We start from the raw sequence: 108674 nt of genomic DNA on the forward strand, positions 1-108674 counted from the left end.
CATCCAGTACTACAACCAGGAGCGCATCAAACTGAAACTGAAAGGTCTGAGCCCGGTAGAGTACCGGGAGCGGGCCCAATCGGCCGCCTGACCCCGTCCAAGTCTCGGGGGTCACTTCAGGGACGGGTTCACGGCGTCCCCCGCGAACCCCCCCCGCCCTGCCAAGCGCGGCTTTTGCTTTACGCGGCCAAGCAGCCAGCCACGAGGGGCTGCGCCGTTGGCTGAAAACTCAGTACCGCTTGATCCCCGGCACCGTGCAGCCTTCAATCTGCGCATGCGCCGACACCGCATTTTGCTTCTCGCCCCGCGCCAGGCGCGACTGCTCGATCGTCGCCCAATGCCGGCGGCACAGCGGCCCTGTCTTCGAGCCCAGGTCGACCGCCTTGCGCGCAAACGCCTCCGCCTGCGCCCACTGACCCTGCAGCAGCGCCAGCTCGGCGCGCTCCTGCAGCACCGCCGGGTCACCAGCGACGATCTCCAGCGCATGGTCCAGGCTGCTGGCGGCACCGGCCAGATCGTTGGCCTGGCGTTGTGCCTGCGCGGTCACCCGCAGATCTTCCACCTGCGAGTCACGCAACGGCTGCACCGACAACTCCTTGTCATCGGGGCCAGCGGCTGCGTCAACTGCGGCCAGGCGCTGCGCCGGCGTGGTGGTATCGACCGGTTTGACCACCGGCGGCGCACTGCTCACGCAGGCGGCCAGGGCCAGGCTGAGGCCGGTCAGGGCCAGGGGCTGCAGCAGGGATCGCATGTTCATCGGCATCATCGGCTCGGGGGAGGAGTGGCGGCGGCGGGCGTCGCGGCAGGTTCGGCAGGCGCTTCCGGCTTGCGGTCCAAGCCGAACCAGCTGCGCCAGCCACCACCCTCGCCTTCGGTCTCGCCCTGCCCGTCCGGCGACACCGCCGGTGCACAGGGCGCATAGGCCGGTGCATAGCCGACCACGAACGGGAAGCGGCGCGCTCCCGGGCAGCCCTCGTCGGTCGTGTTGAGGCCGCTGGCGGCCACCGACTGCCAGTCCAGGCCCTTGTTGCTGACCCGCAGCGGCGCACTGGGAAGACGCTGGAAGATGCCCGACCAGACCCGCATCGCGCCGGTGGCACCGTACAGGCCGGCCTGCTCGTTCTGGTCGTTGCCGATCCAGATCACCGCCAGGTGATCCCCGGTGTAACCGGCATACCAGCTGTCACGACCATCGTTGGTGGTACCGGTCTTGCCGGCCGGCTGCAGGCGGCTGAGGCCATCGGCGTTGAGCCGCTGCGCGGTGCCGCTGGCAACCACCTGCTGCAGGCCGACACTGATCAGGTTGGCGGCAATCGAATCGCCTTCCTGGGCCGGTGCCGGGGTCTTGTCGTAACGCTTGAGCAGCTTGCCCTGCGGATCGAGCACGCCACGCACCGCATGCAATGGCTGGATTTCGCCACCGGACGCGAGGAACTGGTACAGCTGTGCCATCGCGTAAGGGCTCTGGTCGGTCGAACCGAGGATCACCGCCGGATTCGCTTCGGCCTTGATGCCGGCCAGCACGTGGATCAGCTGGGTCACACGCTCGGGGCCGACCTGCATGCCCACGCGCACCGTGGCCTGGTTGTAGGAATGCGCCAGCGCGTCGATCAGGCGCACAGTGCCGTGGCTGCGGTTGTCCGCGTTGCCCGGGCTCCAGTTGCGGCCACGGCCGAGCTGCACCGTCACCGGCGAATCGTCGACCCAGCTGGCCAGCGAGTAGCGGTCCGGCTGCGCCAGCGCCAGCAGGTACACGAACGGCTTCAACAGCGAGCCGACCGGGCGCTGTGCTTCGATCGCTCGATTGAACCCCACCTCGGACACTTCACGGCTGCCGATCACCGCCAGCACGTCACCGTTGTGCACGTCGGTCAGCACCATGCCGGCCTGCAGTTCGGGACGGCGCTTGCTTTCCAGCGACTTGATGGTGCGGGTCACCGCGCCTTCGGCATAGGCCTGCGCAGACGGCGACATGCCGGTCATCACGCTCAGGCCGGCGCCCTGCAGCGCCGATTCCGGATAGTCATGGCCGAGCTGGCGGCGAACCAGGTCCACATAGGCCGGGAAGCGGTTGGCCGCCACCAGGCCCGGCGTCTTGGGCACGCCCAGCGGCGCCTTCAGTGCACGCTGGTACTCGGCATCGTCGATCAGCGTCGCCTCATGCAGCTTGCCCAGCACGAAATTACGGCGATCCAGTGCGCGTTCCGGGTTGCGCCGCGGATCGTAGTAGGACGGGCCCTTGACCAGGCCGATCAGCAGCGCGATCTGCTCGGTTTCCAGCGATTGCAGGTCACGGCCGAACCAGAACTCGGCGCCGGAAGACATGCCGTGGATGGCCTGGCTGCCGCGCTGGCCCAGGTACACCTGGTTGAGATAGGCCTCGAAGATGGTGCGCTTGTCGTAGCGCGCCTCCATGATCAGCGCGTACAGCACTTCGTTGAATTTGCGGGTGACCGTCTGCTCCTTGCCGATCCCGAGCAGGCCGCTGCGGGCCAGCTGCTGGGTCAGCGTGGACGCCCCCTGGCGACTCTGGCCACCGGAACGGACCGTCACCCACACCGCGCGCGCGATGCCGGACAGATCGATGCCGTGGTGACGGTTGAAGTCCTTGTCCTCCACCGCCTGCAAGCCGGTCACCAGCAGGTCCGGCGCCTCGTCCATGCGGATCAGGCGGCGTTCTTCCTGCTTCTGCCCGTACAGGGTGGCAATACGCGCCGGGTCCAGGCGCGCAGCCTTCAGCGCCTTGCGGTTGTCGGCATCACGCAGCGACGCGACCGCACCGTCTGCCAGCGACAGTTCCAGCCGACGCGGTGCGACGCGGCCATCCACATCGTTGTAGCCACGGCTGGAAATGACAAAGCGCCCGCCGTTCACCGCATAGGTCGCCGGCTCCTTGCCCTGCCCGTCATCGCGGTAGGCGGATGCGGCGAGTTCGGTCTTCAGGGTCGCCGCGTCCATCGCCTTGCCGGGTGTGAGCACCAGCGGCCGCGCATATACCCGGGTCGGGATCTGCCAGCGCAGTTCACCGAAGCGCTGGGTCACCTGTTGGTTCAGGTACAGCGTATAAGGGATCAGGAAGCCCAATCCCAACGCGACCGCAGCCATGCTCCAGGTGATCAGGCGACGCCGCCACAGCGGGCTGTCGTCCTGCTGGTCGTCGTCGAAATCGTCGATGTCGTCGGAATCGTAGCGTCGGGGCACGGGCATGCAGGCGGGTAGGGTCTGGCGAGTCTAACGCAGGCGCCGCGGTGGCTGGCAGGCGATGGCCCGCGGTTTCACTGCAGTTCAAGCAGCGCGCGGCGCCCGCCACCCGGCCCACGCGCCCGCAAGCGCTGCCCAGCCCCCTTTCCAGCCGCCCCCCGCCAGGCAGACGTTGGCCAGGCGTGCGATCAACCGCGGCGCATCATGGGCGATCCAGCCTGCCGGCACATCCACGCGGCGATACAGCTGCAGTCGCGACCAGGCCATGCGCCAGGCGAGCGCGTGAAGTCCCTGGAATCGCTCCGGCGCCACCACCACGCCGCGCTGCCCCAGCAGATCGGCCAGGGCCAGCAGGCGCCCGGCCGTGCGCTGGCGCGCCTGTGAATCGAACAGATCGAGATGGCGCAGGCGTTGCAGGAAACCGCGGCGACTGGCACCGATCTGGTTGTTGCCATGCTGCCGGTAGTCGATGGTCGGTTCGGCCAGCATGTCCAGCCCTCCTCGCAGTGATGCGTTGACCGCGAGCCATTCGTCGTGACTCCAGCCCGGCGGGACCGGCAGCGATCCGGCCAGCAGCCCGCGGCGCAGCGCGCAGGTGGCACCGGTGATGAAGTTGCGCAGCAGGATCGCGTCGATCGCAAGGCCCGAGCGTTCCAGCTCGACCTCGGCCGGATGGACCACCAGTACATCCAGCAGCCGCTGGCCAAGCGGCGCGCCCTGCGCGTCCACCAGCCATGCATCGCTGTGCAGCAGCAACAGGGCCGGGTCTGCCTGGAAGCGTTGAACATAGCGGCGGACACGCCCCGGATGCCAGACATCATCCTGGTCGCACAGGAACAGGATGTCGGCCTGGCAACGCATCAGTGCATCGGCGAAATTGCGCACATAGCCGAGATTGCGCGCGTGCTGGACGATCTCGACACGGATGCCCAGCGCCTGTGCACGCGGCACGAAGGCCTGCAGCAGCTGCAGCGTCTGGTCGCTGGAACCGTCATCGCCGATCATGACTTCGTTCACCGGAAGATCCTCGTCGAGGATGCTGTCCAGCTGCGCCTGCAGGTAGCGCGCACCGTTGTAGGTGCACAGCGCGACGCCAATGCGCTCGGCAGGGGCCGATCGGGATGGCGCGTCAGGCATCGAACGTACTCGCGGAAACAAGGGCCGGGGGATGGTAGCAAAGCCCCCCTAAGAGGATGGATACCGTGGCTGGCTAGCCGTTGCCGGGATACGCAGCGATCCGCTGCACGGCCTGGGCCGCGCTCATCGGTCGCCACGTGTCCGCGTCGGGCTGGAACGGCCGCGGATGTACGTCCAGCAGCGCCTGCAGCGGGCCATTGTCCGCAATCAGATCCTGCTGCAGGCGTGACACCGGACCACGCGCCCGCGGCAGCACCGCGGCCAGGCCCCGCAGTGCCGCGCCTGGCAACGGCAGCGCCAATGTCGGCTGTGCCAGGCTGGCGTGCACGCGGCGGAACATCGCGTGATAGGGCAGGCGCTCGCCACCGCCGATTTCCAGCACCCGTGCCGACGCTGCACCGGTGGCGATGCAGGCCACCACGGCGCGGGCGATATCGTCGGCATGCACCGGTTGGCGCAGGCCTCCCACCAGCGGAATCGGAAACAGGCGCAGACGCAGCGCACGCTGCACGATCGGGGTGATGCTGCGGTCGATGCCGGCCCCATAGATCAGGGTCGGCCGCAGGATCGTCCAGCCCATGCCAAGACGCTCGGCCTGCGCGATCAGGCCCGCCTCGCCCCGCTGCAGCATCGCCACGACGTCCTGCTCGTCGGCCTGCTCGGAATTCTGCTTGCTCAGCACGCTCATCGAACTGGTGGCGATGACCTGCCGCGCGGGGGCCGCCGTCTGCCGCGACAACCACTGCGCCAATGCTTCAAGGGGGCCGAAGCTGGCAATCGCCTGCCAGTCCGGAGACGGCACGCTGTCCAGCGCAGCCGCCAGGTCCCCGCACAGCCACTGCACGCCGTCCTGTGCCGGTTGCGGTTGCCGGCTCACCGCCTGTACCCGCCCATGCGCCTGCACCAGGCGCGGCAGCAGGAACCGGCCGATCTGGCTGGTGGCTCCGGAAACAAGGACGGTCATCGGCACTCCGTGGGGATGTTGCGAGGGGTGGCTACTATAGCGGTCCCTCCGGCAGCGGCGGGCTCAGGGCGACGACACCCCGATGTCGCGCAGGCGCTGCCGCAACTGCTGGTACTCGCTGCTGGCAGGGCCGATGCCAAGCTCGCCCGCCTGCTGGAGCGCACGTTCGGCAAAGGCGACATCTCCGTTGCCCAATCGTTCGCTGCCAATCGCAAGCCAACGCTGCGCGAGGCGCTGGCGGGCCGCAGGCAGGCCGCCGGCGGTGGGAGACAACGTCTGCCAGGCCTGCAGGCAGGCACCTGCAGCCTGCACCCGGTTCTGCCGGAGGTTGTCGTCGAAACAACGGCGACTGGCAGGCAGCAGGCGCGCGGCCGCGGCCTTCACACGTGAATCGCGCGGTACCAGCGCCTGTGCTTCGCGAAGGGCATCGAATGCGCTGTGCCCCGGCGGGCTGATCCATTGGCCTGCACGCTCGGCGCGTTCGATCCGGCGCAGGTGATCGCGCAGCTCGCGTTCACGCTGCGCGTTGCTCACTGCGGGCTGCTGCAGTGCCTCCCGGGCCTGCCGTGCACGCTGCAGGCGCTGCACCAGTTGCTGTCGTGCCGCCTGCGAAGCGCCCAGTGCTTCGGCCAGCACGGCATCACGCTGCGCCGCCTCGAACTGGAAATCGTCGGCCTGGATCTGGCTTCGCGCCAGCACCGCCTGCAGCACCTGCTCGCGGCCCCGCTGGGCAGTGGGATCGTCCGGCGCCACCGCCAGCACGGACAGGAACCCCTTTGCGGCACGTTCCAGCTGCTGTCGCTGAAGTGCGCGCTGTGCCTGCCGCAAGCGCTCGTCGACCGCCCGTGCCAGGGCCTCCTGGCTGGCGGGAAGATCGGCGTGGCCTGCATCGAACAGGCGCGCGCGCTGCAACGTCGCAGCGGCTTCAGCCAGTTCCCCGCGTCCGGCCAGCGCGCGCGCATGCTGCAGCAGATCGCTCAGTGCATCCTCGCGCCCCTCCAGAGCGGGCAGGTTGTCCGGCTGCAGTGCCAGGATGCGCTGGAACAGCGGCAACGCACTGCTGTCGCCATCGTCCAGCCGGCCGGCCGCGAACGCATTGCGGGCCTGGGCCAGCAACGCGCCGATACCGGCGCCGGCGCTACGCCGCGCCTGCAGTTGGCGGGCCACGGCGTCGGCGTCGCCCTGCGGCACCTGCAGCTCGCGGGCCAGCGCCAGTGACTGCGCGCTGCCCTCCAGATCGTCGCCCTGCAGCTTGTCGCGGGCCTGCTGCAGTGCTGCCGTGGCGGTTCGTGCAAGGCCCTGGCGCGCCTGCGGCCGATCGCCATCCAGTGCCAGCACCGCCTGGTAGCGCTCCCGCGCACCACTGCCGTCGGCCGCACTCAGCCGGCCGGCGGCGAGCGCGCGATCGCCTTCGACCAGCAGCTGTTCGATCTGCGGCTCGTCCCAGAACCAGTCGGCCAGCGGCTTGCGCAGCAGCACCAGCAGCACGAACACCGCCAGCGCCGCGACCAGCGCCCATCGCCAGACCCGCCGCGCATGACGTGCCTGCAGCCACCACCAGCGGCCTTCGCGGCGGACGCGATCCAGCGCAGGGTGTTCAGCGCCATGCGGGCGATGCGGGGGCTCGCGTTCCATGCGTGCAGGGTAGCCGGGGCGGCGTGAAGCTCAGCCGAGGCGACGCGCCTCGCTCACGCCCGGCAGCGCGTCCAGCTTGCCCAGCAGGTTCGACAACTGGTCGTAGTCGCTGACCTTCAGCCTCAGGCGCAGATGGGCACGGCCACTGTTGCGCACGTTGTCACTGTGGATGTCGAGCACGTAGGCGTCTTCCTGGGCGATCAGGTTGGTGATGTCCTTCAGCAGCCAGCGGCGGTCGACCGCATCGACCACCACGTCCACCTCGTAGCCGCCCCCGGCCTGGCCCCATTCCACCGGCAGGATGCGCTGCGGGCTGGTGGCCGCCAGCCGGGCCAGCGCGGCACAGTCTGCCCGGTGCACGGTGACACCACGGCTACGGGTGAGGTAGCCGACGATCGGTTCGCCAGCCACCGGCTGGCAGCAGCGCGCCAGCTGCACCAGCAGATTGCCCACGCCCTGCACCGTGAACTTGGACTTGCCCAGGTTCTCGCGGCGGGCGGTCGGGCGCGGAAGCGCCGGCGCAGGGGCCGGCTGGCTGGCCGCGCGCTCTGCTTCCAGCAGCGTACGGCTGACCTGGTTCGGGCCGGTGTCGCCCAGCGCCACCTGGATGTAGAGGTCGTCAACGCTGTCGGCATGGAACTTCTTCGCCGCCACCGCCAGATCCGAATGCTGCAGCCCCAGGCGCTTCAGCTCGCGCTCGAGCAGTTCGCGCCCGGCCTGCACGTTGCGCGCGCGGTCCAGCTTGTGGAACCAGCTGCGTACCTTTTCGCGCGAGCGGTTGCTGGCCAGGAAGCCCAGCGCGGGCATCAGCCAGTCGCGGCGGGGGTCGGCCTCCTTGCCGGTGAGGATCTCGACACGGTCGCCGCTGCGCAGGCGATAGGTCAGCGGCACGATGCGGCCATTGACCTTGGCGCCACGGCAGCGGTGGCCCACCATCGTATGTACCTGGTAGGCGAAATCGAGCGGCGTGGCCCCCTGGGGCAGGTCCAGCACCTCGTCCTTCGGGCTGAGCGCATAGACCCGGTCCTCGGTCAGCTCGGCGTCGAGTGCCCCGGCCAGTTCATTGCCCTGCCCGTCCTGCGCCTGCTCCAGCAGCTGGCGCATCCAGGTGATCTTGCGATCGAACGACTTTTCCGCGCCCTTGCCGCCTTCCTTGTACTTCCAGTGCGCGGCGACGCCCAGCTCGGCCTGGGAATGCATCTCGTGGGTGCGGATCTGCACTTCGATCGTGCGCCCTTCCGGGCCGACCACGGCGGTGTGCAGCGAACGGTAGTCGTTGGCCTTCGGGCGTGCGATGTAATCGTCGAACTCGCTCGGCACCGGGGCCCACAGCGCATGCACCACACCCAGCGCGGCGTAGCAGGCGGCGACGTCGTCGACCATCACCCGCACCGCGCGGATGTCGTACAGCTGGTCGAACGCCAGCCGCTTCTTCTGCATCTTCCGCCAGATGCTGTAGATGTGCTTGGGGCGGCCACTCACTTCGGCATGGATGCCCTGTGCGGCCAGCTCGCGCGACAGCTGCTTCTTCACGTTCTGCACGTAGCGCTCGCGCGCCACGCGGGTTTCGTCCACTTCGCGCGCGATGCGGCGGTAGGTTTCCGGCTCCAGGTGGCGGAACGCCAGGTCTTCCAGCTCCCACTTCAGCTGCCAGATGCCCAACCGGTTGGCCAGCGGCGCGTGGATGTCGCGGGTCAGCTGCGCCAGCGCCCGGCGCTGCTCGTCGTCCAGCTTGTCGGCAGCGCGCATTCTCGCCAGCTGCCGGGCCAGCAGGATCGGCACCACGCGCAGGTCGCGGATGATCGCCAGCAGCAGGCGGCGCAGGCCCTCGCTGTTGCGCCCGGCCTCGCGGCCAGCATGCAGCGCCCAGACCGGATCGGCGGCGTCCTGGCCGTCGAGCAGGCCGATCACCGCCGCCTTGTGGTTGCCCAGCGGCAGCTGGTCCAGGCTGGCGCGCAGGCCGGGCAGGTCGAACAACAGCGCGGCAACCACCGCGCCTTCGTCGGCGGAGAGCATCGACAGTGCATCGAGGGTATCGCCCAGCACCGACCAGCTGGCGCGCATCTGGTGGTCGCACTCCGGTGCTTCCCAGTGTTCGCGCAGGGCCTGGCGCAGCGGAGCGGGCAGCACCGCGGCGGAGGGACGGTTCAACAAGGCATCCAGGCCGGGGACAGAAGCGCGGTTCACAGCATCGAGCAGGCAAGACAGAGGTTCCTACACTAGCGCCGGCGCCGTTCAGGGACAATCACCGCAGCCACCATCACCCGGCATGAAGACATGCCGCTACACTCGCCGGCAAACCCAGGAGAGTTCCGCCATGCCCTCGATCGCCCCACGTTTCCGTCCACGGCTGCTGGCCTGCGCCGCACTGCTGCTGTCCCTGTCGGCGCCTGCGCTGGCCCAGCGCGTGGTGGACGGTGACCTGCAGCAGCAGATGTCGCCGACTGAATTCAAGGCGGCCGGCCTGGACAAGCTGAGCGCGCAGGAACTGGCCACGCTCAACCGCTGGCTGCAGGGCAAGGTTGAAGCGGCGACGACCCAGGCTGTGGCAGCGGTACGCGAAGAAGCCCGCGAACAGGGCCGCCAGGAAGTGATCGTGAAGAACCGCGGGTTCTTCGATTTCGGCAGCAGCGAGCCGATCACCGGCGTGCTGCAGGGCGAGTTCCGTGGCTTCGGCAAGGGCCGCGTCTACGTGCTGGACAACGGCCAGGAATGGGAGCAGACCGACAGCACCAGCGTGGTCGGCGTGCGCAAGCAATCGCCCAAGGTCAGCATCAAGCCCGGCGTGATGGGCGTGTGGTACATGAAGGTGGAAGGCGTGAACAGCCAGCCCAAGGTGCGCCGCTCCAAGTAGTGGATCCACGCCACGCGTGGATGACATTCCACCGTACCCCGCCGGTCATCATCCGGCGGGGTCGGGTCGGGGGTTACGAGGCCTGGCGCAGTGCCGTCACCCGCTGCGCCAGCTTCTTCGCCGAAATGCCGGTACGTGCCCCCAGCTCCTGCGCGAACAGCGACACCCGCAGCTCTTCCAGGTCCCAGCGCAGCGCCTGCCATTGCGGGCGATCGCGCAGGCCCTGCTGCTCTGCCGTTTCCAGCGCTTCCAGGAACGGATGCAGTTCCAGCATGCGTGCCTGGTCACGTGGCGGATCACGCTTGGCGCGTTCGGTGCGCAGGATCATCGCCTTCAGGTAGCGCGGATACTGCGCCAGCGCGTCGGCCGGCGTATCGCGCAGGAAACCGGGGTGGATCAGCCCGGACAGCTGCGCTTCCATGTCGTCCAGGTTGCCGCGCGCCCAACCCATCAACGGTGCTTCCAGCATCGGCTTCAGTTCCGCCACCAGCGCCAGGATGGTTTCGGCCAGTTTCAGCCGCGACATGGCCTCGCCGAACAGGGCCTTGGCCGCATGCTCACGGCGCTGTTCGAAGGCCGCCGCATCGCGGATGTCTTCCAGGCCCTCCGCCAACACCGCGTTCATCGCCGCATCCACCAGGTCTCCGCGCAGACGCTCCTGCGACTCGATCGCCGCATACAACAGGCCGGTCTTGGCGCCCACCGGCAGCTGCTTGCGCGCCTGCTTGACCTTCTCGGCCAGGGCGATCTCCAGCAGCCGGCGCACGCCCAGCGGGTGAGCCTCCTGTGCCTGCTGCCGATCGGCGAAGATGCGCAGCGCCACGCTGTCACCCTCGTCCAGCAATGCCGGATAGGCCGGAACGCCGGCTTCACCGGGCACCTGCAACGGTATCGGCGTGGCCGGGAACGTGCGCAGGCCATCGGCCGCCATCTCGCGGCCAGCGCGTGCAGCGAAGGCATCGCCGGCACGACCGCCGAATTTCGCGCGCAGTGCGTCCAGATCACGCGAAGTGGCCAGCACCTTGCCCTGCTCGTCGCGCAGCCGCAGGTTCATGTGCAGGTGCGGCTCGATCGAACCGGGCTCGAAATCGAGCGCGGTCACGGTGGCACCGGTTGCACGTGACAGGAAACGCGCCAGTTCGCCGGTGATGGCATCGGCGCTGGGCTGCGGAAACGCCTCATAGAACGCGCGGCCGAAGTCCGGCGCCGGCACGTAGTTGCGACGCATTGCCTTGGGCAGGCTGCGGATCAGTGCCGAGGCCTTGTCGGCGACGAAGCCCGGCGCCAGCCAGCCCAGCTGCACCGGGTCCAATGCATTGAGCAGGTGCAGCGGCACGTCCAGGGTCACGCCGTCATCGTCGGCACCCGGCTCGAAGCGGTAGTGCAGCGGCAACCGCGCCTGGCCCAGCGCCAGGTATTTCGGGTAGCGCTCCTGCTCACTGCCCTCTCCGGGCAGCAGGTCTGCGAGCGACCAGTGCAGGGTCTTGCGCTGTTCCGGCGCCAGCCCCTTCCACCAGGCATCCAGGCCCGCAGCCGAATGGATCTGCGGCGGCACCCGGTCCAGGTACCAGCGCGCCTGCCAGTCCTCGTCGGCGACGATGCCGGCGCGACGCAGCTTGGCTTCCTCCTCGCGGGCGACCTCCAGCACTTTCTGGTTGTCGGCCACGAAACTGGCGCGGGTGTTGATCTCGCCGGTCACCAATGCCTGGCGCACGAAGATGTCATGTGCCTCGCCCGGCTCGATGCGGCCGTAATGCACCGGCTTCTTCGGCGCCAGCACCAGGCCGAACAGGCTGATCTGCTCGGAGGCCAGCACCTGTCCCTGCGCGCGCGACCAGTGCGGATCGAAGTGCTTGCGCAGCAGCAGGTGCGGCAGCTCGGCAATCACCCAGTCCGGTTCGATCGCGGCCAGGGTCATGCCCCACACCTTCTGCGTATCCAGCAGGTTGGCCACCAGCAGCCACGGCGGCGGCCGCTTGGACAGCGCCGAACCCGGGAACGGCAGGAAGCGGCGCTGGCGTGGCGCCTGGAAATCGCCCTTCTCGGTGCGGTGGCCGATCTGCGTCGGCAGGCCCGCCACCAGCGCCCGGTGCAGGGTCTGGTAGGCAGCGGCGCGCACGCGTTCGCTGAAGCCGCCGCCGGCGGGCGCCTGTTCCTTCTGCGCACGCACGGCCACCGGGGCCGGTGCGGCCTCGGCCTTGCCTTCGCGGGCCAGGCGCCCGGCGCGGTGCAGCTGGCCCCGGGTGGCTTTCACCGCCGCCGCGTCGTCACGCGCCGGTGCCGGCGCACTGCTGCCGGCCAGCAACGGCGCCATCGACGCCTCGCTGGCCTCTTCCTTCCAGCCCAGTTCCTCGCACAGCAGCCGCAGCTGGCGATGCAGCTCGCGCCACTCGCGCATGCGCAGGAAGCCGAGGAAATGACGTCCGCACCAGTCGCGCAGCTTGGACTGGGTCAGGTCTTCATGGGCCTGCCGGTAGGCATCCCACAGGCGCAGCACGCCAACGAACTCGGAGCGGCCATCGGCGAACTGCGCGTGCGCGCTGTCGGCCGCACCACGCGCTTCGGGTGGGCGTTCGCGCGGGTCCTGGATGCCCAGGAACGAGGCGATCACCAGCATCGGCCGCAGGCAGCCTGCGGCCTGCGCGGCCACCAGCATGCGCGCAAGCTTCACGTCCACCGGCAGGCGTGCCATCTGCTTGCCGATGGTGGTCATGCGCCGCTCGGCGTCGATCGCGCCCAGTTCGGTCAGCTGCTGCCAGCCATCGGCTACCGCGCGCTCGTCCGGCGCTTCCAGGAACGGGAAGTCCTCGATGCGGCCCAGGCCCAGCTGCAGCATGCGCAGGATCACCCCGGCCAGGCTGGAGCGGCGGATTTCCGGATCGGTGAATTCGGGCCGCGCCTGGAAATCGGATTCGGCGTACAGGCGGTAGCAGATACCTTCGGCGATACGGCCGCAGCGGCCCTTGCGCTGGTTGGCGCTGGCCTGCGAGATCGGCTCGATGTGCAAGCGGTCCAGCTTGTTGCGCGGACTGTAGCGCTTGACGCGGGCGAAGCCCGGATCGACCACGTAACGGATGCGCGGCACCGTCAGCGAGGTTTCCGCCACGTTGGTGGCCAGCACGATGCGCCGGTTCGGCCCGGGGTTGAACACCCGGTCCTGGTCCTGGTTGGACAGGCGCGCGTACAGCGGCAGCACCTCGGTATTACGGTACTTGCGCCGTTCCAGCGACTGGTGCGCATCGCGGATCTCGCGCTCGCCCGGCAGGAAGATCAGTACGTCGCCGCGCGCATCCAGGCGGGTGATCTCGTCAATGGCCGACACGATGGCGTCGTTGACGGTGCGTTCGCCCTGGTCTTCGCCCTCGCCTTCCAGCGCGCGGTAGCGCACTTCCACCGGATAGGTACGGCCTTCGACGCTGATCACCGGCGCATTGTCGAAATGCTGGGCGAAGCGTTCGGTGTCGATGGTGGCCGAGGTGACGATCAGCTTCAGGTCCGGCCGCTTGCGCAGCAGCTGCTTCAGGTAGCCCAGCAGGAAATCGATGTTGAGGCTGCGTTCGTGCGCCTCGTCGACGATGATCGTGTCGTAGTTCGACAGCCAGCGGTCACTGGCGATCTCCGCCAGCAGGATGCCGTCGGTCATGAACTTGATGCGGCTGTCTTCGCTGACCTTGTCATTGAAGCGCACCTGGTAGCCGACCAGCTGGCCCAGTTCACTCTGCAGTTCCTGTGCCACGCGGCTGGCCACCGCACGTGCGGCAATCCGTCGCGGCTGGGTGCAGCCGATCATGCCGGCCTGGCCACGGCCGGCGGCCAGGCACAGCTTCGGCAGCTGGGTGGTCTTGCCCGAGCCGGTTTCACCGGCGATCACCACCACCTGATGTTCGCGGATCAGCGCGATGATGGCGTCGGCTTCACGCGCAATCGGCAGCTGCGGGTCCAGAGTAATGGACGGCTGCTGTTGCGCCCGCACCTGCCGGCGCTGCACCGACGCCTGCAAGGCCTGCTCGAAGGTGGCGGCCAGCGCCGCATCCTGGGGCTTGGCCTGGCAACGCGAGAGCATTCCCAGCAAACGGCCCCGGTCGCGGCTCATGGCGCCGTCGATGGCGGCACGCTGTTGGCGCAGGCGGGGCGATGGATTTTTATCGATAGAGTTCATCAATCGGTTCGTTCAAAACTTTGAAAGCGACCAGTCATCACGACCGGTTTATTGTGAAGGCCAACGATTCCACAAGGAGGAACCCCATGGCGAAGACCAAGAGCACGACCAAGGCCAAGACCGGCAAGCAGAAGCTTGCTGCGGCGGCACCGTCGGCACCGAACATCGATATCGGGATCACCCAGGGCGACCGCAAGAAGATCGCCGACGGTCTGTCGCGCTTCCAGGCCGATGCGTTCACGCTCTACCTGAAGACGCACAACTTCCACTGGAACGTGACCGGGTCGATGTTCAACTCGCTGCACACCATGTTCGAGACGCAGTACACCGAGCAGTGGGCGGCACTGGACGACGTGGCCGAGCGCATCCGCGCGCTGGGCTTCAATGCCCCGGGCTCCTACCGGGAATTCGCTGCGCTGACCTCGATCGCCGAGGAACCGGGCCTGACCGACAGTGCGGACTGGCGTGAAATGGTACGCCAGTTGGTGGTCGCCAACGAAGCGGTCTGCCGTACGGCACGTGAAGTGCTGGAGGTGGCGGCCAAGGGGGATGACGCCCCGACCGAGGATCTGATGACCCAGCGGCTGCAGACCCACGAGAAGTACGCCTGGATGCTGCGTTCGCTCCTCCAGTAAGAGTTGGGGGGGATTCGGCAGGGCTGCGCCCTGCACCCGCAGAGGCAACGGCAACGTCAAAAGCTGGCTATCTGTGGGCTGGCGGGGTGGGTCCGGTGGCAGGGGACGCCGTAAACCCGTCCTTGGGGGCTTGGCCGCGGCATCCATGCCGCGGACACCCCTGCCACCGGACCCACCCCGCCTTCGACAGTTTTCCGCGATCTGCTGGAACAGCGTCCGCTCTGGTAGGTGTCGACCTTGGTCGACACGGATGAATTCATTCGATATCTGACAGAGGTGCCGACCAAGGTCGACACCCACCAACGGCCGCGGGAAACTGTCGAAGGTGGGGCGGTATCGGATTGCGGGGTGTCAGCCGCATGGATGCGGCTGCCAAGCCTACACGGACGTACTTGCGGCGTCCCCGCACTCCGACACCGCCCCACCAAACCACGAATCACCCCCAGAGCCGGCTGTTGCCTTTGACGTTGCTCTGGCTTGTAGCAGGTGCAGGGCGCAGCCCTGCCGAGACACCCCCGCCGGGGTAAACTAGCCGGATGGCTTCCCGTCCCGCGCACGACCTGCTCCAACGCGTCTTTGGTTATGACGATTTCCGTGGTCCGCAGCAGGACATCGTGGAGCATGTGGCTGCCGGTCATGATGCCCTGGTACTGATGCCCACCGGCGGTGGCAAGTCGCTGTGCTACCAGGTCCCGGCCCTGCTGCGTGACGGATGTGGCATCGTCATCTCGCCGCTTATCGCGCTGATGCAGGACCAGGTCGAAGCCCTGCGCCAGCTCGGCGTGCGTGCCGAGTACCTGAATTCAACCCTGGATGCCGAGACCGCCGGCCGCGTCGAGCGCGAACTGCTCGCGGGTGAGCTGGACATGCTCTATGTCGCTCCCGAGCGGCTGCTGACCGGCCGCTTCCTGTCGCTGCTGTCGCGCAGCCAGATCGCCCTGTTCGCCATCGACGAAGCCCACTGCGTGTCGCAGTGGGGCCACGACTTCCGCCCGGAATACCGCCAGCTGACCGTACTGCACGAGCGCTGGCCGCAGATTCCGCGGATCGCGCTCACCGCCACCGCCGACCCGCCGACCCAGCGCGAGATCGCCGAGCGCCTGGATCTGCAGGAAGCACGCCACTTCGTCAGCTCCTTCGACCGCCCCAACATCCGCTACACCGTGGTGCAGAAGGACAACGCGCGCAAGCAGCTGACCGATTTCCTGCGCGGCCACCGTGGCGAGGCCGGCATCGTCTACTGCATGTCGCGGCGCAAGGTCGAGGAGACCGCTGAATTCCTCTGCGGCCAGGGCTTCAACGCCCTGCCCTACCACGCCGGCCTGCCGCCGGAAGTGCGCGCGAACAACCAGCGCCGCTTCCTGCGCGAGGACGGCATCGTCATGTGCGCCACCATCGCCTTCGGCATGGGCATCGACAAGCCGGACGTGCGCTTTGTCGCGCATACCGACCTGCCCAAGTCGATGGAAGGCTACTACCAGGAAACCGGCCGCGCTGGTCGTGATGGCGAAGCTGCCGAGGCCTGGCTGTGCTACGGCCTGGGCGACGTGGTACTGCTCAAGCAGATGATCGAACAATCCGAGGCCGGCGAAGAACGCAAGCAGCTGGAGCGGGGCAAGCTCGATCACCTGCTGGGCTACTGCGAATCCATGCAGTGCCGCCGCCAAGTGCTGCTGGCCGGTTTCGGCGAGACCTATCCCCAGCCGTGCGGCAACTGCGACAACTGCCTGACGCCGCCGGCCTCGTGGGACGCGACCATTCCGGCGCAGAAGGCGCTGAGCTGTGTCTACCGCACTGGCCAGCGCTTCGGCGTCGGCCACCTGATCGACGTCCTGCGTGGCAGCGAGAACGAGAAGGTGAAGCAGCAGGGCCACGACAAGCTCAGCACCTACGCCATCGGCCGCGATCTGGATGCGCGCACCTGGCGCAGCGTGTTCCGCCAGCTGGTCGCCGCCAGCCTGCTGGAAGTGGACAGCGAGGGCCACGGTGGCCTGCGCTTGACCGATGCCAGCCGTGACGTGTTGACCGGCCGCCGCCAGATCAGCATGCGCCGCGATCCAGCCAGCAGCACCAGCGGACGCGAGCGCAGTGCGCAGCGCACCGGCTTGTCGGTACTGCCGCAGGACCTGGCCCTGTTCAACGCCCTGCGCGGCCTGCGTGCCGAACTGGCGCGCGAACAGAACGTGCCGGCCTTCGTGATCTTCCACGACAGCACCCTGCGCAACATCGCCGAGCAGCGCCCGACCAGCCTGGATGAACTGGCCCGGGTCGGCGGCATCGGCGGCACCAAGCTGAGCCGCTACGGCCCGCGCCTGGTCGAGATCGTGCGCGAAGAAGGCTGACGCCGGGCTCCCTGTAGCACCGAGCCCACGCTCGGCTGCCGTGGCCGCAGAAGCAGCAGAGCGCGGGTTCGGCTCTACATTGGTGCAGGTCCAACCTTGAACCGACCATTCAGCCGGAAGTGCATCCACGGCCGCTTGCGGCTAGATTAGCGCCATGTCCCTCGCCTCGACCCTGCTCCGTGTCGTGCTCATGCTCAGCCTGCTGCTCAACGGGCTGAACGCGGCCATGGCCAGCGGTCACGAGGAAATGGGCCGGATGGCCCACGCGGCAGCCGCCCTTGAAGGCGGCAATGCCGACTGCCACCACCACGCCGCCATGCACGCCGATCAGGCCCCGCAGGCCAAGGCCCCCGCCCACGACACCCACTGCCAGATCAAGGACTGCGTGCGCAGCTGCGCCCAGCACCCGCTGCTGGTGGTGCAGGCGTTGCCGTTCATGGCCGGCCCGGCGTTGTCGCTGGCACCACAGCCGATGCCGGCCACCGGCCGCCCGTCGCCGCCGCTGCCGCCGATCTCACGCCCTCCCATCGGCTGATTCCCCACGCACTGTGCGCCCTGCGCACCGGAGCCGGCGGCCTGCCGGCGTCTTTCCGTGTCTGGAGTCTCCACCATGAATACCCGCAATCCCCCCGGTCCGGGTGCTGTGCCCATGCCGTCGCGCCGCCTGTTCGTGCAGGGCCTGGCCGCCGGTGGCGTGGTCGCCGGCATCGCCGCTGTCGGCGTGCCGCAACGCGCGCTCGCCGCCGCCACTGCCACCCCACGGCTGGCCGGTGCCCCCGCCGTGCTCAGCGATACCCGCATCGAACTGGCCATCGGCGAATCGCTGGCCAATTTCACCGGCCGCACCCGCCCGGCGATCACCGTCAACGGCTCGTTGCCGGCCCCGATCCTGCGCTGGCGCGAAGGCCAGACCGTGGACCTGTTCGTGCGCAACACGCTGGAACGCCACCCGACCTCCATCCACTGGCACGGCATCCTGCTGCCGGCCAACATGGACGGCGTGCCGGGCCTGAGCTTCAACGGCATCGGCCCCGGCGAGACCTACCACTACCACTTCCAGCTGAAGCAGTCGGGCACCTACTGGTACCACAGCCACTCGATGTTCCAGGAACAGGCCGGCCTGTACGGCGCGCTGATCATCGACCCGGCCGAACCGGCGCCGTACCACCACGACCGCGAGCACGTGATCATGCTGTCCGACTGGACCGACATGGACCCGGGCGCGCTGTTCCGGCGCATGAAGAAGCTGGCCGAGCACGACAACTACTACAAGCGCACCCTGCCCGACTTCCTGCGCGACGCGAAACGCGACGGTTGGTCCGCGGCGCTGTCCGACCGTGGCATGTGGGGCCGGATGCGGATGACGCCCACCGATATCTCCGATATCAACGCGCATACCTACACCTACCTGATGAACGGCACCGCCCCGGCCGGCAACTGGACCGGCCTGTTCCGCAGTGGCGAAAAGGTGCTGCTGCGCTTCATCAACGGCGGGTCGATGACCTACTTCGACGTGCGCATCCCCGGTTTGAAGATGACCGTGGTGGCCGCTGACGGCCAGTACATCCACCCGGTCAGCATCGACGAATTCCGCATCGCTCCCGCCGAAACCTACGACGTGCTGGTCGAACCCACCGGCCAGGATGCGTTCACCATTTTCTGCCAGGACATGGGTCGCACCGGCTACGCCGCCGGCACGCTGGCGGTACGCCACGGGCTGCAGGCACCGATTCCCGCGCGCGACCCACTCCCGTTGCTGACGATGAGCGACATGGGGCACGACATGGGCAGTGGTGGCCATGGTGGCCACGACATGGCCGCGATGAAGGGCACGGAAGGTAGCTGCGGCGCCAGCATGGGCCACGGTGCGCACGGCGGCGGTGCCGCCAGCAAGGTACCGAAGCATCCGGCCAGCGAGCGCAACAACCCGCTGGTGGACATGCAGAGCTCGGCTACCGAACCGAAGCTGGACGACCCCGGCATCGGCCTGCGCGACAACGGCCGCCAGGTGCTGACCTACGGCGCGATGCGCAGCCTGTTCGAAGACCCGGATGGCCGCGAGCCGAGCCGCGAGATCGAGCTGCACCTGACCGGCCACATGGAGAAGTTCTCCTGGTCGTTCGATGGCGTCCCGTTCGCCAGCGCCGAGCCGCTGCGGCTGAACTACGGCGAGCGCATGCGCATCGTGCTGGTCAACGACACCATGATGCAGCACCCGATCCACCTGCACGGCGTGTGGAGCGATCTGGAAGACGCGCAAGGTGAGTTCCAGGTCCGCAAGCACACCATCGACATGCCGCCGGGCACCCGCCGCAGCTATCGCGTGCGCGCCGATGCACTCGGCCGCTGGGCCTACCACTGCCATCTGCTGTACCACATGGAAGCAGGCATGATGCGCGAAGTGAGGATCGAAGAATGAGCCGCTCACTGCTTTCCCCCAGCCTGCTGGCCCTGGGCCTGGCCGCCGCGTTGCCGGTGTCCGCGCAGTCGCACGCCGGCCATGACATGGGCGCGATGAACGTGCCTGCGAAGAGCGCGAAGACCCCGGCCGAACCGGTCGATCATTCAAAGATGGATCATTCGGAGATGGACATGGGTGCGGCGGATCTGGCCGGCATGGACCACTCCACGATGGACCACTCGAAGATGGACCATGGCGCGATGCAGCCAGCGGCGATGGACCATTCGCAGATGGACCACGGGGCGATGGGCCACGGCACGCCTGCACCCAGCGAACCGCGCGAACCGATCCCGGTCCCGACCGATGCCGACCGCGCCGCCGCCTTCCCGCCGATCGCGCATGGCGCGATGGAACACGCGCCGGAGATCAACAGCCTGCTGCTGATCGACCGGCTTGAGCATTGGGATGGCAAGAGCAGCAACGGCCAGGCATGGGAAGCCACCGGCTGGGTCGGCGGCAACATCAACCGCCTGTGGCTGCGCACCGATGGCGAACGCAGCCGCGGCCGCACCGAATCGTCGTCACTGGAAGCACTGTATGGCCGCAGCGTGTCGCCGTGGTGGGACGTGCTGGTCGGCGTGCGCCAGGACTTCCGCCCGTCCGACTCGCGCACATGGGCGGCCATCGGCATCCAGGGTCTGGCGCCGTACAAGTTCGAAAGCTCGGCCACGCTGTACATGGGCTCCGGCGGCCAGGTGCTGGCCAAGGCCGAGGTCGAGTACGACGTGCTGTTGACCAACCGATTGATCCTGCAGCCGCTGCTGGAAGCTACCGTTGCGGCCAAGGACGAGCAGGAGTACGGCATCGGCCGTGGCCTGAACAAGGTAGAGGCCGGCCTGCGCCTGCGCTACGAGTTCAGCCGTCGCTTCGCGCCCTACATCGGCATCAGTCACGAACGCAGTTTTGGCGACACCGCCGACTATGCCGGTGACCACGCGCGCGACACGCGCTGGGTGGCCGGCGTGCGCATGTGGTTCTGAGCAGCGGATCGTGAGCAATGGCCAGCCCCGGCAGCCGCCGGGGCCGGCTACACTGCGCCACGTTCCAATGCAGGCACCGCCATGTCGTTGCAGATCCGCCGCGCCACCCTTGCCGATGTCGACGCGCTGTCGGCGATCGCCATCGCCACGTACAACGAAACCTGGGGCGATTCCTATCCGCCGCAGGAGCTGCACGATTTCCTGCAGGCGCACTACAGCAGCGAACCGCAGCGCATCGAACTGTCCGACCCACGCAGTGCCATCTGGCTGTTGCTGGACGGTGACGCCGTGGTCGGCTACCTGGCCGCCGGTGCCAACACCTTGCCGCACACGGATGCATGCGAGGGTGACATCGAACTGAAGCGGTTCTACATCCTGGCCGGACACCAGAACGGCGGACATGGTGCACGCATGATGGACGCGTTCATGGCGTGGCTGGACCAGCCGCAGCGCCGCACCCTGTGGGTGGGCGTGTGGGAAGAGAATTTCGGCGCACAGCGCTTCTACGCGCGCTATGGCTGCAGCAAGGTTGGCGAGTACGACTTCATCGTCGGTGACACGCGCGACCGCGAGTTCATCCTGCGGCGGCCGTGATCACGCGCCCCATGTAGAGTGAAGCTTGCTCGACTGTTAGCGCCAAACGTCGAGCATGGCTCGACGCTACAAACTAGAAATCGAACAACTCCGACAGGAAGCTGTCCTTCTTCTTTTTCTTGTAGCCGTGTCCCCGGTTGTCCTCGTAGCGCTGGCCGAGGTGGCGGGTATCACGGTGCATCACCGGTGGCGGCGCGGACGCCGGCTGAGCCTGCACGGGCGCTGGCGGAGGTACTGCAGCACCGGCGCCCGCACGTTCGATGATCTTGTCCAGCTCGCCACGATCCAGCCACACACCGCGGCAACTCGGGCAATAATCAATCTCGATGCCATGGCGTTCGGCCATCTGCAGCGTCTGGGTCTTGCACACGGGGCACAGCATCGGCATTGCTCCTGTCGGTCTGGTTTCGACTGTACCTGCACCGCGATGACTGTGCGGCAACGCATGACCGATGGCACAGGGACTTCCGGCGCGTGTCCACATGCATACCGCGTGGCACGCTGCGTCCTTGTTCCGCAGGGAATGCGTACATGACCGTGTTGTCCCGCCTGCCCACCACCGCACGCCTGTTGCTGGTGCTGCTGGGTGTCGGCGTTGGCCTGAATCTGCGCGATATCGCGGCCGCCGCAGGCACGCCGATTCCCGCCTTGCCCATTGCCTACGGCGGCAGCCTGCTCGACAACGCACTGGCCGTGCTGCTGGCCCTGCTGCTGGCCGCGCTGCTGCGCCCGCGTGGGGTAGGCCTGATGGCGAGCCTGGGGCTGCGCGGCAACGGCTGGAGCGGCCCGATGTGGGTGCTGCTGGCCAGCCTGCCGTGCTCGCTGGGCCTGGCGCTGCTGGGCACGCCCAACACCGCACTGACCGCCCTGGATGCGACGATGCTCGCTGCGCTGTTCCCACTGGCCGAAGAAGTGCTGTTCCGCGGCCTCGGCTTCGTGCTGCTGGTCAAGATCATGCGCGGGCCATGGCCCCTGCTCGCGCTGCCGCAGGCGCTGCTGTTCGGCTGGGTGCACTGGCTGGGTTTCGGCGGCTTCGACGGCGGCGGCACCGCCCTGTTCGTCGGCGCGGTGATCGCCCTGGGCGGCTTCATCTTCGCCTGGCTGGATCATCTGGACGGCGACACCCTGTGGTGTGGCCTGGTGCTGCACGTATCGATGAACCTGGCCTGGAATGTGTTCAGCCTGGATGACGCCGTCGCGCTCGGCTGGCAGGCCACCAGCCTGCGCATCGGCACCGCGCTTCTGGCAGTGGCGGTGCTGGCCTGGCAGGTACGCCGGCGACGCTCGCGCCCGCTGTAACGCCCACTTAGCCTGGCGTGCACGCCGGGATCACCCCCGACTTGCGCATACTTGCGCGCCTTTTCATTGCTGCTTTCCGGAGCTGTAGCGTCATGTTGCTGTCCAAGCGCCACGTTGAACCCCGCGTCCTGCTCATCGAGGACGCCGAGGAAACCCGCGAACTGAGCCGGCTGGCGCTGGAAAGCCAGGCCTGCCACGTGGTGGGCGTGAGCTCTGCCGAAGCGGCGCTGGGCCTGCTGGCCGCCGGTGAGCGTTTCGACCTGCTGTTCACCGACGTGAATCTGGGAGCGATCAGTGGCATTGAAGCCGCCAACCGGGTCCGCGGCCTCTATCCCCAGCTACCGATCCTGGTGACGTCGGGCATGGACCAGCACCAGGTGCTGCCGCAGCTGCGCGACGGCATCCATTTCCTGCCCAAGCCGTACAACATGAGCGAGCTGCTCGACGCCATCCGGCTGTGCTTCCGGCACGCCGATGTGGGCGTGTTGACCGGGCCGGATGCACAGGCGGCCTGAGGCATTCATCAACCGCTGCTGTACGGTCCGGTACCCGGGAACACCTTCAGCAGTGCGCGGGTGATCATGTCCGGGTAGACGGTGAAGTGATCCTCGTCATCGATCACCATGTTCTCCACCTTCAACGATCGCCCGCTGCTGCGCAGCTGCTCGGCGAATTCGGCGTTGTGGCGCAGCATGTCGTTGCGGGTGAAGTAACGCGGTTCGGGCTTGACCGTTTCAAAGCTGCCCACCGACAGCACCACCGTGGTCGACTGCGCCGGCGCCTTGGCTTCGGCCTGCATGCGCGGCACCCGATGGTCGTCGAACCACAGCGATGGGCTGGACAGGATGTAGGTGCGGAACATGTCCGGGCGCGTGGTCAGCACATAGGCGCCGAACAGGCCACCATAGGAATGACCCGCATAGGCACGCCGCGCCGGATCGGTGCGGTAGCGCGCATCGATCATCGGCAGTACCTGCCCAGCGAGGAAATCGCGGTAGTGCGCCGCGCCGCCGTAGCTGACGTCATCGCTGTAATCACGTGGATCGGTACGCGCCGGGTCGCTGGGCGTGTAATCGCGCGAGCGGCTCTGCTTGGAGGTCAGGCCTTCCTGCGGCGGCAGCCCGACCAGGATGAAATCCTCGATGTTGACGCCCTTCTGCCCGACCATGTTGCGCACGCTGCGCACCAGCGGGAAGCTGTACAGCGCATCGGTCACGTACAGCACCGGGTAGTGCTTTTCCGGATGCGCCGCATAGTCGGCCGGCAGCGCCACCCAGACCGGATAGTCGCGGCCGACCGGGTCGTGCACGCGCAGCGCTTCCGTGTCCGGCAGCACCACACCCGGCGTGGCAGTCGGCGCACTGTCCTTCGCTTCACTCTGCATTGCGGGCGGCGCCACCGACATCGCACAGCCACTCATGGCCAGGCAGGCCGCCACACTCCATCCACGCACACGCTGCATCCACACGCTCCCGTTGCGGGCGGCGCACCCGATGGCGCCGCTGCCGCATCGTTGCATGGTGTACAGGCGGGTACCAGTGCGGTCAGGGCGAGGCCGGCGGCGGCGCCGGGAACAGCGTGCGCAGCGCCTGCAACGCGGCCGGATGATAGATGGTGGCGTGGGTTTCCTCCGGCAGCGGCAGGTACTTCACCAGCGGCGACGGCGACGCCTGCTGCAGCAGCGTGGCCAACTGTGCGGCAGAGGCCGACAGCTCCGGCTGACCACTGCTGGCCAGGAACACGCGCGGCTGCGCACGCGTCACCGCCGGCAGCTGTCTGGCCGCCCCGGCCAGCATTGCACCACGGTTCCACCACAGGCTGGGGTCCAACGCGATATAGCTGTTGAACAGCGTAGGCTCCTGCAGCAGCGTCTCGACCACGAACAGGCCGGCCAGCGACTCGCCGATCAGCGCGCGCTCGTCGGTGGTCGGGTAACGTTGGCGCACCTGCGGCATCAGTTCATCGCGCAGGAAGGTACGGTAGGCCGCCGAGCCGCCGATGCGCGGCGCGATCTTCTGGTCCTGAGGGTCCTTGCTGGGGCCGGTCATGTCGCGGCGGCGCTCGGTGTTCTCGATGCCAACCAGCAGGAACGGACGCATACTGCCGTTGCCGCTGAGCACCTGCACCAGCCCGGCCACATGCAGGAAGTCCTCGCCGATGCCGCCGTCGGGCATGTAGAGCACCGGTAGCGGTGCCTTCGGGTCCAGCCCCCACGGCTGCGGGCGATAGACGTTGATACGACGGGTCTCGCCCAGCGCCTTCGACTCGATGGTGAAGGTCTCGCCGATGACCAGCGGCGTGGCGGCGGCGGGCGACGCGGATTCGGCGGCCATCAGCGGCGCGGCGGAGACGACGGACAACAACAGCGACAGCACGATCAGACGCATGGGACGGCCCATCCTGGGAAAGATGCCGAGCATAGACCGCCGGAGGCACTGTCGTTCGCGGCACTTTGCCGATCTGCCGGAACTGGAGCACCATGGAGCCGGTGATGGTCATGCAACGGGCACTTTGGCTCAAGGACTGGTCGCCGCCACGCTCATATCCACAAGGAGGTTCCCATGTTGAGTGTATTGATCGCCACCACCCTTGCCGCCGCCTCACCGCAGTCCAGTAGCACTCCGCCAGCATCCGCAGCGTATGCGGACTGCCTGCTCGCCCACCTCCAACCGGGATTGTCTGACCACGCGATCCCGCTGCTGCAGCAGGCCTGCGTCGCGAAGTATCCGGAGAGCTACGTCGCATATTCAGAACTGGAACGCCGGATCAGCGCGCAGCGCCGGGCTGACTTTGACGCGGCTCAAGCGGAAGCCGTGCGTTCCGCGAATGCTGCAGCGACGGCCGCACAGCAAGCTGCCGACGCGGCGGCCGCAAAAGCCAAGGGAGTGCGCGAGAAGTAGAGGCCACGGACCAAGGCAACAAAAAAGGCACCGCATTACGGTGCCTTTCTGAATGACCTGGGTCATTGGATGCAATGGTGGGCCGTGAAGGATTCGAACCTTCGACCAAAAGATTAAAAGTCTTCTGCTCTACCGACTGAGCTAACGGCCCATTGCACTGCCCCAGCCTTTCGGCGGGGTGGGCATTCTACCCTACTTTGCCGGGCCGGGTGAAACCCTGGCGCGTCGAGGTTGCCGGCCAGCGACCGGCACTACCCGATCTGGTGAGCCCGCTTAAACCTTCTGGGCCTCACGCGCATCCCAGCTGTGATTCCTGCCCGGAGCCACGGATGCGCCTGCCCTTCTGCCTCATTGCCGCCCTGTTGCTGCCCTGTACGGCACTGGCCGCCCCATCCCAGGTCGTCACCGACGACATCGGCCGCTTCTGGGCCACTTATGACGCTGTGCGCGCCGAGCCCGACGTTGAACGCCAGGTCGCACTGGTGCAGGAGCGCTACATCGATCCAGGCAGCCCCGGCCTGCATGCGCTGATGCAGGTCCGCAACTACACCGCCCGCGAATACGCCGAGGCCATGCGTGCGTGGCCGGGCTTCTGGACGTCGGTACGCCCATTGACCGCCAACGCGCAGCAGGCCAGCGCCACACTGGAACGGGACCTGGCCGCCTTCCGCACGCTCTACCCCGCCCTGCGCCCGGCCACCATCACCTATGCCGTGGGCGTGCTGCGTACTGGCGGGACCACGCTGGGTGACAAGGTACTGATCGGTGCGGAGATGGCGCTGGGCGATGAACGCGTGGACGTGAGCGAGCTGCCGGAGCCGATGCGCAGCCGCCTGCGGATCTTCTACGACAGCCGTCCGGGGGCGAACAACGCGCAGAACAACCTGCACGAGTACGTGCATACCCAGCAGCGCGAAACTACCGGCAGCCTGGCGCAGTACGCGGTGCGCGAAGGCGTGGCGGAGTATGTGGCCGAACGGCTGAGCGGGCGTCGGCCAGCGTTGCCGCTGTACAGCTACGGGCCCGCGCACGAAGCGGAAATCCGCGCGCGTTTCGTCACTGAAATGGACGGCGGGGATCTGGACAACTGGCTGTACAACAGCGCCGGTAATCCGTTCGGGGTGGGTGATGTGGGGTACTACGCCGGCTACCGCATCGCGCAGGAGTACATGCGCCAGCAAGCCGACGAGAAAGCCGGTGTCGCGCGGATGATCGAGCTGGACTATGCCGATGCGGGGGCGGTGCGGGCGTTTATTGAAGCATCGGGGTGGTTGCGGCAGCGGTAGCGCCGGGCCGTGTCTGGCGGACAGTGCCAACCAAGGTTGGCACCCACCAGAGTCAGACCTGCCCGGCGAGTCAGCCAGTGCGATCCAATGGTTCGCACCCACCGAGGAGCAGTTCGCACCCACCATCTGGGAATTCACACCCATCAGGGAAGCCGGCCAGCGGCCGGCACTATCAGGGGCGGTCAGGCGTACAGCGTCGGGTCGGACACGCCGGCTTCGGCGAAGCCCTGCGCGCGCAGGCGGCAGGCGTCACAGTGGCCGCAGGCGGCGCCGTTGGCGTCGGCGTTGTAACAGGACACGGTCAGGCCGAAGTCCACGCCCAGGCGCACGCCTTCGCTGACGATCTGGCCCTTGCTGAGGAACTGCAGCGGCGCGTGTACCTTGATGCCCGCACCTTCCACGCCCGACTTGGTGGCCAGGTTGGCCAGCGCTTGGAACGCGGCCACGAACTCGGGGCGGCAGTCCGGATAGCCGGAATAATCCACGGCGTTGACGCCGCAGAAGATGTCGTTGGCACCGAGCACTTCGGCCCAGCCGAGGGCCAGCGACAGCATGATGGTGTTGCGCGCCGGTACGTAGGTGACCGGAATGCCGGCACCGCCGGCCTCGGGCACGTCGATGTCATCGGTGAGCGCCGAGCCACCGATGCTGCGCAGGTCCACGTCCACGGTCTTGTGCGCGACCACGCCCTGGGCCTTGGCCACGCGGGCGGCGGCATCCAGTTCGGAGGTATGGCGCTGGCCATAGCGCACGCTCAGGGCATGCACGGCAAAGCCCTGTTCCTGGGCCATGGCGATGACGGCGGCTGAATCCATGCCGCCGGAGAGAAGCACGACTGCCTTCTTCATGGGTAAAACATCCGGTTGGGAGGGGAAAGCCAGCACGCTGTCCCGCGCCGGAGCTACATCAGGGAACGCCGCGCGGGCTCATCGGCCCGGCTCGTCGTTCCACAGGATTTTATGCAACTGCATCTGGAAGCGCACCGGCAGGCGGTCTTCGACGATCCAGTCGGCCAGCTGCCGCGCGGTGATCTCGCCCTTGCTGGGCGAGAAGAACACGGTGCAGCGCTTCACCAGCTCGTGCTCGGCGACCAGGGCCTTGGCCCAGTCGTAGTCCTCGCGGCTGCAGATGACGAACTTGATCTGGTCGCGTGCGGTCAGCAGCGGCAGGTTTTCCCAGCGGTTGCGCGCCACTTCGGCAGACCCCGGGGTCTTGATGTCGACCACGCGCGATACACGCGGGTCCACCGCGCTGACGTCCAGCGCGCCGGAGGTTTCCAGCGAGACGTCCATGCCGGCGTCGCACAGCTTCTGCAGCAGCACCAGGCAGCGCTTCTGCGCCAGCGGCTCGCCGCCGGTCACGCAGACGTGGCGCACGCCCTGGGCCAGCACCTCGGCCACGATGTCGTCGATGTCCCACCAGGTGCCGCCATGGAAGGCATAGGCCGTATCGCAGTACTGGCAGCGCAGCGGGCAGCCGGTCAGGCGCACGAACACGGTCGGCCAGCCGGCGGTATCGGCTTCGCCCTGCAGCGAGGTGAAGATCTCGGTGATCTTCAGGCGCGGCAGCGGCGACTGCACGATGTCGCTGGGGGTAGCGACGGCGTTGGACGGGGTAACGGCGGTCATGGCAAACAATTCTTCATGGGACGGGCGACCGATTTATCGGCGCCGGAAACGAAAGCAGCCGAGCATGGGCTCGGCTCTACAGGAGGCTGCCGGAAATCAGCCCGGCGCCAGGGTACGCATTGTACGCCCGGTCAGCGGATCAACGGATCTGCTTGCCGAGGCGGATGGACTGCAGCCGATCCTGGGCGGTGCGCGCGGCGTCCGAGCCCGGGTACTGCGCCACGACGCTCTCCAGCGTCTGCTGGGCCTGGTCGACCTTGCCCTCGCCATACTGCGAGAGGCCAACCTTGAGCAGGCCGCCAGCGGCCTTGTCGTGGGTCGGATAGCGCGCGAGCAGTTCACGGAACTGGGTCTCGGCCATCGGGAAATTGCGGGTGGCGTAGTAGCTCTCGCCCAGCCAGTACAGCGCGTTCGGCGCGTAGACGCCGTTCGGGTACAGCTGCAGGAAGCTCAGGAACAGCTGCGCCGAATCATCGTACTTGCCGGCCTTCAGCGAATCGAAGGCGACGTTGTAGGAGGTGCGCTCGTCGCCGGTGGCGGCAAGGCTGCCGGCATCACCATGGACGGAAGGCGGCCGCTCGGAAGTGGCCGCCGCTGCGGGTTTTGCCGGGGCCGGTGCGGCCTTCGGCGCGCTCGCCGGAACGGGCGGCAGGGCCGGGGCGGCATTGCCCCCTTCCAACCGGTTCAGGCGGCTGTCCAGATCCAGGTACTGGTCCTGGGCGGACTGCTTGAGCTGGGCGTTGTCGTGCTGCAACTGCTCGATCGAGGCCTGCAGGCTGGTGACCTGCTGCCGCAGCTGGTTGATCTGGTTCAACAGGTCCTGGTTGGCACTGTTGTTGTACATCTGCTGCTCGAGCGCGCCGACACGGTCAGCCAGGCTCTGTCGCTGTGCATGCGCCGGTGCGGCAGCCACGAGGGCTGCCGCAACGACCAGCATCAGTTTGATGCCAATGCGCATGGATTACTGCGCGGTGTAGACGATTTCGACGCGACGGTTCTGCGACCAGCAGGACTCGTTCGACTCGGTGCAGACCGGACGCTCTTCACCGTAGGAAACGACGGTCAGCTGCGAAGCCGAGCCACCGTTGGCCTGCAGGGCCGAGTTGACGCCGTTGCCACGACGCTCACCCAGGGCCTGGTTGTACGCGCGCGAACCGCGCTCGTCGGTGTGGCCCTGCAGGGTGATGCGCGAGGACGGACGGTCACGCAGGTACTTGGCGTGGCACGCCATGATGGCCTGGAATTCCGGCTTCACGTCTTCCTTGTCCAGGTCGAAGTAGACAACGCGCTGGCGCAGGCAAGCGTCGGTATCCAGGTCGCCCGGGCCGTACAGGCCCGAGGTCGACGGACCGGTCGGGGTGGTGGTCGAGGTGCCGGTGTCGACCGGGGCTGCCGGCTCTTCCTTCACCTTCTTCGAGCAACCGGCCAGGACGGCCACAGACAGCAGGGAAACAAGCAGAACGCGGGTGGACTTGTTCATGGCGATACCTTTGTGGCTCCTAGGCCGATGAGGGGTTCAAGACAACGAAAATATTAACACTCTTTTAGCGCTGGGTACGGTATGGGGACCATGCCGGCTCGCGCACATCACCATCGGCCAGGACCAGGCGCTGGCGAACCCGCGCATCGGCCGAGACGGCATACAACACACCACGGCCACCTTCGCGGGCGGCGTACAACACCATGCTCGCGTTGGGCGCAAAGCTCGGCGATTCATCCAGCGAGCCCGGGGACAGCGTGCTCCAGCGCGGCGAACCCAGCGAGCTGTCCATCACCGCAATCTTGTAGCTGTTGCCCGAGCCCTGGGCGACGGCGATCTTCTTGCCGTCGTAGGACACCGAGGGCTTGGCATTGTAGTTGCCCTGGAAGGTCACGCGCTCGGCGCTGCCGCCGCCCGCGCCGACCTTGTAGACCTGCGGACGGCCGCCGCGGTCGGAGGTGAAGTACACCGCGCTGCCGTCCGGCGCCCAGGTCGGCTCGGTATCGATGGCGAAGTGGTTGGTCAGCTGGGTCAGCTGCTTGCTGCCCAGGTCCATCACGTAGATTTCCGGGTTGCCCGAACGCGACAGGGTCAGGGCCAGCTTGCGGCCGTCCGGCGAGAACGCCGGGGCGCTGTTGATGCCGCGGAAGCTGGTGACGAGCTCACGCGCGCCGGTGCCGATGTTCTGGATGTAGATCGCCGAGTTGCCACGCTCGAAGCTGACATAGGCCAGCTTGCTGCCATCCGGGCTCCACGACGGCGACAGCAGCGGCTCGGCCGAGCGCACGATGGTCTGCGGATTGAAGCCATCGGAGTCGGCCACCATCAGCGCGTAGCGCATGGCGTCGCCCTTGCCGCTGGCGGTCACGTAGGCGATGCGGGTCCAGAAGGCGCCGCGCACACCGGTGATCTTTTCGTAGATGGCGTCGGCCATCTGGTGGGCAACGTCGCGCATGGCGTTGCCACGGGCGGTCATCGCCAGGCCCAGCAGGCGTTCGCCCTTGGGTACGTCGAACAGTTCGTACTCGACGCGGTAGGCACCGGCACCGGCGTCGAGCACGCGGCCGACCACGATGTAGTTCTGCTTCAGCGCGCGCCAGGTGGCGAACTGGATGTCGCCGCCGCGCACCGGCTTCTCGACGATCTGCGCTTCGGGCAGCGTACGGAACTGGCCCGAGCGCTCCAGGTCGGCACGGACCACGCCGGCGACGTCGGTCTGCGGTGCAGCCGACGACCCCTGGTAAGGCATCGGCACGATGGTGATCGGCAGCGCGGAAGCATTGCCGCCGATGATGTCGATATCCAGCCCCTTCTGCTGCGCGACGGCAGCAAAGGGCAGCAACAGGGCCGCAAACACGGCAAGCCAGCGAGGCATCTTTTTCATGGAGCGCTCAATAGGGGGAAACCGGAACGAGGGATAACAAAGCGGCAGTGAACCGCTTCGCAATCATGAACCAAGGGTACGTGAATTCCGGGTCAGTTCCAGCCCGTCCTCTCACGCACCGTTAACGTCGTGGCTAACATCGCGCCCGTCTGCCCCGTCACGCCGCCCTGCGGGGCGGTGTCCGACAGCAGCCCACAGCCTGCCCGGTCGAGACCTGGCCTGCCAGAGGCAAGCGCGACATCAGTGGACGCGGGCAGCGGAGAGCCACCCGGCCCTGCCCGCCTCAGCGATCCTGGGCGGTGAAGGTGAAGTTGAGCGTGCGTGCGAACACCGACTCGAAGCCGCGGTAGGGCAGCGGCTGCGCGTTGAGCACGGCGGCCTCGATCGAACGCTTGCCGGCCTCGTCGTACGGGCAGTTCGGGCTGACCTTGGCCTGCATCACCGTGCCACCCGGAATCTGGGTGATGGTGATCTGGCAGCGCTGGCCCAGCGGCACCGTATCCGGGCGCACCCACTGCGACAGCACCTTGGCCTGGATGGCGGCTGCGTACTTGGCCGAAAGGTCGTCGCTGTTGCCACCGCCACCGGCGGCCGGCTGCGAGGCACCACTGGAACCGGCAGCGGCACTGCCGGCGGCATTGCGCGCGGCGGCCACCTGGCGCAGCTTCTGCTCGGCCAGCTTGGCTTCCTTCTCGGCCTGCTCGCGGCGGGCACGGATCTCGGCGATCTTCTTCTGCTTCTCGGCCTCGGCCTTGTCAGCGGCCACGCGCTCCTGCTCGGCCTGCTTCTTCTTCTCGTCCGCTTCCTGCTGCTTGGCCAGGCGCAGCTTCTGCTCGGCTTCTTCCTGGCGCTTGCGTTCGGTCAGGTCGATCTGTTCCTGGCGGCGCTTGGCTTCCTGTTCCTGCTTGGCCTTCTCCTGGGAGATGGCCAGCGCACTCACCGCTTCCTGATCCTTGGTATCCGGCTGCGCGACACGCTCCTGCGCCTGTTGCTGCTGCGGCGTGGGGGCGTCCTGCGGGCGCGGTTCCGGGATCGGCTGCGGCGGCGGAATGGTGTCTTCCGGCACCGGGATGGGCTCGGCCACCGGCGGCGGCAGGTCTTCCAGCTTTTCCGACTGGCGCAGGGCCTGGCGCGCAGCGGAGGCCTCCGACGCGGACAGCGCCAGGCTGGCCTCGACCGACGGATCACCGGCGGCGGCGTCGGTGTTGCGCTCGGGCGACCAGAACCAGGCCACGATGAAGACCAGCGCGACCAGCAGGTGCACCAGCAACGCCAATGCCAGGGGCAGGCCCCAGCCGGGTTCGCGCTGATGCGGGGGTGGCAGGGCGTCAGCGTGCATCGGTGGCCAGGCCTACCTTGTCTACCTTGGCGCGCTTGATCACATCCATCGCGGCGATGACCTTTTCATAGGCCACGGCACGGTCGGCGGCGACGATCACGCGCACGCCCTTGTCCTGGGCGGCGATGCCGGCCAGGCGGCCTTCCAGTTCCTCGGCCGACACGGCGGTCGGTTCCTTGGCATCGGGCAGCTTCAGGCTGAGCTGGCCGTCCTGGCGCACCGAGACGATCACCGGGTCCTGCTTGCTCTCCAGCGCCTTGGCGTTGGACTGCGGCAGGTCGACGTCGAAGCTCAGGGTGAGCAGCGGCGCGGTGACCATGAAGATGATCAGCAGCACCAGCATGACGTCGATGTAGGGAACGACGTTGATTTCCGATTTCAGCTTGCGGCGCTTGCGGCGACCGATGGCAGCGGACATGGCTTGGACTCCCGGGTCAGGCGCTTACTCGTCGCCAGCGCTCTGGCGCTGCAGGATGGAACTGAACTCTTCGGCAAAGGTCTCGAACCGCACCGACATGCGCTCAACGCGCGTGGTGAAGCGGTTGTAGGCCCACACCGCCGGGATCGCCACGAACAGGCCGATGGCGGTAGCGAACAGTGCCTCGGAGATGCCCGGCGCGACGGCGGCGATGCCGGCCTGCGCACCACTGCTGATCATGTCGTGCATGGTCACCATGATGCCGAACACGGTGCCGACCAGGCCCACGTACGGCGCGGTCGAACCGATGTTGGCCAGCAGTTCCAGGTTGCGCTCGAGCTGATCCACTTCGCGGGTGTAGGTGGTGCGCATCGCGCGCTGCGCGCCTTCCAGCTGTGCGCGGCCATCCAGGCGGCGCTTGTCACGCAGGCGGGTGTATTCGCGGAACCCTGCTTCGAAGATGGCTTCCAGGCCGGTCACGCTGCGGCTGCGGTCGGTGGCCGCGCTGTACAGCTTGCCCAGGTCCGCGCCGGACCAGAAGCGGTTCTCGAACTCGTCGGCTTCGCGGGTGGCCTGCTTGAACACGCGGGCCTTGCGGAAAATGATCACCCAGCTGACGAACGAGCCGACCAGCAGCAACAGCACGATGATCTTCACCGGCAGGCTGGCCTTGGCCATCAGTTCGAGGTAGTTGATGCCGCCGCCGGTGGTGGCCTGGGCAAGGGTCTGTGTCGTGGCGTTGCTGACGTCGGCCGGCAGTGCCTCGGTGACCGTGGCCTGCAGGGCCAGGAGCGTTGCGATCATCCGTTGTTCCTCAGTGTTCGGATTCGGGGTGGAGGTGGGGTTGCAGCACGGCAAGGACGGCCTCGTCCATGCCACGCGGGCGGAAACTGGCCGCGTCCAGTGCGGCGATGCGGACCTGGGCCGACAGCAGCAATTCGCCGTCGCGCAGGATCTGCTGGTCGAAGACCATGCTGGCCTTCTTCAGCTGGACCAAACGGGCGCTCACCTGCAGGGTGTCATCCAGCCGTGCCGGCCTGATGAAATCCATCTGCATCGAGCGCACCGCGAAGATCATCCCGTGCTCGGCGCGCATGCGCTCCTGGCCGTAGCCCAGCGCACGCATCCATTCGGTCCGGGCCCGTTCCATGAAGGCCACGTAGCGGGCGTGGTAGACCACGCCGCCAGCGTCGGTATCTTCCCAGTAAATGCGTGTCGGCCAACTGAATAGTGGCTCAACCGACATCGGGAACCTCCGCGAACAGGTCCTGCGGCGGGTTCTTCGGCTTCAGACCCATGTGCCGGTAGGCCTTGTGGGTGGCCATGCGGCCACGCGCGGTACGCACCAGGAAGCCCTGCTGGATCAGGTACGGCTCGACCACGTCTTCCAGCGTGCCACGCTCTTCGGACAGCGCCGCGGCCAGCGATTCGATGCCGACCGGGCCACCATCGAAGTAGTCGACCATGGTCTTGAGCAGGCGCCGGTCAAGCTCGTCGAAGCCTTCCGGGTCGACCTTGAGCATCTTCATCGCGGCCTGGGCCACGGGCTCGTCGATGTGGCCACCGGCCTTGACCTGCGCATAGTCGCGCACGCGTCGCAGCAGGCGGTTGGCGATACGCGGGGTACCACGCGCGCGGCGCGCGATCTCCCCTGCCCCATCGGCGGTGCAGTCGATGCCGAGGATGCTGGCGGAGCGGCGCACGATACGGGTCAGTTCCTCGACGCTGTAGAACTCCAGGCGCTGGACGATGCCGAAGCGGTCGCGCAGCGGCGCGGTCAGCAGGCCGGCGCGGGTGGTGGCGCCGATCAGGGTGAACGGCGGCAGGTCGATCTTGATCGAGCGGGCGGCGGGGCCCTCGCCGATCATGATGTCGATCTGGAAATCTTCCATCGCCGGGTACAGCACTTCCTCGACCACCGGCGACAGGCGATGGATCTCGTCGATGAACAGCACGTCGTGCGGCTGCAGGTTGGTCAGCAGCGCAGCCAGGTCGCCGGCCTTTTCGATCACCGGGCCGGAGGTCACGCGCAGGGCCACGCCCAGTTCGTTGGCAATGACATGGCTGAGGGTGGTCTTGCCCAGGCCCGGCGGCCCGAAGATCAGTACGTGGTCGAGCGCGTCGCCACGCCCCTTGGCCGCCTGGATGTAGATTTCCATCTGCTCGCGCACCGGCACCTGGCCGAGGTAGTCGGCAAGGCGCTTGGGGCGGATGCTGGCGTCGGCGGCGTCATCCTCGCGGGTGGCGCCGGCGCCGATGATGCGGTCGTCGGTCATGTGCTGATTATGCGGCAAAAGTGCGGGTTTCGGCCGGGCTGCGCCCGGCACCCGCAGAGGCCGGAGCAACGTCAAAGGCCGAAGCAGAAGCGGGCATGCCGTGGGATGGCGGGGTGGGTCCGGTTGAGGGGGACGCCGTAAACCCATCCATGGGGGCTTGGTCGCGGCATCCATGCCGCTCACACCCCCGCAACCGGACCCACCCCGCCTTCGACAGATCTGCGCAATCTGCCGGAATGGCATGGCCTGCTCTTGGTGGGTGTCGACCTTGGTCGACACGGTAGATCCACACCGTGCGTGGATGGCGCTGGATGGAACGAACCGAACTCGGGGTCAGAGCCCTTTTCCTGCGGAAAAGGGATCCGACCCCGCGCGGTCAGATCTCCACCTGCGCGCCGAGTTCGACCAGGCGGTTGCCCGGAATCCGGAAGAAGCCGGTCGCGGGCGCGGCATTCCGGTGCATCAGCGCGAACAGCTTGTCGCGCCAGATCGGCATGCCGCGGTTGGCGGTGGCCACAATGGTTTCGCGGCTGGCGAAGAAGGTGGTGTCCATCGGGTCGAAGTAGATGCCACCGTGGTCACACGAGCGCATCAGCGCCAGCGGCACGTCCGGGGTTTCCATGAAACCGAAGCGCACATAGACCCGGTAGAACTCGTCGCCCACCGACTCGATCTTCAGCCGCTGCCCTTCCATCGCATAGGGAATGGGCAGGGTTTCCACGTGCAGGAACACGTTGCGCTCGTGCAGCACCTTGTTGTGCTTGAGGTTGTGCATCAGCGCGTGCGGGGCCACGGTCGGGTCGGCGGTGAGGAACACCGCGGTGCCCGGTACGCGTACCGGCGGTGCCAGCATCAGGCCCGGTAGGAAGGTGTCCAGGCGGATGCCGTCCTTGCGGATCTCATCACGCAGCAGCTCGCGGCCACGCCGCCAGGTGCGCATCATGGTGAACAGGAAGATGCCCAGCACCACCGGGAACCAGGCGCCCTGCAGCAGCTTGGCGCCGTTGGCGATGACGAAGCCGAGGTCGATGATGAAGAACACCACGCACAGCGGCAGCAGCCAGCCACGCGACTTCGGCCACAGCGAACGTGCCACCACGGCCAGCAGCAGGGTGTCGATCAGCATCGTGGCCGACACCGAGATGCCGTAGGCCACGGCCAGGTTGGACGAACTGCGGAACGCCAGCACCAGGCCGAACACCATCACCGCGATGCCCCAGTTGATGCCCGGGATGTAGATCTGGCCGATGGTGTCGTGCGAGGTGTGCTTGATGCGCATGCGCGGGATGTAGCCCAGCTGCATGGCCTGGCGCGAGACCGAGAACGCGCCGGTGATGACCGACTGCGAGGCGATCACCGCCGCCATGGTGGCCAGGATGATCATCGGGTACAGCGCCCACGAGGGCACCGCCTCGAAGAACGGGTTCTTCAGGGCCTCGGGGTGGTTGAGCACCAGTGCGCCCTGCCCTAGGTAGTTCAGCACCAGGCACGGCAGCACGAAGAAGTACCAGGCGTGGCGGATCGGGCGCAGGCCGAAGTGGCCCATGTCCGCATACAGCGCTTCGCCGCCGGTCACCGCCAGCACCACTGCACCGAGAATGAAGATGCCGTGCCAGCCGTGCTCCATGAAGAAGCGGATGCCCCACCACGGGTTGAAGGCCTTCAGCACCTCGGGCGCATCGACAATGTTGTAGATGCCGATCGCCGCCAGCGATACGAACCAGATCGCCATGATCGGGCCGAACGCCTTGCCGATCTTCTCGGTACCGAAGCGTTGCGCGGCGAACACTGCCAGCAGCACCACCAGGGTGACCGGCACGATGAAGACATGCAGTCCGGGCGCGGCCACCTCCAGGCCTTCGACCGCACTGAGCACGGACATGGCCGGGGTGATCACGCCGTCGCCGAAGAACAGCGAGGCGCCGAAGATGCCGAGGATGCCCACCACATAAGCCGAGCGCGAGCCGTTGCGCAGCGTGCGCTGGGTCAACGCCATCAGCGCCATGATGCCGCCCTCGCCATCATTGTCGGCGCGCATGATGATGGTGACGTACTTCAGCGTCACCACCAGGTTCAGCGCCCAGAACGCCAGCGACAGCACGCCCAGCACGGTATCGTGGTCGCTGTTGAGCCCGTAGTGCGGCGAGAACGCCTCCTTCAGGGTGTACAGCGGGCTGGTACCGATATCGCCGAAGACCACGCCGATCGCACCGATGACCAGCGCCAGTCCTCCAGCGGAGGGGGCGTGGCCATGGCCGCCGGGGGCGGCTGCGTGCGGGGTTTGACTGCTGGACATGGGACTCCTGGCGAAGCTCAGGCGGTTTGTTGAAGGAAAGGAAAGCGGATCAACGCAGCGCCGACTGCAGCGCCTTGCGGATCACGGTGGCCACTTCGTCGCCTTCATTGAAGGCGTCCCGGGCCATGCGCGCGGCTTCAGCCGGCTTGTAGCCCAGCTGCTGCAGCGCCACGGTGGCATCGGACAGCGGGTCGGCCGGGGCCGGGCCACTGCCGGTGGGCAGCGCGCCGCCGGCACCGAACTGGGCCGCGCGGTCACGCAGCTCCAGCACCATGCGCTCGGCGGTCTTCTTGCCGATGCCCGGAATGCGGGTCAGCGCGGTGATGTCACCGGCCTGGACCATGCGCGCGAACTCCTCGACGGTGACGCCGGACAGCACGGCCAGCGCGATCTTCGCGCCGATGCCGCTGACCTTCTGCACGTCGCGGAACAGGCGCCGCTCGCCCTCGCGAAGGAAGCCGTACAGCGAGACGCTGTCTTCCTTCTGCGAGTAGTGGGTATACAGGGTGACCTCGCGGCCGAGCTCGGGCAGGTCGTAGAAGGTGCTCATCGGCGCCTCCAGTTCGTAGCCCACTCCGTTCACGTCCACCACCAGCCACGGCGGCGCCTTGTAGGCAACGATGCCGCGCAGTCGACCGATCATTGCGTGCAGCTCCTCATTTGCGGCCCCATGCCTGGCGGGCACTGAGCCCCAGGCGGTTGGCCGTCGCCCTTACGTGGGCATGGGTGATCGCCACCGCCAACGCGTCGGCCGCGTCGGCCTGCAGCTTGATTTTCAGGTTGAGCATGAGCCCGACCATGTGTTGAACCTGTTGCTTTTCGGCGCCACCGCGCCCGACAACCGCCAGCTTGATCTCGCTGGCAGCATATTCGTGCACCGGCAGGTCGCGCAGCACCACCGCCGAGATCGCCGCGCCACGGGCCTGGCCCAGCTTCAATGCCGAATCGGGGTTGCGGGCCATGAACACGCGTTCGATGGCCACTTCCTGCGGCTCATACTCGCGGCACAGGTCGGCCAGGCCCAGCACCAGCAGCTTCATGCGCTGCGGGAAGTCGTCAGCGCCCAGCAGCACCAGCGGCTGGTGGTGCACGTAGCTGACGCGGCCGGTGGCATCGACATCAATGATGCCGACCCCGGTCCGCTGCGAACCGGGGTCGATGCCGAGGATGCGGGTCATGCTGCACTCCTGGCGGGGCGGAACGGAATGCGCTGGCAGGCGTATGGGCTCATGACTGTCCGCGGTGACCGTTCAACGGCCCGCGCCCAGGCCGTCGAAGACGGCTCAGGCGTAGGCGTCGGCGCCGAGTTCGGCGTTGGAATACACGTCCTGCACGTCGTCCAGGTCTTCCAGCATGTCCAGCAGCTTCTTGACCTGCAGGGCGACCTCGCCCTCGACCTTGATGTCGTTGTCGGCGCGGAAGGTGATCTCGGCGTGGTCGGCGACATGGCCAGCGGCAGCCATCGCGTCCTTGACTGCGCTGAACGCGTCAGGGCTGGTGACCACATCGATCGAGCCATCGTCCGGATAGACCACGATGTCATCAGCGCCGGCCTCGATGGCCGCCTCGGTGATGGCTTCCTCGTCGGCACCCGGGGCGAAGCTGAGCACGCCCAGGCGCTTGAACATGAAGGCCACCGAGCCTTCGGTGCCCATGTTGCCGCCGCACTTGCTGAACGCATGGCGGACATCGGCCACGGTGCGCACGCGGTTGTCGGTCAGGCAGTCGACGATCACGGCCACGCCACCCGGGGCGTAGCCTTCGTAGCGGATTTCCTCGTAGTCGACGCCTTCCAGTTCACCGGTGGCCTTCTTGATGGCGCGCTCGATCACGTCCTTGGACATGTTCACGGCCAGGCCCTTGTCCACCGCCACGCGCAGGCGCGGGTTGTTGTTGGGGTCGCCTCCACCGCCGCGCGCGGCAACGCCGATCTCGCGGATGATCTTGGTGAAAATCTTGCCGCGCTTCGCGTCGGACGCGTTCTTGCGGGCTTCGATGGAGGGGCCTCTACCCATGGGTGCTACCGTCTGGCTGCTTCAGGATCAAGGCGCGGATTCTACCTGATCGGGGGCGGCAACCGTGTCTAGGGCGGAGAGATGCCGTCGGGCATGGCCCGGCGAAGCGCGTGCGAACCAACGGTTCGCACCCACCAGGGCAGGACGGTTCGCACCCACCGAGCCAAGGCGGTCGCCCCTACCAGATTACGCGGCGGCGGCGTCGCGGCTGTGGTCAAACTGGCCGTGGCGCAGGAAATGCGCGGTCTGCCGCGCGGCATCCGGCGACACCACGAGGCCGCTGTGGCTGGTGCGCACCACGCAATGATCGGTCAGGCCCGGCAGGCGGGTTTCGGCCAGGGCCACGGTGCCATCGGAGGCGTCGTCCATCGCGCCCAGCAGGCTGCCCAGACCGTGCGGCACCGAACCGGCGATCAGCCCGACCTCGGCCTTGCCCTGCCAGTCCGGCAGTCCGTCCAGCAGCAGCTCGCTGCTGCGCCCCAGCGCCAGGCCCCAGCCATGATCGGACAACGAGCGCGCGGTACCACTGCCGCGCAGCGGTGAACCCAGGCAGACCACGCGCTGCACCGGCAGCTGCGGATTGCACCGCAGCGCTTCCAGCGCCAGCAGCCCGCCCAGGCTGTGGCCGACCAAACTCAGCGGGCCGGCGTCGGCCAGCCGCTCCAGCAGCTGCGGTACGGCCACGTCCGGGCCACCGAACACCGAGGAATAACCAAACGCGTGCACCTGGAAGCCGCGCGCGCGCAGGCGCCAGGCCAGCGGCCCGACCCAGGCGCGGGCATTCCAGATGCCATGCAGCAGCAATACGGGGGGAGTCATGCAAACAGCCTGGCGGTCAGCGGGGCAGGAACGTACGGTGATTGAACACGCGCGCGCAGCAAGCGGCAGTGAACATCAGGCCGCGCGCGGTGCGCGGCGCAGGATGAATTCGAGATCGTTCGTGTCGCCCACCGGGAACAGGTATTCGCCGGCCTTCTCGAAACCGTAGCGGGCGTAGAAGCGCTGTGCGCCGAAGTTCTCCGACCACACGCCCAACCACAGGGTGCGCGGGCCCTCGTGTTCCAGCCAGGCCAGCGCGGTTTCCAGCAGGCGGCTGCCCCAGCCGCAGCTTTGCTGCGTCTTGATCAGGTACAGGCGCTTGAGTTCGCCGTCACCGGGCTTCACGTCCGGGTGCGGCAGGCCACAGGGGCCGGCGGCGGCATGGCCGACCGCCTCCCCGTCCAGCTCCAGCAGCCACACCGCGTAATCCGGGTGGGCCAGGATCACGCGCTGGCGCTCGACCGTGTAGGCCTCCTCAAGGAAGGCCTGCAGGTCCTGCGGCGGATACAGATGGCCGAAGGTTTCGGTGAACGTGCGGGCGGCCAGCGCCGACAGGGTCGGCGCGTCGTCCACGGTGGCGCGGCGGATCGAATACATGCAGGAAGTTGACGTCAGGGCGAAGCGCGGGTCAAGCCTTTTCAGGCGATTCCGCTTCTTCTTCCTCGTCCTCTTCCTCGTATTCCTCTTCGTCCTCGTCCTCTTCTTCCTCGCCGTCCTCGTCCTCGTCGTACTCTTCCTCTTCGTCGTCCTCGTAATCCTCGACGCCGAAGTCTTCTCCATCCCAACGGCCTTCGCCGTCGGCGACGAAGGTCAGGGCCATCGCGGCCGGGTTGGTACCGACGCGGACCAGCCAACCGCCGAACACGCGTGCACGCTCGGTGACCAGGTTGGCCTCGGAGCCTTCATTGCCCAGCTTTTCCCACTCCAGCGAAAACGCAAACTCGGTCATTGCCTGGATCTCCTGATCAGTTGGTCTTGGGGCGAACCTGGATGTGCACTTCGGCCAGCTGCGCGTCGACGATCGGCGACGGCGCGTCGGTCATCAGATCCTGTGCACCAGTGGTCTTCGGGAACGGGATGACGTCGCGGATCGACTCGGTGCCGGCCATCAGCGCGGCGATGCGGTCGATGCCGAAGGCGATGCCACCGTGCGGCGGCGCGCCGTAGTTCAGCGCGTCGAGCAGGAAGCCGAACTTGGCACGGGCTTCTTCGGCACCGATGCCCAGCAGCTCGAACACCGCGCTCTGCATGTCCGGACGGTGGATACGGATCGAACCGCCGCCGATCTCATTGCCGTTGAGCACCATGTCGTAGCCGCGCGAAACGGCGGTACGGGCATTGGCGCGCAGGTCGGCGATGTCGTCCACGGCCGGTGCGGTGAAGGGGTGATGCAGGGCGACGTAGCGCTGTTCTTCCTCGTCCCACTCGAACATCGGGAAGTCGGTGACCCACAGCGGCGCCCAGCCGTCGGCGACCAGGCCGAAGTCCTTGCCGGCCTTCAGCCGCAGCGCGCCCATGAAGTCGGAGACCTTGTTGTAGCCGCCGGCACCGAAGAACACGATGTCGCCGTTGCCGGCGCCGACGTGGGCGACCAGCGCGGCGAACGACGCTTCGCTGAAGAACTTCTGGATCGGCGAGCTGATTTCGCCGTTGTCGGCGATCTTGATGTAGGCCAGGCCCTTGGCGCCGTACTTGGCGGCATGCGCGGCGTATTCGTCGATCTGCTTGCGCGACAGCGACGCACCGCCCGGGATGCGCAGCGCAGCGACGCGGCCCTCGGCATCATTGGCCGGGCCGGTGAACACCGGGAACTCGCTGTCCTTGACCAGTTCGGCCACGTCCACCAGCTCCAGCGCGATGCGCAGGTCCGGCTTGTCCGAGCCGTAGCGGCGCATGGCCTCGGCCCAGGTCATGCGCGGGAAGCTGGCATCCAGCTGCACGTCCACCACTTCCTTGAAGATGGCGCGGATCATGTCCTCGACGAAATCCTGCACGTCGCGCTCGCGGACGAAGGCGAATTCCATGTCCAGCTGGGTGAACTCCAGCTGGCGATCGGCACGCAGGGCCTCGTCGCGGAAGCAGCGCGCGATCTGGTAGTAGCGGTCGAAGCCGGCCACCATCAGGATCTGCTTGAACAGCTGCGGGCTCTGCGGCAGTGCGTAGAACTCGCCCGGGTGCATGCGCGCCGGCACCAGGAAGTCGCGTGCGCCTTCCGGGGTGGCCTTGGTCAGGATCGGGGTTTCGATGTCCTGGAAGCCCTTTTCGTCCAGGTGGCGGCGCAGCGCCTGCACCAGCTTGATGCGGGTGCGCTGCATGCGCTGCATTTCCGGGCGGCGCAGGTCCAGGTAGCGGTACTTCAGGCGGGTTTCCTCGCCCGGGTTCTCGTGGGCGTGGAACGGCAGCGGCGCAGCCTTGTTCAGCACGGTGATGGCGGTGGCGATCACTTCCACTTTGCCGGTGCGCATCTTGTCGTTCACCGCGTGGCGGGCACGCACGACGCCTTCCACCTGCAGCACATCCTCGTAGCCCAGCGACGCGGCCACCGCGAACACTTCGGCATTGTCGACCTCCACCGTCACCTGCACGATGCCTTCATGATCGCGGAGATCGATGAAGCAGACGCCGCCCTGGTTACGGGCCACGTCGGTCCAGCCGGCGAGGGTGACAGTCTGGCCAATCAGGGTCTCGTCGACCAGGCCGCAGAAGTGGGTACGCATGGGGGGAAGCTCCGCTGGAGAACGCCGGCACCGGATGGGGGCCGGAAAGCCTCGTATTCTGCGGCCGAGGCCCCGGCTGGGGCAAATCCGGCCAGTCACACCGGCTTGATCGTCCCCCTCCCTATAGTCGGGCACCTGCCACCGTATGGGATGCCGCCATGAAACCGCTGTCCCTGGCCAGCCTGGCCGTGACCCTCAGCCTGGGTGCGCTGGGCACCCTTGCCCTGCCCGCCCCGTCCGCCTCTGCGCAGAACGGGGTGATCCGCTGCGAAAGCCAGAGCAACCGCGAACGGGTCTGCAACACCGGCTGGCGCGGCGCGCAGCTGGTCCGTCAGTTGTCTGGCAGCCCCTGCGAGGAAGGGCGCTCCTGGGGCAGCCGCAATGGCAGCATCTGGGTCACCAATGGTTGCCGCGCCGAGTTCGTCGAGGCCCGTGGTGGCTGGGGCGGCGGCAATGGCGGTGGCTGGGGAGGCAACAACGGTCGGCCCGGCGAGACCATCCGCTGCGAAAGCCAGAACAACCGCGAGCGCAGCTGCCCGGTCGGCTGGCGCAATGCCCGCCTGGTCCGCCAGTTGTCCGGCAGCCCTTGCGACGAGGGCCGTACCTGGGGTGTGCGCAACGGCGCGGTATGGGTCAGCAATGGCTGCCGCGCCGAATTCGCCGAGGCCCGCGGCTGGGGCGGTGGCGGTGGCGGCTGGGGCGGTGGCAACAGCAACTATTCCGTCACCTGCAGCAGCAACAACAACCGCTCGCAGACCTGCGACTGGGATGAGCGCCAGGGCCGGCCGGTGCTGCAGCAGCAGTTGTCGGGCAGCGTCTGCCAGGAAGGCCGCAGCTGGGGTTACTCGCGTGGCCAGGTGTGGGTGAGCAACGGCTGCCGGGCGCGCTTCGGCACGCGGTGAGTGCAGGGTCGGGGTCAGAGCCCTCCGCAGGAGGGATCCGCCCCCGGGATCACGGCGCGGGTGCTGTGTCGTCGCCCCACGGTGGCGGTGGCAGGTCGACCGGCTTGCTCAGGTCGAACTGCACGCGGAAGCGGCGGCCGTCCGGGCGCGTCAGTTCGTAGACGAACGTCTGGTCCGGATCGATCTCCATCGCCCAGGTGTTGTGCGTGGAAGCCAGCATGTCGGCACGGCGGAACATCGCCACCGAATCGGCATCGGCAGGGAACTGCTGGCGCTCGGCGGTACCAGGCGGCGTGCTGTCGCCACCGTACAGGGTGATCGCGTCGGGGCTGCCGTCTTCGTGGCGATGGTCGTGCTTCAGCCGCAGCCCGTTCGGCGTGCGGGTCAGCACCCAGGTCCGCGAGTGGTCATCACCGACATGGAACGGGATGCGCAGCTCGTGCGCCGGGTCGGCGCAGCCGCGCACATGCATGACCAGGCGCTGCCCGGCGAACGGATCCTTGGCGGCCGGTGCAGGCGTGTCCTCCACCACCTTGCCGACGTAGGCCTGGCCGCAATGTGCGGCGATGGCGGCCATGAACGCATCGGCCGGTGCGGTCGCCAGGTCATGGGCGACCGTATCGGAGCGCTGCGTGCACGCAGCGAGGCTGAGCAGGAGGGCGGCGGTAGTGGCAACGGCAATCGGTCTCATGCCCCAACCCTAACGGCCATGGACGATGGGCGCAAACCGCGCGCCAGTCCCGCTCAGCGCTCGGCAGACGGTGCTGCCGGCAGTGCTTCGGTCGCCGCCACCGGTGCGGCCTCGCCCTCGCCGGCCGGCTCCTGCTCCACCGGATCAACGTCAAACGGTGTACGGAACACCAGCGACGGCAACAGCGTGGTCAGCGCCGCGTACAGCAGCAGCGCACCGAACAGCACCGCCGGAATCTGGAAGCGCTCACGCATGATCGCCGCCAGCACCAGGGTGAAGATCAGCGTCGGTGCCAGCGCCAGCGAGACCCGCAGGCTGCTGCGGAAGCTCTCGCCGAACATCACCCGGCGCTGCAGCCAGACCACGCCGATGCGCAGCGGCAGCACCACCAGGGTGATCACGATGCCCAGCCCCAGCGCCTCGAAGCTCAGCGCTTCGGCGGGCACCTTGGTGCCGGCGTTGAAGAAGTAGAACGGCACGAAGAACGAGGCGAACAGGCGCAGCGCGTGCAGGTTCTCGTGCGAGGCCAGCAGCGGCATGCGCTGGTGCAGCAGGCGCGCGACCAGGCCGGCGATGAACGCGCCAACCAGGTAGTACACGCCCAGCAGGTAGGTGATGTAGGCCGCCACCATGCCGACCATCACCAGCAGCGAGAATTCCGAGCCCGGCGCGTGCGGTGCCACCCAGCGGCCCAGCGCGATGAACAGCAGCGGCAGGCCGATCATCATCGCCAGCAGTGCCAGGCTGGACAGCGCCATGTGGCCTGGGTCACCGGCCTGCAGCACGATGAACAACGCCGCCAGCGCCAGCAGTTCGCCGGCAATGGCCTTGCTGGTCACCCAGAACCGCTCGTCTTCGCTGAGGCCCAGCCGCGACAGCGAGTCCATGATGAAGCCCGTGGACGGCGTCAGCAGCGCCAGCGCCAGCAGCCCGGCGGCCTGCCACGGCAGCCCCGCATAACGCCAGGCCAGCCAGCCCACGCCGAACAGCGTGCCGGTACGGATCACCAGGTGCGCCAGCAGCGGCCACATGCCACGGCGCAGCGCCTGCAGGTCCACTTCCAGGCCGGCGAACAGGAACAGCGAGGAAATGCCCAGCGTGGCCAGCAGGCCGATCACCGCATCGTGGGCCTGGTCGCCCAGCCAGAGCATGCCGATGATGCCGAACAGCAGGCAGGTCAGCGGCGCGGGCAGGCTGAAACGCTGCAGCGCGCGCGGGATCACCAGCAGCGCGAAGATCAGCAGCAGGTAGATCAGTTCATGGCTCATGGGGGACTTCCGTGTGGTTCGAACGCGCGCAGGATGCGCGCGCCGAATCGATCCGGCAAGCCACGTTTGAATGACCCCGGTTACCTCATCCGATCAACCGGTCGGCAATCCGCCCCACCTGTGCCAGCACGCTAGCGCGTTGCTCGTAGCTGATCGCGCCCGCCTGCAGATAAGCCGTCAGCACCCACGGGGCGCCCCCGGCTACGGGCCACAGCACGGCGATGTCGTTGCGCGCGTCTTCACCATTGCTGCCGGTCTTGTCACCCACGCGCCAGCGCTTGCCCAGGCCCGCGCGCAGGCAGGCGTCGCCGGTTTCGTTGTCGATCAGCCAGTCGGCCAGCTGCTGCCGCGAAGCCGGTTGCAGTACCTCGCCCAACACCACGCGCTGCAGGGTCGCGGCCATCGCCGCCGGCGTGGTGGTGTCGCGCGGGTCGCCCTTGGCAAAGCTGTTCAGCTCCGGCTCCAGGCGGTCACTGCGGCTCACTGTGTCGCCGCTGGCGCGCAGGAACGCGGTCACTGCGGGCGGGCCACCGACCACGCCGAACAGCAGGTTGGCGGCGGTGTTGTCGCTGGTGATGATCGTGGCACGGCACAGGTCGCGCACGGTCATGTCCTTGCCGGCGTGGCGGCGGGTGACCGGTGCATGCGAGAGCAGATCGGCCTCGCCCACCGGCACGCGCCTGTCCAGCAATGCCGGCATGCGTTCGGCCTGGCTGAGCACGGTGGCCGCCAGCATGCTCTTGAAGGTGCTGCACATCGGGAAGCGCTCGTCCTGGCGATGACTGATGCGGCGACCGCTGGCAGTGTCCAGCAGGGTCACGCCGAGGCGTCCGGCGCAGGCCTTCTCCAGCGCGGCGAAATCACTGGCGGCGGTGATGGCGGCATCGGTGGGTGCGTTGGCGGTGGCCTTGCCCGCTGCACGTGCCAGCAGCGGCAAGGCAAGCGAGGAAGCCACGGCGGCACCACTGAACTGCAGGAATCGGCGACGGGCGAGCATGCGGGTTCTCCTGGGGGACCGCTCGATTATTGAAGCCTTGATCGGGGGCGACCAGCGCAAAAAATCTGCGAGAGACATTAGTTCAATTAATGTTTTACGCATTCAACCCCTTAATTTTCTGAAATGTTTCGTTGAAGCGTTAGGATCATCCATCACTCCAGCTCACGACTCGACGATGCTGCACCCTACCCTGCCACTGAACGCGCTGCGCGCCTTCGAGGCCGCCGCCCGCCACCAGAACTTCACCCGTGCCGCGCTGGAGCTGTGTGTCAGCCAGGCCGCACTGAGCCACCAGATCCGTGGACTGGAGGACCGGCTCGGCATCCGCCTGTTCCATCGCCTCCCGCGCGGCGTGGCGCTCACCGATGAAGGCGCGGCCCTGTATCCGGTGCTCAACGAATCGTTCGAACGCATCTCCGCCAGCATCGCGCGTTACACCGGCGGACCTGCGCGTGAAGTGCTGACCCTGGGCGTGGTCGGCACCTTCGCCACCGGCTGGCTGCTGCCACGGCTGGCCGCGTTCGAGGCAGCGCACCCGGACATCGAGCTGCGCCTGCAGACCCACAACAACCGCATCGACCTGGCCGGAGAAGGGCTGGACCTGGCGATCCGCTTTGGTGATGGCGACTGGCAGGGCCAGGCGTGCACGGCGATCCTCGACGCGCCGTTTGCACCGCTGTGCGCACCGGCGCTGGCGCGGCGCCTGAAACAGCCACGCGACCTGGGCACGCTGCCGCTGCTTCGTTCCTACCGCAGCGACGAATGGCCGCGCTGGCTGCAGGCGGCCGGGGTCAGCGGCGTGGAAGCGCGCGGGCCGGTATTCGATTCCTCGTTGACGGTCGCGATGGCGGCCGCCGGTGGCGCCGGTGTGGCCTTGCTGCCGCTGCGCATGTTCGAGCAGGAACTGGCCGAGGGCCGCCTGCTGCAGCCGTTCAGCACCACGCTGGAGCTGGGGCGCTACTGGCTGACGCGGTTGCGATCGCGTGCCGAACGTGAGCCGGCCAGGCGCTTCCGCGAATGGCTGCAGGCACAGGGCGGGTAGGCAGTGCCGGCCGCTGGCCGGCAACCCCTTGATCGTTGTAGGCGCATCGCGCTGCCGGCCAGCGGCCGGCACTACCGGTCAGGACTCGAGCAGTTCCATCCAGGCGGCTTCGGCCTTTTCCAGCTGCGCGGCGGCGGTTTCGCGATCGCGGCCAAGCACGGCCATGCGCGTGGCATCGGCGTAGTTGGCCGGGTCGGCCAGCTGGCGGTCCAGCTCGGCCAGGGCACCTTCCAGCTCGGCCACCTTGGCTTCAGCGGCGGCCAGCTTGTGCGGGTTCACCGGCTTCTTCTGCACCACCTGCGCCACCGGGGCGGTCTTGACCACCACCGGCTCTTCCACCTGTTCCATGCGCGCCTTGGTGCCCTGCGCCTGCGGGCGGGTACGCAGCCACGCGGCGTAGGCATCCAGGTCGCCATCGAACGGCTCGACCACGCCATCGGCCACGCGCCAGTAGGTATCGCAGACCAGGCCGATCAGATGGCGGTCGTGCGAGACCATCACGATCGCGCCTTCGAAGGTGGCCAGTGCTTCGGCCAGCGCTTCGCGCATTTCCAGGTCAAGGTGGTTGGTCGGTTCGTCCAGCAGCAGCACGTTCGGCTGCTGCCAGGCGATCAGCGCCAGCGCCAGGCGTGCGCGCTCGCCACCGGAGAAGCCATCGACCGGCTCGAACGCGCGGTCACCCGGGAAGTTCCACTTGCCGAGGAAGTCGCGGAACGACTGGTTCGGTGCGTCCGGGGCGATCTCGCGGAAGTGCTCCATCGGCGACTGGCCTTCGTGCAGCGACTCCACCGTGTGCTGGGCGAAGTAGCCGATCTTCAGGTCCGGGTGCGCCATGCGCTCGCCGACGATCGGCGCCAGCTCGCCCACCAGGGTCTTCACCAGGGTGGTCTTGCCGGCACCGTTCGGGCCGAGCAGGCCAATGCGCTGGCCCGCTTCCAGACCGAAGCCGACGTTGTGCAGGATCACTGCGTCCTTGCCGTAGCCGGCCTCGACATGGTTCAGGCGGATCAGTGAGAACGGCAGCTTGGCCGGCGGCGCGAACTCGATGCGGAACTCGCGCTCGGCGCGCACTGCTTCGGTGCCGGCCAGCTTGGCCAGGCGCTTCATGCGGCTCTGTGCCTGCGCGGCCTTGCTGGCCTGTGCCTTGAAGCGGTCGATGAAGCTCTGCAGGTGGGCGCGCTCGGCCTGTTCCTTCTCGTGCGCGATCTGCTGCTGGCGCAGCTGTTCGGCGCGCTGGCGCTCGAAATCGGTATAACCGCCCGGGTAGAGCTTGGCGCCGCCGCCGTGCAGGTGCAGGGTGTGGGTGGCCACGTTGTCGAGGAACTCGCGGTCATGCGAGATCAACAGCAGGGTGCCGGGGTACTTCAGCAGCCACTGCTCCAGCCAGTACACCGCGTCCAGGTCCAGGTGGTTGGTCGGTTCGTCCAGCAGCAGCAGGTCGCTGGGCATCATCAGCGCGCGGGCCAGGTTCAGGCGTACGCGCCAGCCGCCGGAGAACGAGGACACCGCGCGGTGGTGGGTCTCGGCCGGGAAACCGAGGCCGTGCAGCAGCTTGCCGGCGCGCGCTTCGGCGTCGTAGGCCCCCATCTCGGCCATCTTCGTGTGCGCGTTGGCCACCGCCTCCCAATCTTCGCGCGCGGTTGCTTCAGCCTCTTCAGCCAGCACCGCAGCCACATCGGTATCCCCGCCCAGCACAAAGCTCAGCGCCGGGTCCGGCAGCGACGGGGTTTCCTGGGCCACGCTGGCGATACGGACCTTGCCGGGCAGGTCGACGTCACCCTTGTCGGCCTCCAGCTCGCCCTTCACCGCCGCGAACAGGCTGGACTTGCCAGCACCGTTGCGGCCGACCACGCCCACCCGGTAACCGGCGTGCAGGGTCAGGTCGACATTGGACAACAGCAGCCGCTCGCCGCGGCGCAAGGCGAAATTACGAAGGGAGATCATCGGGGGAGGGGTCCATATAACCGGATGGAATGTGCTGGTGAGCACTGTTCCTGCGACGTAATTCTAGCGTTAACGAATACTTGACGCGCCCCGGGATGCGCGGCGGCAGGCCAACTCTCTCCCTCGTCGGCCCCGCGCAGCCCCCGGGCCCCACCTCCCGCCGCTGCCCTCTGCCGCTAAATGGTTGCTGTTGCAACGTTTTTTCCTGTTGCAACCATTTGACAGGCACTGAATATCCCGTTAATTCCTGCCTTGCGCACCGCAACAACCGCCGTCCGCCTCACCCCCGTGATGTCGATTCCGGTGCCACCCCCGCTAACCGGAGCCCCATCCCGATGACCCGCAAGACCAGCCTGATCGCCGCCGCCGTCGCTGTCGCACTCGGTGGCTCTCCGTTCGTTGCCGCTGCCCAGCAGGCCGGCACCGCCGCCAACACCCTGGACACGGTGATCGTCACCGGCACCCGCGTGGCCGACCGCACCGTCGCCGAATCGCAGTCGCCGATCGACATCATCACCCCTGAAGTGCTGCAGTCCACCGGCACCAGTGAACTGGCCACCGCACTGTCGCGCGCCCTGCCCTCGCTGAACTTCCCGCGCCCGGCCTTGACCGACGGCACCAGTGGCGTGCGCCCGGCGCAGCTGCGCGGCCTGTCGCCGGACCAGGTGCTGGTGCTGGTCAACGGCAAGCGCCGCCACACCTCGGCGATGATCAACGTCAACGGCAGCATCGGCCGTGGTTCGTCGGCGGTGGACATCAATGCAATCCCGATCGCCGCCATCGAGCGTGTGGAAGTGCTGCGCGACGGTGCGTCGGCACAGTACGGCTCGGACGCCATTGCAGGCGTCATCAACATCGTGCTCAAGGGCAGCGGCCGTGGCGGCAGCCTGGCCGTGGACTACGGCCAGTACTCGGCCGGTGACGGCAACAAGTACCAGCTCTCCGGCGATACCGGCGTCGAGTTCGGCAACGGCCGTGGTCGCGTGCACGTGGCTGGCCAAATCAGCCAGCAGGACGAGAGCAACCGCGCCGGCCCGTACCGCGGCGCCACGCCGAACACCGGCAACTTCCCCAGCATCGGCCAGAAGACCTTCATCGTCGGCGACCCGCGCGTGGATGCCACCGCCGCGTCGGCCAACGCCAGCTTCGACTTCAGCGACCACGTGACCGGCTACGCCAGCGCGCTACTCAGCAACCGCGACATCACCTCGTTCGCGTTCTACCGTTCGCGCAACCACAGCGGGCAGAGCGCGCTGCTGGCGCAGACCTACCCCGACGGCTTCGTGCCGGAGATCAACCAGTATTCGAAGGACCGCTCGCTGGTGGCCGGGGTCAAGGGCAACACCGACAACGGCTGGACCTGGGACCTGAGCCTGAACCACGGTGAGAACACCCTCGACTTCCACACCCGCAACAGCATCAACTACAGCCTCGGCGCAACCAGCCCGCGCTCGTTCTACGACGGCACGCTGAAATACCAGCAGGACATCTTCAATGCCGACCTGACCAAGTCGCTGGACTGGGGCCTGGCCTACCCGGTCACGCTGTCCTTCGGTGGTGAGTACCGCAAGGAAAAGTGGGACCAGAACCCGGGCGAACTGAACTCGTACACCGGCAGCGGCGCGCAGGGCTTCGCGGGCTTCACCCCGACCAATGAAGTGCATGCGGACCGCCACAACTACGCGGTCTATGCTGGCCTGGAAGCGGACCTGACCGAGAAGTTCTCGGCCGGCATCACCGGCCGCTACGAGGACTACTCGGACTTCGGCGACCGCTTCTCCGGCAAGCTTTCGGCGCGCTATGCATTCACCGACAAGGTCGCGCTGCGGGCCACCGCCTCCAGTGGCTTCCGTGCACCGTCGCTGGCGCAGCAGGGCTACTAGGCGGTCACCAGCCAGTTCCTCAATGGCGTATTCGTCGAGCGTGGCACCTTCCCGACCACCAGCCCGGCCGCGCAGGCGCTGGGCGCCTCGCCGCTGAAGGCCGAGACCTCCACCTCCTACAGCCTGGGCCTGGTGCTGCAGCCGGTCGACCGCCTGTATATCACCGTCGACGCCTACCAGATCGACATCGATGACCGCATCGCGCTGTCGTCCAGCATCACCACCAACGCCGCCACCAGCGCGCTGCTGGGCACCCTGGGCCTGCCGCAGGTGACCGCGTTCTCGTACTTCACCAACGGCCTGGATACGCGCACCCGTGGCGTCGACTTCGTGTCCAGCTACACGGTGCCGTTCAGCGCCAGCAGCCTGGAGCTGACCGCCGCCTACAGCTACAACGACACCGAAGTGCGCCGCGTCGGCGGCACCCCGGCCGTGTTCGGCACGCTGGGCCTGACCCAGTCGCTGATCGGCCGCGATGAGATCGGCCGCATCGAGGACAGCTACCCGCGCGACAAGGCGATCCTGAGCGGCACCTGGCGCTCGGACCACTGGGAACTGGGCCTGGCCGCCACCCGCTACGGCAAATTCACCGTGCGCAACTCGGCCACCGCGCTGCGTGACCAGACCTACGGCGACGCCTGGGTGGTGGATGCCTCGGCCAGCTACAAGCCGAGCAGCAACTGGACCCTGACCGTGGGCGCCGACAACCTGCTGGACAAGTACCCGGACCGCACCGAAGACCTGCAGAACTCGACCTTCGGCATGCTGCCGTACAGCAACTACTCGCCGTTCGGCTTCAACGGCGCGTATGTGTACGGGCGGATCAAGTACACCTGGTAAGGGGTAGAGCCGGCCGCTGGCCGGCGTACCCCGGGCCGCGTCTGCAGGAGCGCCCCTTCTTGTTGAAGGGGCGCGCCGATGGCGGGGGTAGAGGAGAAATGCGTGGACAAACCCGCCGGCCACGGCACGTGGACGGCGGGTTTGCCGTATCTGGCCGCTTCGGTGAAAATCGGGGTATCCCCCTGCTTTCTGCGAGTGCCGATGCACCATGACACCGACCTGATCAACATCGTTGCCGTTGGCCTGGGGCTCGCCTTCATCTTCGGCGCGCTGGCCAACAAGCTCCGCTTGTCTCCCCTGGTCGGTTACCTGGTTGCTGGCATCTGCGTAGGTCCGTTCACCCCCGGCTTCGTCGCCGACCAGGCGCTGGCCAACCAGCTGGCCGAACTGGGCGTGATGCTGCTGATGTTCGGTGTCGGCCTGCACTTCTCGCTGAAGGACCTGATGGCGGTCAAGGCGATCGCCATTCCCGGTGCCATCGGGCAGATCGCAGTGGCGACCCTGCTCGGCTGGGGCGTGGCCTCGCTGATGGGCTGGCCGGCCATCCATGGCGTCATCTTCGGTTTCTCGCTGGCCACCGCCAGCACCGTGGTGCTGCTGCGGGCGATGGAAGAACGCCGCCTGCTGGAGACGATGCGCGGCAAGATCGCGGTCGGCTGGCTGATCGTCGAAGACCTGGCCTGCGTGCTGGCACTGGTGATGATGCCGGTGATGGCCGGCGTGTTCGGCCCCGACGCGGCCAAGGAATCGCACTCGCTGGGCAGCGTGCTGGCCGACATCGGCTGGACCTTCGTGCAGCTGGGCCTGTTCGTGGCGGTGATGCTGGTGGTCGGGCGCCGGGTCATCCCGTGGATCCTGGAACGCATCGCCGGTACCGGTTCGCGTGAGCTGTTCACCCTGTCCGTGCTGGCGATCGCGCTGGGCGTGGCGTTCGGCTCGGCGATGCTGTTCGGCGTCTCGTTCGCGCTGGGCGCGTTCTTCGCCGGCATGCTGCTCAACGAATCAGAACTGAGCCACAAGGCCGCGCATGATTCGCTGCCGCTGCGCGATGCGTTCGCGGTGTTGTTCTTTGTGTCGGTCGGCATGCTGTTCGACCCCAACATCATCGTGCAGCACCCGTGGCAGGTGCTGGCCACGGTGCTGATCATCATGTTCGGCAAGTCGGCCGCCGCGTTCTTCATCGTGCGTGCGTTCGGCCACCCGACCAGCACCGCGCTGACCATCTCGGCCAGCCTGGCGCAGATCGGCGAGTTCGCCTTCATCATCGCTGGCCTCGGCGTGGCGCTGCAGATCCTGCCGAAGGAAGGCCAGTCGCTGGTGCTGGCCGGGGCACTGGTGTCGATCATGCTCAACCCGCTGGTGTTCGGCCTGCTCGACCGTTGGCAGGCCAAGCAGGAGCAGTCTCCGCAGGTACCCGAACCGCCCGAAGCGATCGGCCCGTCGCGCGACCTGCATGACCACGCCATCGTGATCGGCTATGGCCGGGTCGGCAGCGAACTGGCGCAGGTGCTGCGCGACCGTGGCGTGCCGGTGCTGGTGATCGATGACAACAAGGAACACGTCGAGCAGGCGCACGCCAAGGGCCTGGCGGCGATCCGCGGCAGTGCCGCTGCCGACCGGGTGCTGGCCGAGGCCCATCCGGAACGCGCGAAGATCGCGGTGCTGGCGATTCCGCAGCCGCTGGAAGCCGGTGAGGCACTGGCCAAGCTGCGGGCGATCAACCCGGACCTGACCCTCCTGGCGCGTGCGCACAGCGACGCCGAGGTGAAGCATCTGCTGGAACACGGTGCGGATGGCACAGTGATGGCCGAACGTGAGCTGGCGTATTCGCTGGCGGAGATGGTGATGGCCACGCCGCCGTATCGCGGGTTGGGCCAGCACAGTATTCCGGTGGTGTGAGGGGTGTGCGTGCGGCAGGGCTTGCAGCCCGGCACCTGCTGGAGCAACTTCAACTGCAACGGCAAAAGCAGGCATTCCGTGGGATGGCGGGGTGGGTCCGGTGGCGGGAGACGCCGTAAACCCTTCCATGGGGGCTTGGCCGCGGCATCCATGCCGCGGACACTCCCGCCACCGGACCCACCCCGCCTTCGACAGATTCCTGCGATCTGCCGGAACGGCGTTCTGCTCTGGTAGGTGTCGACCTTGGTCGACACGGCGGCGCATGGGGTCAGATCCGTTTTCCACAGGAAAACGGATCTGACCCCGGAAACAAAAAAATCCCCGGTCGACCCGCATCGACCGGGGATCTGGATCGCCACGTTGCCACGCCTTGGAGAGGCAGTTCCACCGTAACCCATCGCGGCGCCGGTGGTGATCGCCTGTGGCGATGACGACCAAGCGTGTGGCTATCAGGCGCCGGCCAGGGCCTGCTCCAGGTCGGCACGCAGGTCGCCGATATGTTCGATGCCGATCGACAGCCGCACGGTGTCTTCACTGACGCCGGCCTTGGCCAGCTCCGCCGCATCCAACTGGCGGTGGGTGGTCGAGGCGGGATGGGTGGCCAGTGACTTCGCATCGCCCAGGTTGACCAGGCGGGTGAACAATTTCAGCGCGTCAAGGAAACGTGCGCCTGCCTCGCGCCCGCCCGGCAGGCCGAAGGTCAGCACGCCCGAGCCGTGCCCACCCAGATAGCGCTGCGCGGCGGCGTGCTCGGGATCGTCGGCCAGCCCGGCATAGCGCACCCACGCCACCTTAGCGTGCGACTTCAGGAACTGCGCGACGGCCAGTGCGTTGGCGTTGATGCGTTCCATGCGCAGGGCCAGGGTCTCGATGCCCTGCAGGATCAGGAACGCATTGAACGGCGACAGCGCCGCGCCGGTATTGCGCAGCGGCACCACCCGCGCGCGGCCGATGTAGGCCGCTGGCCCCAGGGCTTCGGTATAGACCACGCCGTGGTAGCTGGGGTCGGGCTGGTTGAGCCGCGCGAAGCGTTGGGGCTGTGCGGTCCAGTCGAAGCGGCCGGAATCGATGATCGCGCCGCCGAGGCTGGTGCCGTGGCCGCCCAGATACTTGGTCAGCGAATGCACCACGATGTCGGCGCCGTGCTCGAATGGGCGCAGCAGGAACGGCGTGGCCACAGTGTTGTCGACGATCAGCGGCACGCCAGCGGCATGCGCGACCTCCGCAATCGCAGCGATGTCGGTGACGTTGCCGCGCGGGTTGCCGATCGATTCGACGAACACCGCCTTGGTGCGCTCGTCGATCAGCGCGGCGAACGCAGAAGGATCGGCCGGGTCGGCGAAGCGCGCCTGGATGCCGTATTGCGGCAGGGTGTGCGCCAGCAGGTTGAGGCTGCCGCCGTACAGCGCGCTGGAGGCAACGATGTTGTCGCCGGCCTCTGCAATGGTCTGGATGGCATAGGTGATCGCGGCCTGCCCCGAGGCCAGCGCCAGCGCGCCGATGCCGCCTTCCAGCGCGGTCAGGCGCTGCTCCAGCACGTCGGTGGTGGGGTTCATGATGCGCGTATAGATATTGCCCGGTACCTTCAGGTCGAACAGGTCGGCACCGTGCTGGGTGTCATCGAAGGCATACGCCACCGTCTGGTAGATCGGCACCGCCACCGCGCGGGTAGTCGGGTCGGGACGGTAGCCGCCGTGCACGGCCAGGGTTTCCAGTTGCCACTGCGGGTCGCTCATTGCGCCAGGCTCCATCCGGGGAAACCGCCACCATAGGCCAGCCGTCGCCCGCCGCTGAAAGCTGCTGGCGATGACGTCCATACCGGGGGTTATCAGGTTGGCCGCGATTCAGGCAGCGGTCACGGGGCGTTGATAGGCTTCGCCGCCGGGCGCTCCTGCCCGGGCACGGAGGCCCCACGCGCATGCAGCCATCCCCCTGGACACCCACCGCCAACGGTACCCCGACCCAGGTCTTGTTGGTGGAGGACGACCGTCGCCTGGCCGAACTGGTCAGCGACTATCTCCACGAACATGGTTTCGCCGTGCAGCATGTGGCGCGCGGTGACCTTGCCGGCGCGGCCTGCCGCCAGCATGCGCCCGAGCTGGTGGTACTGGACCTGATGCTGCCCGGCCTCGGCGGCATCGACGTGTGCCGGCAGATCCGCAGCTTCTCCGACGTGCCGATCCTGATGCTGACCGCCTGCGAAGACGACATCGAGCAGGTGCTGGGCCTGGAATCGGGCGCCGATGACTATGTGCACAAACCGATCGAGCCGCGCCTGCTGCTCGCCCGCCTGCGCGCCCTGCTGCGCCGCCGCCATGGCAGCAGCAACACCGGCACACCCAGCCGTCTGATGCATGGCGAACTGCTGATCGACCGCATGCAGCGCGAAGTGCACCTGCACGGTCAGCCGGTCGAGCTGGGCACCACGGAATTCGAGATCCTGTGGCTGCTGGCCAGCCAGCCGGGGCAGATCCTGTCGCGCGACCAGATCCTGCAGGCGGTGCGCGGCATCGGCTTTGACGGCCTGGACCGCAGTGTCGATGTCAGCATCGGCAAGCTGCGCCGCAAGCTCGGCGATGATGCGCGCGAACCGCGGCGGATCAAGACCGTGTGGGGCCGTGGCTACCAGTTCAATCCGTCGGCCTGGACGGCATGAAGCGGCTGTTCCTGTGGTTGTGGTTTATCACGGGTGCCTGCTTCCTGGTGTCGGTGTTCTTCCTCAACCACATCCTGGACGGCATCTACACGCCCGTGCAGGATCGCATCTTCGTCCAGCAGGTGCGTGGTCAGGTGTACGCCCTGCGCAGTGGCCTGGCCGGCCTGGATGCCGACCAGCAGCGTGAGCGCCTGCAGCAGTGGCAACCACACTACGGCATCGCCCTGACCCTGCTCGACAAACCTCCCGCACTCGACGCGCAGGAACAGGTGGCCGTGAAGGCCGATGGTTTCATCGTGCGCGATCAATACCAGCAGGTCCTGCTGCCCATCGAGGGCAGCGATGGCCGCTGGCTGCACCTGCGCCTGCCTGGCGCGGTGCAGATGACGACGTACATGACCATCGCCGCCTACCTCAGCATCCTGCTGCTGGTGGGCGCCAGCCTGTACGCGTGGGTGCGCCTGCTCTGGCGCGACCTGGAAGCGCTGCGCCGGCATGCCGACCGCATCGGTTCGGGCGATCTGCAGGCACGTGCCCAGGTCTCCCCACGCTCGCAGATCCGGGTCATCGTCGACCACTCCAACCGCATGGCGGCACGCGTGGCCGAACTGGTGCAGCGCCAACGCGACCTGACCCATGCGATCTCGCACGAGCTGCGCACGCCGATCGCGCGCGTGGCCTTCGGCCTGGACCTGATGCAGGACAGCGATGACCGCGAACGCCGCGAACGGCTGGCGCGGGGCCTGCACGGCGATCTGGCCGAACTCAACCGGCTGGTCAGCGAACTGCTGGCTTACGAACGGCTGGAGCATCCCAGCGAGGGCGAGCCGATGCAGCGCATCGAAGCCAACGACTGGCTGCAGGCCTGCCTGGCCGATGCGCGCCGCGATGCCGAACGTGCCGGCGTGATACTGCGCGTGCAGCCCAGCGCGTTGCCACGGGTGGATGCCGAGCCGCGCCTGCTGCAGCTGGCACTCAGCAATCTGGTGGGCAATGCGCTGCGCCATGCGCGTTCGCAGGTGGAAGTCTCGCTGGTCGGTGTCAGCGGCCGCGCCTGCCTGCGTGTGGATGACGACGGTCCCGGCATTGCCGAAGCCGATCGCGAGAAGGTGATGCGCCCGTTCACCCGCCTGGATGACAGCCGCAGCCGCGATACGGGGGGCTTCGGCCTGGGCCTGGCCATCGTCAGCCGCATTGCCGTCCGCCACGGCGGCGAGCTTCGCATCAGCCGCGCCACGTTGGGCGGCGCGCGCATGGAAATGCACTGGCCGCTGGCTGCCAGCTGAACGCCCCTGGGCGCGATTACAGTTGATTACAACTCCCGCACAACTGCGGACGGATCGGTCGCCGGCGTATCGCCACGCTAGCGACCCTGCAGCACTCGCCGGATGCGCGTGCTGCCTTCCTCCCATTGTCGAGAGTTTCCATGTCCCAGCTTCGCCGTTCCCCCGCCCTGCTCTGCTTGGCCCTGTTGCCGCTGTTCGCCGCACCGATCGCCCACGCCAAGGATGACCACTGGACCTTCGAGGTCGCTGCCGGCGGTGGCGTGGCGCCGCGCTACAGCGGCAGCGAGGAGTATCGTGCGACGCCGTCGTTGTCCTTTGATGTCACCTCGCCGGGTGGATGGTTTCTGGGCACCAGTGGCATTGGCTGGGGCACCTCCATCGGCGAGCACACCCGCGTGCGCGCGTATGTCGGCGCCAGCGGCATCCGCAAGGAAAAGGACTCGCTGCTCGGCGGTTCCGACTTCCTGCGCGGCATGGGTGATATCGATGCCCGTCCCCTGGTCGGCATCTCGGCTGGTTATACGCTGGGCGAAGCCGTGCTGAGCGGCTCCTGGCAGTTCACCCGCAAGGACGAGGACAAGGCCGAGAACGGCCTGGCCACCCAGCAGATCCATCTGAACCTGAGCATGCCGCTGTTCGACCTGGCCGGCGGCGTGGTCAGCGGCAGCGTGTCCACCGACTACGGCAACCGCGGCTACATGCAGACCTGGTACGGCGTCAGCCCGGAACAGGCGGCGCGCACCGGCTTTGCCGAGCACAAGCCAAAGGCCGGCCTGGTCAGTGCCGGTGTCGGCCTGAAGTGGAGCCACCGCGTGGGCCGCAACGGCAACTGGTACATCTCGGCCGAAGGCACGCGCCTGCTCGGTGATGCCGCCGACAGCCCGATCGTGCAGAAGGCGAACCAGTTCGGCTTGATGAGCGGCTATACGCACCGCTTCTGAGTGAGCGCCGGGCATGGCCCGGCCCACTTCGCAGGAAACGGGGCGCTGCGGCCAGGCAGCGCCCCGTGTGAATCACGCTTTGGCGAATACCAGGCGGCCGCCGTCGTTTCCGACTTCGATGGTATCGCCGTTGACGAAAGCACCCGACAGGATCTGCTGTGCCAGCGGATTCTCCAGCTGCGACTGGATTGCACGCTTCAACGGGCGCGCGCCATAGACCGGATCGAAGCCGACGTTGCCGAGCAGGTCGAACGCCGCATCGGAGACCGCCAGCTTCAACCCGCGCTCGGCCAGCCGCTTCTCAAGCCCACGCATCTGGATGCGCGCGATCTGCTTGATCTGCTGCTTGTCCAGCGGGTGGAACACCACGATGTCGTCCAGGCGGTTGATGAACTCCGGCCGGAAGTGCGCCTGCACCACGCCCATCACCGCCGCCTTCATCTGCGTGTAGGCCTCCGGACTGTCGTCGGTGCTCATGTCCTGGATCTGGTGCGAGCCCAGGTTCGAGGTCATCACGATGACGGTGTTGCGGAAGTCCACGGTACGGCCCTGTCCATCGGTCAGGCGGCCATCGTCCAGCACCTGCAGCAGGATGTTGAACACATCCGGATGCGCCTTCTCCACTTCGTCCAGCAGGATCAGCGAGTACGGACGGCGACGCACGGCCTCGGTCAGGTAGCCACCTTCCTCGTAGCCGACGTAGCCCGGAGGCGCGCCGATCAGGCGGGCCACGCTGTGCTTCTCCATGAATTCGCTCATGTCGATGCGGATCATCGCGTCGGCACTGTCGAACAGGAACTCGGCCAGCGACTTGCACAGCTCGGTCTTGCCGACGCCGGTCGGGCCGAGGAACAGGAACGAGCCGGCCGGGCGATTCGGATCGGACAGGCCCGCACGCGAACGGCGCACGGCATCGGAGACGACCTTGATCGCTTCTTCCTGGCCGACCACGCGGTTGTGCAGTACCTCTTCCATGCGCAACAGCTTGTCGCGCTCGCCTTCGAGCATCTTGTTGACCGGGATGCCGGTCCAGCGCGATACGACCTCGGCGATCTCCTCGTCGGTCACGCGGTCCTGCACCAGCTTGAAGTCCTTGTGCTCGGCCTCCTGGGCCGCGGCCAGCTGCTTTTCCAGCTGCGGCAGCAGCCCGTACTGGATCTCGCTCATCTTGGCGAAATCCTGGCGGCGCTGCGCGGCCTCCAGCTCCAGCTTGGCCTGCTCGACCTGTTCCTTGATCTTGGTCGCGCCCTGCAGCGCGGCCTTCTCCGACTTCCAGATTTCATTGAGGTCGGAGAACTCGCGCTCCAGCCCGTCGATGTCGTTTTCCAGGTCGGCCAGGCGCTGCCGCGAGGCTTCGTCCTTCTCCTTCTTCAGCATCTCGCGCTGGATCTTCAGCTGGATCACCCGGCGCTCAAGGCGGTCCAGCTCTTCCGGCTTGGAGTCGATCTCCATGCGCAGTCGCGAGGCGGCTTCGTCCATCAGGTCGATGGCCTTGTCCGGCAGCTGGCGGTCGGTGATGTAGCGGTTGGACAACGTCGCAGCCGCCACGATGGCCGGATCGGTGATCTCCACGCCGTGGTGCACCGCGTACTTTTCCTTCAGGCCGCGCAGGATCGCGATGGTGTCCTCCACCGACGGCTCGCCCACGAACACCTTCTGGAAACGACGCTCCAGCGCGGCATCCTTCTCGATGTACTTGCGGTATTCGTCCAGCGTGGTGGCGCCGATGCAGTGCAGCTCGCCGCGCGCCAGCGCTGGCTTCAGCATGTTGCCGGCATCCATCGCGCCATCGGCCTTGCCGGCGCCGACCATGGTGTGCAGTTCGTCGATGAACAGGATGATCTGGCCCTCATTCTTGGCCAGGTCGTTGAGCACGCCCTTCAGGCGCTCCTCGAATTCGCCGCGGAACTTGGCCCCGGCAATCAGCGCGCCCATGTCCAGCGACAGCACGCGCTTGCCGCGCAGGCCCTCGGGCACTTCGTCGTTGATGATGCGCTGGGCCAGCCCTTCCACGATCGCGGTCTTGCCCACGCCGGGCTCGCCGATCAGCACCGGATTATTCTTGGTCCGGCGCTGCAGCACCTGGATGGTGCGGCGGATTTCCTCGTCACGGCCGATCACCGGGTCGAGCTTGCCGCTCTCGGCACGCGCGGTCAGGTCGATGGTGTATTTCTCCAGCGCCTGGCGCTGTTCCTCGGCATTCTCCGACTGCACGTTCTCGCCGCCGCGCAGCTTGTCGATGGCCGCCTGCAGGCGGGTCTTGTCGGCACCGGCGGCGCGCAGCGCCATGCCCAGCGTGCCGCCGTCGTCCAGCGCCGCCAGCACGAACCACTCGCTGGCAATGAAGGCATCCCCGTGCTGCTGGGCCAGCTTGTCGGTCTGGTTCAGCAGGCGCCCCAGGTCGTTGCCCATCGAGACGTTGCCAGCCTGGCCGGACACCTTCGGCAGCGCATCCAGCGCCTCGGTCAGGCGCTCGCGCAGCACCGGCACGTTCACCCCGGCCTGGGCCAGCAGCGGACGCGTGCTGCCGCCCTGCTGGTCCAGCAGCGCGCTGAACAGGTGAACCGGTTCGATGATGCTGTTGTCGCGGCCCACGGCCAGCGACTGTGCGTCTGCCAGCGCCTGCTGGAAACGCGAGGTGAGCTTGTCCATCCGCATTGCGAATCCTCATCGGTCATCAGGGCCGGCCCGCGCCGGCGATGCTGGAAAGATGCGGTTGCCCCACCCGGTTTCAAGGGTGGCTGCGACTGCACCCCGAGGCCAGTCAGGCTTCGGCCAGCATGCCGGAACCGGTGTGGTCGGCGCGTTGATCCCGATCAGTTCTACGCGGTGAACGGGCTCAGCGGGTGATCGCGCTGCGGATCGCCCGCAGCTGCTGCTTGACCGCCCGCGCCTGGGCGGCATCCATCCGCAGCAGCGCCTTCTGCCCGATCGAGCGCGACTGCAGGGTGGGATCGACAAAGCGGTAGCGGCCGCGTTCATCGCGCTGCACCGCCGGGGGCTGCGCCAGTTCCGGGGTGTCCAGCAGGTGGTCGATCACCGCGACCAGGCGGTCGTTGAAGTACCCGTCGGGCCGGCCCAGGTCCACATAGGCCTGCTGGATCAGCGGATAGAAGCGCTTGTAGGCGGTAGCCGTTGCCGCCGGGTCCAGCGCGGTGAAGGCCTGCACGTAGGGCGCATAGCGCGCCGCGTTGCTGGCGGCGATGCGTTCGCCACCCTCGCCCGGCTCGACCTGCAGGTTGCCCGGCAGCGGCCGCGCGGCCAGCGCAGTCGGCGGCAGGCTGGGCTTGTCCACGTTGTCGAGCTGGGTAACCAGGCGCTGGATCAGGTGATCACGCAGCAGCAGGGTCAATGGCCCCTCGCCCTGGAACAACTGGCTCAATGCACCCCAGGCGGCCGTATCGCTGTCAGCCAGCTTGGGCAGCGCCGGATCGGCGGCGGCCTCGGTATCCAGCGGATGCTTGATCGCGGGCGGTGCTGGCGCGGGTTCCGCGGCCGCCTGCGGTTGTGGCGGCGCGCTGGTACTGGCGGGGGTTGATTGCACCGGCACCGAAACACCGTCTGCCAGGCGCTTCAGCTGATCGCGGAACAGCCAACCTCCCGCGCCACCGATTACCACCACGCCCAACACCCAGGGCCATACCGCCTTTCCACTCTGCATGATGCAGCACCTCGTTTCACACGCATGGTGAAGGTGTGACCCCACCGATTGCAGCCGGTTCCCCGCCTGTTCCGCTGCCGTTCGGGTTGAGGCCTGCAGCAAGGCCGTGCTCACACTTGCTTTGCATGCAGCGCGCGAGGCTGTGAGCCTTGTTCTGTGGAGGCACTGCCATGCAGTACGCGCTGTATTACTGGACCGGCATCCAGGGCCGTGGCGAGTTCGTGCGGCTGGCGCTGGAGGATGCCGGTGCCGACTACATCGACATGGCGCGGGTGCACGGCGATGCGGTGATGCAGCCGTTTCTCGATGGCAGCAGTGAAGGTGCGCAGCCCTTCGCGCCGCCATTCCTGAAGGCGGGCCGCCAGGTCATTGCACAGGTCGCCGCGATCCTGGATTTCCTCGGCCCGACGCTGGACCTGGTGCCGCATGCGGCCTCGCGGCGGGTGCAGGCGCTGCAGTTGCAGCTGACCATCGCTGATCTGGTAGCCGAGGTGCACGACACCCACCATCCAATTGCTGCATCGAAGTACTACGAGCAGCAGAAGACCGAAGCCAAGGCACGGGCCGCCTCCCTGCGTGGCGAACGGCTGCCGAAGTTCCTCGGCTACTTCGAGCAGGTGCTGGCCGCCAATGGTGGCCGCCACGCACTGCGCGAGCATTCCTATGTGGATCTGTCGCTGTTCCAGCTGCTGAGCGGGCTGGACTACATGTTCCCGCGCCGCATGCAGGCGCTCGGCCCCACACTGCCCCTGCTGCGTGCGCTGCAGGAGCGGGTGGCAAAGCGGCCGAACATCGCCGCCTATCTGGCTTCGGAGCGGCGGTTGCCGTTCAACACCAACGGCATCTTCCGCCACTACCCGGAACTGGATGGAGAGCGGTAGTGCCGGCCGCTGGCCGGCAGCTGCACGATCCGACCGAAGCCCATGAGGATGCCGGCCAGCGGCCGGCACTACCGTTGGGTCAGTTGTTTTCACCCAGCGGCTGCACCGGCTGCTTCTGCAGCGAAAGCAACCCCAGCAGCAACGCCAGTGCCACGTAGGCACCAGCGAACTGCCAGCTGATGATGCGCGCCAGGCCGTCCAGCTCCCACGGCAGGTAGATGCCACCACGCGGATCCACCGAGTGGATCAGGCCGAACAGGGTCAGCACCGCAGCCACCAGCAGGAAGCCGCAGGCACGGCGCAGGCGGCCATCGACCATCGCCGCCACCGCCGAAATCCACAGCATCGAGGTGATGATGAAACCGTTGCCGAGGGTGAAGATCACCGCCAGCTCGGGCAGGCCATGGCCGTCGAGCTTGGTCAGCAGCTGCGGCAGCTGGTCCGGCGCGATCCAGCCGGGTGCCTTGATCGCCAGCAGGTACGCCACCGACGGCAGGAAACCGAACACCATCGCACCGGTGTGGTGACGCGGCGTGGCCTGGAAGGCCTGGGTGGTGATGTCGATGGCCACGTACACGATGATCGGTGCCAGCACCGCCAGCGGCAGCCACTGCACCAGCCCGGAGATGATGCCGAGCATGCCGCCGATGCCGACGAACAGGCCGGTCAGTAGCGTGTAGCCGCTGCGCGCACCCATGTGCTTGTACGCCGGCTGGCCGATGTAGGGCGTGGTCTGCGCCACGCCGCCACAGACGCCGGCCACCAGCGTGGCCACCGCTTCCACCAGCAGGATGTCGCGGGTGCGGTAGTCGTCGCCGGCTGCGCGCGCGCTTTCAGAGACGTTGATGCCACCGACCACCATCAGCAGGCCGAACGGCAGCAGCAGCGGCAGGTAGGTCATCGCGGTGGGCAGGCCGTCGAGGAAGCCCAGTGTCGGCAGCGGCAGCACCACCTGCGGCGGCACCCACTCCGGTACATGGAAGCCGGGTGCGCCCAGCCCGGCCAGGCCGAGGCCGTAGTACAGCACGGTGCCGAACACGAAGGCCAGCAGCACGCCCGGGCCACGCACCGGCAGCTTTCCCTTGGCGATCAGCACGTACAGCAGCAAACCGAGCGTGGTGAAGCCGACCAGCGGCGAGCGCAGCGTTTCCAGCAGCGGCAGCAGACCCATCAGCACCAGCGCGATGCCGGCGATGGAACCCAGCAGCGCGGCACGCGGCAGCGCGCGGGTGACCGCTTCGCCGAAGAACGACAACACGAACTTGAGCACGCCCATGATGACCAGCGCGGCCATGCCCAGCTGCCAGGTGGCGATGCCCGCAGCGTGCGGGTCCATGCCCTGCTGCTTGAACGCGATGAAGGCCGGGCCGAGCACCAGCAGCGCCATGCCGATGCTGGTCGGTGCATCCAGGCCGAGCGGCATGGCGGTGACATCGTCGCGGCCGGTACGCGCGGCCAGCCGGCGCGCCATCAGGGTGTACAGCAGGTTACCGACCAGCACGCCGAAGGCGGTGCCGGGGAACATGCGGCCGAACACCACGTCGGCGGGGAACTGGAAGATCCCGACCAGGGCCATGGCGATGAAGCCGAGGATGGAGAGGTTGTCGACGACCAGGCCGAAGAAGCCGTTGAAGTCACCGGCGACGAACCAGCGACGCGGTGCGGCGGAAGCGGGAGCGGACATGGAAGGGGCGGTGGGGGTGGGGACCGCCGATGGTAGGCCCAGCGGGGCCAGCGCGCCAATTCCGTCGTGGAATGATGGGTTCCAGCCAACGGCGGGGCCCCTCGTGGCTGGGTTGGTCGCGGACAGCGGACCTCAGGGGGTGGGCCGGGCGGGTAGGCTGCGCAGGGGTCGCTGCAAGTACGTCCCTGTAAGCTCGGTCGCCGCATCCATGCGGCTCACGCCCCTGCGCAGCCTACCCGCCCGGCCCCTGACAGTTTCGTGCGCGTGCCAGCCACGGAAGAGAATCAAAAGATCAAAAGCAAAGGCAGGCGCTCGTTGTAGCGCCGAGCCCCTGCTCGGCCGCTGTACGCGAAGCCTCTGAGCCGAGCACGGTTCGGCTCTACAGAAGATCTTTCCGATCATTCTTTCGTTCATCCACGCATGGCGTGGATCTACCGTGTCGACCAAGGTCGACACCCATCAGGCACCGGCCATGCCATTCCGACAGATCGCAGAAATCTGTCGAAGGCGGGGTGGGTCCGGTTGCGGGGGTGTCCGCGGCACGGATGCCGCGGCCAAGCCCCCAGGGACGGGTTTACGGCGTCCCCCGCAACCGGACCCGCCCTGCCATCCCACGGAATGCCCGCTGTTGCTGTTGCTTCGGTTGTTGCTGTTGCTTCGGTTGTTGCTGTTGCTTCGGCTGTTGCATTGGCCTCTGCGGGTGCAGGGCGCAGCCCTGCATCGACCAACTCCCTACTTCTTCAGGAAGTTGTCCACCAGCAGATGCTTCACGTCGTCGAAGCGGCCGTTCAATACCGCCTTGGCTGCATACAGCGCGGTACCGGCCACCTGCTTGGCCTCGATCTGCGGCGGCATCACCAGCTCGGCGCGGCTGGTATGCACGTCCAGCAGCGCCGGGCCACGCTGCGACAGGAAATCCTGCACCGCTTCTTCCAGATCCTCGCTGCGCGTCACCGTGCGGCCGTGGAAGCCGATCACTTCGGCAAGGCGGCCAAAATCCGGGTTCTTCAGGTCGGTGTAGTTGTCCAGCAGGCCTTCCACCTTCTGCTCCAGCTCGACGAAGTTCAGCGAGCCATTGTTGAACACCACCACCTTGATCGGCAGGTTCTCCTGCACGGCCGTCAGCAGGTCGCCCAGCAGCATCGCCAGGCCGCCATCGCCGGACAGCGAAATCACCTGCCGGCCGGGGAACGCCTTCTGCAGGCCCAGTGCCTGCGGCATTGCGTTGGCCATCGTGCCGTGCAGCAGGCTGGTCAGCGTGCGGCGGCGACCGTTGACGCGGATATGCCGCAGCACCCAGACCATCGGCGAGCCGCCGTCAGCGGTGAACAGCGCATCGTCGCTGGCGTACTTCGACAGCAGCGCGGTCAGATGCTGCGGGTGGATCAGCTCGCCCTCGCCCGGCTGTTCTTCCTGCTCGCGCTTCTTCAGCGCCTTGTCGCGACGTTCGATACATTCGTCCAGGAAACTGCTGTCCTCGCGCGGCGGCAACATCGGCAGCAAGGCATCCAGCGTCGGTGCGATGTCACCGACCACGCCCAGGTTCACCGGGTGGCGGCGGCCGAGATGGCTGCCATCGCGGTCGACCTGGATGATCGTGGCCTTGTCCGGGTAGAACTGGCCCCAGGCGAAGTCGGCGCCGAGCAGCAGCAGCGTGTCGCACTCCATCAGCGTGTGGAAGCCGGATTCGATGCCGAAGATGCCGGTCATGCCCATGTTGTACGGGTTGTCCGGCTCGACGAAGTCCTTGGCGCGCGAGGTGTGCGCGATCGGTGCCTGCAGGCGCCGGGCCAGTTCCAGCAGCTGTGCGTGCGCACCCTGGCAACCGGCGCCGGCGTAGATGCCGATGCGCTTGCCCTGCCCCAGCAGCTCGGCGATGCGCTGCAGCTCAGCATCCGACGGGCGCAGTACCGGCTGGGTGTAATGCACCGAGAACGGCACATCGTGCTTCACTTCGGCCTGGCTGATATCGGCGGGCAGGATCACCACCGCCACGCCACGGCGGCTGATCGCGGCCTGGCAGGCCAGGGTGACCACGCGACGCGCCTGCTCGGCGCTGTGCACCTGCTCGCAGAACACCGAACAACTGGCGTACACCGCCTTGAAGTCCACTTCCTGCGGAAATTCCATGCCCAGCTCGCTGGTCACCACCTGGCTGGCGATCAGCACCATCGGCGCGCGGTTGCGGTTGCTCTCGAACACGCCATTGATGAAATGCAGGCTGCCGGGGCCGCAGGAGCCGGCGCAGGCGGTCAGTTCGCCGCTCACCAGCGAATCGGCGCCTGCGGCAAAGGCTGCTACTTCCTCATGCCGCACATGCACCCATGCGATCTCGCTGCCATGCATCGCATCGGTCACGTGGTTGAGCGTATCGCCCACGATGCCGTAGCAACGGCGGACACCGGCCTGCTGCAGGGCGTCCACCACAATTTCGGCCACGCGCTTGCTCATCGGATACATCCTCGAACGGGGGAACGTCCGAGGCTAGACCCGATGAAGTGATGCCTCCGCAAAAAAAGGGGACGGAGGGAATCAAGTCGTATGTGCCACAAACGACTTAATTCCCTCCGTCCCCTTTTTCTTCAATCGTTGACGTTGATCCAGCCTTCCACCGCGCCCTGCTTCGGGTTGCGGTAGCGCAGCTTCACCCAGCCGTCCTGTTCATCCAGCAGTTCCACGCGGTCGCCCTGCACCAGGTAACGCTTGGTGCTGGACGCACCGGGTCGGTCGAACAGGAACAGGCGCGCGGGTACCACGGCGGCCTGCTGACCACGCAACGGCCCGTCCGGCGGTGCGCCCATGCCATTGGCAATCGCGCTCTCCAGCACACGGCCGGCCGGATCATACGTGCGCCAGACCGCCAACGGGCCCTGCTCGTCGGTCTGTTCCCACTGCAGCGCGGCGTTCAAGGTATCGCCCAGCATCAGCACGCTCTCAGAGCGGTACAGATGGAGCTTCGCGCCTGCAAACCGGTACTGGTCGGTGTACCACATCGGGCCACTGCGGCAACTGCTGGTCAAGGTACGAGTGGCAGCATCCACGCTCAACCCCATCAGGTCACCGCAACTGTCCTTGCCGTGGGTGTCGGCCTGCAGCGCGCGGAAACCCACAGTGGCCGGATCGAACCGGTACACCGCCACCGCTTCGTTGACCATGCCTACCGGAGCGCGTGCGACCAGTTCCGGGTAGCCATCGAAATCGACATCTTCGAGCGACCATCGCGAATTGCCGTCGGCATCGGCCGCGCCGGCCAGCGTTTGGCGCTTGCCCGAGGGTGACAGCTGCACCGCGATGCTGCCGTCCTGCTGCGGATCGGCATGCGCCTGCACATGCGCGGCCACCTGGAAGCGCAGCGTTTCGCCGTCGTCCCCACCCGCCTGCGCCGTCGGTGCCAGTACGCCTGCCAATGCCAGGCCCAGCAGGCATTCCCTGTAGTTCATCATTGCTCCCTGCGGCACCGCGGCGGCACCTTCAACTCAGAACGATACCTCGACCGCCTGCCGCGACCACAGCACCGACTGATGCCTGGTCTGCTGCTTCCACGCCAGGCGGATCGCTTCGATGTCGGCGCGGCGCTGCGGGGTGTCCTCGTGCAGCACCACCAGCACCTTGGTGCGCAGGCGGTTGGGCGCGGCATCACCGCGGAACAGCCATTGGCCATAGGCATCGAACACGGTCAGGCCATCCGGGAAGCGCGGAGTGACTTCCTTGTCCAGGAAGGTGCGCCACTGCGCCTCGCTGATGGTATCGGCCTGCGGGCGGTTGCCGGCGCCCTGCTCCTCGCCCACGCCGAAATACAGCTCGCTGCGCACCCAGCCGTGGCCGGCGGACGGGCGTGCAGCATCGCCCTTCAGTTCGGCGGTGGTGGCCGTGGCATAGGCGCTGGGCGCCTGCGAGGACAGGCTGGCGCAGCCACTGGTGGCCAGCAGCACGGCGAAGACGAGGCCAAGGTGTTTCATCGGTACAGCTCCGGGGAAGGGGACAAGGCGAGCCGGCAGCGTACAGCGCCACCGGCCCGGCGTGCTGATGCCAGCAGGGCATCAACTCATGCCGGACCGGCAGGGGCTTGCATCGGCACCGGTCATCACGCGAAGATAATATATCGCTTCATCCGGATGGATGTAAGTGCAACCATCTCCCCCCTTCCCCGTCGTCGTTGTTGCTGGAGCCCCCATGTCCGTCCGCCTGCCCGCGTCGCCGCTCGGCCTCGCCATCGCCCTCGCGCTTTCCTCCGCCGCCGTCCCGGCCCTGGCCCAGGACGCCACCAACCTGGACACCGTTATCGTCACCGGCACCCGTGCCGCCGACCGCACCGTGCTCGAATCCACCTCGCCGGTGGATGTGCTCACCGCCGAGGACATCCGCAAGGCCGGCGTGGTCAACGGCGAACTGGGCAGCGCGCTGCAGGCGCTGCTGCCGTCGTTCAACTTCCCGCGCCAGTCCAACTCCGGCGGCGCCGACCATGTGCGCGCCGCGCAGTTGCGCGGCCTGTCGCCGGACCAGGTGCTGGTGCTGGTCAATGGCAAGCGCCGCCACCACACCGCGCTGGTCAACACCGACAGCAAGATCGGCAAGGGCACCACCCCGGTTGATTTCAATTCGATCCCGGTCAGCGCGATCAAGCGCATCGAAGTACTGCGTGATGGCGCTGGTGCGCTGTATGGCTCGGATGCGGTGGCCGGCGTGATCAACGTGATCCTCGACAACGGCGGCGACGGTGGCGAAATCGAGGCCAGCTACGGTGCCAACCACACCGACCTCAAGCCGATCGGCCGCACCCTCACCGACGGCCAGACCGGCAACGTCAGCGCCAAGGTCGGTACTTCGCTGGGCGAGGACGGCGGCTTCCTGCGCGTCGGCCTGGAATACAAGCACCGCAACGGCACCAACCGCGCCGGCTTCGACCAGATTCCGCCGTGGGACCAGACGCCGGACAACCTGGCGCTGCAGGGCAAGCGCAACTACGTGCTGGGCGATGGCAAGAGCAAGGACATCAACCTGTGGTTGAACACCGAGATCCCGGTGGGACAGACCTCGACGTTCTACGCGTTCGGTACCTTCAACCAGCGTGACACCGAAGGCGCCAACTACTTCCGCTATCCCGATGGCGAGGCCAACTGGAAGCAGGTCTATCCGAACGGTTACCGGCCGATCTCCGAGGGCGAGAACCGCGACGTGCAGGCCGTGGCCGGCGTGCGCGGGCAGTGGGGCGAATGGAGCTACGACGGCAGCCTGGACTACGGCCAGAACGACTTCACCTACCGCCTGCGTGATTCGCTCAACGCCTCGCTGGGCCCGACCAGCCCGACCCGCTTCAAGACCGCCGATTACGAATACGCACAGACCGTGGGCAACTTCGATCTGAGCCGCGTGTTCACCCAGAGCGACAGCATCAGCCACACGCTCGGCCTGGGCGTGGAAGCACGCCACGAGCGCTACCAGACCCGTCCCGGCGACCCGGCCAGCTATGCGGCCGGTCCGTACACCGACCGCCCGACCGGTTCGCAGGCCGGTGGCGGCTTGACCCCGCAGGACGCGGCCACCCTGTCGCGCGATGTCGCCAGCGCCTACGCCAGCCTGTCCAGTCAGTTCGGCGAGAAGTTCTCCACCGATCTGGCCGCGCGCTACGAGCACAACGACGACTTCGGCGGTGAACTGACCGGCAAACTCGGCCTGCGCTATGAATTCACCCCGGCGTTCGCGCTGCGCGGTGCCATCTCCAACAACTTCCGTGCGCCGTCGCTGGCACAGATCGGCTACGAATCCACCTCCACCGGCTACAACGCTGGCGGCCAGCTGGTGCAGGGCCGCCTGTTGTCGGTCAACAACCCGATCGCGCGTGGCCTCGGTGCGCAGAACCTGAGGCCGGAGAAGTCGATCAATACCTCGCTGGGCTTCACCAGCCGAATTGGCGAGCACTTCGACCTGTCACTGGACTTCTTCCAGATCGACATCGACGATCGCATCGCGCTGTCGGAGAGCATCACCGGCGATGCACTGACCGACTACGTGGCCGCCAACTACGGCGTCAGCGGCCTGCAGAGCGCCAGTTTCTTCGTCAACGCCGCCGATACCCGCACCCGCGGCGCCGAGCTGGTGAGCAACTGGCGCCAGTCACTGGGCGACGGCCAGCTGCTGCTGACCGGCACCTACGCCTATACCAAGACCACGCTGAAGAACGTGCTGGCTACGCCGGCGCAGCTGCAGGCGCTCAACCCGAACTATGTGCTGTTCGGCATCGAAGAGACCAATACGCTCACCGATGCCACGCCGCGTACCCGCGGCAGCTTCTCTGCCGCGTGGAGCAACGACCACTGGTCGCTGAGCACCCGTGTGAACCGCTACGGCAGCGCCACCCGCGTGTTCAACTTCGGTGACGGCTACATCCCGCGCCAGACCTACCAGGCCGAGTGGCAGCTGGATGCGGAGGTCGAATACCGCATCACTCCGCGCTGGAGCGTGGCCATCGGCGGCCAGAACCTGACCGACAACTACCCGGATCGATCCAACAGCGATATCCACTACTTCGGCAACCTGCCGTATGACGTGCTGTCGCCGATCGGCAGCAACGGCGCGTACTACTACGGCCGCGTCCGCTATACGTTCTGATCGCATTGGGTAGGTGCGGACCGTTGGTCCGCACGACACGGTAGTGCCGGCCGCTGGCCGGCAACTTCGTGATCCGGGTGCGGATCTGCTTTGGGTGGGTGCGAACCGTTGGCCCGCACGACACGGTAGTGCCGGCCGCTGGCCGGCAACTTCGTGATCCGGGTGCGGATCTGCTTGGGGCGGGTGCGGACCGTTGGCCCGCACTGTTTGAGCTGGATGCAGGCTGACCTGCCGTGCCGACCAACGGTCGGCACCCACCGAAGCAGGGCCGTAGCCTGCCCTCGACCCCGCGTACACGCCCACGCTGGCAAGCTGGGCGTCATGGCTGAACCGCTCCCCCTGCGTCCGCCACCGCCATTGCTGGACGACGCCTGCGCGTTGTTCCTCGATGTCGATGGCACCCTGATCGAATTCGCTGCACGCCCGGATGCCGTGCAGCTGCTGCCGGATGTGCGTGAAGCCATCGGCCGCATCAGCGACCGCCTGGAAGGTGCCGTGGCACTGGTCAGTGGTCGCCCGCTTGAACAGCTGGATCAACTGTTCGCCCCCCTGCAACTACCCGCCGCCGGCCTGCACGGCCATGAGCTGCGTGGCGAAGACGGTCGTGTGCTGCGCAACGAACACGACGACGACACCGCCGAATGGCTGCACGCGCTGCACCAGCAGGCGATGCGCTTCGCCCATGGGCATCCTGGCGTGCTGGTGGAAGACAAGGGCGTCGGCCTGGCCTTGCACTGGCGCGGTGCGCCGCACGCCGCCAGCGATGTCCGCGCGTTCGCTGACCGCCACGTGCGTGGCCGCACCAGCTACCGCCTGCAGCCTGGCGACCATGTGGTCGAGTTCGTGCCTGTCGGCACCGACAAGGGCCGTGCCGTGCGCCGGATGATGCAGTACCTGCCCTTCCGCGGCCGCCTGCCGGTGTTCCTCGGTGATGACCTCACCGACGAATTCGGCTTCGATGCTGCCAACGGCCAGCATGGCTGGAGCGTGCTGGTGGGTGAACGTGAACCCAGTGCGGCCGTGTTCGCGCTGCCCGACATACGCAGCGTGCACGCCTGGCTGCGTGAGAATGCCTATTGACCCGGCCAACCCCCACGGCCGCAACCGAGATGTACCGCGTGATGACCCAACCCGATCTTGATCTGGGCGTGGTCGGCAACGGCAGCTTCGGCGCCCTGGTCGACAAACATGCCCGCGTTGTCTGGAGCTGCCTGCCCACCTTCGACGGCGACCCCGCCTTCTGCGCCCTGCTCGGCCCCAACCAGCAGACCGGCGGCGACTTCGCCATCGAGCTGGAGGACTTCGCGAGCAGCGAGCAGGAATACCTCACCAACACTGCGATCCTGCGCACCGTGCTGCGTGACACGCAGGGCGGCGCATTGGAAATCCTCGATTTCGCCCCGCGCTGGCGCCAGAACGACCGCTTCTACCGGCCGGTCAGCCTGATCCGCCAGGTGCGTCCACTGGCCGGCAGCCCGCGCATCACCGTGCGTGCGCGCCCGCTGGCCGACTGGGGCGCACGCGTGCCAGAGTCGACCTGGGGCAGTAACCATGTGCGCTGGATCCTGCCCGAGCACGTGCTGCGGCTGACCACCGATGTGCCGGTGCGCTTCGTGCGCGACGGCCTGCCGTTCGTGCTCAACCATCCGATCCACCTGATCCTGGGCGTGGATGAATCGCTCAATCGGTCGATCAGCGGCTACGTGCAGGAAGCCTTCCAGCGCACCCGCGACTACTGGCGCGAGTGGGTGCGCTACCTGTCCATTCCACTGGAATGGCAGGACGCGGTCATCCGCAGTGCGATCACGTTGAAGCTGTGCCAGTACGAGGACAGCGGCGCGATCATCGCGGCGATGACCACTTCCATTCCGGAAGCACCCGGCAGCGTGCGCAACTGGGACTACCGCTACTGCTGGCTGCGCGACGCGGCCTTCGTGGTGCGGGCGCTGAACCGTCTCGGCGCCACGCGCACGATGGAACAGTTCCTCGGCTACATCTTCAACCTGGCCACCACCGACGGCACGCTGCAGCCGCTGTATGGCATCGGCTTCGAGGCCAAGCTGGACGAAGATGAAGTGCCCAGCCTGTCCGGTTATCGCGGCATGGGCCCGGTACGGCGCGGCAACCTGGCCTGGGTGCAGCGCCAGCACGATGTCTACGGCAGCGTGGTGCTGGCGTCCACGCAGCTGTTCTTCGACCGGCGCCTGCAGGACCCGGGTGATGCGCACACCTTTGCCCGCCTGGAACCCCTGGGCGAACAGGCCTTCGCCCTGCACGACGTACCCGATGCCGGCCTGTGGGAATTCCGCGGCCGCACCGAAGTGCACACCTACACCAGCGCGATGTGCTGGGCTGCCTGCGACCGCCTGTGCAAGATCGCCGTGCGCCTGAAGCGCGATGACCGCGCGCATTACTGGCGCGAGCGCGCCGACACCATCCACGCGCGCATCATGGCCGAATCCTGGAACGAGGAGCTGGGCCACTTCACCGATACCTTCGGCGGCCATCGGCTGGATGCCTCGCTGCTGCTGCTGGCCGATATCGGTTTCATCGACGCGCTGGACGCCCGCTTCATCGCCACCGTCGATGCCATCGGCCGCGACCTCAAGCATGGCAATTCGCTGTACCGCTATGTCGCGCCGGATGACTTCGGTGAACCGGAAACCAGCTTCACCATCTGCACCTTCTGGTACATCGACGCGCTGGCCGCGATCGGGCGCATGGATGAAGCACGTGAGATGTTCGAGCTGCTGCTGAAGCAGCGCAACCACCTGGGCCTGCTGTCGGAGGATCTGGCCTTCGACAGCGGCGAGGCCTGGGGTAATTTCCCGCAGACCTATTCGCACGTCGGCCTGATCACCGCCGCAATGCGCCTGTCGCGGTCCTGGCAGGAGGCATCGTGAGTCGTCTGGTCGTGGTTTCAAACCGTGTGGCCGTGCCCGGCGAGAACCGCGCCGGCGGCCTGGCTGTCGGCCTGCTGGCTGCCCTGAAGGAACGCGGTGGCCTGTGGTTCGGCTGGAGTGGCAAGACGGTGAAGGAAGGCAGCGGCACGCTGCACCGGCAGAAAGACGGTGACATCGACTACGTCACCATGGACCTGAGCAAGCGTGAGGTCGATGGCTACTACAACGGCTTCGCCAACCGCACCTTGTGGCCGCTGCTGCACTTCCGCCTGGATCTGGTCGACTACGACCGCGGCACCCGCGAGACCTACCACAAGGTCAACGCGCTGTTCGCCGACAAGCTCGCGCCACTGCTGCGCGAGGACGACATCGTCTGGATCCACGACTACCACCTGATTCCCCTCGGTGCGCTGCTGCGCGAGCGCGGCATCGGTTGTCGCATAGGCTTCTTCCTGCATATCCCGATGCCGTCTGCCGACCTGCTGCAGGCGATGCCCGACCACCTGCGGCTGTTCTCCGCGCTGTACGCCTACGACCTGGTCGGCTTCCAGACCCAGCGCGACGCTGATCGCTTCCAGACCTACCTGCGCCTGTTCGGCGGCGGCCGCGTGCTCGACAACGGCGAGCTGGAAGCACCGGGCGGGCGCCGCTTCCGTGCCGCCGCCTTCCCGATCGGCATCGACACCGAGCTGATCGCACGCCAGGCCGGCACAGCGGCCACCAAGGCCGCCGTGAAGAACCTGCGCGCCAGCCTGCGCGATCGCCAGCTGGCGATCGGCGTGGATCGCCTGGACTATTCCAAGGGCCTGCCCGAACGCTTCCTTGGCTTCGAGCGCTATCTTGAGCGCCACCCCGACCAGCGCGGCTCGCTGACCTACCTGCAGATCGCCCCGGTCTCGCGCGGCGATGTCACCGAGTACCGGCAGCTGCGCAGCCAGCTGGAACAGATCGCCGGCCACATCAACGGTGGCCACGCCGAACCTGACTGGACGCCGCTGCGCTACGTCAACCAGAACTTCACCCATGCCACCCTCACCGGCTTCTACCGGGCGGCGGCGGTCGGCCTGGTCACGCCGTTGCGCGATGGCATGAACCTGGTGGCCAAGGAATACGTGGCGTCGCAGGACCCGGAAGATCCCGGCGTGCTGGTGTTGTCGCTGCTGGCCGGCGCTGCCGACGAACTTAAGCAGGCATTGCTGGTGAACCCGCACGATCTGGACGGCGTGGCCGACGCCATCGCCACTGCAGCAACGATGTCACTGAGCAGGCGCAAGGAACGCTGGCACGCGATGATGGATCACCTGCGCACCTACGACATCAATCACTGGCGCCGCAGCTATTTGGACGCGCTGGAAGGTTGAGGAAAAAGGGGACGGAGGGGATCAAGGCAGTTGTGCACAGACGCCTTGATCCCCTCCGTCCCCTTTTTCCTTCAATCCAGGAATCGCGCTGCCTGCTCCGGTGCGGGCAGATGACAGGCGTCGTGCCGTCCGAACCAGCGGTAGCGGTTGCGCGCCAGCACGCGGTACGCGGCATCACGCCAGCCGCGCGGCACTGCCCGTAGTACGCCGGTCAGGCGCCAGGCGCCGCCCAGCCCCGTCAGTACGCGCAGGATCGCATCGGTATCGGTCCAGGCACCCTGTGCGTCCAGCAGCAGGAACGACATCGGGTCCTGCGGGTCCAGCCCGTGCGCGCGCAACATCGCGCTGCCCTGCTGCCCCTGCATCGCCGCAAAGCGGTAGCGCCCCGCGCGGTCGAAACGCAGCAGGAAGCGCACCCAGCGGTTGCACAGCGCGCATACGCCATCGAATACGATCACCGCGCTGCCCGCCTCGGCGGCGGCCTCACTGCGGTTCGAGCCAACCTTCATAGCGGATCAGGGCTCCGGCCCAGGGCAGCGTCACATCGACCAGGAAAGTGTAACGCTCGCCCTGCCAGGCTTCGCGGCAACGTACGCCACCAAACCAGCGCCTCGGCAGCGGCAGCAGCCCGAACGCCCAGACCCGGCGCACCGACCAGTCGATGCCACCCTCGCGGGCCTGCGGATCAAACTCGAAGCGCACCGCGCCCAACTGCTCGCGCAGGCAGCCCTCGTGCGCCCATAGCCGCGACACCATCGGCCAGCGGCCAAAACGCCGCGCCCACTGCTCGCCCTGCCCGTGTGCACTGAACGCCACTTCGGTCGGCAACGCTCCACCGTCCTTCGGCAGCCGCGCCAACACGGCCAGCAGCGGCACCAGCCAGTGCCGCCCCCTCACGATGCGCGCCTGCCCCACGTAGCGGCAGGGCAACGGCGCGGCATGCAGCGCCTGCACCGGCGCGGCCAGGGTGGCGAAGGCCGGCCCCAGCACGCGCGCGAACAGCGGCAAGGTCAGGGCGCGATCCAGGCCAGCGTCGCCATGCGCCCGGTGCGACGGTCGCGCCGGTGCGAATACAGGTCCGGATCGGCCATGGTCGACACCGTGCCGCCATGGACCTGCGCCGGGTCCATGCCCGCCGCCTGCAACCGCTGCCGCGCCAGCGCGAACAGGTCCACCTTCCAGTGGCCCGCGCGGGTGGCAACGAACGCCGCCTCGGCGGCCGGATCATGGCCGACGAAGGCGTGGTAGACCTCCTCGCCGATCTCGTAGTCGGCCGGTCCGGCGGCCGGGCCCAGCCAGGCCCGCAGCTGCGCCGGCGGCGTCTGCATGGCGGCCACGGTGGCCTCCAGCATGCCGTCGGCCAGGCCACGCCAGCCTGCGTGGGCCGCGCCCACCTCACTGCCATCGGCGGCGGCAAACACCACCGGCAGGCAGTCGGCAGTCAGGATCGCCAGCACCACGCCCGGCACCGAAGTCACTGCGGCATCGGCCACCGGCTCGCTTGCGCCGGGCACCGGCGGCGCGGTGAAGCGCAGCACGGTGCTGCTGTGCACCTGGCGCAGCCAGTGCGGTGTCGAGGGCAGCCCCAGCCCCTGCTGCAGCAGCTGGCGGTTGTGCTCTACGTTGGCTGGGGTATCACCGTCGGCCGCGTGCCGGTTGCCCAGGTTGAACTGCGCGAACGGCGCCGGCGAAATGCCCGCACCGTGCCGACGCGTGGTCAGCGCATTGACGCCCGGCGGCGCCGGCCAGTCCGCCTGCAGCACGGGCAGCGCGGCGGCCATCACCAGCGGTCCCGCTCGCGCGCGGCGAAGGCCTCGCTGTCTTCGCGCAGCACCTTCATCAGGTGCAGCATGTCCTCCGGCACCGGCGCGGTGTTGCGCACCAGCTCACCGGTGATCGGATGGGTGAACTCCAGGGTCTCGGCGTGCAGGGCCTGGCGCTTGAAGCCACGCAGCGCGGCCACCAGCTCATCGCTGGCCCCCTTGGGCAGCTTCAGCGCACCGCCGTACAGCGGGTCACCGATGATCGGATGGCGCACATGCGCCATGTGCACGCGGATCTGGTGGGTACGGCCGGTTTCCAGGCGGCACTCCAGCGCGGTGTGCGCACGGAAGCGCTCGCGCAGGCGGTAGTGGGTGATCGCTTCCTTGCCGTCCTCGCGCACCGCCATCTTCAGGCGGTCGCGCGGGTGGCGGTCGATCGGGGCATCGGCGGTACCGCCGGCCACCAGCGCACCCATCACGATGGCCAGGTACTGGCGGTGCACGTCGCGTGCGGCCAGTTGCTCGACCAGCGCGGTCTGCGCTTCCAGGGTCTTGGCCACCACCATCACGCCACTGGTGTCCTTGTCCAGGCGGTGCACGATGCCCGCGCGCGGCAGCACCGCCACCGACGGGTCGCGGAACAGCAGGGCGTTGACCAGGGTGCCGCTGTGGTTGCCCGCGCCCGGGTGCACCACCAGGCCGACCGGCTTGTTGATCACCAGCAGGTGCTCGTCCTCGAACAGCACGTCCAGCGGGATGTCCTCCGGCTGGGCGTCGGTCTGGGTTTCCAGCACCACGTTGAGGGTCACCACCTCGCCACCGCGCAGCGGATCGCGCGGGCGCACCTGGGCGCCGTCCAGCAGGACCTCCCCGGCCTTGATCCACTCGGTCAGGCGCGAACGCGAGTATTCGGGGAACAGTTCGGCCACCACGGCGTCGAAACGGCGGCCGGCAGCGGTGTCGGGGACGATGGCCTGGCGGGCCGATTCAGAGGGTTGTTCAGACATGGCAGGGGGCATTCTTTGAAATTTTGGGGTCCCGGCGGCCGGTTTCAGTCGCTGGACAGGACACTAGGCTATCATCGACCCTTCGTATTCCAGCCGCGTCCCGCCTTGACCTCATGATCCGACGCTCCTCCATGCTCTCCGCGCCCGTCCGCCTCACCGCCCTGCTGCTGGTGCTGGTCATCGCCGCCACCGGCTGCCACCGTGGCGCCAAGAAGGGCGATCGCCCCGATGAAGGGACGCCGGTCGAACAGTTGTACGAGAAGAGCCACAAGCTGATGCAGGGTGGCAACTGGAGCGGGGCTGAAACCAGCTTCCGCCGTCTCGTGGCCCAGTATCCGTACGGCCCGTATACCGAACAGGCGATGATCGAAACCGCCTACGCGCAGTACAAGGCCGGCAAGCACGATGACGCGGTGTCCAGCATCGACCGCTTCATCCGTACCTACCCGACCCATCGCAACATCGCGTACCTGTACTACCTGCGCGGCCTGGCCAACTCCAACCGCAGTACGGTTTTCCTGCGTCGCGTATGGTCGCTGGATGCCAGCCGCCGCGATCTGTCCACGCCGCACCAGGCGTATTCGGACTTCAACATCGTGGTCGACCGTTACCCGAACAGCCGCTACGCCGCCGATGCGCGCCAGCGCATGCTGGAGCTGCGTGACGTGTTCGCCCAGCATGAGCTGGACAACGCCCTGTACTACATGCGCCGCGGCGCCTGGGTCTCGGCCGCCGGCCGCGCCAACTACCTGCTGGAAACCTATCCGCAGAGCGCGTTCCAGTACGATGCCGTCGCCGTCCTGGCCGATTCCTACACCCACCTGGGCAACAAGACCCTGGCCGACGACGCCCGCCGCGTCCTGCAGCTGAACCAGCCGGACCACCCGTGGCTGGAAGGCAAGTGGCCGAAGTACCCGTGGATGATCCGCAAGCTGAACCCGTTCGCTGGCGAAAAGTCCGCCAGCACCGGCCAGCGCAACGCGCGACTGGAAAAGAAGTAAAAGAAGGCCCCAAAAGGGGCCTTTTCTTTGTCGGCAGATCCACGCCATGCGTGGAGGGTTCGTGCGCCCATGGACCACGACACTAGGAATTCTACGAATCCCCGGCGGATGCGACGCCGGTCCCAATCGGCGTAGGCGAGGCCCTCCACACTGCGGCGCAACGGCCATCCCGGCCGTGAAGGAGCGCCCATGACCCCACCACCCCGTCGTTTCCGCCCCCTCGCCTGCCTCCTCGCCACTGCCCTGCTGGCGCTGTCCTCGGGCCCCGTGGCGGCTGCCCCACCCGCACCGGGCGATCTGCTGTCTGCTGCCCCCTATCGCGCGTCGTGGGTGCCGTCCAAGGCCGCGCAGGCCTACAAGCTGCACTACCGCACCCCGGATCATCGCGGCCAGCTGGCCGAAGGCACCGGCCTGCTGTACCTGCCCGCCGGCGCGGCGCCTGCAGGCGGCTGGCCGGTGGTGTCCTGGGCACATGGCACCCAGGGCATCGCGGATCGCTGTGCGCCCTCGGTGTCCGGCCCCACCCATCCCGAACGCGACGGGCGCTTCCTGGACGTGTTCCTGGCCCAGGGCTATGCCGTCGCCGCCGCCGACTACCAGGGGCTGGGCAGCCCGGGGGAGCATGCCTACCTGCACGTGCGCACCGCCGCACGCAATGCCATCGACATGGTCAAGGCCAGCCGCCACTACCTGGGTGCCACGACGCTAGCACCCCGCTGGGTCTCAATCGGCTATTCACAGGGAGGCGCAGCTGCATTGGCCGCAGGCCATCTGGCCGCCTCCCATGGCGGCCCATCCCTGCAGTACCGCGGCAGCTTCACCGCAGGAACGCCCACTGCGGTCGAGCTGACCGCGCTGGTGATGAAGCCCGACAACCGGGCCGCCAACCCTGGCGCGCTCAATGCGTATCACGCGTATCTGCTCGACGGTCTGCTGCAGGTTGCGCCGCAGATCGACCGCGTCCTCAGCGACACCGGCCGCGCTCGCGTGGCAGTGGCACGCGAGCAGTGCCTGGGCGAACTGGCCACCACGCTGGACGGCGCGGATACCGGCAGCATGTTCACCGCACCGCTGACCAGCGTGCCGGGCATCTGGGCCGTGTTGTACGACTATCTCGGCGTGCCGCGCCGCGGCTTCAGCCAACCGCTGATGCTGGGCCACGGCAGCGAGGACCGCGACGTGCCCTATCTGACCACCCTGCTGTATGCCGCAGGCCTGGCGCTGCGCGGCGAGCCGGTAGCGTTCCGGCGCTACCCGGTCGACCATCGCGGCACGCTGGACGCGGCGGCGGCGGATGGCCTGGCATTCGTACGAGCCCGGCTGGGGGACGGCCACTTCAACGACGCTGCGGAAACCGCCGACCTCGAACAGCTGCTCGACGACGCCCGGTAGATCCACGCCATGCGTGGATGCGCGGGATACGGGTTGCCGGCCAGCGGCCGGCACTACCAAAGGCAGTAGATCCGAGCCATGCGTGGATGCGCGGGATACGGGTTGCCGGCCAGCGGCCTGCGCTACCGGACACAGTAGATCCACGCCATGCGTGGATGCGCGGGATACGGGTTGCCGGCCAGCGGCCGGCACTACCGGAGGCAGTAGATCCGCGCCATGCGTGGATGCGCGGGATACGGGTTGCCGGCCAGCGGCCGGCACTACCGGACGCAGTAGATCCACGCCATGCGTGGCGCGCGGGATACGGGTTGCCGGCCAGCGGCCGGCACTACCAAAGGCAGTAGATCCGCGCCATGCGTGGATGCGCGGGATACGGCGTTGCCGGCCAGCGGCCGGCACTACCTGCCAACGGCTACCTCAACCCTTGTAGCCGTTGCTGATCGGGTAGCGACGCTCACGACCGAAAGCGCGGCGCGACACCTTCGGGCCTGGCGCGGCCTGGTGCCGCTTCCACTCGCTGATGCGCACCAGGCGCAGCACGCGGTCGACCACGGCCGCGTCATAACCGGCGGCAACGATCTCCGTGCGCGACTGCTCCTGGTCGATGTAGCGGTACAGGATGCCGTCCAGCACGTCATAGGCCGGCAGCGAGTCCTGGTCCAGCTGGTTCTCGCGCAGTTCGGCCGACGGCGGGCGGCTGATCACCGCCGGCGGGATCACCGGCGCACCGCCCACGGTATTGCGCCACTTGGACAGGCCGAACACCTCGGTCTTGTACAGGTCCTTCAACGGCGCATAGCCACCGCACATGTCGCCATAGATGGTGGCATACCCGACGGCGTACTCGCTCTTGTTGCCGGTGGTCAGCAGCAGGCCACCGAACTTGTTGGCCAGTGCCATCAGGATCACGCCACGGCTGCGCGACTGCAGGTTCTCCTCGGTCACGTCCGGCGCAGTACCTTCGAACATGGGCGCCAGCGATTCCATCAGGCCCTTGAACGCCGGCTCGATCGAGACCGCTTCCAGCTTCGCGCCCAGTGCCTGGCACTGCTCGGCGGCCAGGTCGTTGGACATGCCGGCGGTGTAGCGCGACGGCAAGCGCACAGCGGTGACGTTCTCGGCGCCGAGCGCGTCGACCGCCAGCGCCAGTACCAGCGCCGAATCGATGCCACCGGACAGGCCCAGCCAGACCTTCTTGAAACCGTTCTTGCGGCAGTAGTCCTGGATGCCACGGGTCACCGCGCGCCAGGCCAGCGCGTCCATGCTCTCGTCGCCATCGTCCATCCACACGTGCGGCATGAAGCGGCGCGTTTGGCCGTCGTACTCCACCACCAGCCACTGGTCGACGAAGGCGGCGGCGGCGGGGTGCACCGTGCCGTCACCATCGGCCACCACCGAGGCGCCATCAAACACCAGCGCATCCTGGCCACCGACCACATTGAGATAGGCAATCGCTGCCCCGCTCTCGCGGGTGCGGGCGGCCAGCACCGCATCGCGCTGGGCGTGCTTGCCGCGCTCGTACGGCGAGGCATTGGGTACCACCACCAGCTGCGCGCCGGCGCGCACGGTGTCGGCCAGCGGCTCGGCGAACCACAGGTCCTCGCAGATCAGCAGGCCCACCGGAATGCCGTTGACCTCGAAGACGCAGCTGCCACCGTCCGGATCAACATCGAAGTAGCGGCGTTCGTCGAACACGGCGTAATTGGGCAGCTCACGCTTGCGGTAGGTCTGCTCGACCAGGCCATCGCGCAGCACGCTGGCGGCGTTGTAGACCACCGCGCCAGCCGCCTGCGGCCAGCCGACCACCGCGGTGATGCCGCGGCAGGCACCGGCGATGCGCATCATTGCCTGCTCGCACTCGTACAGGAAGCCCGGGCGCAGCAGCAGGTCTTCCGGCGGATAACCGCTCACCGCCAGCTCGGGGAACATCACCAGCTCGGCGCCGTACTCGTCGCGCGCCTGGCCGATCATCTCGATGATGCGCTCGGTGTTGCCGGCGACGTCGCCGACCGGGAAGTCGAACTGCGCCATCGCGATGCGGATCGAAGCCATGGGAATCCAGCCTGTGGTTGCAATGCCGCCATTGTAGCGCTGCGCCATGCGCGCGCCGGGCGCGCTCGCTGCGTGGACAGCCCCGGCTCAGTAGATCCACGCCATGCGTGGATGAGCTTGCCGGGATGGCCAGGGCGCCAGACGCAGAAAGGCCGCCCGGAGGCGGCCCTTCTGTTTTGCAGCAGCCGGTGGGAAGAGCAGTCGACTAACAGTCGACTCTACAATCCCCCGCCCAGCGGTCTTACTTGACCAGCTTGGCGATGGCAGCGCCCAGGTCGCCCGGCGAGCGGACGGTGACAACACCGGCAGCTTCCATGGCGGCGAACTTGCCTTCGGCAGTGCCCTTGCCGCCCGAGGCGATCGCACCGGCGTGGCCCATGCGCTTGCCGGCCGGAGCCGACGCACCAGCGATGAAACCGACGACCGGCTTCTTCACGTGGTTCTTGATGTACTCGGCGCCGGCTTCCTCGGCGTCGCCGCCGATTTCGCCAACCATGATGATGCCTTCGGTCTGCGGGTCTTCGTTGAACAGCTTCAGGCAGTCGACGAAATTCAGGCCGTTGATCGGGTCACCACCGATGCCGATGCAGGTGGACTGGCCCAGGCCGACTTCGGTGGTCTGCTTGACCGCTTCATAGGTCAGGGTGCCCGAACGCGACACGATGCCGATCTTGCCCGGCTGGTGGATGTGGCCCGGCATGATGCCGATCTTGCACTCACCCGGGGTGATGACGCCCGGGCAGTTCGGCCCGATCAGCACGGTGTCCTGATGCGAACGGGTCAGCACGTTCTTGACGCGCAGCATGTCCAGCACCGGGATGCCTTCGGTGATGCAGACGATGACCTTGATGCCGGCAGCAGCGGCTTCCAGGATCGCGTCAGCCGCGTACGGCGGCGGCACGTAGATGACCGAGGCGTTGGCGCCGGTGCTCTGCACGGCGTCGGCAACGGTGTTGAAGACCGGCAGGTCGATATGGGTGGTGCCACCCTTGCCCGGGGTCACGCCGCCGACAACCTGGGTGCCGTACTCGATCATCTGAGTAGCGTGGAAGGTGCCCTGCTGGCCGGTGAAGCCCTGCACGATCACCTTGGTGTTCTTGTTGATCAAAACAGACATTGGAATTCCTTGGTGTCGGTATCAGGCGGCGTTCTTGACAGCTTCAACGATCTTCTTGGCGCCATCGTTGATGTTGTCAGCCGGGATGATGGCCATGCCGCTGTCACGCAGCAGCTGCTTGCCTTCTTCCACGTTGGTGCCTTCCAGGCGCACCACGACCGGAACCTTGACGCCCACTTCCTTCACGGCGGCGATGATGCCTTCGGCAATCATGTCGCAGCGGACGATGCCGCCGAAGATGTTGACGAAGATGCCTTCGACCTTGTCCGAGGACAGGATCAGCTTGAAGGCTTCGATGACGCGCTGCTTGTTGGCACCGCCGCCCACGTCCAGGAAGTTCGCCGGCTCGCCGCCGTTGAGCTTGATGACGTCCATGGTGGCCATGGCCAGGCCGGCGCCGTTCACCATGCAGCCGATGTTGCCGTCCATGGTGACGTAGTTGATGTCCAGTTCCGAAGCGATCACTTCGGTCGGATCTTCCTGGGTCTTGTCGCGCATGGCGACCAGGGCCTTCTGGCGGAACGCGGCGTTGTCGTCGCTGTCGAACTTGCCGTCCAGCGCGTACAGGTTGCCGTCATCCAGGATGGCCAGCGGGTTGATTTCAACCAGGGCCAGGTCCTTTTCGTTGAACAGGCGGTACAGGTTCACCATGATGCTGGCGAACTGGCCGGCCTGCTTGGCGGTCAGGCCCAGCTTGAAGCCGAAATCGCGGCCGTGGTAACCCTGCACGCCTTCGACGAAGTCGACGTTCAGCGAGTGGATCAGCTCCGGGGTTTCAGCGGCGACCTGCTCGATCTCCACGCCGCCTTCCGAAGAGGCGATGTAGGTGATGGTCTTGGTGCCACGGTCGACCAGCACCGACAGGTACAGTTCCTTGACGATCTCGCCGGCGGTGGTCACCAGCACCAGGTTGACCGGCAGTTCAACGCCAGCGGTCTGGTAGGTGGCCATCTTGGTGCCGAGCATCTTGGCCGCAGCGGCCTTCACGTCGTCGGTGGTCTTGCAGAACTTGACGCCGCCAGCCTTGCCGCGGCCGCCAGCGTGGATCTGCGCCTTGACCATCCAGGGGCCCTGGCCCAGGGAGTTGGCAGCGGCAACCGCTTCGTCCGGGGTCGCAGCGACCTTGCCGGCCGGGACCGGGATGCCGTACTCGGCAAGCAGTTGTTTTGACTGGTATTCGTGGAAATTCATGCGTCACCGTGGGAATAGGAACGACCGCACGCAATTCCTCAGGGCCCCGGCGGGGCGCCGGCATGGACCGCGGCGGGCCCACTATTGTGGCCGAGCCGGCGCCGGGGCGCAAAGAAGTCTGTACAAAACGCCAGACGCGGGCAGATTTCCACGGTCATTCAGGCAGTTGCACCCGGGCCGGGGCTGGCCACCGGTGTCCGCACCGGGCCAAATGCGCGATCCGGGCCGCTTCGGCGGCGCCCGGCCGGGGGCCCTATACTGCCCTTCGCAAACGCGACGTGCCTGCCCGGCTTCAGGGGACGCCGGGCAGGCCCGCCACAGAATCCAGACCCAGGCAGCCAGAAGGGGAGTTCCGGCGTGTCACCCAGTGCTTCATTGATTGACCGCATCGAATCGATTCCGCGGCGTGAACTGTATTTCTTCGCGCTGTACCGGGTGCTGATCGCTACGGTCATTGCCGCCCTGCTCTACAGCCCGTTGTCGGCCATGGTCGGCGAAGCCCACCACCCGCAGCTGGCCGATGTCGTTGCGGTCATCTACCTGGCCCTGTCGCTGCTGGCCCTGGTGGTCGGCCGCAACGAACGCTGGCTGCGCCCGATCGTGGTCAGTGGCGTGCTGGTGGATATCGTGGCCGCCACCCTGCTGTCGCACGCCCTGCCCGGCGCCAGTGCCGGTATCTCGATGTCGCTGCTGTTCAACATCGCCGCCGCCGCCACCCTGCTGCCGCTCAGCCTGGGGCTGGGCCTGGCGCTGGCCGCCAGCCTGGCCACCGGCGTCGAGTACACCTGGAAGCTGCTCGAAGGCGGCGACCCCACCCGCACCCTCGCCGAACTGGCGATGTTCGCCACCAGCTACCTGGCACTGGCCTTCATCAGCTACCAGGTGGGCAACCGCGCCCGCCGCAACCAGCAGCTGGCCAACCAGCGCGGCGATGAAGTCGCCAACCTGTTCCAGATCAACGAACTGATCATCCGCCGCATGCGCACCGGCGTGCTGGTGGTGGACGCCGACAACCGCATCACCCTGGCCAACGAAGCCGCCTCGATGCTGCTGGGCGACAACGACGGCAACGGCGAAAGCGGGCGCCTGGACCTGGCCAGTGCCGCACCGGAACTGGCGCGCCGGCTGCAGCGCTGGCGCAATGGCTGGGCACAGGACGAACTGCCGCTGCAGCTGAACCCCGACCAGCCGGAAGTGCAGCCGCGCTTTGCCCGCCTGCTGGCCGGCAGCGACCTTGCGCTGGTGTTCCTGGACGATTCCAGCGTGGTCTCGCGCCGCGCCGAATCGCTCACTCTGTCGGCCATGGGCCGCTTCTCGGCCAGCCTGGCGCACGAGATCCGCAATCCGCTGGCGGCGATCAACTATGCCGTGCAGCTGCTCGAGGAAGGCACCGGCTTCAACGAGAGCGACCGCCGCCTGCTGCAGATCATCCGCCAGCAGTGCCAGCGCACCAACGGCATCGTCGAGAGCGTGCTGGGGTTGGCTCGGCGCGAACGCGCCACGCCGGAGAACGTGGACCTGGTCGCCTTCGTGCGCCGCTTCGTGCTGGAGTACAAGCAGGGCCAGACCCTGGAGACCGACAGCATCGAACCGATCATCAGCGACACATCGGTGATGGCCCAGGTCGACGCCAAGCATCTCTACCAGGTGCTGACCGTGCTGGTGCACAACGCACTGAAGTACGGCCGCATCGGCCAGCAGCCTGCACGGGTGCGGTTGCGCGTGGCCCAGCACGAACGCAGCGCGGTGATCGACGTGATGGACCGTGGCCCGGGTATCCCGGAGAGCGTGGCCGCGCAGCTGTTCCGGCCCTTCTTCACCACGTCCGAGCATGGCACGGGACTGGGCCTGTACATCGCGCGCGAGCTGTGCAGGGCCAACCAGGCCCGCCTGGACTACATCGCGGTGCCGGCCGGTGGCTCCTGCTTCCGCCTGGTGCTGCCCGGTCCACATACGCTGCTACCGAGCTGATCCCCATTCTGTGCGTCAAACATTTGTCGCTTCCAGCCCCCTCGTTTATCTTTCACGCCCATGAATGAAACCCGCAGCGCCCTCGTCGTCGACGACGAACGCGACATCCGCGAACTGCTGGTGCTGACCCTCGGCCGCATGGGGCTGCGCATCAGTACCGCCGCCAACCTGGCCGAGGCACGTGAGCTGCTGGCCAGCAATCCGTACGACCTGTGCATCACCGACATGCGCCTGCCCGATGGCAACGGCATCGAACTGGTCAGCGAGATCGCCCAGCACTACCCGCGCACGCCGGTGGCGATGATCACCGCATTCGGCAGCATGGATCTCGCTGTGGAGGCACTGAAGGCCGGTGCGTTCGATTTCGTCAGCAAGCCGGTGGACATCTCGGTGCTGCGCGGACTGGTCAAGCACGCGCTGGAACTCAACAACGCCGAGCGCCCCGCACCGGGCCCCAACGCCGAACAGGGCGGGCGCCTGTTGGGCCACTCGCAGGCCATGGATGTGCTGCGCACCACCATCGGCAAGGTCGCGCGCAGCCAGGCGCCGGTCTACATCCTCGGCGAGTCGGGCGTCGGCAAGGAGCTGGTTGCACGCACCATCCATGCCCAGGGCGCGCGCGCGGCCGGCCCGTTCGTGCCGGTCAACTGCGGTGCCATTCCCGGCGAGCTGATGGAGAGCGAATTCTTCGGCCATCGCAAGGGCAGTTTCAGCGGCGCGCACGCCGACAAGCCCGGCCTGTTCCAGGCTGCGCACGGCGGCACCCTGTTCCTGGACGAAGTGGCTGAACTGCCGCTGCAGATGCAGGTGAAGCTGCTGCGCGCGATCCAGGAAAAGTCGGTGCGCGCGGTGGGCGCGGCCAACGAGGAGCCGGTGGATGTCCGCATCCTCTCGGCCACCCACAAGGACCTGGCCGAGCTGGTCGAGGACGGGCGCTTCCGCCACGACCTGTACTACCGCATCAACGTGATCGAACTGAAGGTGCCGCCACTGCGCGAACGCCGCCAGGACCTGCCCGAACTGGCCGCCGCCGTGCTGGCCCGCCTGGCCCGCAGCCACGGCCGCGCCACCCCGCTGCTGGCGCCGTCGGCGCTGGAAGCGCTGGCACAGTACGCGTTCCCGGGCAATGTGCGCGAGCTGGAGAACATCCTGGAACGTGCGCTGGCCCTGGCCGAGGAAGACTGCATCGGCGCCGACGACCTGCGCCTGCCGCAGCACGCGCCGCGTGCACCTGGCAGTGCGGCGCCCGCCGAAGCGGTGGCCGACCTGCAGCCGGGCAGTGCCGCCCTGCCCTCCTACATCGAGCAGCTCGAGCGCAGCGCCATCCAGCGTGCGCTGGAAGAGAACCGCTGGAACAAGACCCGTACCGCCGCGCAGCTGGGCATCACCTTCCGTGCGCTGCGCTACAAGCTGAAGAAGCTGGGGATGGAGTAAATCCGGAGTCGGATCCCTTTCCAAAGGAAAGGGCTCTGACCCGGCGCGTACCACCAACCTGGCAGTGCCGGCCGCTGGCCGGCAACCCCATGCATCGCGTCATCCACGCATGGCGTGGATCTACCTCAATCCTTGGTGACGCGGTTGATCTCGGCCAGGCTGGTGATGCCCGCCGCCGCCTTCTTCAATGCCGACTGGCGCAGGTCATTCACCCCGATCTGCTGCGCCGCCTCGGCAATCTGCAGCGCATTGCCACCGGCCAGCACGATGGTGGCGATCTCATCGGTCATCGGCATGACCTGGTAGACGCCGGTCCGGCCCTTGTAGCCCTCGGTGCATTCATCGCAGCCCACGGCCTCGTACAGCTCGATGCCCGCATCCAGCTGCGCCTGCGTGAAGCCTTCGGCCAGCAGCGCATGATCGGGCAGGCTGGACGGACGCTTGCAGTTGCCGCACAGGCGACGCGCCAGGCGCTGGGCGATCACCAGCGTCACCGAGCTGGTGATGTTGTAGGGCGCGATACCCATGTTCATCAGGCGCGCGATGGTCTGCGGCGCATCGTTGGTATGCAGCGTGGACAGCACCATGTGGCCGGTCTGCGCGGCCTTGATCGCGATCTCCGCCGTTTCCAGGTCGCGGATTTCGCCGACCATGATGATGTCCGGGTCCTGTCGCAGGAACGAGCGCAGCGCCGCGGCGAAGGTCATGCCGCGCTTGTTGTTCTGCTGTACCTGGTTGACGCCGGGCAGGCGGATTTCCACCGGGTCTTCGGCAGTGGAGATGTTGCGCGTCTCGTCGTTGAGGATGCCCAGCGCGGTATACAGCGACACCGTCTTGCCCGAACCGGTCGGGCCGGTCACCAGCACCATGCCGTACGGCTTGTGGATGGCATCCAGGAACAGCTTCTGCTGGTCCGGCTCGTAACCCAGCTTGTCGATGCCCAGCTTGGCCGCGCTGCCATCGAGGATACGCAGCACCACCTTCTCGCCGAACAGGGTCGGCAGCGTGCTGACGCGGAAATCGATCTGCTTGGTCTTGGACAGGTTGAGCTTGATGCGGCCGTCCTGCGGGACGCGCTTCTCGGCGATGTCCAGCTGTGCCATCACCTTCAGGCGCGCGGCGATGCGCTGGTTCAGCTTCACCGGCGCGCGCGCGACCATCTTCAGCAGGCCGTCGATGCGCAGGCGCACGCGGTAATCGTCTTCGTAGGGCTCGAAGTGGATGTCCGAGGCGCCCTTGCGGATCGCATCGACCAGCACCTTGTTGACGAACTTCACCACCGGGGTGTCGTCACCCTTGGCGTCGATGCCGGAATCGCCGCCGGTGGCGCCGAGATCCTCGTCGCCGGCCGCCACGTCCAGGTTGCCCATGCCATCGTCATCGCCACCCAGAGCATCGCCGAGGGTGTCATGGCTGGCGTGCCACTGTTCCAGCGTGCGCCGGATCTGGTCCTCGTCGACCAGGATCGGCTCGACGACCAGGTTGGTGTGGAACTTGATCTCGTCCAGCGAGTGGGTCGGGTTGCTGGTGCCGACGAACAGCTTGCCACCGCGCTTGAACAGCGGCAGCACGTTGTGCTTGCGCAGCAGCTCCTCGCTGACCAGGCTCATCGCGTTCTGGCTGGCGTCGAAGGTGGACACGTCGAACAGCGGCATGCCGAACTCGACCGCGTTGGCGGCGGCCAGCTGCGAGGCATTGACCAGCTTGTTCTGCGCGAACCAGGTCGGCAGTGGCTGGCGCGCGGCGGCGGCCTTGGCCATGGCGTCGCGGGCGGTGGCCTCGTCCAGGGCCCCGTCCTGCACCAGGCGACGGGCCAGGCCGGTGATGCCGACAAGATTGGCGGTGGTGACAGCGTTCATATGAATCCTTGGCTCATGGGGTCATGCCATGCCGTGCGTCTTGCACGGACACCGCACGGGGCAGCAGAACCCGCCGCGACCCAATGGCCACCGGCATCGCCAATCCATGAGCAACACTGCCTTGCCCGGCACTCCCGGCCCGGCAGGCACGATCCTGACTCCCCCGGGGATGATAGCCCCGTCAAGGGGCAGCCAGCATCCCATCGGAGCGCTGAAGTGTGATCAGCAGCCGGTCGGGCGATAGCGCGCTTCGAACGCGCTGCCATCACAGCTCCAGATGCCCTCGGCGGAACGTCGCAGGAGCAGGTCCTTGCCTTCCAGCACGCTGTGACCCTTCAGGGTGCAGCTGATGTGGCCGACACCGGAGTCGCTGAGTTCGGCTTCGACGTTGGAGCAGTGGGCGTTCTGGGCGCCACCGATGAACTCGGGGGTGACCTCACTAGCGGATCGTCCTTGATAGACAACCGTCTCCACCAGTGTTTTTCCGGGACTGATATCCGCCAGCGCGGCTGTCAGCTGGGTGCGGATGATGTACGGCTGGAACACCACCGTCGCGATGGCCGCCAGAACGGCGATGATGGCCACGACGATCATCAGCTCGATGAGCGTGAAGCCCTTCTGCGTGTTCATGACTCCCCCTGTTTGATCCAGCAATCCCCATTGCTGCGTGCTGACCGGGATTCGTACTCCAGTCAGCACAAGGCCCGCCGAAGCGGGCCTTGTGTCTACTCACGAGAGCTTAGGTCAAACCTAAACTACCAAGCCTCGTGGACCTGAAGGATTACTTGCAGCCCTTCGGAATGAACTTGGCGTCGACCTGCTTGGTTTCGCAGACAAAACCACCTGCGACCGCAGTATCACCAGTACCAGAAGCCTGGGTGTAGTTCAGTGCGATGGTGGAACCGGTACCGATACGGCCCGGATCACGGATGGTGCAGGTCATACCGCCCTGAGCTACTGCGATGGTCGAGCAGGAGCCAGTTTCGGCTGCCTGGAAGCCAGCGTTCTGAATGGACGGGGTACCGCCATCGCTGATGACCATCTCGAACTGGGTCTTGTGCGAGGCCAGGTCGGCCAGCGCAGCGGTGACCTTCGACTTCGAGGTGTAGTCCTGGTAGGCCGGCAGCGCGATGGCGGCCAGGATGGCGATGATCGCGACGACGATCATCAGTTCGATAAGGGTGAAGCCCTTCTGGTTCTTCATTGGTACATCCCCAAGATAGTGGTGGTTGAGTTCAGTGCACGGGATCGGACCAGGCTGTGCCGGTTGAGCGGGCCCCGTGCCCTGCGGGTGGATCAACGCAGGTTGCGTGCCAACCCCGGCACGCCTCCCCCTGGATTTCCCCGCGCCCATGATGGCAGCAATTTCGCGGATGGGAACCCCCCGCTTCCGAATCTGCGATGGACGCGGCAATGTGACGCAGTACGTCACCTTTGGTCGGCACCCGGCACGAAATCGCACGCTGGGCCGCCTGCCAACTGCCCATCCGCCCTTGAACCCGCTACCATCGATGGCTAGTTACCCGCCTGGGGATGGCGGGTCTTGGGGAGCCAACATGTCTGTCAGTCGCAGTGCGATCAAGAAAGAGCCGGTGGCGCGCGCCACCATGGAGCTGCAGCCGTTTGTCTGGGAGGGGACCGACAAGCGGGGCGTGAAGATGAAGGGCGAGCAGCTGGCCAAGAACGCCAACCTGCTGCGCGCCGAGCTGCGCCGCCAAGGCATCAACCCGGGCCAGGTCAAGCCCAAGTCGAAGCCTCTGTTCGGCGCCGCCGGCAGCCCGGTCAAGCCGAAGGACATCGCCTTCTTCAGCCGTCAGATGGCCACGATGATGAAATCCGGCGTGCCGATCGTGTCGGCGCTGGACATCATCGCCAGCGGGCACAAGAACCCACGGATGAAGAAACTGGTTGACACCATCCGCACCGACATCGAGGGCGGTTCCTCGATGTACGAAGCGGTCAGCAAGCACCCGGTGCAGTTCGACGAGCTGTACCGCAACCTGGTGCGGGCCGGCGAAGGCGCCGGCGTGCTGGAAACCGTGCTGGACACGGTGGCCACCTACAAGGAGAACATCGAAGCGCTGAAGGGCAAGATCAAGAAAGCGCTGTTCTACCCGATCATGGTGGTCGTGGTGGCCATGCTGGTCAGCGGCATCATGCTGGTGTTCGTGGTCCCGCAGTTCGAGGACGTGTTCAAGAGCTTTGGTGCCGAGCTGCCCGCCTTCACCCAGATGGTGGTGAACCTCTCGCGGTTCATGGTGTCGTGGTGGTGGCTGATATTCCTGATCGTGGTGGGCTCCGCTGTCGGTGCGATCATGGCCTACAAGCGCTCGCCGAAGATGCAGCATGCGATGGACCGGTTCGTGCTGAAGGTGCCGGTGATCGGGCAGATCATGCACAACAGCGCCATCGCCCGCTTCTCGCGCACCACCGCGGTGACCTTCAAGGCCGGCGTGCCGCTGGTGGAGGCGCTGGGCATCGTGGCCGGCGCCACCGGCAATACCGTGTACGAAGAGGCGGTGCTGCGCATGCGCGACGACGTTTCGGTGGGTTACCCGGTGAACATGTCGATGAAGCAGACCAACCTGTTCCCGCACATGGTCATCCAGATGACCGGCATCGGCGAAGAGGCTGGTGCGCTGGACGCCATGCTGTTCAAGGTGGCCGAGTACTATGAGCAGGAGGTCAACAATTCGGTGGATGCCCTGAGCAGCCTGCTGGAACCGATGATCATGGTGTTCATTGGTACCATTGTGGGCGGCATGGTGATTGCCATGTACCTTCCCATCTTCAAACTCGGCGCCGTCGTCGGATAACACATACATGGCTTTTCTCGACCAGCATCCTGGCCTCGGCTACCCCGCCGCGGCCGCCTTCGGACTGCTGCTGGGCAGTTTCCTGAACGTCGTCATCCTGCGCCTGCCCAAGCGGCTGGAGTGGCAGTGGAAGCGCGATGCGCGCGAAGTCCTGGAGGAACCGGACTTTTATGAGCCGCCCCCACCGGGGATCGTGGTCGAGCCGTCGCACTGCCCGCACTGCAAGCACAAGCTGAGCTGGTACGAGAACATCCCGCTGTTCAGCTGGATCATCCAGGGCGGCAAGTGCCGCCACTGCAAGGCGCCGATCTCGCTGCAGTACCCGCTGGTGGAGGCGCTGACCTCGCTGCTGGTGGTGGCCTGCGTCTGGCAGTTCGGCTTCGGCTGGCAGGGTTTCGGCGCCATCGTGCTGACCTGCTTCCTGATCGCGCTGTCCGGCATCGACCTGCGCACCCAGCTGCTGCCGGACCAGCTCACCCTGCCGCTGATGTGGCTGGGGCTGATAGGCAGCATCGACAACCTGTACATGCCGGCCAAGCCCGCCCTGGTGGGCGCGGCGGTGGGTTACCTGTCGCTGTGGACGGTCTGGTGGCTGTTCAAGCAGCTGACCGGCAAGGAGGGCATGGGCCACGGCGACTTCAAACTGCTGGCAGCCCTGGGCGCCTGGTGCGGGCTGAAGGGCATCCTGCCGATCATCCTGCTGTCGTCGGTGCTGGGCGCCATCATCGGCTCGATCTGGCTGTACAGCCGGGGCCGTGACCGCGCCACGCCGATTCCGTTCGGCCCTTACCTGGCCATTGCCGGCTGGTTGTACTTCATGTGGGGTGCGCCGCTGGTGGAGCAGTACATGGTGATGAGCGGGCTGCGCTGAGGGGAGGCCCCATGAGCCGCTATGTGGTTGGCCTGACCGGTGGCATCGCCTCGGGCAAGAGTGAAGTGACCCGGCGCTTCGAAGCGCTGGGCATCGTGGTGGCCGATGCCGACCTGGCCGCCCGGGCCGTGGTGGCTGCCGACAGCCCGGCGCTGGCCCGCATTGCCGAGCGTTTCGGCGCCGACATGCTGCTGGCCGACGGCGGCCTGGACCGGGCCCGCCTGCGCGCCCACGTCTTTGCCGATCCGGCCGAGCGGACGGCGCTGGAAGCCATCACCCACCCGGCCATCCGCCTGCTGATGCAACAGCAGTGCGAGCAGGCTGAGAGCCCCTATGCGATTGCGGCCATTCCGCTGCTGACCGAGGTGGGCGGGCGGAAGGCCTATCCTTGGCTGGACCGGGTATTGCTGGTGGATGCACCGGAAGCCGTGCAGCACGCCCGGCTGATGCAGCGCGATGGCATTGATGCTGCGCTGGCCGACCGGATGATTGCTGCGCAGGCCAGCCGCGCACAACGGTTGGCGCTGGCCGATGACGTGGTGGTCAATGATGGGCAGCCGGAGGACCTGCAGGTGCAGGTGGAACAGCTGCATGCGCGGTATCTGGGCTTGGCCGGGGCTTGAGGCCTGGTTGCCGGCCAGCGGCCGGCACTACCAAAGCGCGTCCATGCGTGACGTGGATCTACTGGCCGATTCGATTGCCGGCCAGCGGCCGGCACTACCAAAGCGCATCCATGCGTGGCGTGGATCTACTGGCCGATTCGATTGCCGGCCAGCGGCCGGCACTACCGAAGCGCGTCCATGCGTGGCGTGGATCTACTGGCCGATTCGATTGCCGGCCAGCGGCCGGCACTACCGAAGCGCATCCATGCGTGGCGTGGATCTACTCCAGCTGCTGGCGGGCGTAGCGGGCCAGTTCGCGGGCGCCCAACAGCAGGCCGTCGACCACATCGGGATTGAGCTGCTGGCGGGCGCCACCCTGCTCCCGCGCGATTTCGGCAGCGTGCAGCAGCTGAATCAGGGTATTCAGGCCGGCAAGCGTGCGGCTGAGACCAGCCATCATGGCGGCCTGCGCCGGGCTGGCCCCCTGCACATCCAGCCGCTGGCCGTCGGCGGCGTCGCGGCCATCCATGCGCGCCAGCAGGGCGGGCAGCAGGTCCCTGGGGTCATCCAGCAGAACTTCGACCCGCTCGGCGACGTCGGCAGGCAGCAGGTGGGCGGCATCGCCGATCAGGGCGTGCAACTGGGGGAACAGCGGGCGGGTGGACATGGTGAAGCTCCTCGCAGACGGCAGGCCACCTGCAGATGCAAGGTGGCGGACGGTGCGGGTTGGCGTACCGGAGACCCAACAACTCAAAAGCGAAGGAAAAAGACTCCAGCGGATTCTGGCGAATCCCCACGCACCGTCCGCCAAAGCGAGGGCAGACGATGCATTTTCCATGATGAGCTAGAGCACATCCGGAGCTTTTGATTTGTTGGTTTTTTTCAGGACGCCAATCCCGGCCAAGGCACCTGCCCCAGCCAGGTCATCAGGCCATCGCCGCGCACGGCAATCTGTAAGGAAATTCCCGAGTGCGGGGCGGGCTTGCGAATGCGTGCGTTGGAACACGCGCCGGGCGCGGCAGCGATCACGGTGGTGTCGTGTCGGGCCTGTGATGCAATGTCCGCGTGCAGGGGATTCAGTGTCACAAGCGACACAGGGCGTGATGCAAGGTCGGCAGGGTCCGTGCCGACCAAGGTCGGCACCCACCAAAGCAGGGCTGCTTACAACGGCTTCGGCGAGAACGTCAGGGTGGCGATCACGCCACGCTCGCCACCGGGGCGCACGCTCACCTGCCAGCCGTACAGGTCGCACAGACGGCTGACGATCGACAGGCCGATGCCGCCGCCCTGCGAATGACCGGCGTGCGTGCCGCGGTAGCCACGCTGGAACAGCTTGGCCGCGTCTTCCTCGCTCAGGCCCGGGCCGCTGTCGGTCACCGACACCGAATTGGCGCCCACGAAGACGCGTACTTCGCCATCCTGTGAGTACTTCACCGCGTTGCCGATCAGGTTGCCCAGCGCCACCGACAGCGCCGCCTCGGGTGCATCGATCACCAGGTTGCGCTCGCCTTCCAGCAGCAGCTCCAGCGGCTTGCCACCCAGCTGCGCGCGGTGCGCATCCAGCAGCTGCTCGGCCACGCGGGCCACGTTGCTGGTGCCCTGCCCGCGCTCGTTGCGCGACAGCAGCAGCAGTGCGCCGATCAGGTCGCTGCACTGCTGCTCGGCACGCTGGATACGTTGCAGGCGCTGCAGCACCTTCTCGTCCAGGCCGGGCCGGGTCAGCAGCAACTCGGTGGCACCGCGGATCACTGCCAGCGGCGTGCGCAGTTCATGGCTGACGTCTGCATTGAACTCGCGATCGCGCTGCACCACTTCGGTCAGCCGCGAGGAGTAGTCGTCCAGCGCCTGGGCCAGCTGCCCCACCTCGTCATCGGGAAAGCGCGGCGCCAAGGGCTCGGGCTCGCTGGTACCGCCGCGGTACGCACGCAGCCGCGCGGCCAGGTCCGACACCGGCTTCATCACCTTCGAGGCCGACCACCAGCCCAGCACCAGCGACAGCACGCTGAACACCAGCACCGACAACACCAGCGCGCGGTTGAGCTGCTTGCCGCCGCGCACGCTGTCGGTCATGTCATAGGCGAGGAAGAACCAGGCGTCGTCGGCCTTGCGTACCGCCAGCTTGTAGGCATACGGCTGCCCCTGCTCGTCGGTGCCACTGAGGTTGTAATTGCCGTTCTGCAGGTCGGCCCACTGCGGCCACGACTCGCGGGCCTTGTCGAATTTGTCAGCCGAGTAGGCGTACGCCCGGATCTGCTGCACGGGCACTGCCGGATTGCGCCCCGGATGCTCGTAGAAGCGCCGCGCATACTCTTCGATGTTGTGGTTGATCACGTCTTCCACCAACTGGTTTTCCACCCGCATGCGGGCCCAGTTGGTGGCGAACGCGAACAGTGTCGTCAGGCAGAAGCCCAACAACACGAACGAGACGATGATGCGGCTGCGCAGGCGCCGCCGGTATGGCGTGCGCCGGCGCTCCCCCTTGGCTGCCACGGAATCAGGCTTCCGGGGTGGCGATGCGGTATCCGATGCCATGGCGGGTCTGGATCAGCGGCACTTCAAACGGCTTGTCGACCACCGCACGCAGGCCATGGATATGCACGCGCAGCGAATCCGAATCGGGCAGTTCCTCGCCCCACACGCGGGTTTCCAGCTCCTGGCGGGTCACCACCGCCGGTGCCGCTTCCATCAGCGCCTGCAGGATCTTCAGCGCGGTCGGGTTGAGCTGCAGCAGCTTGCCCTGGCGGCGCACTTCCAGCGTATCCAGGTTGTATTCCAGGTCGCCGGTTTCCAGCACGCGGGTCTGCACGCCCTTGCCGCGGCGCGACAGGGCGTTCAGACGCACTTCCACTTCCTGCAGCGCGAACGGCTTGATCAGGTAGTCATCGGCACCGGAATCGAAGCCGGCCAGCTTGTTGTCCAGCGAATCGCGGGCCGTCAGCATCAGCACCGGGGTCTGCTTGCGCGCTTCATTGCGCAGCTTGCGGCAGACTTCGATGCCGTCCATGCCTGGCAGGTTGAGATCCAGCACGATCGCGTCGAACTCGTGCACCACGGCCAGATGCAGGCCGGTGACCCCGTCAGCCGCGAAGTCCACCGTATGCCCCCGGTCCTCCAGATAGTCGCCCAGGTTGGCCGCAATGTCGCTGTTGTCTTCGATTACCAGGATTCTCACTGTCACCTCTAATTGACTGTACTGCCGGCGCGCATGACCTGCCTCATGTCCTGCTGTGCCCGTTCCTTCTGCCGAGCGCGCTCGGCAACGGTCATGCACTGCGTCGTGGTCCGGTTGGAACCGATGGGCTTTTCACGTTGGCATATTAGACGACTATCTTCACGCGCCTGTGTCAAAACCGTGTTCACGACCTGCTGATCGTTGAAGACCTGGGTTTGCACCGGTTCAGGCATGGAATCGCGTGCCGGGTACTGCTCCACCGCTGCGCGCATGCGTGCCAGGGCGTCGTTGACGCGGGTGCGCTCGTCCTGCTTGAGTTCCGAATAGGTTTCGCCGTCCTTGAGCTCCACCTCGATACGCGCGATCTGCTGCTGCAGCGGCTGGCCGGGCACGAACACGTCCTTGCCCCTGGATGCCGATGCGGTACTGACCAGGGCGAGTCCTGACAACAGGACGGCCGACATCAAAGCCTGTTTCATGGCAAACAAATCCTTGTCTGTGGCGAATCCCGACTCTATTCGCACCCCCTTCACGCCAGCAAGTGCCAATGGTCGGGGCAGCGGAAGCCCTACCGCGAGCTGGCAGGGTTGAAGTTGTTGAAGGTGCGCTGGTCGTTCAACAGCGCCTTGCCCTTTTCCTCGATCCGGCGGCGTTCGGCCACTGTCAGGCAGCGGCTTTTGGGCATGTTGCTGCCGGTACTGCGCGTGTGCTGGCAGATCTGCCGGCTGTCCTCGTGGGCGCGGGTGAGCAGGGTATTGATCCGCTCCTGGTCGTTGAAGACCTCCCCCTGCACCTGCGGCGGCAGTTCCTGCACGCTCTGGTGGCCGCCCATCCGCGCGGTGATCCGGGCCAGCGCTTCGCGCACGGTGCTGCGGTCATCAGCGGAAATCTCGCTGTAATCGCCATCATCCAGGGCTTTTTCGACCTGGCGCACCTGCTCGGCCACCGGCGACTGCCGGTCCATCTGCACAACGGATTTCTCCGGCTTGGCCGCAGCAGATCCGGCCAGGCCCAGCAACAACGCGATCATCGTGATGCGGTACATCGCCAGCCTCCGATCCATCCAGGAACGATGGGGGCCACTCTACGGCCGTCACGCCACCTCCACAAGGGACAGCGGGCAGGCATAAAAAAGACCCAGGCGGTGCCCCCGCCTGGGTCTGAAGTTGTATCCCGATACCGATCCTGCTGAGAGGCAGAGCTGCGGTTCGCTGAAGCCTACGCGTGGGCCGATTAAAGGCTTGTTAAAGCCGGCCTCATCCGCCCGTGAGAATCTCAAGCCGCTGAATAATCAGGGTTTTTTAAGCTTCTCGACGTGCTCGATGATGCGCGTGGCCACGTCCACCCCGCAGGCGGCCTCGATCCCTTCCAGCCCCGGCGTTGAATTGACCTCCAGCACCAGCGGGCCGCGCGCGGAGCGGATCAGGTCCACCCCGCACACCGACAGTCCCAGCGCCTTGGCCGACCGCACCGCCACCTGCTGCTCGGCACGGCTGGCCTTGGCCGCCACCGCCGTACCCCCGGCATGCAGGTTGGAGCGGAAGTCACCTTCCGGCGCCTGACGCTGCATCGAGGCAACCACCTGGTCACCGACCACGAAGCAGCGCAGGTCGGCGCCCTTGGCCTCGCCGATGAATTCCTGCATCAGGAAATTGGCGTACAACCCGCGCAGGGCCTCGACAATGCCGCGCGAGGCGCTGGCCTTCTCGGTAAGGATCACGCCGCGCCCCTGGGTACCCTCATTGAGCTTCACCACATGCGGCGGTGGGCCCAGCATGGACAACAGGTCGACGGTGTCGTCGGGGTTGTCGCCGAACACAGTGACCGGCATGTCGATGCCCTTGGCCGCCAGCAGCTGGTGTGCGCGCAGCTTGTCGCGCGAACGCAGGATCGCGTCGGACGGATTCGGGGTGCGTGCACCCATCAGTTCGAACTGGCGCAGCACGGCCGTGCCATAGCGGGTGATCGAGGCACCGATGCGCGGGATGACCATGTCCACGCCGGTCATCGGCCGGCCCTTGTAATGCATCGAAAAGCCATCGGCGGCAATGCGCATGTAGCAGCGCAGCGGATCGAGGATGCGCACGGTGTGGCCGCGCGCGCGCGCCGCCTCGACCAGCCGGCGGGTGGAATACAGGGAACTGTTGCGGGACAGGATGGCGAGCTTCATCGCGGCAGGATCGGGCGGCAGGCGCGCAGCATAGCGCGGGCGTGTGGCGGGTGGATGATGCCCTGCGGCGTGGCTTGCTCAGGCGCAGGCGGCACACTGCGGTGGCAGGCCAGACCGCAAGGAAACCCGATGTCGATCACCGTATTCCCGCGCTTCTCCGAAGTGGATGTACTCGGCCACGTCACCAACACCGCCCTGCCCGTCTGGTTCGAGGAAGGCCGCCAGGAGATCTTCCGGCATTTCAGCCGCGAGGCCAGCATGCGCGACCTGGCACTGATCCTGCGCCGCTACGAGATCGACTTCCTGCAGCAGATACAGGCGGGACACGAAGTGCGTATCGAGACCCGGATCGAGAGCATTGGCCGCTCCTCGCTGTCGATCGTGCAGCAGGCGTTCCAGTTCGAGGCCCTGGTAGCCAGCGGGCGCTGCGTGATGGTTCATTTCGACTACACGGCCAACGCCTCGCGCGAGATCGATGCGGAGCAGCGCCAGGCGTTGTCGGGGCTGTTCACCGAGGAATATGCACAGTCGCTGCGGGAAACGAGCGCGCGCGCCGCCGAGGCCTGATCAGCGCGAGGGAAGGCGCAGCCTGAAGCGCCCATCACGGGCGCGCAGCGCCAACCCGGTTTCCCGCCATTCCACAGGCAGCTCCAAGGCTGTGTGGCGCGTGGGGTATCGATGGACGGCATCGGACTCCCAGCGTTCCTCATAGGCTTCGCACTGCAGTGTGCCGTCATCGTCAGCATCGATCACATTGATCCAGGCCACGCTCCGGGCCTTGCCGAAGCCCCCCATCGCATGACGGGCAAAGGCTTGCCAACGACCCTGCCAGCAGACAAGCCACACGCCCTCGATGGGTCGCAGGTTCTCATCAAGCACACTGCCGGCCACCACCAGGCAGCGTCCCGACGGGCTCGCGATCACGGTCTCCAGATCACAGGCATGGCGACCACTGGAGGTCTCGTCAAGGTAAAGGGCATACGGGCAGATGCACGCGAACAGGGCCGGATGCGCAGCCACGACGCCGCCCCCGCCTCCCCATCGGTCTGCAGGCGCTCGCCCAGCTGCTGCCGGAACTGGCCGGGATCAGCCGCAAGCACCTGCACCGTCTTTTGGCGCTCGTCGTAGACGATCACTGCTTCGCATCGATCAACATACCCGCTGGCCAGGCGCAGCGCGCCTCCCGGCAGGTCCTGCCATTCACCACTGGCATCACGACTGCCTCCAGTGGATACGCCTTCGACGATGGCGCCATCGCGCAGCATCTGCGTGCTGTACGCCGGTCCGCCCATGCCCAGCTCGCCCCAATCCAACAGCACATCATGTGCGGGCGGCCGTTCGGCAAAGGGCTTCATCGATCGCGAGCGCAGTCGTGAACCGCCCACGGCATTGCCGACCAGATCGATTCGCTGCAGCGCGCCCCCCAACGCAAGGCACACGGCAAGGCCGGCAATCACTCCCAAAGGCGACCACCAGGCCACACAGACGGCGACCAGGGCCAGGAACGGCATCCACTGGGTGTAGCGCCGCAGGGCGGTTCGATCAAGGGACATGCGGATGAGAGAGGCGCCCCAGCGAACCGTCGACGTCTTCAATGCCGATCCGATCGATTGCGGCCGATGCCGGTTCAAGCATCCTGCGCTCCTGGAACTGCGCCAAATCGATTCTCTTCCTCGCTCCCGGGAAGCAGCATGACCGGAAAGAGAACGAACACCCCCAAGGGAATGAACGCGATCACGGTGTACCAGCCTGACTCGTCGATGTCGTGCAATCTCCTCACGGTCAGGGCCAGCATCGGAGGCAGGAAGACGAAGACAGCGCAGACGGTCATGACCCATCCCACCTTCCACAGGATCTCGGACGTTTCCCAATCCAATGACAGGTACCCGACCAGCCAGTAACCGCGATCCATCACGCTGTAGCTCACCGCCATCACGAACCCGGCCAGCAGCGAATACGACCAGAACTCCCGCCGGTCGGATCGTCCGGAAAAATCAAAGCATCGCCTGATGGGCACAAGTGCAGCGATCATTCACGCTCCGGGCAACGGATGTTGGGCGTCAACAGCTGACGATCTTCTAGCATTGCGAAGCCAAGCATCAACTGAACCCCGCAGCTCGACCGGGCCCGGGAGGCCACAGCAGCCGCAGCTGCAGCAGGGCAGTTCCTGTCCTGCAGGCTCTGCGCAAGGATGCATTCGGACACGACCGATCCGGCCAAGGGATGTTTGTGAAGCGACGTCCAGCCCTGGCATTCACCGGGCATCTCGACCGGGATCCATGCGCGGAAAAGCGGGGTGCGGATATCGCGGAGCGTCTGCCTGATGCAGACCGCTCGAGACATGGAGCGGGCGATGGGAATCGAACCCACGTCAGTAGCTTGGGAAGCTACAGCTCTACCATTGAGCTACGCCCGCGTTGCGGTGGGAAGTCTATGCGCTGGGCCCCGTGTTGCGCAATGGTGCCCATCGCATCAGGCCGGGGGTCAAAGCCCTCTCGTTGCCGAGAGGGCCGACCCCGCCTGGTTTCTGCTTAGAAGGTGCCGCTGAAGTTGGCGAACAGCGTTGCGTCCTGGGCACGCTTCTGCCCGGCCGAAGCGCTCAGGCCGAAGTTGCTCTGCAGGCCGAACAGTTCGGTGCGGGCGCCCAGCACGACGGTCGCGTAGTCCTTGTCGAACTTCAGGCCCGGCACACGGTAGCTGCCCAGTTCCGGCAGGGTCTGCAGCCACGCGCTGCCCTGCTTGGTGTCTTCGAACTCATGGTCGTAGGTCAGCTGCGCGTACGGCTTGAGGGTGCCGCCATCGAAGCGGGCCTGCCAACCGATGCGACCAACGGTCGAATCAACGTTCTGGCGGTCGTAACCCAGCGCGGTAGCCAGGGTGCCGGCCGCAGCGCTTTCGGTGTAACCATCGATCTTCACCTTCTGCCAGATCACCGAAGCGATCGGGCCGTGGCGGAAGCCGCCTTCGGTGCCGAACTCGTAACCGGCGTTCAGGGCGGCGGTCAGGTTGCTGCCGTCCGGCGAACCACCGTGCTCGCGGGTGGCCGGGCCGAGCTGGACCTTGCGGTTCACGTCATACGACAGCCAGGTGTAGCTGACCTGGCCGTTCACCCAGATGCGATCGCCGTACCAGCCGGCGAACAGACCGGCGGTGGTGTCCTTCTGGGTGAAATCGCCACGGCTGTTGCCGAAGTCGGCGTTGAGGCGGCCGAAGCCGGCGAAGCCGCCGACCACCATGCCGTCGCGCGCCCAGTCGATGCCGAACAGGCCGGCCGGCGCCAGGCCGTCGTACAGATCCGCGTGGTCGTAGCGCTGCAGGTCACCGCGGACGCCGCCCCACCAGGACAGGCCGTCGGCCGGACGACCGCCCAGGTGCATGCTGACCTGATCCGCACGCGAACGACCGATGGTCTGTGCCGAGTGGCTCAGCACCTGCTGCAGGCGCGGGGCTTCCAGCACCGAGACCGCGTACTGGCCCAGCAGCTGGTGGCCCGCCGTGGTCGGATGCACGCCATCGGCGAACAGATAGGTGTTGGCCGCATCCGGGCTGACGTAGCTGGTCGGGTTGCAGCCAATGATGCTTGCAGTGGCGTTGTTCGGATCGATCTTGCAGGCGGTGCTGGTGACGTTGGTGAAGCCGTACATCGCCGGGTTGGCGGTTACTTCACGCAGGATGCTGAAGGTATCAAGCGGGATGAACTCGATGCCGGCCTGCTTCAGGCCACCGTACAGGGCCTTGTTGTAGCCGGCCGACAGTGCGGTGGCGGCGGCGGCATTGGGACCACGAAACTGCGGAGTGATGCCCACGTCCGGCAGGTTCGGAACCAGCACGTACTGGGCGCCGGCCTGCTTCAGTGCCCCCACCAGTGCGATCTGGTCCGTGACCGCTGCGCCGATGATGCCCTGCACCTGGGCCTGGGACGCGCCGCCTGCCGCCGCACGGGTGGCCGCGAACAGATCATTGGCGCCTCCCCAGACGGTGTACAGCGCGTTACCGTCAGCCTTGCCGCCATTTGCGGCAAGGTAACGGGCGGCCTGCGACTTCAGCGACGGAATGGCACCCAGGCCACCCGCTTCGTCGACCGATACGCGGGCGCCACCGACAGCATAGTTGTCACCCTTCTGGCCGTTGCCGTTGGCACCGCCGTTGAGGCCGTAGTAATTGGCGACCTGCTGCGACCACACCCAGCCCGGGTTGGTGGTGAACTGACCGGTGACCGGCTGCACGCCCGGATCAAGCAGCGGGCGGAAATAGCCGGCATCGGTCAGGCTGTCGCCGAAGAACACGGCCTTGGAATACGGGGATTCGCCTGCCATGGCCGGAAGCGCGGCCAGCGCGATCGCGGCCGCCATCAGGGTGCGGATCGGGCGTTTGCTGAGCAGCATGAAAAAACTCCTGTGGGGATATCGTTGAGGACCCGGCGGACGTACGCCGGCGCACGGTGAATGGTTTCACTGCGCCGCGTTTTGCTCACGCTGCGCCGCCGCATGGATTGTCGCCCGATCACCGGGAAACCTGCTGTGCCGGAGCTGGCGCCCCGTTCAATTTGCAAGTGTTCCGATCCCGGCGGGCTATCGGCGACAATGCACGGATGAACATCCAGCTCAATGGCGAACCCCGCGCCCTGCCCGCTTCGGCAACCCTCCACGACCTGCTCGAGGCCGAACAGTTGCTGCAGCGCCGGGTGGCGGTCGAGGTCAACGGCGAGATCGTCAGCCGCAGCCGCCACGGCGAGCACGTCCTGGCCGAAGGCGACGTGGTGGAGATCGTGCACGCGTTGGGCGGGGGCTGAGACCTCCGGGTGGTGCCGGCCGCTGGCCGGCAATCCGACGCTGTCAGGCACCCTGCATGTGCCGGCCAGCGGCCGGCACTACCCTCGCCCTCCTGCGGACAGCACCGCCTTGCGTGATCCCATCTTCAGGCGGATAGGCGATAATCGCGCCATGAACGTTCATGTCTCCCCCGATTCGCTGGTGATCGCCGGCAAGACCTATGGCTCGCGGCTGCTGACCGGCACCGGCAAGTTCAAGGATCTGGAAGAAACCCGCCTGGCCACCGAGGCCGCGGGCGCCCAGATCGTCACCGTGGCGATCCGCCGCACCAACATCGGGCAGAACCCGGGCGAGCCGAACCTGCTCGACGTGCTGCCGCCGGAGCGCTACACCATCCTGCCCAACACCGCCGGCTGCTACACCGCCGAAGATGCCGTGCGCACCTGCCGCCTGGCCCGTGAGCTGCTGGACGGCCATAACCTGACCAAGCTGGAAGTGCTGGGCGACCAGAAGTCGCTGTACCCGGACGTGGTGCAGACCCTCAAGGCTGCCGAGCAGCTGGTCAAGGACGGCTTCGAAGTGATGGTCTACACCTCTGACGATCCGATCCTGGCCAAGCGCCTGGAAGAGATCGGCTGCGCTGCGGTGATGCCGCTGGCCGCGCCGATCGGTTCGGGCCTGGGCATCCAGAACAAGTACAACCTGCTGCAGATCATCGAAGACGCCAAGGTGCCGATCATCGTCGACGCCGGCGTCGGTACCGCGTCGGATGCCGCGATTGCGATGGAACTGGGCTGCGACGGCGTGCTGATGAACACGGCCATTGCCGGTGCGCGCCACCCGGTGCTGATGGCCAGTGCCATGCGCAAGGCGGTCGAGGCCGGCCGCGAGGCCTTCCTGGCCGGGCGCATCCCGCGCAAGCGCTACGCCAGCGCCTCCTCCCCGGTGGATGGGCTGATCGGCTGATGACCAATCCTTTCGACAGCGCCGGTTCCAAGGCTCCGCCCAAGCCCTTCACCGTGAGCGAGGGCCGCCGCGAGGTGCGCAGCTTCGTGTTGCGCCAGGGCCGCTTCACCCCCGCCCAGCAGCGCGCGTTCGACGAACGCTGGCCGCGCTTCGGCCTCGACTACACCGGCCAACCGCGTGACCTGGACGCCACCTTCGGCCGCCCGGCACACAAGGTGCTGGAAATCGGCTTCGGCAACGGTGCCGCGCTGCGCTTCGCCGCCCAGCACGACCCGTCGCGCGATTACATCGGCATCGAAGTGCACGCCCCGGGCGTGGGCAGGCTGCTGAACGCGCTGGCCGACGACAACGCCGACCACGTGCGCCTGTACCACCACGACGCGGTTGAAGTGCTGCAGAACGAGATCGCCGATGGCGCGCTCGATGAAGTGCGCATCTACTTCCCGGACCCGTGGCACAAGAAGCGCCACAACAAGCGCCGCCTGCTGCAGCCGGCGTTCGCCGAACTGCTGGTGCGCAAGCTGCGCCCGGGCGGCCGCCTGCACTGTGCCACCGACTGGGAGGACTACGCCGAGCAGATGTGGGACGTGCTCGATGCCACCGCCGGCCTGGTCAACCGTGCCGGCCCGCGTGGCAGCGTGCCGCGCCCGGACTGGCGCCCGCAGACCCACTTCGAGACCCGCGGCCAGAAACTCGGCCATGGCGTCTGGGACCTGCTGTACGACCGCACCTGACGATCGCCTGAGGACGCCGCGCCCCACATGGATACCGCGCTGACGCTGACCAACGACATGAAGCTCGTGCTCGGGCTGGTCGGCTTCACGATGGCGATGTTCCTGTTCGAGCGCATCCGCGCCGACGTGGTCGCGCTGGTGGTGCTGGTGGTGCTCGGTGTCACCGGGCTGATCGCGCCGGAGGAAATCTTCGGCGGCTTCTCCGGTAACGCGGTGATGAGCATCATCGCCACCACCATCCTCGGTGCCGGCCTGGACCGCACCGGGGCGCTGAACCGGCTGGCCGCGTGGCTGCTGCGACGCGGTCATGGCGTCGAGCAGCGGCTGCTGATGATGACCACGGCCATTGCCGGCCTGAACTCGTCCTTCATGCAGAACCCGTCGGTGATGGCGCTGTACCTGCCGGTGGCTTCGCGACTGGCAGCGCGCACCGGCCTGACCCTGCAGCGCCTGCTGCTGCCGATTTCGGCGGCGATCGTGATGGGCGGTGCGCTGACCATGGTCGGCAATTCACCGCTCATCCTGCTGAACGATCTGCTGGCCTCGGCCAACAACAACCTGCCCTCGGGCCTGGCGACCATCGAGCCGCTGCGCATGTTCGCGCCGCTGCCGATCGGCGTGGCGCTGCTGATCGCCTCGCTGCTGTATTTCCGCTACTACGGCGACCGCAAGCTGATCGAGGAAGAGAACCTGGCCAACGACGGGGTCACCCCGGCGCGCACCGAAAGCTACTTCGCCAAGACCTATGGCATTGAAGGCGATGTGTTCGAGCTGGTGGTCAGTGCCGAAAGCCCGCTGGTCGGCATGACCCTGGGCGAGGCCGAGAACCTGCACGATGCCCCGCTGCTGCTGGCCCTGAAGACCGGCAATGACACCCGCCTGGCGCCGCCGGCGGAGATGCGCATCTGGGTGGGCAGCGTGCTCGGCGCAATGGGTCCGCGCGAGCAGATCAACGACTTCGCGCAGAACCAGTTCCTGCGCATGTCTTCGCGCCTGAAGCACCTGGGTGACCTGTTCAACCCGAGCCGCGCCGGTATTTCCGAGGCGGTGGTACCGCCGACCTCGAACGTGATCGGCAAGAGCGCGGCCGACCTGCGCCTGCGCAAGGAGCGCGGCATCAGCCTGCTGGCGATCAACCGCGACAAGCAGGTGATCCGCGAGGACGCGCGCGACGTGCAGTTGCGCGCCGGCGACATGCTGGTCTTCCACAGCATCTGGACCGACCTGGCACAGGCGGCCAAGAGCCGCGACTTCGTGGTGGTGACCGACTACCCGACCGGCGAACAACGCCCGCACAAGTTCAAGATCGCCATGGCGATCTTCGCGTTGACCATCCTGATCGCGCTGACCAGCAAGCTGCCGGTGGCACTGACGCTGATGACCGGCGTGGCCGGCATGCTGCTGACCGGCGTGCTGCGCATGGACGAGGCCTATGCCTCGATCAACTGGAAAACGGTGTTCATGATGGCCGGGCTGATCCCGCTCGGCTGGGCGATGGACTCCAGTGGTGCGGCGGC

94 protein-coding genes, 2 tRNA genes and 1 pseudogene are annotated in these 108674 nt (G+C 67.1%); 36 read left to right on the plus strand and 61 right to left on the minus strand.

All coding sequences use genetic code 11. From position 1 onward, the window contains the following. Window positions 1-91, plus strand: a 91-nt coding sequence (locus AC5P6X_RS19040) for an IS3 family transposase (protein ID WP_495215579.1), incomplete at its 5' end; no start/stop codon positions are given. A gap of 138 nt (window positions 92-229) precedes the next feature. On the opposite strand, the gene AC5P6X_RS19045 is transcribed toward AC5P6X_RS19040, so the two are convergent. The 6 genes from AC5P6X_RS19045 to AC5P6X_RS19070 all read right to left on the minus strand — a co-directional run bounded on the left by AC5P6X_RS19045 (window position 230) and on the right by AC5P6X_RS19070 (window position 9124). Beyond that, window positions 230-766: a hypothetical protein gene (locus AC5P6X_RS19045; protein WP_049450265.1), complete on the minus strand. Its 537-nt coding sequence runs from the start codon at window positions 764-766 to the stop codon at window positions 230-232. Continuing rightward, complete coding sequence (gene mrcB / locus AC5P6X_RS19050) at window positions 763-3201, minus strand: penicillin-binding protein 1B (RefSeq protein WP_043035707.1); 2439 nt, start codon at window positions 3199-3201, stop codon at window positions 763-765. Before mrcB ends, AC5P6X_RS19045 begins: the two co-directional genes overlap by 4 nt. A gap of 84 nt (window positions 3202-3285) precedes the next feature. Further along, the gene (locus tag AC5P6X_RS19055; RefSeq protein ID WP_495215568.1) at window positions 3286-4338 is read right to left on the minus strand and encodes a glycosyltransferase family 2 protein; all 1053 of its coding nucleotides are present in this window, start codon (window positions 4336-4338) and stop codon (window positions 3286-3288) included. 73 nt (window positions 4339-4411) lie between these two features. Next, entirely contained in the window at window positions 4412-5302 is an 891-nt protein-coding gene (locus tag AC5P6X_RS19060; RefSeq protein ID WP_005414259.1) for an SDR family oxidoreductase, read from the minus strand. A 63-nt stretch (window positions 5303-5365) separates the two neighbouring features. Further along, a complete protein-coding gene (locus AC5P6X_RS19065; RefSeq protein ID WP_329757320.1) occupies window positions 5366-6937 on the minus strand; it encodes a hypothetical protein in 1572 nt (523 codons plus the stop codon). Window positions 6938-6967: 30 nt separating this feature from the next. Continuing rightward, window positions 6968-9124, minus strand: coding sequence for a bifunctional (p)ppGpp synthetase/guanosine-3',5'-bis(diphosphate) 3'-pyrophosphohydrolase (locus AC5P6X_RS19070; protein WP_032965949.1), 2157 nt, complete (start codon window positions 9122-9124; stop codon window positions 6968-6970). A gap of 130 nt (window positions 9125-9254) precedes the next feature. Here AC5P6X_RS19070 and AC5P6X_RS19075 point away from each other — a divergent pair, with 130 nt between their 5' ends. Further along, window positions 9255-9791 carry a hypothetical protein gene (locus tag AC5P6X_RS19075; protein WP_005410728.1) on the plus strand — a complete coding sequence of 179 codons (537 nt, stop codon included), beginning with the start codon at window positions 9255-9257 and terminating at the stop codon, window positions 9789-9791. Between the two features lie 73 nt (window positions 9792-9864). Here the strand turns inward: AC5P6X_RS19075 and hrpA are convergent, their stop codons facing one another. Then, entirely contained in the window at window positions 9865-13950 is a 4086-nt protein-coding gene (gene hrpA / locus AC5P6X_RS19080; protein ID WP_495215570.1) for an ATP-dependent RNA helicase HrpA, read from the minus strand. A gap of 86 nt (window positions 13951-14036) precedes the next feature. Here hrpA and AC5P6X_RS19085 point away from each other — a divergent pair, with 86 nt between their 5' ends. From AC5P6X_RS19085 to AC5P6X_RS19110, 6 genes are all read left to right on the plus strand, one after another. Continuing rightward, window positions 14037-14585 carry a Dps family protein gene (locus tag AC5P6X_RS19085; RefSeq protein WP_005410730.1) on the plus strand — a complete coding sequence of 183 codons (549 nt, stop codon included), beginning with the start codon at window positions 14037-14039 and terminating at the stop codon, window positions 14583-14585. 536 nt (window positions 14586-15121) lie between these two features. After that, window positions 15122-16927, plus strand: a complete 1806-nt coding sequence (gene recQ / locus AC5P6X_RS19090) for a DNA helicase RecQ (protein WP_005410733.1) — start codon at window positions 15122-15124, stop codon at window positions 16925-16927. Window positions 16928-17081: 154 nt separating this feature from the next. Continuing rightward, on the plus strand, window positions 17082-17462 hold the full coding sequence (locus AC5P6X_RS19095) for a CopL family metal-binding regulatory protein (RefSeq protein WP_049449174.1): 381 nt from the start codon (window positions 17082-17084) through the stop codon (window positions 17460-17462). A gap of 75 nt (window positions 17463-17537) precedes the next feature. After that, window positions 17538-19346 carry a copper resistance system multicopper oxidase gene (locus AC5P6X_RS19100; protein WP_495215571.1) on the plus strand — a complete coding sequence of 603 codons (1809 nt, stop codon included), beginning with the start codon at window positions 17538-17540 and terminating at the stop codon, window positions 19344-19346. After that, window positions 19343-20368 (plus strand): copper resistance protein B, encoded by a 1026-nt coding sequence (locus tag AC5P6X_RS19105; RefSeq protein WP_088435514.1) that lies wholly within the window; start codon window positions 19343-19345, stop codon window positions 20366-20368. Before AC5P6X_RS19100 ends, AC5P6X_RS19105 begins: the two co-directional genes overlap by 4 nt. Before the next feature lie 81 nt (window positions 20369-20449). Beyond that, window positions 20450-20962: a GNAT family N-acetyltransferase gene (locus AC5P6X_RS19110; protein WP_049404676.1), complete on the plus strand. Its 513-nt coding sequence runs from the start codon at window positions 20450-20452 to the stop codon at window positions 20960-20962. Between the two features lie 73 nt (window positions 20963-21035). Here the strand turns inward: AC5P6X_RS19110 and AC5P6X_RS19115 are convergent, their stop codons facing one another. Then, window positions 21036-21344: a TFIIB-type zinc ribbon-containing protein gene (locus AC5P6X_RS19115; RefSeq protein WP_005410738.1), complete on the minus strand. Its 309-nt coding sequence runs from the start codon at window positions 21342-21344 to the stop codon at window positions 21036-21038. Window positions 21345-21493: 149 nt separating this feature from the next. Here AC5P6X_RS19115 and AC5P6X_RS19120 point away from each other — a divergent pair, with 149 nt between their 5' ends. Together AC5P6X_RS19120 and AC5P6X_RS19125 are read left to right on the plus strand one after the other, a co-directional pair. Then, window positions 21494-22261, plus strand: a complete 768-nt coding sequence (locus AC5P6X_RS19120; protein WP_088435515.1) for a CPBP family glutamic-type intramembrane protease — start codon at window positions 21494-21496, stop codon at window positions 22259-22261. A gap of 92 nt (window positions 22262-22353) precedes the next feature. Then, window positions 22354-22776: a response regulator gene (locus tag AC5P6X_RS19125; protein WP_005414268.1), complete on the plus strand. Its 423-nt coding sequence runs from the start codon at window positions 22354-22356 to the stop codon at window positions 22774-22776. An 8-nt stretch (window positions 22777-22784) separates the two neighbouring features. Here AC5P6X_RS19125 and AC5P6X_RS19130 read toward each other — a convergent pair whose 3' ends face one another. Together AC5P6X_RS19130 and AC5P6X_RS19135 are read right to left on the minus strand one after the other, a co-directional pair. Next, on the minus strand, window positions 22785-23723 hold the full coding sequence (locus AC5P6X_RS19130) for an alpha/beta hydrolase (protein ID WP_049449182.1): 939 nt from the start codon (window positions 23721-23723) through the stop codon (window positions 22785-22787). Between the two features lie 82 nt (window positions 23724-23805). Continuing rightward, window positions 23806-24648, minus strand: coding sequence for an alpha/beta hydrolase (locus tag AC5P6X_RS19135; RefSeq protein ID WP_049449184.1), 843 nt, complete (start codon window positions 24646-24648; stop codon window positions 23806-23808). A 174-nt stretch (window positions 24649-24822) separates the two neighbouring features. On the opposite strand from AC5P6X_RS19135, the gene AC5P6X_RS19140 reads away from it, so the two are divergent. After that, complete coding sequence (locus AC5P6X_RS19140) at window positions 24823-25161, plus strand: hypothetical protein (protein WP_049449186.1); 339 nt, start codon at window positions 24823-24825, stop codon at window positions 25159-25161. Between the two features lie 75 nt (window positions 25162-25236). Here the strand turns inward: AC5P6X_RS19140 and AC5P6X_RS19145 are convergent. Further along, a tRNA-Lys gene (locus tag AC5P6X_RS19145) sits at window positions 25237-25312 on the minus strand. A gap of 178 nt (window positions 25313-25490) precedes the next feature. On the opposite strand from AC5P6X_RS19145, the gene AC5P6X_RS19150 reads away from it, so the two are divergent. Beyond that, entirely contained in the window at window positions 25491-26447 is a 957-nt protein-coding gene (locus AC5P6X_RS19150; RefSeq protein ID WP_049449188.1) for a DUF2268 domain-containing putative Zn-dependent protease, read from the plus strand. A gap of 182 nt (window positions 26448-26629) precedes the next feature. Here AC5P6X_RS19150 and queC read toward each other — a convergent pair whose 3' ends face one another. From queC to aspS, 18 genes are all read right to left on the minus strand, one after another. Further along, window positions 26630-27295 (minus strand): 7-cyano-7-deazaguanine synthase QueC, encoded by a 666-nt coding sequence (gene queC / locus AC5P6X_RS19155; RefSeq protein WP_108270639.1) that lies wholly within the window; start codon window positions 27293-27295, stop codon window positions 26630-26632. A 78-nt stretch (window positions 27296-27373) separates the two neighbouring features. Then, a complete protein-coding gene (queE, locus tag AC5P6X_RS19160; RefSeq protein WP_005410746.1) occupies window positions 27374-28075 on the minus strand; it encodes a 7-carboxy-7-deazaguanine synthase QueE in 702 nt (233 codons plus the stop codon). A 139-nt stretch (window positions 28076-28214) separates the two neighbouring features. Next, window positions 28215-29033 carry a tol-pal system protein YbgF gene (gene ybgF, locus AC5P6X_RS19165; RefSeq protein WP_005414274.1) on the minus strand — a complete coding sequence of 273 codons (819 nt, stop codon included), beginning with the start codon at window positions 29031-29033 and terminating at the stop codon, window positions 28215-28217. A 3-nt stretch (window positions 29034-29036) separates the two neighbouring features. Next, window positions 29037-29555, minus strand: coding sequence for a peptidoglycan-associated lipoprotein Pal (gene pal, locus AC5P6X_RS19170; RefSeq protein WP_005410748.1), 519 nt, complete (start codon window positions 29553-29555; stop codon window positions 29037-29039). Between the two features lie 64 nt (window positions 29556-29619). After that, window positions 29620-30939 carry a Tol-Pal system beta propeller repeat protein TolB gene (tolB, locus tag AC5P6X_RS19175; RefSeq protein WP_005410749.1) on the minus strand — a complete coding sequence of 440 codons (1320 nt, stop codon included), beginning with the start codon at window positions 30937-30939 and terminating at the stop codon, window positions 29620-29622. Between the two features lie 283 nt (window positions 30940-31222). Then, entirely contained in the window at window positions 31223-32278 is a 1056-nt protein-coding gene (tolA, locus tag AC5P6X_RS19180; RefSeq protein WP_005410750.1) for a cell envelope integrity protein TolA, read from the minus strand. Next, the gene (tolR, locus tag AC5P6X_RS19185) at window positions 32268-32696 is read right to left on the minus strand and encodes a protein TolR (protein ID WP_005410751.1); all 429 of its coding nucleotides are present in this window, start codon (window positions 32694-32696) and stop codon (window positions 32268-32270) included. Before tolR ends, tolA begins: the two co-directional genes overlap by 11 nt. 24 nt (window positions 32697-32720) lie before the next feature. Beyond that, entirely contained in the window at window positions 32721-33500 is a 780-nt protein-coding gene (gene tolQ / locus AC5P6X_RS19190; protein ID WP_108270638.1) for a protein TolQ, read from the minus strand. Window positions 33501-33510: 10 nt separating this feature from the next. Beyond that, entirely contained in the window at window positions 33511-33942 is a 432-nt protein-coding gene (gene ybgC, locus AC5P6X_RS19195) for a tol-pal system-associated acyl-CoA thioesterase (RefSeq protein ID WP_099604826.1), read from the minus strand. Further along, window positions 33932-34972, minus strand: coding sequence for a Holliday junction branch migration DNA helicase RuvB (gene ruvB, locus AC5P6X_RS19200; RefSeq protein ID WP_005410754.1), 1041 nt, complete (start codon window positions 34970-34972; stop codon window positions 33932-33934). The genes ybgC and ruvB overlap by 11 nt, the downstream gene beginning before the upstream one ends. A gap of 376 nt (window positions 34973-35348) precedes the next feature. Beyond that, on the minus strand, window positions 35349-37268 hold the full coding sequence (locus tag AC5P6X_RS19205) for a potassium transporter Kup (RefSeq protein WP_005410755.1): 1920 nt from the start codon (window positions 37266-37268) through the stop codon (window positions 35349-35351). Between the two features lie 49 nt (window positions 37269-37317). Then, a complete protein-coding gene (gene ruvA, locus AC5P6X_RS19210; RefSeq protein ID WP_005410756.1) occupies window positions 37318-37911 on the minus strand; it encodes a Holliday junction branch migration protein RuvA in 594 nt (197 codons plus the stop codon). A gap of 13 nt (window positions 37912-37924) precedes the next feature. After that, window positions 37925-38446, minus strand: coding sequence for a crossover junction endodeoxyribonuclease RuvC (gene ruvC, locus AC5P6X_RS19215; protein ID WP_005410757.1), 522 nt, complete (start codon window positions 38444-38446; stop codon window positions 37925-37927). Between the two features lie 105 nt (window positions 38447-38551). Beyond that, window positions 38552-39283 (minus strand): YebC/PmpR family DNA-binding transcriptional regulator, encoded by a 732-nt coding sequence (locus tag AC5P6X_RS19220; protein ID WP_005410758.1) that lies wholly within the window; start codon window positions 39281-39283, stop codon window positions 38552-38554. 186 nt (window positions 39284-39469) lie between these two features. Continuing rightward, entirely contained in the window at window positions 39470-40102 is a 633-nt protein-coding gene (locus tag AC5P6X_RS19225) for an esterase/lipase family protein (RefSeq protein WP_049450102.1), read from the minus strand. 75 nt (window positions 40103-40177) lie between these two features. Beyond that, a complete protein-coding gene (locus tag AC5P6X_RS19230; protein ID WP_005410760.1) occupies window positions 40178-40699 on the minus strand; it encodes a GNAT family N-acetyltransferase in 522 nt (173 codons plus the stop codon). Between the two features lie 31 nt (window positions 40700-40730). Next, window positions 40731-41051, minus strand: a complete 321-nt coding sequence (locus AC5P6X_RS19235; RefSeq protein ID WP_024958674.1) for a hypothetical protein — start codon at window positions 41049-41051, stop codon at window positions 40731-40733. Window positions 41052-41067: 16 nt separating this feature from the next. Then, entirely contained in the window at window positions 41068-42819 is a 1752-nt protein-coding gene (gene aspS / locus AC5P6X_RS19240; protein ID WP_005414279.1) for an aspartate--tRNA ligase, read from the minus strand. A gap of 158 nt (window positions 42820-42977) precedes the next feature. Between aspS and AC5P6X_RS19245 the strand changes: the two genes are divergently transcribed. Continuing rightward, complete coding sequence (locus tag AC5P6X_RS19245; RefSeq protein WP_108270637.1) at window positions 42978-43721, plus strand: DUF3011 domain-containing protein; 744 nt, start codon at window positions 42978-42980, stop codon at window positions 43719-43721. A gap of 49 nt (window positions 43722-43770) precedes the next feature. On the opposite strand, the gene AC5P6X_RS19250 is transcribed toward AC5P6X_RS19245, so the two are convergent. The 3 genes from AC5P6X_RS19250 to blaL2 all read right to left on the minus strand — a co-directional run bounded on the left by AC5P6X_RS19250 (window position 43771) and on the right by blaL2 (window position 46677). Further along, window positions 43771-44412: a hypothetical protein gene (locus tag AC5P6X_RS19250; RefSeq protein WP_108270636.1), complete on the minus strand. Its 642-nt coding sequence runs from the start codon at window positions 44410-44412 to the stop codon at window positions 43771-43773. A 53-nt stretch (window positions 44413-44465) separates the two neighbouring features. Continuing rightward, a complete protein-coding gene (locus AC5P6X_RS19255) occupies window positions 44466-45680 on the minus strand; it encodes a cation:proton antiporter (protein WP_005410765.1) in 1215 nt (404 codons plus the stop codon). A gap of 85 nt (window positions 45681-45765) precedes the next feature. After that, window positions 45766-46677, minus strand: coding sequence for a L2 family extended-spectrum class A beta-lactamase (gene blaL2 / locus AC5P6X_RS19260; RefSeq protein WP_005414283.1), 912 nt, complete (start codon window positions 46675-46677; stop codon window positions 45766-45768). A gap of 175 nt (window positions 46678-46852) precedes the next feature. Between blaL2 and ampR the strand changes: the two genes are divergently transcribed. After that, complete coding sequence (ampR, locus tag AC5P6X_RS19265; protein WP_005410767.1) at window positions 46853-47719, plus strand: LysR family transcriptional regulator AmpR; 867 nt, start codon at window positions 46853-46855, stop codon at window positions 47717-47719. Window positions 47720-47797: 78 nt separating this feature from the next. On the opposite strand, the gene AC5P6X_RS19270 is transcribed toward ampR, so the two are convergent. Further along, a complete protein-coding gene (locus tag AC5P6X_RS19270; RefSeq protein WP_005414284.1) occupies window positions 47798-49663 on the minus strand; it encodes an ABC-F family ATP-binding cassette domain-containing protein in 1866 nt (621 codons plus the stop codon). 335 nt (window positions 49664-49998) lie between these two features. Here AC5P6X_RS19270 and AC5P6X_RS19275 point away from each other — a divergent pair. Continuing rightward, a pseudogene (locus AC5P6X_RS19275) lies at window positions 49999-52386 on the plus strand (TonB-dependent receptor plug domain-containing protein). Between the two features lie 201 nt (window positions 52387-52587). Then, a complete protein-coding gene (ybaL, locus tag AC5P6X_RS19280; RefSeq protein WP_005414286.1) occupies window positions 52588-54285 on the plus strand; it encodes a YbaL family putative K(+) efflux transporter in 1698 nt (565 codons plus the stop codon). Window positions 54286-54734: 449 nt separating this feature from the next. On the opposite strand, the gene AC5P6X_RS19285 is transcribed toward ybaL, so the two are convergent. Continuing rightward, window positions 54735-56021 (minus strand): O-acetylhomoserine aminocarboxypropyltransferase/cysteine synthase family protein, encoded by a 1287-nt coding sequence (locus AC5P6X_RS19285; RefSeq protein ID WP_049451216.1) that lies wholly within the window; start codon window positions 56019-56021, stop codon window positions 54735-54737. A gap of 182 nt (window positions 56022-56203) precedes the next feature. Here AC5P6X_RS19285 and AC5P6X_RS19290 point away from each other — a divergent pair, with 182 nt between their 5' ends. From AC5P6X_RS19290 to AC5P6X_RS19300, 3 genes are all read left to right on the plus strand, one after another. Next, window positions 56204-56941, plus strand: a complete 738-nt coding sequence (locus AC5P6X_RS19290) for a winged helix-turn-helix domain-containing protein (RefSeq protein WP_005414287.1) — start codon at window positions 56204-56206, stop codon at window positions 56939-56941. Further along, window positions 56938-58227, plus strand: a complete 1290-nt coding sequence (locus tag AC5P6X_RS19295) for an ATP-binding protein (protein ID WP_049451217.1) — start codon at window positions 56938-56940, stop codon at window positions 58225-58227. The genes AC5P6X_RS19290 and AC5P6X_RS19295 overlap by 4 nt, the downstream gene beginning before the upstream one ends. 140 nt (window positions 58228-58367) lie before the next feature. Continuing rightward, window positions 58368-59168, plus strand: coding sequence for a MipA/OmpV family protein (locus tag AC5P6X_RS19300; protein ID WP_049451218.1), 801 nt, complete (start codon window positions 58368-58370; stop codon window positions 59166-59168). Between the two features lie 72 nt (window positions 59169-59240). Here the strand turns inward: AC5P6X_RS19300 and clpB are convergent, their stop codons facing one another. Together clpB and AC5P6X_RS19310 are read right to left on the minus strand one after the other, a co-directional pair. Continuing rightward, window positions 59241-61826, minus strand: a complete 2586-nt coding sequence (clpB, locus tag AC5P6X_RS19305) for an ATP-dependent chaperone ClpB (protein WP_049451219.1) — start codon at window positions 61824-61826, stop codon at window positions 59241-59243. A 181-nt stretch (window positions 61827-62007) separates the two neighbouring features. Beyond that, window positions 62008-62829 (minus strand): DUF3014 domain-containing protein, encoded by an 822-nt coding sequence (locus AC5P6X_RS19310; RefSeq protein WP_049451220.1) that lies wholly within the window; start codon window positions 62827-62829, stop codon window positions 62008-62010. A 170-nt stretch (window positions 62830-62999) separates the two neighbouring features. On the opposite strand from AC5P6X_RS19310, the gene AC5P6X_RS19315 reads away from it, so the two are divergent. After that, window positions 63000-63710, plus strand: a complete 711-nt coding sequence (locus AC5P6X_RS19315) for a glutathione S-transferase (RefSeq protein WP_049451221.1) — start codon at window positions 63000-63002, stop codon at window positions 63708-63710. A 79-nt stretch (window positions 63711-63789) separates the two neighbouring features. Here AC5P6X_RS19315 and AC5P6X_RS19320 read toward each other — a convergent pair whose 3' ends face one another. From AC5P6X_RS19320 to AC5P6X_RS19335, 4 genes are all read right to left on the minus strand, one after another. Continuing rightward, window positions 63790-65394 (minus strand): SulP family inorganic anion transporter, encoded by a 1605-nt coding sequence (locus AC5P6X_RS19320; protein WP_088436954.1) that lies wholly within the window; start codon window positions 65392-65394, stop codon window positions 63790-63792. Window positions 65395-66126: 732 nt separating this feature from the next. Continuing rightward, window positions 66127-67845 carry a thiamine pyrophosphate-dependent enzyme gene (locus tag AC5P6X_RS19325; protein ID WP_005410779.1) on the minus strand — a complete coding sequence of 573 codons (1719 nt, stop codon included), beginning with the start codon at window positions 67843-67845 and terminating at the stop codon, window positions 66127-66129. A gap of 131 nt (window positions 67846-67976) precedes the next feature. Continuing rightward, a complete protein-coding gene (locus tag AC5P6X_RS19330; RefSeq protein ID WP_049451233.1) occupies window positions 67977-68834 on the minus strand; it encodes an SH3 domain-containing protein in 858 nt (285 codons plus the stop codon). A 36-nt stretch (window positions 68835-68870) separates the two neighbouring features. After that, entirely contained in the window at window positions 68871-69353 is a 483-nt protein-coding gene (locus AC5P6X_RS19335; RefSeq protein WP_049451223.1) for a DUF3574 domain-containing protein, read from the minus strand. 214 nt (window positions 69354-69567) lie between these two features. Here AC5P6X_RS19335 and AC5P6X_RS19340 point away from each other — a divergent pair, with 214 nt between their 5' ends. From AC5P6X_RS19340 to otsA, 4 genes are all read left to right on the plus strand, one after another. Continuing rightward, the gene (locus AC5P6X_RS19340; RefSeq protein WP_049451224.1) at window positions 69568-72003 is read left to right on the plus strand and encodes a TonB-dependent receptor plug domain-containing protein; all 2436 of its coding nucleotides are present in this window, start codon (window positions 69568-69570) and stop codon (window positions 72001-72003) included. A 321-nt stretch (window positions 72004-72324) separates the two neighbouring features. Beyond that, a complete protein-coding gene (otsB, locus tag AC5P6X_RS19345; protein ID WP_088436222.1) occupies window positions 72325-73083 on the plus strand; it encodes a trehalose-phosphatase in 759 nt (252 codons plus the stop codon). 41 nt (window positions 73084-73124) lie between these two features. Further along, the gene (locus tag AC5P6X_RS19350) at window positions 73125-74906 is read left to right on the plus strand and encodes a glycoside hydrolase family 15 protein (RefSeq protein ID WP_495215576.1); all 1782 of its coding nucleotides are present in this window, start codon (window positions 73125-73127) and stop codon (window positions 74904-74906) included. Next, window positions 74903-76267: an alpha,alpha-trehalose-phosphate synthase (UDP-forming) gene (otsA, locus tag AC5P6X_RS19355; RefSeq protein WP_005410785.1), complete on the plus strand. Its 1365-nt coding sequence runs from the start codon at window positions 74903-74905 to the stop codon at window positions 76265-76267. Before AC5P6X_RS19350 ends, otsA begins: the two co-directional genes overlap by 4 nt. Window positions 76268-76338: 71 nt before the next feature. On the opposite strand, the gene AC5P6X_RS19360 is transcribed toward otsA, so the two are convergent. The 4 genes from AC5P6X_RS19360 to rluD are packed head-to-tail and all read right to left on the minus strand — an operon-like array spanning window position 76339 to window position 79037. Continuing rightward, window positions 76339-76776, minus strand: a complete 438-nt coding sequence (locus AC5P6X_RS19360; protein ID WP_049451225.1) for a thiol-disulfide oxidoreductase DCC family protein — start codon at window positions 76774-76776, stop codon at window positions 76339-76341. Beyond that, window positions 76751-77275 (minus strand): DUF4166 domain-containing protein, encoded by a 525-nt coding sequence (locus tag AC5P6X_RS19365; protein ID WP_329756951.1) that lies wholly within the window; start codon window positions 77273-77275, stop codon window positions 76751-76753. Before AC5P6X_RS19365 ends, AC5P6X_RS19360 begins: the two co-directional genes overlap by 26 nt. 2 nt (window positions 77276-77277) lie before the next feature. Further along, window positions 77278-78048: a peptidoglycan editing factor PgeF gene (pgeF, locus tag AC5P6X_RS19370; protein WP_049451227.1), complete on the minus strand. Its 771-nt coding sequence runs from the start codon at window positions 78046-78048 to the stop codon at window positions 77278-77280. Continuing rightward, window positions 78048-79037 carry a 23S rRNA pseudouridine(1911/1915/1917) synthase RluD gene (rluD, locus tag AC5P6X_RS19375; RefSeq protein WP_005410789.1) on the minus strand — a complete coding sequence of 330 codons (990 nt, stop codon included), beginning with the start codon at window positions 79035-79037 and terminating at the stop codon, window positions 78048-78050. Before rluD ends, pgeF begins: the two co-directional genes overlap by 1 nt. A gap of 113 nt (window positions 79038-79150) precedes the next feature. Here rluD and AC5P6X_RS19380 point away from each other — a divergent pair, with 113 nt between their 5' ends. Both AC5P6X_RS19380 and AC5P6X_RS19385 read left to right on the plus strand, forming a co-directional pair. Continuing rightward, window positions 79151-80038: an outer membrane protein assembly factor BamD gene (locus AC5P6X_RS19380; protein ID WP_024956778.1), complete on the plus strand. Its 888-nt coding sequence runs from the start codon at window positions 79151-79153 to the stop codon at window positions 80036-80038. A gap of 189 nt (window positions 80039-80227) precedes the next feature. Continuing rightward, a complete protein-coding gene (locus AC5P6X_RS19385; protein ID WP_108270616.1) occupies window positions 80228-81430 on the plus strand; it encodes a lipase family protein in 1203 nt (400 codons plus the stop codon). Window positions 81431-81847: 417 nt separating this feature from the next. Here the strand turns inward: AC5P6X_RS19385 and AC5P6X_RS19390 are convergent, their stop codons facing one another. From AC5P6X_RS19390 to sucC, 3 genes are all read right to left on the minus strand, one after another. Then, window positions 81848-83482 (minus strand): NAD+ synthase, encoded by a 1635-nt coding sequence (locus AC5P6X_RS19390; RefSeq protein ID WP_495215577.1) that lies wholly within the window; start codon window positions 83480-83482, stop codon window positions 81848-81850. 241 nt (window positions 83483-83723) lie between these two features. After that, entirely contained in the window at window positions 83724-84599 is an 876-nt protein-coding gene (gene sucD / locus AC5P6X_RS19395; RefSeq protein ID WP_099605879.1) for a succinate--CoA ligase subunit alpha, read from the minus strand. Between the two features lie 21 nt (window positions 84600-84620). Beyond that, window positions 84621-85790, minus strand: a complete 1170-nt coding sequence (gene sucC / locus AC5P6X_RS19400; protein ID WP_004154430.1) for an ADP-forming succinate--CoA ligase subunit beta — start codon at window positions 85788-85790, stop codon at window positions 84621-84623. Between the two features lie 357 nt (window positions 85791-86147). Between sucC and AC5P6X_RS19405 the strand changes: the two genes are divergently transcribed. Continuing rightward, window positions 86148-87761 carry a sensor histidine kinase gene (locus AC5P6X_RS19405; RefSeq protein ID WP_099605878.1) on the plus strand — a complete coding sequence of 538 codons (1614 nt, stop codon included), beginning with the start codon at window positions 86148-86150 and terminating at the stop codon, window positions 87759-87761. A gap of 60 nt (window positions 87762-87821) precedes the next feature. Further along, window positions 87822-89195 (plus strand): sigma-54-dependent transcriptional regulator, encoded by a 1374-nt coding sequence (locus AC5P6X_RS19410; protein WP_005410795.1) that lies wholly within the window; start codon window positions 87822-87824, stop codon window positions 89193-89195. A gap of 125 nt (window positions 89196-89320) precedes the next feature. Here AC5P6X_RS19410 and pilB read toward each other — a convergent pair whose 3' ends face one another. The 3 genes from pilB to AC5P6X_RS19425 all read right to left on the minus strand — a co-directional run bounded on the left by pilB (window position 89321) and on the right by AC5P6X_RS19425 (window position 92258). Continuing rightward, window positions 89321-91054 carry a type IV-A pilus assembly ATPase PilB gene (gene pilB, locus AC5P6X_RS19415; RefSeq protein WP_099605877.1) on the minus strand — a complete coding sequence of 578 codons (1734 nt, stop codon included), beginning with the start codon at window positions 91052-91054 and terminating at the stop codon, window positions 89321-89323. Between the two features lie 222 nt (window positions 91055-91276). After that, window positions 91277-91684, minus strand: a complete 408-nt coding sequence (locus AC5P6X_RS19420; protein WP_099605876.1) for a pilin — start codon at window positions 91682-91684, stop codon at window positions 91277-91279. Between the two features lie 151 nt (window positions 91685-91835). Next, the gene (locus AC5P6X_RS19425) at window positions 91836-92258 is read right to left on the minus strand and encodes a pilin (protein ID WP_088436224.1); all 423 of its coding nucleotides are present in this window, start codon (window positions 92256-92258) and stop codon (window positions 91836-91838) included. A 352-nt stretch (window positions 92259-92610) separates the two neighbouring features. On the opposite strand from AC5P6X_RS19425, the gene AC5P6X_RS19430 reads away from it, so the two are divergent. Genes AC5P6X_RS19430 through coaE form a run of 3 tightly spaced genes read left to right on the plus strand, consistent with a single transcriptional unit; the run spans window position 92611 to window position 95364 of the window. After that, window positions 92611-93870, plus strand: a complete 1260-nt coding sequence (locus AC5P6X_RS19430; RefSeq protein WP_099605875.1) for a type II secretion system F family protein — start codon at window positions 92611-92613, stop codon at window positions 93868-93870. Between the two features lie 7 nt (window positions 93871-93877). Then, entirely contained in the window at window positions 93878-94741 is an 864-nt protein-coding gene (locus AC5P6X_RS19435) for a prepilin peptidase (protein WP_005410800.1), read from the plus strand. Between the two features lie 11 nt (window positions 94742-94752). Beyond that, window positions 94753-95364, plus strand: a complete 612-nt coding sequence (coaE, locus tag AC5P6X_RS19440) for a dephospho-CoA kinase (protein WP_088430639.1) — start codon at window positions 94753-94755, stop codon at window positions 95362-95364. A 259-nt stretch (window positions 95365-95623) separates the two neighbouring features. On the opposite strand, the gene AC5P6X_RS19445 is transcribed toward coaE, so the two are convergent. From AC5P6X_RS19445 to rimK, 6 genes are all read right to left on the minus strand, one after another. Beyond that, entirely contained in the window at window positions 95624-96010 is a 387-nt protein-coding gene (locus tag AC5P6X_RS19445) for a hypothetical protein (protein WP_099605873.1), read from the minus strand. Window positions 96011-96504: 494 nt separating this feature from the next. Further along, complete coding sequence (locus AC5P6X_RS19450; protein WP_005410803.1) at window positions 96505-97833, minus strand: sensor histidine kinase; 1329 nt, start codon at window positions 97831-97833, stop codon at window positions 96505-96507. Window positions 97834-97837: 4 nt separating this feature from the next. Next, window positions 97838-98515, minus strand: coding sequence for a response regulator transcription factor (locus AC5P6X_RS19455; protein ID WP_005410804.1), 678 nt, complete (start codon window positions 98513-98515; stop codon window positions 97838-97840). Between the two features lie 8 nt (window positions 98516-98523). Then, complete coding sequence (locus AC5P6X_RS19460) at window positions 98524-98994, minus strand: hypothetical protein (protein WP_005410805.1); 471 nt, start codon at window positions 98992-98994, stop codon at window positions 98524-98526. Window positions 98995-99083: 89 nt separating this feature from the next. After that, entirely contained in the window at window positions 99084-99560 is a 477-nt protein-coding gene (locus tag AC5P6X_RS19465; RefSeq protein WP_005410806.1) for a hypothetical protein, read from the minus strand. 246 nt (window positions 99561-99806) lie between these two features. After that, window positions 99807-100685, minus strand: a complete 879-nt coding sequence (gene rimK / locus AC5P6X_RS19470; RefSeq protein WP_005410807.1) for a 30S ribosomal protein S6--L-glutamate ligase — start codon at window positions 100683-100685, stop codon at window positions 99807-99809. 129 nt (window positions 100686-100814) lie between these two features. Between rimK and AC5P6X_RS19475 the strand changes: the two genes are divergently transcribed. Beyond that, on the plus strand, window positions 100815-101252 hold the full coding sequence (locus AC5P6X_RS19475; protein ID WP_005414313.1) for an acyl-CoA thioesterase: 438 nt from the start codon (window positions 100815-100817) through the stop codon (window positions 101250-101252). Here AC5P6X_RS19475 and AC5P6X_RS19480 read toward each other — a convergent pair whose 3' ends face one another. The 5 genes from AC5P6X_RS19480 to AC5P6X_RS19500 all read right to left on the minus strand — a co-directional run bounded on the left by AC5P6X_RS19480 (window position 101253) and on the right by AC5P6X_RS19500 (window position 105070). Then, a complete protein-coding gene (locus AC5P6X_RS19480; protein WP_234411824.1) occupies window positions 101253-101609 on the minus strand; it encodes a hypothetical protein in 357 nt (118 codons plus the stop codon). Beyond that, window positions 101606-102316 (minus strand): hypothetical protein, encoded by a 711-nt coding sequence (locus tag AC5P6X_RS19485; RefSeq protein ID WP_234411825.1) that lies wholly within the window; start codon window positions 102314-102316, stop codon window positions 101606-101608. The genes AC5P6X_RS19480 and AC5P6X_RS19485 overlap by 4 nt, the downstream gene beginning before the upstream one ends. Then, complete coding sequence (locus AC5P6X_RS19490; protein WP_005410810.1) at window positions 102313-102717, minus strand: DUF805 domain-containing protein; 405 nt, start codon at window positions 102715-102717, stop codon at window positions 102313-102315. The genes AC5P6X_RS19485 and AC5P6X_RS19490 overlap by 4 nt, the downstream gene beginning before the upstream one ends. 310 nt (window positions 102718-103027) lie before the next feature. Beyond that, window positions 103028-103101, minus strand: a tRNA-Gly gene (locus AC5P6X_RS19495). A 115-nt stretch (window positions 103102-103216) separates the two neighbouring features. Next, window positions 103217-105070 (minus strand): autotransporter domain-containing esterase, encoded by a 1854-nt coding sequence (locus AC5P6X_RS19500; protein ID WP_043034314.1) that lies wholly within the window; start codon window positions 105068-105070, stop codon window positions 103217-103219. A 206-nt stretch (window positions 105071-105276) separates the two neighbouring features. Between AC5P6X_RS19500 and thiS the strand changes: the two genes are divergently transcribed. The 4 genes from thiS to AC5P6X_RS19520 form a co-directional block, all read left to right on the plus strand. Continuing rightward, window positions 105277-105477 (plus strand): sulfur carrier protein ThiS, encoded by a 201-nt coding sequence (thiS, locus tag AC5P6X_RS19505; RefSeq protein ID WP_005410812.1) that lies wholly within the window; start codon window positions 105277-105279, stop codon window positions 105475-105477. Between the two features lie 151 nt (window positions 105478-105628). Next, entirely contained in the window at window positions 105629-106423 is a 795-nt protein-coding gene (locus AC5P6X_RS19510) for a thiazole synthase (protein ID WP_005410813.1), read from the plus strand. Further along, window positions 106423-107157 (plus strand): tRNA (guanosine(46)-N7)-methyltransferase TrmB, encoded by a 735-nt coding sequence (gene trmB, locus AC5P6X_RS19515; RefSeq protein ID WP_005410814.1) that lies wholly within the window; start codon window positions 106423-106425, stop codon window positions 107155-107157. Before AC5P6X_RS19510 ends, trmB begins: the two co-directional genes overlap by 1 nt. A 27-nt stretch (window positions 107158-107184) precedes the next feature. Continuing rightward, window positions 107185-108674 (plus strand): SLC13 family permease (locus tag AC5P6X_RS19520; protein WP_495215578.1); only part of this gene is annotated, 1490 nt, incomplete at its 3' end.

Source organism: Stenotrophomonas sp. YJH_SMC_40, from assembly GCF_059368615.1.

Coding starts and splice junctions, on each gene's coding strand:
- pgeF (WP_049451227.1), bottom strand. CDS start 78,048: ATGGCCGCCGCGCTGCCCGTGCTGCAGGCGGACTGGCCGGCGCCGCCG.
- AC5P6X_RS19075 (WP_005410728.1), top strand. CDS start 9,255: ATGCCCTCGATCGCCCCACGTTTCCGTCCACGGCTGCTGGCCTGCGCC.
- AC5P6X_RS19310 (WP_049451220.1), bottom strand. CDS start 62,829: ATGCAGAGTGGAAAGGCGGTATGGCCCTGGGTGTTGGGCGTGGTGGTA.
- AC5P6X_RS19130 (WP_049449182.1), bottom strand. CDS start 23,723: ATGCAGCGTGTGCGTGGATGGAGTGTGGCGGCCTGCCTGGCCATGAGT.
- AC5P6X_RS19105 (WP_088435514.1), top strand. CDS start 19,343: ATGAGCCGCTCACTGCTTTCCCCCAGCCTGCTGGCCCTGGGCCTGGCC.
- AC5P6X_RS19360 (WP_049451225.1), bottom strand. CDS start 76,776: ATGAAGGTTGGCTCGAACCGCAGTGAGGCCGCCGCCGAGGCGGGCAGC.
- AC5P6X_RS19430 (WP_099605875.1), top strand. CDS start 92,611: ATGTCTGTCAGTCGCAGTGCGATCAAGAAAGAGCCGGTGGCGCGCGCC.
- AC5P6X_RS19060 (WP_005414259.1), bottom strand. CDS start 5,302: ATGACCGTCCTTGTTTCCGGAGCCACCAGCCAGATCGGCCGGTTCCTG.
- AC5P6X_RS19435 (WP_005410800.1), top strand. CDS start 93,878: ATGGCTTTTCTCGACCAGCATCCTGGCCTCGGCTACCCCGCCGCGGCC.
- AC5P6X_RS19110 (WP_049404676.1), top strand. CDS start 20,450: ATGTCGTTGCAGATCCGCCGCGCCACCCTTGCCGATGTCGACGCGCTG.
- AC5P6X_RS19490 (WP_005410810.1), bottom strand. CDS start 102,717: ATGATCGCTGCACTTGTGCCCATCAGGCGATGCTTTGATTTTTCCGGA.
- AC5P6X_RS19135 (WP_049449184.1), bottom strand. CDS start 24,648: ATGCGTCTGATCGTGCTGTCGCTGTTGTTGTCCGTCGTCTCCGCCGCG.
- AC5P6X_RS19340 (WP_049451224.1), top strand. CDS start 69,568: ATGTCCGTCCGCCTGCCCGCGTCGCCGCTCGGCCTCGCCATCGCCCTC.
- AC5P6X_RS19120 (WP_088435515.1), top strand. CDS start 21,494: ATGACCGTGTTGTCCCGCCTGCCCACCACCGCACGCCTGTTGCTGGTG.
- AC5P6X_RS19335 (WP_049451223.1), bottom strand. CDS start 69,353: ATGAAACACCTTGGCCTCGTCTTCGCCGTGCTGCTGGCCACCAGTGGC.
- AC5P6X_RS19385 (WP_108270616.1), top strand. CDS start 80,228: ATGACCCCACCACCCCGTCGTTTCCGCCCCCTCGCCTGCCTCCTCGCC.
- AC5P6X_RS19245 (WP_108270637.1), top strand. CDS start 42,978: ATGAAACCGCTGTCCCTGGCCAGCCTGGCCGTGACCCTCAGCCTGGGT.
- AC5P6X_RS19475 (WP_005414313.1), top strand. CDS start 100,815: ATGTCGATCACCGTATTCCCGCGCTTCTCCGAAGTGGATGTACTCGGC.
- AC5P6X_RS19285 (WP_049451216.1), bottom strand. CDS start 56,021: ATGAGCGACCCGCAGTGGCAACTGGAAACCCTGGCCGTGCACGGCGGC.
- queC (WP_108270639.1), bottom strand. CDS start 27,295: ATGAAGAAGGCAGTCGTGCTTCTCTCCGGCGGCATGGATTCAGCCGCC.
- AC5P6X_RS19315 (WP_049451221.1), top strand. CDS start 63,000: ATGCAGTACGCGCTGTATTACTGGACCGGCATCCAGGGCCGTGGCGAG.
- AC5P6X_RS19125 (WP_005414268.1), top strand. CDS start 22,354: ATGTTGCTGTCCAAGCGCCACGTTGAACCCCGCGTCCTGCTCATCGAG.
- aspS (WP_005414279.1), bottom strand. CDS start 42,819: ATGCGTACCCACTTCTGCGGCCTGGTCGACGAGACCCTGATTGGCCAG.
- ybgC (WP_099604826.1), bottom strand. CDS start 33,942: ATGTCGGTTGAGCCACTATTCAGTTGGCCGACACGCATTTACTGGGAA.
- AC5P6X_RS19220 (WP_005410758.1), bottom strand. CDS start 39,283: ATGGGTAGAGGCCCCTCCATCGAAGCCCGCAAGAACGCGTCCGACGCG.
- AC5P6X_RS19320 (WP_088436954.1), bottom strand. CDS start 65,394: ATGTCCGCTCCCGCTTCCGCCGCACCGCGTCGCTGGTTCGTCGCCGGT.
- AC5P6X_RS19205 (WP_005410755.1), bottom strand. CDS start 37,268: ATGTCCAGCAGTCAAACCCCGCACGCAGCCGCCCCCGGCGGCCATGGC.
- AC5P6X_RS19325 (WP_005410779.1), bottom strand. CDS start 67,845: ATGAGCAAGCGCGTGGCCGAAATTGTGGTGGACGCCCTGCAGCAGGCC.
- coaE (WP_088430639.1), top strand. CDS start 94,753: ATGAGCCGCTATGTGGTTGGCCTGACCGGTGGCATCGCCTCGGGCAAG.
- AC5P6X_RS19095 (WP_049449174.1), top strand. CDS start 17,082: ATGTCCCTCGCCTCGACCCTGCTCCGTGTCGTGCTCATGCTCAGCCTG.
- AC5P6X_RS19465 (WP_005410806.1), bottom strand. CDS start 99,560: ATGTACCGCATCACGATGATCGCGTTGTTGCTGGGCCTGGCCGGATCT.
- AC5P6X_RS19290 (WP_005414287.1), top strand. CDS start 56,204: ATGCAGCCATCCCCCTGGACACCCACCGCCAACGGTACCCCGACCCAG.
- AC5P6X_RS19085 (WP_005410730.1), top strand. CDS start 14,037: ATGGCGAAGACCAAGAGCACGACCAAGGCCAAGACCGGCAAGCAGAAG.
- tolB (WP_005410749.1), bottom strand. CDS start 30,939: ATGAAAAAGATGCCTCGCTGGCTTGCCGTGTTTGCGGCCCTGTTGCTG.
- AC5P6X_RS19140 (WP_049449186.1), top strand. CDS start 24,823: ATGTTGAGTGTATTGATCGCCACCACCCTTGCCGCCGCCTCACCGCAG.
- clpB (WP_049451219.1), bottom strand. CDS start 61,826: ATGCGGATGGACAAGCTCACCTCGCGTTTCCAGCAGGCGCTGGCAGAC.
- AC5P6X_RS19300 (WP_049451218.1), top strand. CDS start 58,368: ATGTCCCAGCTTCGCCGTTCCCCCGCCCTGCTCTGCTTGGCCCTGTTG.
- pilB (WP_099605877.1), bottom strand. CDS start 91,054: ATGAACGCTGTCACCACCGCCAATCTTGTCGGCATCACCGGCCTGGCC.
- ybaL (WP_005414286.1), top strand. CDS start 52,588: ATGCACCATGACACCGACCTGATCAACATCGTTGCCGTTGGCCTGGGG.
- AC5P6X_RS19230 (WP_005410760.1), bottom strand. CDS start 40,699: ATGTATTCGATCCGCCGCGCCACCGTGGACGACGCGCCGACCCTGTCG.
- AC5P6X_RS19250 (WP_108270636.1), bottom strand. CDS start 44,412: ATGAGACCGATTGCCGTTGCCACTACCGCCGCCCTCCTGCTCAGCCTC.
- rimK (WP_005410807.1), bottom strand. CDS start 100,685: ATGAAGCTCGCCATCCTGTCCCGCAACAGTTCCCTGTATTCCACCCGC.
- AC5P6X_RS19500 (WP_043034314.1), bottom strand. CDS start 105,070: ATGCTGCTCAGCAAACGCCCGATCCGCACCCTGATGGCGGCCGCGATC.
- sucC (WP_004154430.1), bottom strand. CDS start 85,790: ATGAATTTCCACGAATACCAGTCAAAACAACTGCTTGCCGAGTACGGC.
- AC5P6X_RS19390 (WP_495215577.1), bottom strand. CDS start 83,482: ATGGCTTCGATCCGCATCGCGATGGCGCAGTTCGACTTCCCGGTCGGC.
- AC5P6X_RS19420 (WP_099605876.1), bottom strand. CDS start 91,684: ATGAACACGCAGAAGGGCTTCACGCTCATCGAGCTGATGATCGTCGTG.
- trmB (WP_005410814.1), top strand. CDS start 106,423: ATGACCAATCCTTTCGACAGCGCCGGTTCCAAGGCTCCGCCCAAGCCC.
- AC5P6X_RS19100 (WP_495215571.1), top strand. CDS start 17,538: ATGAATACCCGCAATCCCCCCGGTCCGGGTGCTGTGCCCATGCCGTCG.
- AC5P6X_RS19225 (WP_049450102.1), bottom strand. CDS start 40,102: ATGACTCCCCCCGTATTGCTGCTGCATGGCATCTGGAATGCCCGCGCC.
- AC5P6X_RS19255 (WP_005410765.1), bottom strand. CDS start 45,680: ATGAGCCATGAACTGATCTACCTGCTGCTGATCTTCGCGCTGCTGGTG.
- ruvB (WP_005410754.1), bottom strand. CDS start 34,972: ATGACCGACGACCGCATCATCGGCGCCGGCGCCACCCGCGAGGATGAC.
- tolA (WP_005410750.1), bottom strand. CDS start 32,278: ATGCACGCTGACGCCCTGCCACCCCCGCATCAGCGCGAACCCGGCTGG.
- tolR (WP_005410751.1), bottom strand. CDS start 32,696: ATGTCCGCTGCCATCGGTCGCCGCAAGCGCCGCAAGCTGAAATCGGAA.
- AC5P6X_RS19350 (WP_495215576.1), top strand. CDS start 73,125: ATGACCCAACCCGATCTTGATCTGGGCGTGGTCGGCAACGGCAGCTTC.
- pal (WP_005410748.1), bottom strand. CDS start 29,555: ATGAACAAGTCCACCCGCGTTCTGCTTGTTTCCCTGCTGTCTGTGGCC.
- AC5P6X_RS19330 (WP_049451233.1), bottom strand. CDS start 68,834: ATGAACTACAGGGAATGCCTGCTGGGCCTGGCATTGGCAGGCGTACTG.
- queE (WP_005410746.1), bottom strand. CDS start 28,075: ATGACCGCCGTTACCCCGTCCAACGCCGTCGCTACCCCCAGCGACATC.
- thiS (WP_005410812.1), top strand. CDS start 105,277: ATGAACATCCAGCTCAATGGCGAACCCCGCGCCCTGCCCGCTTCGGCA.
- AC5P6X_RS19045 (WP_049450265.1), bottom strand. CDS start 766: ATGATGCCGATGAACATGCGATCCCTGCTGCAGCCCCTGGCCCTGACC.
- AC5P6X_RS19425 (WP_088436224.1), bottom strand. CDS start 92,258: ATGAAGAACCAGAAGGGCTTCACCCTTATCGAACTGATGATCGTCGTC.
- AC5P6X_RS19115 (WP_005410738.1), bottom strand. CDS start 21,344: ATGCTGTGCCCCGTGTGCAAGACCCAGACGCTGCAGATGGCCGAACGC.
- tolQ (WP_108270638.1), bottom strand. CDS start 33,500: ATGATCGCAACGCTCCTGGCCCTGCAGGCCACGGTCACCGAGGCACTG.
- ruvA (WP_005410756.1), bottom strand. CDS start 37,911: ATGATCGGTCGACTGCGCGGCATCGTTGCCTACAAGGCGCCGCCGTGG.
- ybgF (WP_005414274.1), bottom strand. CDS start 29,033: ATGCGCATTGGCATCAAACTGATGCTGGTCGTTGCGGCAGCCCTCGTG.
- AC5P6X_RS19295 (WP_049451217.1), top strand. CDS start 56,938: ATGAAGCGGCTGTTCCTGTGGTTGTGGTTTATCACGGGTGCCTGCTTC.
- otsB (WP_088436222.1), top strand. CDS start 72,325: ATGGCTGAACCGCTCCCCCTGCGTCCGCCACCGCCATTGCTGGACGAC.
- hrpA (WP_495215570.1), bottom strand. CDS start 13,950: ATGAACTCTATCGATAAAAATCCATCGCCCCGCCTGCGCCAACAGCGT.
- AC5P6X_RS19150 (WP_049449188.1), top strand. CDS start 25,491: ATGCGCCTGCCCTTCTGCCTCATTGCCGCCCTGTTGCTGCCCTGTACG.
- AC5P6X_RS19235 (WP_024958674.1), bottom strand. CDS start 41,051: ATGACCGAGTTTGCGTTTTCGCTGGAGTGGGAAAAGCTGGGCAATGAA.
- recQ (WP_005410733.1), top strand. CDS start 15,122: ATGGCTTCCCGTCCCGCGCACGACCTGCTCCAACGCGTCTTTGGTTAT.
- sucD (WP_099605879.1), bottom strand. CDS start 84,599: ATGTCTGTTTTGATCAACAAGAACACCAAGGTGATCGTGCAGGGCTTC.
- blaL2 (WP_005414283.1), bottom strand. CDS start 46,677: ATGCTCGCCCGTCGCCGATTCCTGCAGTTCAGTGGTGCCGCCGTGGCT.
- rluD (WP_005410789.1), bottom strand. CDS start 79,037: ATGTCTGAACAACCCTCTGAATCGGCCCGCCAGGCCATCGTCCCCGAC.
- AC5P6X_RS19380 (WP_024956778.1), top strand. CDS start 79,151: ATGATCCGACGCTCCTCCATGCTCTCCGCGCCCGTCCGCCTCACCGCC.
- AC5P6X_RS19055 (WP_495215568.1), bottom strand. CDS start 4,338: ATGCCTGACGCGCCATCCCGATCGGCCCCTGCCGAGCGCATTGGCGTC.
- ruvC (WP_005410757.1), bottom strand. CDS start 38,446: ATGACCCGCATCCTCGGCATCGACCCCGGTTCGCAGCGGACCGGGGTC.
- AC5P6X_RS19410 (WP_005410795.1), top strand. CDS start 87,822: ATGAATGAAACCCGCAGCGCCCTCGTCGTCGACGACGAACGCGACATC.
- AC5P6X_RS19510 (WP_005410813.1), top strand. CDS start 105,629: ATGAACGTTCATGTCTCCCCCGATTCGCTGGTGATCGCCGGCAAGACC.
- ampR (WP_005410767.1), top strand. CDS start 46,853: ATGCTGCACCCTACCCTGCCACTGAACGCGCTGCGCGCCTTCGAGGCC.
- AC5P6X_RS19065 (WP_329757320.1), bottom strand. CDS start 6,937: ATGGAACGCGAGCCCCCGCATCGCCCGCATGGCGCTGAACACCCTGCG.
- AC5P6X_RS19460 (WP_005410805.1), bottom strand. CDS start 98,994: ATGAAACAGGCTTTGATGTCGGCCGTCCTGTTGTCAGGACTCGCCCTG.
- AC5P6X_RS19270 (WP_005414284.1), bottom strand. CDS start 49,663: ATGATCTCCCTTCGTAATTTCGCCTTGCGCCGCGGCGAGCGGCTGCTG.
- AC5P6X_RS19445 (WP_099605873.1), bottom strand. CDS start 96,010: ATGTCCACCCGCCCGCTGTTCCCCCAGTTGCACGCCCTGATCGGCGAT.